94 protein-coding genes and 1 pseudogene (2 of these 95 cut by a window edge) are annotated in these 115343 nt (G+C 58.3%); 53 read left to right on the top strand and 42 right to left on the bottom strand.

Features of this window, described 5'->3' with window-relative positions; translation table 11 throughout:
• The 7 genes from AAE484_RS09845 to AAE484_RS09815 all read left to right on the top strand — a co-directional run.
• Positions 1-421, top strand: the 3' portion of a protein-coding gene (locus tag AAE484_RS09845; RefSeq protein ID WP_341938207.1) for a UDP-glucose--hexose-1-phosphate uridylyltransferase. It extends 632 nt beyond the left edge of the window; 421 of the gene's 1053 nt are visible here — the last part of the coding sequence; its start codon lies beyond the left edge, outside the window; it ends in the stop codon at positions 419-421.
• Entirely contained in the window at positions 414-1562 is a 1149-nt protein-coding gene (gene galK / locus AAE484_RS09840; protein WP_341938206.1) for a galactokinase, read from the top strand. Before AAE484_RS09845 ends, galK begins: the two co-directional genes overlap by 8 nt.
• A gap of 775 nt (positions 1563-2337) precedes the next feature.
• Entirely contained in the window at positions 2338-5223 is a 2886-nt protein-coding gene (locus AAE484_RS09835; RefSeq protein ID WP_341938205.1) for a TonB-dependent receptor, read from the top strand.
• A 363-nt stretch (positions 5224-5586) separates the two neighbouring features.
• Positions 5587-7101: a tryptophan halogenase family protein gene (locus tag AAE484_RS09830; protein ID WP_341938204.1), complete on the top strand. Its 1515-nt coding sequence runs from the start codon at positions 5587-5589 to the stop codon at positions 7099-7101.
• 78 nt (positions 7102-7179) lie between these two features.
• Positions 7180-7929, top strand: coding sequence for a SapC family protein (locus AAE484_RS09825; protein ID WP_341938203.1), 750 nt, complete (start codon positions 7180-7182; stop codon positions 7927-7929).
• Between the two features lie 29 nt (positions 7930-7958).
• Positions 7959-10073, top strand: a complete 2115-nt coding sequence (locus tag AAE484_RS09820) for an alpha-galactosidase (protein WP_341938202.1) — start codon at positions 7959-7961, stop codon at positions 10071-10073.
• Positions 10074-10156: 83 nt separating this feature from the next.
• On the top strand, positions 10157-11602 hold the full coding sequence (locus tag AAE484_RS09815; RefSeq protein ID WP_341938201.1) for an SLC5 family protein: 1446 nt from the start codon (positions 10157-10159) through the stop codon (positions 11600-11602).
• A gap of 161 nt (positions 11603-11763) precedes the next feature.
• Here AAE484_RS09815 and AAE484_RS09810 read toward each other — a convergent pair whose 3' ends face one another.
• From AAE484_RS09810 to AAE484_RS09790, 5 genes are all read right to left on the bottom strand, one after another.
• Positions 11764-13035: an alpha/beta hydrolase family protein gene (locus tag AAE484_RS09810; RefSeq protein ID WP_341938200.1), complete on the bottom strand. Its 1272-nt coding sequence runs from the start codon at positions 13033-13035 to the stop codon at positions 11764-11766.
• A 131-nt stretch (positions 13036-13166) separates the two neighbouring features.
• Positions 13167-16265 (bottom strand): beta-galactosidase, encoded by a 3099-nt coding sequence (locus AAE484_RS09805; protein WP_341938199.1) that lies wholly within the window; start codon positions 16263-16265, stop codon positions 13167-13169.
• 202 nt (positions 16266-16467) lie between these two features.
• Positions 16468-17220 (bottom strand): triose-phosphate isomerase, encoded by a 753-nt coding sequence (tpiA, locus tag AAE484_RS09800; protein ID WP_341938198.1) that lies wholly within the window; start codon positions 17218-17220, stop codon positions 16468-16470.
• A gap of 105 nt (positions 17221-17325) precedes the next feature.
• On the bottom strand, positions 17326-18819 hold the full coding sequence (glpD, locus tag AAE484_RS09795) for a glycerol-3-phosphate dehydrogenase (RefSeq protein ID WP_341938197.1): 1494 nt from the start codon (positions 18817-18819) through the stop codon (positions 17326-17328).
• A gap of 289 nt (positions 18820-19108) precedes the next feature.
• Complete coding sequence (locus AAE484_RS09790) at positions 19109-19867, bottom strand: DeoR/GlpR family transcriptional regulator (RefSeq protein WP_341938196.1); 759 nt, start codon at positions 19865-19867, stop codon at positions 19109-19111.
• A 214-nt stretch (positions 19868-20081) separates the two neighbouring features.
• Between AAE484_RS09790 and glpK the strand changes: the two genes are divergently transcribed.
• The 5 genes from glpK (at position 20082) to AAE484_RS09765 (ending at position 28361) form a co-directional block, all read left to right on the top strand.
• Positions 20082-21563 (top strand): glycerol kinase GlpK, encoded by a 1482-nt coding sequence (gene glpK / locus AAE484_RS09785; protein ID WP_341938195.1) that lies wholly within the window; start codon positions 20082-20084, stop codon positions 21561-21563.
• 512 nt (positions 21564-22075) lie between these two features.
• Positions 22076-24610, top strand: a complete 2535-nt coding sequence (locus tag AAE484_RS09780) for a TonB-dependent receptor (protein WP_341938194.1) — start codon at positions 22076-22078, stop codon at positions 24608-24610.
• Between the two features lie 170 nt (positions 24611-24780).
• A complete protein-coding gene (locus tag AAE484_RS09775; RefSeq protein WP_341938193.1) occupies positions 24781-26130 on the top strand; it encodes an MFS transporter in 1350 nt (449 codons plus the stop codon).
• Between the two features lie 48 nt (positions 26131-26178).
• The gene (locus AAE484_RS09770; protein ID WP_341938192.1) at positions 26179-27279 is read left to right on the top strand and encodes a hypothetical protein; all 1101 of its coding nucleotides are present in this window, start codon (positions 26179-26181) and stop codon (positions 27277-27279) included.
• Between the two features lie 62 nt (positions 27280-27341).
• Positions 27342-28361, top strand: a complete 1020-nt coding sequence (locus AAE484_RS09765) for a LacI family DNA-binding transcriptional regulator (RefSeq protein ID WP_341938191.1) — start codon at positions 27342-27344, stop codon at positions 28359-28361.
• Positions 28362-28390: 29 nt separating this feature from the next.
• Here AAE484_RS09765 and spoT read toward each other — a convergent pair whose 3' ends face one another.
• From spoT to gmk, 3 genes are all read right to left on the bottom strand, one after another.
• Positions 28391-30499 carry a bifunctional GTP diphosphokinase/guanosine-3',5'-bis pyrophosphate 3'-pyrophosphohydrolase gene (gene spoT / locus AAE484_RS09760; RefSeq protein WP_341938190.1) on the bottom strand — a complete coding sequence of 703 codons (2109 nt, stop codon included), beginning with the start codon at positions 30497-30499 and terminating at the stop codon, positions 28391-28393.
• A 56-nt stretch (positions 30500-30555) separates the two neighbouring features.
• A complete protein-coding gene (gene rpoZ, locus AAE484_RS09755) occupies positions 30556-30831 on the bottom strand; it encodes a DNA-directed RNA polymerase subunit omega (protein WP_341938189.1) in 276 nt (91 codons plus the stop codon).
• 194 nt (positions 30832-31025) lie between these two features.
• Positions 31026-31649, bottom strand: coding sequence for a guanylate kinase (gene gmk / locus AAE484_RS09750; RefSeq protein ID WP_341938188.1), 624 nt, complete (start codon positions 31647-31649; stop codon positions 31026-31028).
• A gap of 230 nt (positions 31650-31879) precedes the next feature.
• On the opposite strand from gmk, the gene AAE484_RS09745 reads away from it, so the two are divergent.
• Positions 31880-32092, top strand: a complete 213-nt coding sequence (locus AAE484_RS09745) for a hypothetical protein (RefSeq protein WP_341938187.1) — start codon at positions 31880-31882, stop codon at positions 32090-32092.
• 48 nt (positions 32093-32140) lie between these two features.
• Here AAE484_RS09745 and AAE484_RS09740 read toward each other — a convergent pair whose 3' ends face one another.
• From AAE484_RS09740 to AAE484_RS09720, 5 genes are all read right to left on the bottom strand, one after another.
• The gene (locus AAE484_RS09740) at positions 32141-33343 is read right to left on the bottom strand and encodes an alginate export family protein (protein WP_341938186.1); all 1203 of its coding nucleotides are present in this window, start codon (positions 33341-33343) and stop codon (positions 32141-32143) included.
• 60 nt (positions 33344-33403) lie between these two features.
• Positions 33404-34255: an ABC transporter ATP-binding protein gene (locus AAE484_RS09735; RefSeq protein ID WP_341938185.1), complete on the bottom strand. Its 852-nt coding sequence runs from the start codon at positions 34253-34255 to the stop codon at positions 33404-33406.
• A gap of 40 nt (positions 34256-34295) precedes the next feature.
• A complete protein-coding gene (locus AAE484_RS09730; RefSeq protein ID WP_341938184.1) occupies positions 34296-35282 on the bottom strand; it encodes an ABC transporter permease in 987 nt (328 codons plus the stop codon).
• Between the two features lie 77 nt (positions 35283-35359).
• Positions 35360-36781, bottom strand: a complete 1422-nt coding sequence (locus tag AAE484_RS09725; protein WP_341938183.1) for a CmpA/NrtA family ABC transporter substrate-binding protein — start codon at positions 36779-36781, stop codon at positions 35360-35362.
• A gap of 444 nt (positions 36782-37225) precedes the next feature.
• Positions 37226-38242, bottom strand: coding sequence for a sulfite exporter TauE/SafE family protein (locus tag AAE484_RS09720; protein WP_341938182.1), 1017 nt, complete (start codon positions 38240-38242; stop codon positions 37226-37228).
• A gap of 676 nt (positions 38243-38918) precedes the next feature.
• Here AAE484_RS09720 and AAE484_RS09715 point away from each other — a divergent pair.
• The 5 genes from AAE484_RS09715 (at position 38919) to AAE484_RS09695 (ending at position 47216) form a co-directional block, all read left to right on the top strand.
• Complete coding sequence (locus AAE484_RS09715) at positions 38919-42053, top strand: TonB-dependent receptor (RefSeq protein ID WP_341938181.1); 3135 nt, start codon at positions 38919-38921, stop codon at positions 42051-42053.
• Between the two features lie 148 nt (positions 42054-42201).
• Positions 42202-42930 (top strand): SapC family protein, encoded by a 729-nt coding sequence (locus tag AAE484_RS09710; RefSeq protein ID WP_341938180.1) that lies wholly within the window; start codon positions 42202-42204, stop codon positions 42928-42930.
• Positions 42931-42954: 24 nt separating this feature from the next.
• Positions 42955-43983 carry a cupin-like domain-containing protein gene (locus AAE484_RS09705; protein WP_341938179.1) on the top strand — a complete coding sequence of 343 codons (1029 nt, stop codon included), beginning with the start codon at positions 42955-42957 and terminating at the stop codon, positions 43981-43983.
• A gap of 22 nt (positions 43984-44005) precedes the next feature.
• Complete coding sequence (locus AAE484_RS09700; RefSeq protein ID WP_341938178.1) at positions 44006-45514, top strand: tryptophan halogenase family protein; 1509 nt, start codon at positions 44006-44008, stop codon at positions 45512-45514.
• 769 nt (positions 45515-46283) lie between these two features.
• Positions 46284-47216 carry a hypothetical protein gene (locus AAE484_RS09695; RefSeq protein WP_341938177.1) on the top strand — a complete coding sequence of 311 codons (933 nt, stop codon included), beginning with the start codon at positions 46284-46286 and terminating at the stop codon, positions 47214-47216.
• A 304-nt stretch (positions 47217-47520) separates the two neighbouring features.
• On the opposite strand, the gene AAE484_RS09690 is transcribed toward AAE484_RS09695, so the two are convergent.
• The 9 genes from AAE484_RS09690 to AAE484_RS09650 form a co-directional block, all read right to left on the bottom strand.
• Positions 47521-47709 (bottom strand): hypothetical protein, encoded by a 189-nt coding sequence (locus AAE484_RS09690; protein ID WP_341938176.1) that lies wholly within the window; start codon positions 47707-47709, stop codon positions 47521-47523.
• A complete protein-coding gene (locus AAE484_RS09685; RefSeq protein WP_341938175.1) occupies positions 47706-48470 on the bottom strand; it encodes a TIGR01458 family HAD-type hydrolase in 765 nt (254 codons plus the stop codon). Before AAE484_RS09685 ends, AAE484_RS09690 begins: the two co-directional genes overlap by 4 nt.
• A 120-nt stretch (positions 48471-48590) precedes the next feature.
• Entirely contained in the window at positions 48591-49658 is a 1068-nt protein-coding gene (gene purK, locus AAE484_RS09680; protein WP_341938174.1) for a 5-(carboxyamino)imidazole ribonucleotide synthase, read from the bottom strand.
• Between the two features lie 2 nt (positions 49659-49660).
• A complete protein-coding gene (purE, locus tag AAE484_RS09675; RefSeq protein ID WP_341938173.1) occupies positions 49661-50149 on the bottom strand; it encodes a 5-(carboxyamino)imidazole ribonucleotide mutase in 489 nt (162 codons plus the stop codon).
• A 147-nt stretch (positions 50150-50296) separates the two neighbouring features.
• The gene (locus AAE484_RS09670) at positions 50297-50956 is read right to left on the bottom strand and encodes a NapC/NirT family cytochrome c (protein ID WP_341938172.1); all 660 of its coding nucleotides are present in this window, start codon (positions 50954-50956) and stop codon (positions 50297-50299) included.
• Between the two features lie 13 nt (positions 50957-50969).
• Positions 50970-51437, bottom strand: coding sequence for a nitrate reductase cytochrome c-type subunit (locus AAE484_RS09665; RefSeq protein WP_341938171.1), 468 nt, complete (start codon positions 51435-51437; stop codon positions 50970-50972).
• Positions 51438-51454: 17 nt separating this feature from the next.
• Positions 51455-53959 (bottom strand): nitrate reductase catalytic subunit NapA, encoded by a 2505-nt coding sequence (gene napA / locus AAE484_RS09660; RefSeq protein ID WP_341938170.1) that lies wholly within the window; start codon positions 53957-53959, stop codon positions 51455-51457.
• Entirely contained in the window at positions 53956-54267 is a 312-nt protein-coding gene (locus AAE484_RS09655; protein ID WP_341938169.1) for a chaperone NapD, read from the bottom strand. Before AAE484_RS09655 ends, napA begins: the two co-directional genes overlap by 4 nt.
• Before the next feature lie 45 nt (positions 54268-54312).
• Entirely contained in the window at positions 54313-54507 is a 195-nt protein-coding gene (locus AAE484_RS09650) for a periplasmic nitrate reductase, NapE protein (protein WP_341938168.1), read from the bottom strand.
• Positions 54508-54678: 171 nt separating this feature from the next.
• Between AAE484_RS09650 and AAE484_RS09645 the strand changes: the two genes are divergently transcribed.
• Complete coding sequence (locus AAE484_RS09645; RefSeq protein WP_341938167.1) at positions 54679-54915, top strand: hypothetical protein; 237 nt, start codon at positions 54679-54681, stop codon at positions 54913-54915.
• Positions 54916-54917: 2 nt separating this feature from the next.
• Here AAE484_RS09645 and AAE484_RS09640 read toward each other — a convergent pair whose 3' ends face one another.
• Together AAE484_RS09640 and AAE484_RS09635 are read right to left on the bottom strand one after the other, a co-directional pair.
• A complete protein-coding gene (locus AAE484_RS09640) occupies positions 54918-56267 on the bottom strand; it encodes a hypothetical protein (RefSeq protein ID WP_341938166.1) in 1350 nt (449 codons plus the stop codon).
• A complete protein-coding gene (locus AAE484_RS09635) occupies positions 56267-56665 on the bottom strand; it encodes an SET domain-containing protein (RefSeq protein WP_341938165.1) in 399 nt (132 codons plus the stop codon). The genes AAE484_RS09640 and AAE484_RS09635 overlap by 1 nt, the downstream gene beginning before the upstream one ends.
• A 645-nt stretch (positions 56666-57310) precedes the next feature.
• On the opposite strand from AAE484_RS09635, the gene betB reads away from it, so the two are divergent.
• The 3 genes from betB to betA all read left to right on the top strand — a co-directional run bounded on the left by betB (position 57311) and on the right by betA (position 62630).
• Complete coding sequence (gene betB / locus AAE484_RS09630; protein ID WP_341938164.1) at positions 57311-58774, top strand: betaine-aldehyde dehydrogenase; 1464 nt, start codon at positions 57311-57313, stop codon at positions 58772-58774.
• Between the two features lie 67 nt (positions 58775-58841).
• Positions 58842-60884: a choline BCCT transporter BetT gene (betT, locus tag AAE484_RS09625; protein WP_341938163.1), complete on the top strand. Its 2043-nt coding sequence runs from the start codon at positions 58842-58844 to the stop codon at positions 60882-60884.
• Positions 60885-60932: 48 nt separating this feature from the next.
• The gene (betA, locus tag AAE484_RS09620; RefSeq protein ID WP_341938162.1) at positions 60933-62630 is read left to right on the top strand and encodes a choline dehydrogenase; all 1698 of its coding nucleotides are present in this window, start codon (positions 60933-60935) and stop codon (positions 62628-62630) included.
• On the opposite strand, the gene AAE484_RS09615 is transcribed toward betA, so the two are convergent.
• Together AAE484_RS09615 and AAE484_RS09610 are read right to left on the bottom strand one after the other, a co-directional pair.
• The gene (locus AAE484_RS09615) at positions 62627-62959 is read right to left on the bottom strand and encodes a DMT family transporter (RefSeq protein WP_341938239.1); all 333 of its coding nucleotides are present in this window, start codon (positions 62957-62959) and stop codon (positions 62627-62629) included. The two genes, betA and AAE484_RS09615, sit on opposite strands and share 4 nt — an antisense overlap.
• 258 nt (positions 62960-63217) lie before the next feature.
• On the bottom strand, positions 63218-63562 hold the full coding sequence (locus AAE484_RS09610; protein ID WP_341938161.1) for a hypothetical protein: 345 nt from the start codon (positions 63560-63562) through the stop codon (positions 63218-63220).
• Positions 63563-63573: 11 nt separating this feature from the next.
• Here AAE484_RS09610 and AAE484_RS09605 point away from each other — a divergent pair, with 11 nt between their 5' ends.
• Positions 63574-64584 (top strand): alpha/beta fold hydrolase, encoded by a 1011-nt coding sequence (locus tag AAE484_RS09605; RefSeq protein WP_341938160.1) that lies wholly within the window; start codon positions 63574-63576, stop codon positions 64582-64584.
• Between the two features lie 9 nt (positions 64585-64593).
• Here AAE484_RS09605 and AAE484_RS09600 read toward each other — a convergent pair.
• The 3 genes and pseudogenes from AAE484_RS09600 to AAE484_RS09590 form a co-directional block, all read right to left on the bottom strand.
• Positions 64594-64761, bottom strand: a pseudogene (locus AAE484_RS09600) (Arm DNA-binding domain-containing protein); the annotation flags it as partial.
• Between the two features lie 18 nt (positions 64762-64779).
• On the bottom strand, positions 64780-64902 hold the full coding sequence (locus AAE484_RS09595) for a hypothetical protein (protein WP_341938159.1): 123 nt from the start codon (positions 64900-64902) through the stop codon (positions 64780-64782).
• A 170-nt stretch (positions 64903-65072) separates the two neighbouring features.
• Positions 65073-65939, bottom strand: coding sequence for a YicC/YloC family endoribonuclease (locus AAE484_RS09590; RefSeq protein WP_341938158.1), 867 nt, complete (start codon positions 65937-65939; stop codon positions 65073-65075).
• A gap of 175 nt (positions 65940-66114) precedes the next feature.
• On the opposite strand from AAE484_RS09590, the gene rph reads away from it, so the two are divergent.
• On the top strand, positions 66115-66834 hold the full coding sequence (gene rph / locus AAE484_RS09585; protein ID WP_341938238.1) for a ribonuclease PH: 720 nt from the start codon (positions 66115-66117) through the stop codon (positions 66832-66834).
• A gap of 56 nt (positions 66835-66890) precedes the next feature.
• Here rph and AAE484_RS09580 read toward each other — a convergent pair whose 3' ends face one another.
• Positions 66891-67664, bottom strand: a complete 774-nt coding sequence (locus tag AAE484_RS09580; protein ID WP_341938157.1) for an exodeoxyribonuclease III — start codon at positions 67662-67664, stop codon at positions 66891-66893.
• Between the two features lie 267 nt (positions 67665-67931).
• Here AAE484_RS09580 and pyrE point away from each other — a divergent pair, with 267 nt between their 5' ends.
• Positions 67932-68591, top strand: coding sequence for an orotate phosphoribosyltransferase (pyrE, locus tag AAE484_RS09575; protein WP_341938156.1), 660 nt, complete (start codon positions 67932-67934; stop codon positions 68589-68591).
• 20 nt (positions 68592-68611) lie between these two features.
• Positions 68612-69223, top strand: coding sequence for a hypothetical protein (locus AAE484_RS09570; protein ID WP_341938155.1), 612 nt, complete (start codon positions 68612-68614; stop codon positions 69221-69223).
• A 28-nt stretch (positions 69224-69251) separates the two neighbouring features.
• Here AAE484_RS09570 and slmA read toward each other — a convergent pair whose 3' ends face one another.
• The 4 genes from slmA to coaBC all read right to left on the bottom strand — a co-directional run bounded on the left by slmA (position 69252) and on the right by coaBC (position 74650).
• Positions 69252-69863: a nucleoid occlusion factor SlmA gene (gene slmA, locus AAE484_RS09565; RefSeq protein WP_341938154.1), complete on the bottom strand. Its 612-nt coding sequence runs from the start codon at positions 69861-69863 to the stop codon at positions 69252-69254.
• A gap of 124 nt (positions 69864-69987) precedes the next feature.
• Positions 69988-70890, bottom strand: coding sequence for an acetylglutamate kinase (gene argB, locus AAE484_RS09560; RefSeq protein ID WP_341938153.1), 903 nt, complete (start codon positions 70888-70890; stop codon positions 69988-69990).
• Between the two features lie 15 nt (positions 70891-70905).
• On the bottom strand, positions 70906-73368 hold the full coding sequence (locus tag AAE484_RS09555; protein WP_341938152.1) for a phosphomannomutase/phosphoglucomutase: 2463 nt from the start codon (positions 73366-73368) through the stop codon (positions 70906-70908).
• A gap of 76 nt (positions 73369-73444) precedes the next feature.
• A complete protein-coding gene (gene coaBC, locus AAE484_RS09550; RefSeq protein ID WP_341938151.1) occupies positions 73445-74650 on the bottom strand; it encodes a bifunctional phosphopantothenoylcysteine decarboxylase/phosphopantothenate--cysteine ligase CoaBC in 1206 nt (401 codons plus the stop codon).
• 108 nt (positions 74651-74758) lie between these two features.
• Here coaBC and radC point away from each other — a divergent pair, with 108 nt between their 5' ends.
• Positions 74759-75433, top strand: coding sequence for a RadC family protein (gene radC, locus AAE484_RS09545; protein ID WP_341938150.1), 675 nt, complete (start codon positions 74759-74761; stop codon positions 75431-75433).
• 325 nt (positions 75434-75758) lie between these two features.
• Here the strand turns inward: radC and fabF are convergent, their stop codons facing one another.
• Positions 75759-77039, bottom strand: coding sequence for a beta-ketoacyl-ACP synthase II (gene fabF, locus AAE484_RS09540; RefSeq protein ID WP_341938149.1), 1281 nt, complete (start codon positions 77037-77039; stop codon positions 75759-75761).
• 105 nt (positions 77040-77144) lie between these two features.
• On the opposite strand from fabF, the gene AAE484_RS09535 reads away from it, so the two are divergent.
• From AAE484_RS09535 to AAE484_RS09520, 4 genes are all read left to right on the top strand, one after another.
• The gene (locus AAE484_RS09535; protein ID WP_341938148.1) at positions 77145-77771 is read left to right on the top strand and encodes a TetR/AcrR family transcriptional regulator; all 627 of its coding nucleotides are present in this window, start codon (positions 77145-77147) and stop codon (positions 77769-77771) included.
• Between the two features lie 378 nt (positions 77772-78149).
• A complete protein-coding gene (gene rpmB, locus AAE484_RS09530) occupies positions 78150-78386 on the top strand; it encodes a 50S ribosomal protein L28 (protein WP_341938147.1) in 237 nt (78 codons plus the stop codon).
• 13 nt (positions 78387-78399) lie between these two features.
• Positions 78400-78555, top strand: coding sequence for a 50S ribosomal protein L33 (gene rpmG, locus AAE484_RS09525; protein ID WP_024461630.1), 156 nt, complete (start codon positions 78400-78402; stop codon positions 78553-78555).
• Positions 78556-78717: 162 nt separating this feature from the next.
• Positions 78718-79299, top strand: a complete 582-nt coding sequence (locus AAE484_RS09520; protein WP_341938146.1) for a porin family protein — start codon at positions 78718-78720, stop codon at positions 79297-79299.
• A 21-nt stretch (positions 79300-79320) separates the two neighbouring features.
• Here the strand turns inward: AAE484_RS09520 and AAE484_RS09515 are convergent, their stop codons facing one another.
• Together AAE484_RS09515 and AAE484_RS09510 are read right to left on the bottom strand one after the other, a co-directional pair.
• Positions 79321-79929, bottom strand: coding sequence for an exopolysaccharide biosynthesis protein (locus tag AAE484_RS09515; RefSeq protein ID WP_341938145.1), 609 nt, complete (start codon positions 79927-79929; stop codon positions 79321-79323).
• A gap of 99 nt (positions 79930-80028) precedes the next feature.
• Positions 80029-81444: a hypothetical protein gene (locus AAE484_RS09510; protein ID WP_341938144.1), complete on the bottom strand. Its 1416-nt coding sequence runs from the start codon at positions 81442-81444 to the stop codon at positions 80029-80031.
• A gap of 816 nt (positions 81445-82260) precedes the next feature.
• On the opposite strand from AAE484_RS09510, the gene AAE484_RS09505 reads away from it, so the two are divergent.
• From AAE484_RS09505 to AAE484_RS09475, 7 genes are all read left to right on the top strand, one after another.
• The gene (locus AAE484_RS09505; RefSeq protein ID WP_341938143.1) at positions 82261-84369 is read left to right on the top strand and encodes a discoidin domain-containing protein; all 2109 of its coding nucleotides are present in this window, start codon (positions 82261-82263) and stop codon (positions 84367-84369) included.
• Positions 84370-84883: 514 nt separating this feature from the next.
• Positions 84884-86584 (top strand): cellulase family glycosylhydrolase, encoded by a 1701-nt coding sequence (locus tag AAE484_RS09500; RefSeq protein ID WP_341938142.1) that lies wholly within the window; start codon positions 84884-84886, stop codon positions 86582-86584.
• A gap of 171 nt (positions 86585-86755) precedes the next feature.
• Positions 86756-88750: a glycoside hydrolase family 6 protein gene (locus AAE484_RS09495; protein WP_341938141.1), complete on the top strand. Its 1995-nt coding sequence runs from the start codon at positions 86756-86758 to the stop codon at positions 88748-88750.
• Between the two features lie 214 nt (positions 88751-88964).
• Positions 88965-90059, top strand: a complete 1095-nt coding sequence (locus AAE484_RS09490; RefSeq protein ID WP_341938140.1) for a hypothetical protein — start codon at positions 88965-88967, stop codon at positions 90057-90059.
• A 5-nt stretch (positions 90060-90064) separates the two neighbouring features.
• The gene (locus tag AAE484_RS09485) at positions 90065-92608 is read left to right on the top strand and encodes a glycoside hydrolase family 9 protein (protein ID WP_341938139.1); all 2544 of its coding nucleotides are present in this window, start codon (positions 90065-90067) and stop codon (positions 92606-92608) included.
• A gap of 115 nt (positions 92609-92723) precedes the next feature.
• Entirely contained in the window at positions 92724-94544 is a 1821-nt protein-coding gene (recQ, locus tag AAE484_RS09480) for a DNA helicase RecQ (protein ID WP_341938138.1), read from the top strand.
• A gap of 200 nt (positions 94545-94744) precedes the next feature.
• Positions 94745-95998, top strand: coding sequence for a hypothetical protein (locus tag AAE484_RS09475; protein WP_341938137.1), 1254 nt, complete (start codon positions 94745-94747; stop codon positions 95996-95998).
• A gap of 174 nt (positions 95999-96172) precedes the next feature.
• Here AAE484_RS09475 and AAE484_RS09470 read toward each other — a convergent pair whose 3' ends face one another.
• The gene (locus AAE484_RS09470; protein ID WP_341938136.1) at positions 96173-97045 is read right to left on the bottom strand and encodes an SDR family oxidoreductase; all 873 of its coding nucleotides are present in this window, start codon (positions 97043-97045) and stop codon (positions 96173-96175) included.
• A gap of 96 nt (positions 97046-97141) precedes the next feature.
• On the opposite strand from AAE484_RS09470, the gene AAE484_RS09465 reads away from it, so the two are divergent.
• From AAE484_RS09465 to AAE484_RS09440, 6 genes are all read left to right on the top strand, one after another.
• Complete coding sequence (locus AAE484_RS09465; protein ID WP_341938135.1) at positions 97142-98062, top strand: hydrogen peroxide-inducible genes activator; 921 nt, start codon at positions 97142-97144, stop codon at positions 98060-98062.
• A gap of 12 nt (positions 98063-98074) precedes the next feature.
• The gene (recG, locus tag AAE484_RS09460; protein WP_341938134.1) at positions 98075-100159 is read left to right on the top strand and encodes an ATP-dependent DNA helicase RecG; all 2085 of its coding nucleotides are present in this window, start codon (positions 98075-98077) and stop codon (positions 100157-100159) included.
• A 213-nt stretch (positions 100160-100372) separates the two neighbouring features.
• A complete protein-coding gene (locus AAE484_RS09455) occupies positions 100373-101773 on the top strand; it encodes an HDOD domain-containing protein (protein WP_341938133.1) in 1401 nt (466 codons plus the stop codon).
• A 132-nt stretch (positions 101774-101905) separates the two neighbouring features.
• Positions 101906-102682, top strand: coding sequence for a fumarylacetoacetate hydrolase family protein (locus AAE484_RS09450; protein WP_341938132.1), 777 nt, complete (start codon positions 101906-101908; stop codon positions 102680-102682).
• On the top strand, positions 102679-103089 hold the full coding sequence (locus AAE484_RS09445) for an acyl-CoA thioesterase (RefSeq protein WP_341938131.1): 411 nt from the start codon (positions 102679-102681) through the stop codon (positions 103087-103089). Before AAE484_RS09450 ends, AAE484_RS09445 begins: the two co-directional genes overlap by 4 nt.
• A 42-nt stretch (positions 103090-103131) precedes the next feature.
• Positions 103132-103521, top strand: coding sequence for a hypothetical protein (locus AAE484_RS09440; protein WP_341938130.1), 390 nt, complete (start codon positions 103132-103134; stop codon positions 103519-103521).
• A 52-nt stretch (positions 103522-103573) separates the two neighbouring features.
• On the opposite strand, the gene AAE484_RS09435 is transcribed toward AAE484_RS09440, so the two are convergent.
• Positions 103574-104845, bottom strand: coding sequence for a dicarboxylate/amino acid:cation symporter (locus tag AAE484_RS09435; protein WP_341938129.1), 1272 nt, complete (start codon positions 104843-104845; stop codon positions 103574-103576).
• 181 nt (positions 104846-105026) lie between these two features.
• Between AAE484_RS09435 and AAE484_RS09430 the strand changes: the two genes are divergently transcribed.
• From AAE484_RS09430 to mutM, 5 genes are all read left to right on the top strand, one after another.
• Positions 105027-105629, top strand: a complete 603-nt coding sequence (locus AAE484_RS09430; RefSeq protein ID WP_341938128.1) for a chorismate--pyruvate lyase family protein — start codon at positions 105027-105029, stop codon at positions 105627-105629.
• The gene (ubiA, locus tag AAE484_RS09425) at positions 105626-106537 is read left to right on the top strand and encodes a 4-hydroxybenzoate octaprenyltransferase (RefSeq protein ID WP_341938127.1); all 912 of its coding nucleotides are present in this window, start codon (positions 105626-105628) and stop codon (positions 106535-106537) included. The genes AAE484_RS09430 and ubiA overlap by 4 nt, the downstream gene beginning before the upstream one ends.
• Positions 106538-106711: 174 nt before the next feature.
• A complete protein-coding gene (gene phoB, locus AAE484_RS09420) occupies positions 106712-107407 on the top strand; it encodes a phosphate regulon transcriptional regulator PhoB (RefSeq protein WP_341938126.1) in 696 nt (231 codons plus the stop codon).
• Between the two features lie 76 nt (positions 107408-107483).
• Positions 107484-108764, top strand: coding sequence for a phosphate regulon sensor histidine kinase PhoR (phoR, locus tag AAE484_RS09415; protein ID WP_341938125.1), 1281 nt, complete (start codon positions 107484-107486; stop codon positions 108762-108764).
• A gap of 41 nt (positions 108765-108805) precedes the next feature.
• Entirely contained in the window at positions 108806-109618 is an 813-nt protein-coding gene (mutM, locus tag AAE484_RS09410) for a bifunctional DNA-formamidopyrimidine glycosylase/DNA-(apurinic or apyrimidinic site) lyase (protein ID WP_341938124.1), read from the top strand.
• A gap of 25 nt (positions 109619-109643) precedes the next feature.
• On the opposite strand, the gene AAE484_RS09405 is transcribed toward mutM, so the two are convergent.
• The 3 genes from AAE484_RS09405 to rsmD form a co-directional block, all read right to left on the bottom strand.
• The gene (locus AAE484_RS09405) at positions 109644-110573 is read right to left on the bottom strand and encodes a DMT family transporter (RefSeq protein WP_341938123.1); all 930 of its coding nucleotides are present in this window, start codon (positions 110571-110573) and stop codon (positions 109644-109646) included.
• Between the two features lie 75 nt (positions 110574-110648).
• Positions 110649-111140, bottom strand: a complete 492-nt coding sequence (gene coaD, locus AAE484_RS09400; RefSeq protein WP_341938122.1) for a pantetheine-phosphate adenylyltransferase — start codon at positions 111138-111140, stop codon at positions 110649-110651.
• A gap of 90 nt (positions 111141-111230) precedes the next feature.
• Entirely contained in the window at positions 111231-111836 is a 606-nt protein-coding gene (rsmD, locus tag AAE484_RS09395; RefSeq protein WP_341938121.1) for a 16S rRNA (guanine(966)-N(2))-methyltransferase RsmD, read from the bottom strand.
• A gap of 80 nt (positions 111837-111916) precedes the next feature.
• On the opposite strand from rsmD, the gene ftsY reads away from it, so the two are divergent.
• The 4 genes from ftsY to rpoH all read left to right on the top strand — a co-directional run.
• Positions 111917-113047, top strand: coding sequence for a signal recognition particle-docking protein FtsY (gene ftsY, locus AAE484_RS09390; RefSeq protein WP_341938120.1), 1131 nt, complete (start codon positions 111917-111919; stop codon positions 113045-113047).
• A gap of 10 nt (positions 113048-113057) precedes the next feature.
• Positions 113058-113726 carry a cell division ATP-binding protein FtsE gene (ftsE, locus tag AAE484_RS09385; RefSeq protein ID WP_341938119.1) on the top strand — a complete coding sequence of 223 codons (669 nt, stop codon included), beginning with the start codon at positions 113058-113060 and terminating at the stop codon, positions 113724-113726.
• Positions 113723-114712: a permease-like cell division protein FtsX gene (gene ftsX / locus AAE484_RS09380; RefSeq protein ID WP_341938118.1), complete on the top strand. Its 990-nt coding sequence runs from the start codon at positions 113723-113725 to the stop codon at positions 114710-114712. Before ftsE ends, ftsX begins: the two co-directional genes overlap by 4 nt.
• 161 nt (positions 114713-114873) lie before the next feature.
• A protein-coding gene (gene rpoH, locus AAE484_RS09375) for an RNA polymerase sigma factor RpoH (protein WP_341938117.1) crosses the window boundary here: on the top strand, positions 114874-115343 show its 5' portion. The gene runs 388 nt beyond the window's last position; 470 of the gene's 858 nt are visible here — the first part of the coding sequence; the start codon lies at positions 114874-114876; its stop codon lies beyond the right edge, outside the window.

Here is a 115343-nt window from a genome sequence, read left to right as displayed (position 1 = left end):
TGTGGTATTTGAAAACCGGGAATGGTTGGTGGTGGTTCCTTACTGGGCGGCCTGGCCTTTTGAAACCCTGTTATTGCCGCGTTTCGAACTGGCGCGCCTGTCTGACCTGAGCCCCAACCAATACGATCTATTGGCTGAAGCGATTCAGCGAATCACGACGCTGTACGATAATCTTTTCAAGGTGTCTTTTCCTTACTCCATGGGCTGGCACGGCGCGCCATTTGATCAGGAAGCTCATCCGGAGTGGCGTGTACACGCCCATTTTTTCCCACCGTTGCTGCGCTCTGCTACGGTGCGGAAGTTCATGGTGGGGTACGAGATGCTGGCGGAAGCTCAGCGTGATTTGACACCCGAGCAGGCCGCGGACCGGCTTCGATCCCTTTCGGCGATTCATTACAAGAGCGAGCAGGAACATGACTGATACCCGCAAGTTGTCGCAGGCCTTTGAACACACGTTTCAGCGCGCGCCTGAAGTTGTGGTACATGCCCCCGGGCGCGTCAACCTGATTGGTGAACACACCGACTACAACGAAGGCTTTGTGTTTCCGGCGGCCATCAATTTCGGCACCGACATTGCCGCGGCCAGACGCAGTGATCACACTATTTCTCTGCTCGCCCTGGACTACTCCGGCAGTACCAGTCACTTTAACCTGGATGACATTCAGTTTGACCGGGCCCAACCCTGGAGCAATTACGTGCGAGGGGTGTTGAAAATACTCGCCGAAAAGCACGACTTTCAGGGTATGGATATGGCGATTACCGGAAATGTACCTCAGGGGGCGGGGTTGAGTTCATCCGCGTCCTTGGAGATGGCAGTGCTCAAAGCCGCCGCCAGCCTATACAACTTGCCGCTCAATGGTGTTGACGCCGCCCTGATTGGCCAGAGGGCCGAAAACGAATTTGTCGGCTGCTCCTGCGGCATTATGGATCAACTGATCTCGGCACTCGGAAAAGCGGGTAATGCGTTGCTGCTCGATTGCCAGTCACTGAACTATGAGTATCACCCCATCGATCCGGATTATCAGATTGTCATCGTCAATTCCAACGTCAAGCGGGGGCTCGTGGATAGCGAGTATAACTTGCGTCGCGAGCAGTGTGAGGAGGCGGCGAGCCTACTGGGAGTCGGGTCGCTGCGGGCCGCGACCATGGACCAACTCCTTGCCAATCGGGAGCGTTTATCAGACCCGGTGTTCCGTCGCGCACGCCACATCATTTCGGAGAATGAGCGAACGCTGGATATGGGGCGGGCGCTCGAAAATTCGGATTACCGCCAGGTCAGCCAGTTGATGGCGGACTCCCATCGTTCCATGCGTGAGGACTTCGAAATCACGGTCGAGCCGGTGGATTCCCTGGTAGCAATCATTGATGAGGTGCTTGGTGATCGTGGCGGTGTACGAATGACCGGTGGCGGATTTGGTGGTTGTGTGGTGGCCTTGGTGCCGAGGGATCTCGTCGGTGCCGTGGGTCACGCCGTATCGACTGAGTATCAAGCGCGCACCGGCCTTCGCGAAAGTCTTTATATCTGCACGGCCGAGCAAGGGGCATTCAGCGAAACCACTTGAAACCCCGCTTCTTTGCGTGATTCCCGTAATAATAAGAAGGTTTAATGCTGCAGCTGATTATTTTCTCGCGGGAAATAGCCCTCCGTGGCGGGCTATCGGTGCCTCCCTGGTGGCAGCCTACATTTCCGTCCAACAGTAATCATTTGTATGATTTTTTTAGCTCCTGTTTTGTGTCACCCACTCCCTCTATGTTGGCCTTAAGGTCGTCGCCATGAACGATAATACTCAGGTTGTGTTCTATACTTCCTGTTAGTGGGTGCGCTCCGTTTTGGGACAATAGTTATTAGCTGGCAGCTTTTAAATAGCAGCCTATTATAAGAATAACATCCAGCGAAGCGCGGAGCTCATTTTAAGTATAACGTTTACACGTATTAGTGTTTACAGGCGGAAAAACCGGGTGTATATTAGGGTATAACGTTTACATTTATTGGATAAATCATATTAATCCATGATGGTGTAACGGTAACGTTCCTTGAGATGTTTCATACAACTTATAAATCTAAAGACGACGCCGCAAAAACAGAGTCATACCTGCGGTTCAACACGAGTGAGGTGGAGGCAAGATGAACTTTAAAAAGAATATTGTCAGTACTTCGGTAGCAACAGCGTTATTGGGCGCGTCTTAATCGGCGGCTTATGCGCAAACCGGGCCTGTTAAATAGGGTCCTGATTCAGAGGAAATTTTGGTTCAGGGCGTCTATCGGGACAACCTGATGGACGCGTTGGATCAAAATCAAAAGCCATACCTAAACCAATAATTCGTAAGGGTATCCACATGAAGAGAAGCCAACTAAGCACCGCTATCAAAAACGCCATGCTGCTCCCAGCCTGTGCCGTTATGGCGCACAACGCCATGGCGCAGAATGCACCCCAACCCGCACAAGACGGCATTGAAGAAGTTGTGGTCACCGGCATCCAGGCCAGTTTACAGCGCGCCATGGATCTGAAACGTGACCGATCCATCGTCTCTGACGGTATTGCCGCAGAGGATCTGGGCAAGTTCCCGGATACCAACGTGGCCGAATCGCTGCAACGTATTACCGGTGTGTCCATCGACCGCAGCGGCGGTGAAGGCCAGAACGTTACCGTGCGTGGGTTTGGTCCGTCATTCAACACCGTTTTGGTTAACGGTCGTCAAATGGCAACTGACTCCGATGGTCGGCAGTTCAATTTTGACATCCTGTCGGCCGAGATGATTCGTGGCGCGGATGTTTTTAAAAGCAGTAGCGCTGATATGCAGACCGGTGGCATCGGTTCGACCATAAATGTGCGAACCGCACGTCCTTTCGATTTCGATGGACTGCAGCTCGTTGGCTCCGCCAAGGGCACCTATGAGAAAATCAGCGAAGAGACAAATCCTTCTATTTCCGGTCTGGTTAGCAATACCTTTGCTGACGAAACCTTTGGGGTTCTGGCGGCCTTTTCCTACACCGAGCGCAACAACCAGATCAACAGTTTGAGCACGTCCGGTTGGCGCCCGGGTTTGGACCTGTCTGATGACGCAGGCATTGCGAACGATCCGGGCACTGTGGTTGCCTCCAACGTCACTATTCCGAGAAACTATGGACAGCAGGTGACGCAGGAAGAGAGAGAGCGGCTCAATGCCAACCTGTCCGTTCAGTTTGCTCCCAACGAAGACATGATGTTGACCTTTGACGGCTTTCATTCCAGCTTCGAAATCGATGGCACCACAAACGAACTGGCAGCCTGGTTCGAACCCAATCGTGTCACCGATGTGGAGTTTAATCCGGATACCCGTACCGTGACCCGCATGAACAATATCGGGCGCACACCGGGTCGTTCGGGCCAGGACGCTGCCACCGACTTCGTAAACGATAGACGTACCGCACGGGATTCGGAATTCAACGCTTTGGCATTGAATTTTGACTGGCAGGTCAACGAAAGCCTGAATGCCAACTTCGACATCGCTTACTCGGATGCCGAGAACGATATGGCGGGCAAAGGTCGTTTCAACGTTATTGGCATGACCAACGACTACACTTTTAATGCCGATACGGCCACTTCGACCCATGCCGGATTCAATGGCAGCGATATCCCCCCTGCCAGCCGTGCGCGGATGCACGTGAATGAACGCCAGGGCGACACCGACAAAGATGAAATTCAGGAGCTGAAAGCGGACTTCGAGTACACACCAGACTCCCGGACGTTCACCAAAATGAACTTCGGTGGCTACTATCAAGAGCGGGAAAAAGAGTACTTCGCCAAGTCGTCCAACCTGTTTGGTGTTTTTGGCGGTTACTTTGGTCCCATACCCGAGGAGCTGGACTTCCGAGCTTTTACGGCAGACAACTTCTTCTCTGGCGTACAGGATACCTGGTATACCTATGACGCAGAGCAGCTGTTTAATCTAATGGAAACAGACGAGAGCCTGGCCGATGCGCACGACCAGGGCATCAATGATGTCTTCGGTCCTGGTACAAGGGAAGTTGGCACAACGTGGCAAGCCATACAGAATGCCCCTGCAGGCGGTGGATTCACGCCGACGTTGAATGGTGACGAATACACCATTGAAGAGGATATTGCCAGCGTGTACGTCGATTTCACTTTCGATGGCACAGTGGGAGACTTGCCCTGGACGGTCAACTTCGGTACCCGTTACGAGCAGACCACAACTTCTTCCACCGGGCTGATAGCTCCGTTGAATGATATTGTTGCTACGGGCGACCCCACCTTGTTTGAAAACGTATTGGGTGAGCCAACCTCAGTAACGGAGAGCGCGAGCTATGCTGACCTCTTGCCCAGCTTGAATGCCAAGTTGGAGCTACGAGAGGACATGGTGGTTCGTTATGCGGCCTATGAAACGATTACCCGGCCAACGCTGGATCAGCTGACGCCTTCTATTAACTTTGGCGAGCCGCGTCGTCAGACGCTGACAGCCGCTGCTGGCAACCCGGATCTTCAGCCTTTTACGGCCGAGAACTGGGATGTGTCTTTCGAGTGGTACTACAACGATGCCAGCTACCTTTCCGCAGCATTCTTTAATAAAGAAGTGGCCAATTTCATTGTAAACGCCTCGGCAATCGAGACCTTTGGGCTTGCTGACCGGCAAGACACGCCAGAGAATAGTTGTGCGTCGGACGATTGTCAGCAAATATACAATGGCCCAGATGAGCTTTCTCCCGAGCTGATAGGTCCCACCGAAGATATTCGCGTCTCACGGCCGCGCAACGCCGAGATCGCCGAAGTGGACGGTGTGGAACTTGCCTGGACTCATACCATCCAGGAGGGCATGTTCCAGGGCTTCGGTGTTACGTTGAACGCCACTGAGGTCGAAAGCAACGCAACCGTGGATACGGAAAACCGTAATCAGGATTTTGCTCTCATCGGTTTGGGTAATTCCCAGAACGCCGTGGTCTTTTACGAGCGCTACGGATTCCAGGTTCGAGCGGCTTTCAACAACCGCGAGGGCTTTCTGCAGACCTTGAGTAACCCGACCACTGGCGAGCCAGTACTTGTTGACTCCTATGGTCAGTGGGACCTGAGTGGCAGTTACGACGTCAATGATAACCTCACCGTCTTCTTCGAAGGTGTAAATGTCACAGAGGAAGAGTTGGTTAGTCGTGGCCGTCAGGCGGATCAGATCGTCGGTATCGTAGATAGTGGCGCTCGGTGGGCCCTGGGTGTACGCGCCCGCTTTTAAAGTAAGATCAGGTCCGGCCCCTATAGTGGGTGCCGGGCCAGGGATCTTTCAAAAGATTTGAAATCTGGTTTCGCTTGTTGCTTCCGCTTGACGCCCCTAAGCAGATTCGGAAGCTTTTTTATTTGTGTGCTTCGCAAGTTCTGCCGTATTCTGTGAATAATGAGTAGGGCACAGAAAGCGAACCGCACCCGCCAAAAAAGGTGTCTATACCACCTAGGTTTGTCAGGTGGCGGCCAGATCGTTACCTGACCTATCGGTGAATTCACTGTAGAATGTTTTAGAGGTCCGGGCGTTTGTCACCAGTCCGGGCACAAGAAGCCCGAGGTTGAATGGCTGCTTTGTAAAACCCTCAGGGGTAAGATTATGTCAGATCGAGTTCAGCGCATTGTTATTGTAGGAGGCGGGAGCGCCGGTTGGTTGACCGCCGCACTGTTGGCGGCTAAACACGGCGCCCCGTCTGCCAGCCCCATACAGATTTGCCTGGTCGAATCTTCCGATATTCCCACAGTGGGCGTGGGGGAAGGGACCTGGCCCACCATGAAAAATACCCTGCAACAGATAGGCATTGCCGAAAAAGAGTTTTTCACCCGCTGCCACGCGACATTTAAGCAGGGCGGAAAATTCGTGAACTGGAATCGAACCGAAAACGACTTTTACTACCACCCTTTCAATGTGCCTTTGGGGTACGGGCGTATCGATCTGGCCCCCTATCTGGACAATGTGCGTGATTACGCCGCCGAAAGCAACTTTCAACACCATGTGTGCGAGGCGGGGTTAGGCCCCAGAAGCCTGTCCGATGACGAGTTCCAGGGCCAGTGCAATTATGCCTACCATCTGGACGCCGGTGCTTTCGCTGATATGCTGCGCGAGCACTGCGTTCAAAAGTTGGGTGTTGACGCCATCATTGGCACCGTCCAGCGAGTGGATCAGGACGAGGCCGGTTATTTATCTGCTATCGCCCTGGAGGATGGGCGCGAAATTCCCGGGGACCTGTTTGTCGACTGTACCGGCTTTGCCTCGTTGCTGTTGGGGCAAACCCTGGGAGTCAAGTTCAAACCCCTGAAACATATTCTTTTCAACAACCGGGCTCTGGCCATGCAGGTGCCCTACACCGATCCCCAGCATCCCATTGCCACCCACACCATCGCCACCGGACAACCCTCCGGCTGGACATGGGATATTGGGCTGACCAACCGACGCGGAGTAGGCTATGTCTACTCCACTGATTTTGCTACTGAAGAAGAGGCGGAGCAAACCCTACACGATTACATTGGCCCCCAGGCCAAGGACCTGAATCTCAAGCGCATCAATTTCGAGTCCGGACACCGCGAGTGCTGGTGGAAGAAGAACTGTGTCGCCGTTGGGCTTTCGGCCGGCTTCGTCGAACCACTGGAGGCTACGGCCTTGATGTTGATTGAATTGTCCGGGCGCTTTTTGGCGGATAACCTGCCCCCCGACCGGGCTGTGATGCAGGTGATGGAAAAACGTTTTAATCAAAAAATGGCGTACCGTTGGCAACGCATTGTGGATTTTCTGAAACTCCACTATATGCTCACCGAGCGCCCCGAACCCTATTGGCAGGCCAACCGGGAAAACGCTTCGATTCCCGATTCGTTACGCGACGATCTCTTGGTATGGAGCACCCGCGGTCCCATCACGGAAGACTTTGACAGCGCTATTGAGCTCTTCCCCGCCGCCAGTTATCAGTACGTGCTCTACGGTATGGGGTTCAAACCGGACTTTACGACTCAGGCCTACCTCTACGACAAAGACAGACAGGCGTATCAGATCCTGGCCCGCAACCGTCAATTGGCTGATCAGATGCTGAAGACCTTGCCCGGCCACAGGGACTTGATTGAATCCTGGTTGGCGGCATGATCGGAGCCACCTTCATCCGCCCGGTGTGCAGCGTTTACCTGTAGTACACAAAGAATAACATTGGAGCAAGACACGTTTATGGTTAACTCAATCGCGCTCAACCCTGAGCAGCACCGTGCACTTAAACATGACCCGACAGGCGTGGTGGAATTCTTTGCTCAGCAACAGTGTCTCGAGTTGAGAATCACTGAACTGGTGCAGGCGGCCAGTAATTACCCGTTATTTTTATTGCGCGATGGGCAGAGTCGCGTTTGGCAGCCTACAGCGCTTCTGGGCTTGGCCGAAGGCAGCAATCTCTTTACTGAAAGTGGTCAGTGGACGGGTGTTTATCGCCCACAGCTGTTGGACCTCTACCCGTTTTATCTTTTCCCCAAAGAAGACAAAAGCGGCTATCAACTGGGTTTGGACGAGCAAAGCTCGGCCCTTTCGCACATTCAAGGGGAGGCCCTTTATGATGCTTCGGGCCAGCCCAGTGTTTATCTCAAGAATTTGCAGCGGCGCCTACAGGCCGATTTTAATGACGGCGCCCTGAGTTACGCCTTTACCGAAGCTCTGGAGCAATTGAGCCTGCTGCGTGCCGTAGATTTGTCCGTGGAGTTTCAGAACAGTCGCCAGCACCTTATTTCCGGTTTACATACCATCGACGAAGAAGCACTTAACAATCTGGATGCAGAGAGTCTGGTGCAATTGCAAGAAAAGGGCTATCTGGCGCCGCTTTATGCCCTGTTGGTTTCGATCTACCAAATCAACGCCATGATTCGCCGGCACAATCACCTGCACAGCGACACCCCTGTCAAGCGCATTAACCTTGAAACCAAAAAAGCTTGAACCCTTAACCACGAAAGGCTCAACTAGCTATGAACGACACCCTCAGGCTCGACAGTGAAAACCGCAGCCTCCTGCTAAGCACGCGGGAGGCTATTCCCGAAATTATCTACTGGGGTGCAAAATTGGCTCAGTCCCAGGCTGTTCACGACTCGGGACAGGAGCCGGTACCCCAGGCCAGCCTGGATCAAAGGGCGCCCCTTAGTCTGAGCGTCGATGCCGGTCGCGGATTATTCTGTCGCCCGGGCATTGCCGGGCAGCGCCAGGGCAAGGATTGGTCTCCGGTATTTTCTTTGACCAAAGTTGAAACCATCGCCCAAGGCTTGGTGCTTCACTGTGAAGACCCTGTAGCGCAGCTGGCAGTCAGCTATACCTTGATTCTGGAGGCTGACACGGATTTGCTCCGTATGTGGGTGGCCCTGACCAACCACTCGGAGCAGGATTATGAGTTGCAGCACTGTGATCTTAGCCTGCCTCTGCCCAGCGATTGCGCCGAGCTGGAGACTTTTGGGGGCCGGTGGTGCCAGGAGTTCAAACCCCACCGTCAGCGTTTGGATCACGGCAGTATCAACCTGACCAGTCGTTATGGGCGCACCTCCCAGCAAAAGCAGCCCTTTTACTTTATCGGTCGCCCCGGCTTCAGCGAAACGCAGGGCCGGGTCTACGGTTTTCAGCTGGCCTGGAGTGGGGACCACGCCATGAATTTCGAGCTGCTGGACAGTGGCCAGCGCCTGGTACAACTGGGTGAGCACCTGGCCTCTGGTGAACTGGTGTTGAAAAAACAACAGACGTATCAAAGCCCGGAAGTTTTGATGGGCTACAGTGACTCGGGCACCAATGGCATCAGTCAGAGTTACCATCAACATATTCGCCAAAAGATTCTACATTGGCCTGAAGCGCGTCCGCGCCCGGTGATACTCAACACCTGGGAGGGCATCTACTTCGACCATGATCCTGACTATATTCTACGAATGATCGACCGCTCGGCCGAGCTGGGTGTGGAGCGGTTCGTGTTGGACGATGGCTGGTTTAAGGGCCGCAATGACGAACATTCCTCTTTGGGTGATTGGTATCTGGATACCCAAAAGTACCCTCAAGGTCTGACGCCTTTGATTGACAGGGTAAACCAGCACGGCATGGAGTTTGGCATTTGGATGGAGCCGGAAATGGTCAACCCCGACTCGGATCTCTTTCGCGCCCACCCGGACTGGATACTGAGCCTCGAAGGCTATGAGCAGCCTATGGGGCGCTACCAGTATGTGTTGGATTTGCAGCAAACAGCCGTCAGCGATTACCTGTTCGAGCGCATTGACGAGTTGCTCACAGACAACGACATTCGCTATATCAAATGGGATATGAACAGAGAACTGGTGCAGCCGGGTCACAAAGGCTACGCGGCCAACCACGGTCAAACCATCTCGCTCTATCGCTTGTTAGAGCGTATTCGCGCCGCACACCCAAGAGTGGAAATCGAGTCCTGCTCTTCCGGCGGGGGCCGCATCGATCTGGGCATACTGCCGTACGTGCACCGCTATTGGACCTCCGATTGCAACGACGCGCTGGAGCGGGTAATGATCCAGAGCCACTTTATGCGCTTTTTGCCGCCCGAATTGATGGGCGCGCATATGGGCGCGCCCGTCTCGCACACCACTGGGCGACAACATCAGCTCAGCTTCCGGGCTCTGGTCGCACTGTTCGGCCATTTTGGTTTGGAGCTGGACCCGGTAAAGCTCAGCGAGTCGGAGATTAAGGACATACAGTACTTTGTGGCCCTGCACAAAGCCCACCGGGAATTGTTGCACAGCGGGCGCTTCAGCCTTTTGACCAACCCGGGAGATCCCAACCTGCTCGCCTGGCAAGTGGTTGGGGGCAATCGCGAACAAGCCCTGGCGGTGTTTATTCAAAAAACCATTACCCAGTATTCGGTACCGCCGTTGTTTCCGCTCACCGACCTGGACCCGCAGCGCGACTACCGGGTGACGGTGCTGCACGGTGCCGAGCCCAGGGAGTTGGGGCCCATGAAGCAGTTGCCCGGCTGGCTGTCGGAGGGAACCCGGCTTAACGGCGACTGGTTGATGAGAGCCGGTTTGCAACTGCCGGTGATGCAGCCGGAATCGGCGTTTTTGGTGAAATTGGAAGCACTATAGCCTCGAGCCGTGTTGTGTTTACTTGCTTCTTTTGGAGCCCATCGCTCCTGAGACCAATAACAACCTTTGTGGAGACCCTACCCGTGTCGGAAGATAATATTCAACTGGCCGTATTTTTCGGCATCGCAGCCCTGATTGCCCTGGCCACGTACCTCAAGTGCAGAGGGCACGGGCGAGGTGCCAGCAGCTCAAACAAAGAGTATTTTCTCGCCGGGGGTGGCCTGTCCTGGATCTTCGTCGCCGGTTCCATCACTCTGACCAATCTGAGCACCGACCAGTTGATCGGCATGAACGGCAACCAGATGGCTCTTCTGGCCTGGTGGGAGTTCGCGGCAGTCGTGGGACTGCTTATTCTCGCCAAGGTATTTTTGCCCGTGTACTATCAAAACAACTGCACCACCACCACCGAGCTGCTAGAGAAGCGTTACGGCAACAAGAACATCCGGGCAGTGATTTCGTCGCTGTTTTTACTGGGCAATATTTTTATATTCCTGCCCGCCGTGCTTTATGGCGGATCTCTTTTTATGAAGTCCAACTTTAACAGCGAATTGCCACTGATCGTGATTGCGCTGTGTTTCGCTGTGGTGGGTGCCGCCTATTCCATATTGGGAGGCTTGCGCGCCGTGGCCGTGTCCGATACCTACAGTGGTGTGCTCTTGCTGGGCATGGGGATGTTGGTGGTTTTTTTGTCGCTCCAGGCCATCAATTTCGATTTCTCCGGCATCCCCAAAGAGCGTTTGACTCTGATTGGCGATGACGATTCGCCCCTGCCTTGGCATGTTCTACTCACGGGCATGATTTTTATTCAAACGTACTATTGGAGCACCAATCAGACTATCACGCAGCGGGCCATGGCGGCACCTACCCTCAAAGAGGCTCAAAAGGGGGTGTTTTCCGCAGCGGCCATCCGTCTTCTTATCATTCCGCCCATGATCGTCATTCCGGGTATCGTTTCTTTTAAGCTGTTTGGCGATGTCGACGATGCCGCTTACGGGATGATTGTAGCGGAAGTTTTGCCAACCTGGCTTTCCGGAGTTTTTGCCGCTGCCATAGCCGCGGCGGTACTCACCAGCTTTAACAGTATTCTGAACTCCTCGGCTTCGCTCTATGTGTGCGACCTGCATGAGAACTACATCAACTCTAAACCCAACGTCCCCCGTTTAGGGATGATTTCCACTTTGGTCTATGTTGTCATTGCTCTCGCACTGGTTCCGGTCTACGCACAGGCCGAAAGCATTATCAACCTGGTGCAGGAGCTATTCGGCCTATTGAGCATGCCGATTCTGGGGACGTTTATTGTCGGGCTATTGTTTAAAAACGTGGATCCGCGGGCGGCAATTATCGCCGTGCTTTCCGGCTCTTCCTTATACGGCTTCTTTATTTTTGTTTGGGCACCCTTTCACTACATTCATATGATGCTGATCACTCTTATCTTTTGCGTCAGCCTGGCGTTGATCGTCAATCGGCTGGCATTTGGTAAAATCGCTCGACTGATTCGCCATCAGGCCAGAGAGGCCAAACCGGGTTAGTGTTCTGGTAAGACCGAAAGTCGACCAGACAAAGGCGTTTAGGTAGGCTGCGGGCCAGCTGGGTAAAGAGTTTGGCCCGCGACTTGAAGGTCATCTGGTTGACCGAGCATGTTTCTGCCCCAGTCACCAGACCGAAACGTTCTCAGTGGACTGAAAATCCCTTAACGGTCACCCCGATAGAAGCGCATGGCGGCGCCCCAGCGATCTTTAAAACCAGGCCAGGCCGGGGTGAAGCTGCCATCGGCCTGTTTGGTCTGTAGGGCCCGTTCGGTTGTGGGCAGGAAATCGCAGGCCGTAGTCTTTGATTTCAAGTAACAGTCCATAAATGCCAGTATAAAATGCTCGTTGATGTCGTTTAGTTGCTCCACGCTCCAAGCGGGTTCTATGTGCCCGCCCAAATCGAACTCGTTTTGATAAAAGACCTTCGTTGGCGGGTGAGGCGCAATGTTGTGGCGCGCGTTTTCATAGACCAACATGAAACGATCCTTTTGCGTCATGGCCTCATAAATGCTTTTAACGCCCGGATCAAAGCCCACTATGTCGTCTTGCTCACCAGCCAGTAGCAGGCTTGGCACTTCGATAGCCGCCAGGCTCTTCTCACTGTGAATGCCCTGCTCCTGGCCCCAGGGTCCCAGAGATACCATGGCGCCCCAGCGTGGGTCGGGATTTTCCCGGCCGGCGTTACAAAAATTGAAGATCGGCGCGAGCTGCTTCGCCTTCGCCTCCGGAAAACCTATCTGGCCCAAAATCTCTGGGGTGAAGTCATAACAACCACCCACCGTATTGAGTGCGCCGTAACCGCCCATGGAATAGCCGATCACGCCGGCATTGTCGGTGTTGGTAATGTCAGACAGGACGAAATCCTCTTCGGCGAAGCTGTCCAACACAAACTGCTGATCGCGCGAACGGTTCATCAGTGTGTCGACGAAACCACCACCGGGATTATTTTCAAAGTCCACATCTACATTGGTAGAACCGGTGTGGTCAATGGCCGCCACCACATAGCCGTGGCTGGCCAAATGCTCGCCCAGATAAAACATGATGTGGCGATAACCCGTGTATCCGTGGGAGATTACCACCAGTGGGAAGTCCCCTGACGGGGCCGGCTTGGCATCCCGGTAGGCGTTACCCTGAATGCTGAACGCCAGTCCGGTGCGGGTTTCGTTGTCGTAATGAGCAAGCTCGCCATCCGTATTTTTATGGGCGGGGTACCAGACCTCCAGGGTCAGCGGACGATCCACCCGACTGTTAAATGTGCTCGTGTCCAGTTGATCCGGATTGACGAGCTCCAGAGTTCTTACGCCCACAGACAGACTCCCGCGCTCGGCCAGTTCCGGCGCAATGGGGGAAGCTGGGCCGTACACCTGCTCGGCGGCCTGGGTCTGGGGAATGATAAATGCTACAAGAGCGACGAAACGCAGTAAAATTTTCATAGTTGACCTTATTGTGTGAGAAAAAGTTTACGTTGGACCCACCGGGGTGGGAGTATCGGTTTACGCTGCTGCCCATTAACCTCAAGCCGCAAACCGAAAGCCTGTTAAGCCAGAGCCGTAATGTCCACTTTTTACGCCCCCTTTGGCCTGAAAGTCAGATGGTAGTGATACTGTGGCGCCTCCAGCCGATACTCAGGGTAGACGCTGGGGCTCCAGGAGTCATCGCCCCCAACTCCCATGTGGAAGCCGTCCAGGTGAACGAAGAGTCCGCCCTCTGGAACCAGTTCGTGCTGATGTCGAGCCTGAGCCAGAGCGGCCTGGGAGTAGGGGCTTACCGAAAAGTGAAAGTGACCCTCTACCTGCAGCTGGCCCACCTCCAACGCCCGGCTGTCGCAACGCAAGCCATTGTCGCTGGGGAAAATATAGGGTGTGTGCAGATCTTTCACCGGCAAGGAATACCGCCCAAAGTCGGCTGACAGCAGTCGATCCGGATAGTTTTCATGCGGTCCGCGGCCAAACCACTCGATCCGCTCAGGGGCTTGTGTGATGGCCAGGCTCAACCCCACTCTGGGTAGAGACGGCAGCCCATTGGCCACATCCACCGCCACGGATAAGTCCACTCGGCCACTGGACCAGATTCGGTAGCACCAGTGGCTGCGCAGTGGAATATTACCGTCGCATTGGTGTCGGTGATGGCTGGACACCCATAGGTGGTCACTGGCCTGCCCCCAGTCCAGCTGCTCGCATACCGCCACGAGACGATCCAGACCGACTTGCTGCCAGCGCACCGCCCAAGCGTTCGGGTCAATATTGTCCGCTTCGCTCACCCCTATGTCGTTATCCAGGGGGGCGCGCCAAAAATTGTCCACCAGCGGCTGGTGCAACAGCTCTTGCCCTTGGCTTTGCCAGCCCCAGAGTCGACCGGTGGTGCGATCGACTTTCAGTTCGAAGTTTTTGCCCACAAAACGCAACTGTTCGGCTTCGACCCGTAATTCGGGCAGGGCTTCTTCCCCGCTCGGTTGGGCCGTCGACAGAGAACGCAACCCGGGCAGGGTGAACTGATTACGCGCCGACTCATGTCCGGCGGGCGACCAGGTCGTAGCCTCGGGTTGCTGAACCCACACATTCAAGTGATACCTGGCCCCTGGCACCGGTTCGGGCAATCGCTCGGCCAAGATCAGCACCTGGCGTTCGCCGGGCATCAACAGTAACGGTTGGTGTCCCTCTTCCAGACATTGGCCGTCCTGGGTAACTGACCAGTGCAGTTGCTCATTGTCGGTGGTGCGAAACAGCCACTCGCTGGTTACCGCCAGTTGCAGGGGGTGGCTCGACACCCACTCAAATTGATAGGGCTGCTGGGCGCGCTTGGCCTCGAAAAGTGCCGGGTGGGGACTGCGGTCGGGGAACAGCAGGCCATTGATACAGAACTGCCGGTCGTTGGGCGTATCGCCAAAATCGCCGCCATAGGCCCAGTAGCGCTCTCCATCCGCAGTAGTATGGCTCAAGCCCTGATCCACCCAGTCCCAGATAAAGCCCCCCTGTAGCCGGGGGTACTGGCGAAAGGCCCGCCAATAGTCGCCAAAATTGCCCAGGCTGTTGCCCATAGCGTGCGCGTATTCGCACAGAATCAACGGCCGGGTTTCTCCCGGCTCGCCCACCCACTTCTGAATGGCCAGCTTGGGCACCGACTCAGGCAGCGGCAGATCGGTGTGCACCCGGGCGTACATTGGGCAGATGATATCGGTGGCCGCCGTGTTCGCCCCGCCGCCCTCGTACTGCACGGGCCGGGTTGGATCCGTCTGCTTGGTCCATTGATAAAGGGCATGATGGTTGGCGCCAATACCCGCTTCGTTACCCAGTGACCAGATAATAATGGAGGGGTGGTTGCGGTCTCGGTGCACCATACGAGTCATTCGCTCCATATAGGCACAAAGCCAGGCCGGGTCGTCCGAGAGTTGACTGGAAGGCCGCATGCCGTGGGTTTCGATATTGGCCTCATCCACCACGTAGAGGCCGTAACGGTCACACAGCTGATAGAACAGGGGATGATTAGGGTAATGGGCGGTGCGCACGGCGTTAAAATTGTGCTGTTTCATCAACCGGATATCCTGCTCCATGCTCTCGGCGTTCACAGCATGGCCCAGCTCCGGATGATGTTCGTGACGGTTGACGCCGCGAATCAGTACCGGTCGGCCATTGACGCGCAACTGGCCTTTGTGGATATCCACCTGTCGGAATCCGACGTCACAAGCCTCGCAATCCAGCAATTGGCCCTGATGATCCTCCAGACTGATGACCAGGCGATAGAGGTGAGGCAGCTCCGCCGACCATTTAAGCGGCTCGCGTATCATCAGGCTATGGTCGACCCGGTCTGTGAAGGCGCCCCGCTCATCCACTTCCCGGTTACCCGGCTTGGCGGTGGCCGGCCCGGCCACCCGCTCATCGCCCCAGAACAATTCGAGCTTTACCTGGCAATCCGGCTCCGACACGCGAGTTTGCACGCAAAGCTCGGCGTCCCGAAAGCAGGCGTCCAGTTGGGTGCGCACGGATAAGTCCTCGATACAGACCCGGGGCTTGGACAAGAGTGTCACATCCCGGAAGATACCGCTCAGCCACCACATGTCCTGATCTTCCAGATAACTGCCATCGGACCAACGCAGCACCATCACCGCCAGGCGGTTGGAGCCGGGTCTTACATAGGAGCTTAGATCAAACTCGGAGGGCAGGCGGCTGTCCTGGCTGTAGCCCACCCAATGGCCGTTGCACCAGAGATGAAAAGCTGAATTGACGCCGTCGAACACTACCCGCGTCTGGTGCTCCAATTGCTCGGGCGTCATCTCGAATGTGGTGGCGTAACAGCCCGTGGGGTTATCGGCCGGCACGCGCGGCGGGTCCAGCGCAAAGGGGTACTGGACGTTGGTATAAATGGGCCGGTCAAACCCCTGGCATTGCCAGTTGGAGGGTACGGGAATAGCAGTCACTCCGGGAAACGATAGGGCGTCATCGGGGCTGCCTTCTAAAAAGGCCGGATCCACTGCCTCGGGTCGCGGATAGAGCACGAAATCCCAATCGCCGTTGAGGCTTAGTCGGCCGTCCTTCCCCTCGCCTTGTTGTGCGGCCCTCCGGTCCGAATAAGCCGCCAGGGGAGCGTGAGCTTTGAGTCGGTTGACATTGGTGACGGCGGGGTTTTCCCAGTCACGACGGGCAAGAATGTCATAAAAAGTGGGCATACCAAACTCCTGAGGGCGTTTTGGGCAAGTGGGATTTAGTCTAGCTCTATTTATATGAATTGTCAGATATTCTGAGCGTAACCATCTGGCCCTCGCCGATAATTGAGCGTTTTTCTGCCGAATTAGCCGCGCAGCGCACCAGGTGATCGGGTCGTTGACGTCGACGGTCTCTAGCTGATGAGTTGCTCATAGGCAAGAGTTTTTATGAAGCCGATCTGCAGATATCCAGGAAGTCATTGGGTTTCAGAGAAGCGCCTCCAACCAAGCCTCCGTCAATGTCTTTTTGTGAAAAGAGGGACCGGGCATTAGCGGCGTTGACGCTGCCACCGTAGAGTATGTGGACTTGACTGGCGATTGAGGCATCGTAACCGGTCAGAAGTTGACGGATATGAGCATGAACCTCTTGTGCCTGTTCCGGTGTGGCCGTTTGGCCAGTCCCGATTGCCCATACGGGTTCATAGGCGATCACAGCATTGGTGAAGCCCTGAATGCCTACATGGTCTATTACGCTTTGTATCTGCGTTGAAACCACCCGTCCGGTTTCTTCCCGTTGACGTTGCTCAAGTGTCTCACCGATACAGAGCACTGGCTGGAGACCGGCGCTCAGCGCTGCTTCAAACTTGGCTGCTACTTGATGGTCGCTTTCCTGAAACAGTTGTCGGCGTTCAGAGTGGCCGAGCAACACATATCGGCACCCCAGATCCTTCAACATTGCAGCGGAGGTTTCCCCGGTGTAGGCGCCCGATTGAAACGCGCTGACGTTCTGGGCGCCGAGGTTAATTCGGCTGTGTGAGACCTGCTCGCTCACTTGCTCAAGGTACGGGAATGGTGGGCAAATGCCGACCTCCAGATGCTCAAATGCGTCGGAACCTGAGAGAATCTGATGGAGAAGTGACGCATTCCCGATCAGGCTACCATTCATTTTCCAGTTGGCTATGACCATAGGTGCAGGCATTGTGTATCTCCTCTGTTGACTTATCGAAGATCAGAGTGAAGGTTGTCTCGAGCGTTGAGGATCAACAGAGGGAGTTGATGGGCGCTCAGGGGTATATTTGTAGTCCTATTTGATAGCAGCGTGAATATAAGTCTCCAGTGACTCGCGTTCCGATGGCGCTAAAAACAGCCCAAGTTTGGTACGACGCCATAGGATGTCGTCAATGTGCCGTGCCCACTCGTTACTGATTAAATACTCTACCTCCCGCTCGTAGAGACCGGCGCCAAAGTGCTGGCCCATATCTTCGATGGATTTGAGACCGGAAAGTATCTGAAAGCTGAGAGTGCCGTAAGACCTCACGAATCGTTTATTGACCTTCTCTGGAAGCCAGGGAAATCGCTGATTAAGCTCAGATTGCAAGCTTTTCTGAGTCGTGAAGTCTCCGCCCGGTAATGGAGCGTCGGCGGTCCAGTTGTCGCCCGCTCCCGGGAAGTGGTCAATAATTCTGTTGACTGCCGCTTCTGCGAGCTTGCGGTATGTTGTTATTTTACCGCCGAACACGGACAGCAGAGGGGCCTGTCCGCCAGGCGCCTCAACTTCAAGGGTGTAATCCCGGGTGACTGCGGTTGGCGAATCGGCTTCGTCGTCTAGCAGGGAGCGTACACCCGAGTAGGAGGAGACAATATCGTTAGCGCTGATTTTCTGTTTGAAGTGATCATTGACGATTGATATCAGGTAATCAATTTCTTCCTCGGATATAGAAGTTTCGGCTGGGTCGCCCTTATGTTCAACGTCCGTAGTACCTATGAGAGAGAAGTCCTCTTCGTAGGGAATAACGAACACAATACGATTGTCTTCGTTCTGCAATATGTACGCTTGAGGTTCGTCATGAATGCGCGGAACGATGATATGGCTGCCTTTGACGAGCCGGATCTTTTTGGGCGAGCGGGTCGTAAGCGCATCGTCAAAAAAGCTGGCTACCCAGGGGCCTGCCGCATTAACCAAAGCTCTGCTGGTGACCGTCTGGTGTTCGCCCGTCACCTGGTTTTCGAGGGTGACCTCCCACAATGAACCTTTGCGTTTGGCGCTGGTACATCGGGTTCTCGTGTGAATTTCGGCGCCCTTGTCTCGGGCCCCCATAGCATTGAGTACCACCAGGCGGGCATCGTCTACCCAACCGTCGGAGTACTCAAAGCCGCGGCTGATACTGTCAACGAGAGCGCTGTCTTCTCCAAACTTGATGCCGCGAGAGCTTTTCAGTGTGGTGCGCTTGGCCAGGTGGTCGTAGATGAACAGCCCCGCCCGAATCATCCACGCCGGGCGCAGGTGAGATCGGTGAGGTAAACGGAACCGAAGAGGCCAGATGATGTGAGGTGCCTTTCGCAGCAGAACTTCCCGTTCGGCCAACGCTTCGCGGACGAGTCGAAACTCGTAGTATTCAAGGTATCGCAAACCGCCATGAATGAGCTTGCTGCTGTTGGAGGAGGTGGCTGAGGCGAGGTCGTTCATTTCACAGAGCAGAACATCCAACCCTCTGCCGGCGGCGTCGAGCGCAATACCGGCCCCATTTATGCCTCCCCCGATAACCAGGAGGTCGTAATCGCAGCTTTCGGTGTTCATGTTTTCCCCTTCTTGTGTCTTCGTCTGTGGAAGGGCCGTAATACCGGCCTCTCGACCGCCTCAACGATACGCTCAAGGTGCAAAACGTTTTCGTTTTCGATACTTTATCACTACCAAACGAACAAAAACAACCATAAACGAACCTTTTGTCCCCTGAAGCCTGGAATTTTGCGTTTCTGGGGCTTTAAATGTGGGGAGGCGGGCACAAATCAGGGCGCCGCAGAGCGGCAGTTCGCGGGTGCGATCTGCTGGTGGAGAAGCCGGGTGCGGGCCGGCAGGGAGAGGTGGGTCAGACGATGTGGAGGTGCACCCGGTTCTGGGTCAGGATGGGTTCTATCTCCGCCGGTGGCGGGGCATCAGTGAAAAAGTGGTTCGCCTGGCTGATGTTGCCAAGTCGAACCATGGCATTGCGTCCGAATTTGGAGTGATCGGCTGCGAGCAGTACCTGGCGCGAGCTCTCAATGATTGCCTGTGCTACCCGGACTTCCCGATAGTCAAAGTCCAGCAGTGAGCCTTCAAGATCAATGCCGCTGATGCCGATAATGCCAAAATCCATACGGAACTGCCTGATGAACTCCTCGGTCGCTTCGCCGATGACTCCGCTATCCCTGTGCCGGACTTCTCCGCCCGCGATTACGACGGAAAAGTCCTCTTTGCGGCCGAGAATCATGGCCACGTGCAGATTGTTGGTCACAACCTGCAGGCCCTTGTGGCCCAGCAGCGCCCGTGCGATGGTTTCTGTGGTGGTGCCAATATTGATGAACAGCGAGGCGCCGTCAGGGATCATCCTCACCAGTTCCGAGGCGATCTTCTCCTTGGCTTCAAGGTTCATGATTTTCCGGGTCTGGTAGGCGGTATTGACCGTACTGGACTCCAGCCCCGCACCGCCGTGATGCCGGCGTATTTTCTGATCTTGGGCAAGGGAGTTAAGGTCCCGACGGATGGTCTGTGGTGTGACCTGGAAGTGGTCTACCAGCTCGTCAATGGTGGCAAAGCCTTTCCTGCGGATTTGCTCGAGGATGAGGTCCTGTCGGCGCTGTTGAGTCATTGGTTTTGCGCTGCTCTTGTTGGGTGTGTCCTGATAGATTTCTATGTTCATGCCTGGTTTTTTGGTTGGATGAGTATATCAAGGCGAGACAGGTTAGTGGGAGAGGTTGTTTCAGCCCTGATTTCGATGAAAAAAGAAAATAATCTTTGGAATATGTGCGATAATGTGGTAAAACGAAAAAATATGAATAAATCTCGTTGAGGCCAAATACACCATGACTGATTATATTTTGGCGATTGATCAGGGAACTACAAGCTCTCGCGCTATCCTCTTTGGGGCGGACGGACGGATACACTATTCGGCCCAGGAGGAGTTTGCGCAGCATTTCCCTCACGATGGCTGGGTTGAGCACGAGCCCGAAGATATTTGGCAGACGGTGTTGCGTACCTGCAAGGAGGTCCTCGGGCAGCTCGACTCAGGCAATGACCGTGTCAAGGCGATTGGTATCGCCAATCAACGTGAAACCACGCTGGTCTGGGATCGCCAGACGGGTGAACCGGTGTGCCGTGCGATCGTCTGGCAGGATCGGCGCACCGGTGAGTATTGCAAGCAGCTTAAGGCTGCGGGGCTGGAGGCCCGGGTAAACGAGAAAACCGGGCTGCTGATAGACCCTTATTTCTCGGCGACCAAGCTGCATTGGATTCTCAACAATATTCCTGGGGTACGAGATCGTGCCGAGCGTGGCGAGCTGGCTTTCGGGACAGTGGATAGTTATCTGATCTGGAACTTGACGGGGGGGAAGGTGCACCGAACAGATGCAACCAATGCCTCTCGGTCTATGCTGTTCAACATTCATTCCCAGACCTGGGATGATGATTTGCTGGAGCTGTTCGAGATTCCCGGCTCTCTGTTACCCGAAGTGATGGACTCTTCTGATGATTTTGGCGTCAGTGATGCACAGGTGCTAGGCATGGAAATCCCCATTCTTGGGGTGGCTGGTGATCAGCAGGCTGCACTTTTCGGGCAAACCTGTTTCCGTGAAGGGATGGCCAAAAGTACCTATGGTACGGGCTGTTTTATGGTTGTGAATACCGGTGGTAGAGCCCTGAAGTCAAAAAGCCGCTTACTGACCACGGTGGCGTACCGTCTTAATGGCCAGACGACCTATGCGCTGGAGGGCAGTATTTTTGTGGCGGGTGCGACGATTCAATGGCTCAGAGATGGTCTGCAGTTGATTGCTGAAGCGGGCGAAACAGAACCTCTGGCTCGGCAGACCTCCCTGGATCACGGCGTCTATATGGTGCCAGCGTTTACCGGACTGGGCGCACCTTATTGGGATCCCAGCGCCCGTGGTGCGATTTTTGGTTTGACTCGAGATACGGGAATAAAGGAAATTGTGACAGCGGGGCTGCAGTCGGTCTGTTACCAGACCAAGGACCTGCAGAAAGCCATGGAAAATGACGGAGAGAGACCCGTGGTCCTGCGGGTGGATGGTGGCATGGCGGCAAACAACTGGGTCATGCAGTTTCTGGCGGATATTCTGGGTGCCTCGGTGGATCGGCCCGAAATCACTGAAACCACGGCGCTGGGCGCCGCCTATCTGGCAGGGTTGAAAGCGGGAGTATTCGGGTCACTCTCTGAGCTGGAGTCAATGTGGCTCTGCGATCGGCGATTTAAGCCTGAAATGACCAAGGAGCGGCGCGATGGTTTCTACCTCGGCTGGCAGCAAGCCGTTCGCCGTGTTCAGTGTGATTAGTGCCCGTGTTTACACTTCAACGGCCCATCAAATCTGCGACAGTTCAACGACCCACTGGCCCATTTCCCGGTGGGCCGGCCCATTAGTCACCAAGACTCAAATGAACACGCATTTTCCACTCCCGGCGTTCAGACGGTAGCTCATCGGAGATGGGTGTGCTCGGTCGAGCTGCTCTGTTCCACAACCCCCCCCCTTTTTTCTAGAGCCAGTGTCAGATTTGGTCTGCACCAATCAGTGTTACTCGACCACCTGAGCTGGACCGGCCTTCTTCTTAGATCCTATTGCGTTAAAAGACTACGATTTATATGAAAAAACAGTCAGTTGAAGCCCGTCTTTGGCTTTGACTCAGCTCGGGCGTTGGTCTACTATTAATTTATTACTAATATTATTAGTGATAAATTAATCTGCCTTGCTGAAGCATTCATTCGTTAAGGGAAGAACCGATCAATCAAGTACGTAATACCAACACAGGCAGCTATCTGAACACAATAATCATGAGAGGAGGATTGCTGATGACTACCATCACAATGCAAAAAATACCGGGCAAGCCAAGCAAAGCATTACTTGGTAAGCTTACAGCCTGCGCCTTGAGTCTACCGGCTCTGAGTTTTGCCCAGGCTCAACCCGAGGATTCCGAACTTGCCCAGAATCAGCAAGCGCCTGCGATTGAGGAGATTGTAACTGTGGGTTCTGCGCGTGGCGCGACCATGCAAGAGTCCACCATCGCGGTGACTGCCATTGATGAAGAGGCTTTGACCAAAATAAATACCCCCGGAAACATTTCCGACGTTCTGAGAGCGGTACCGGGTATCACCATTGAAACCTCAGGCAACAGCGACTTTAACCTTTTGACCAGGGGCTTCCCGCAAAACTTCTCTCCGGCTGGCAATATATATGTGCAACTTCGCGAGGACGGCCTTCCCATACTGGAGCAGCCCCTGTTCGTGGATCCGCAATATTTCTCCGGCGGTCATGGCCTAAGAAGTGTTGAGGCAGTACGCGGCAGCACTGCAGGCATCTGGGGCACCAACTCACCAGGGGCGCTGGTGAACTTTGTCACTAAAGAGGGCGGCCCGGATACCGAGGGAGAGTTCAGTGTCACCACAGGACCTCAGGGCCTGTTCGATCTGAAAAGTCATATCAGCGGCCCTATCGAGCGTTTTGACGACACCTACTACAGCTTCTCGGCGAATTATGTCTATGACGAAGGGGTCAGAGATCGGGATTATTTCCCTCTGAATAAAGGCGGTGAGATATACGGCAACATCATCAAGGAGTTCGACCGTGGCCGGGTTAAATTCAGTGCCAAGTGGAAGGACAAAATTGCCCATCAAACTCGGCCGGGCCTTGTCAGCTTCAGTTCTGACAGTGGTTTTAGCGAAACGCCATACTACGATATTAAAGAAGACAATTTTGTGCTCAATGACTTTGACCGCTATTCAGTGCCAACCCAGGGCGGGGGAACACAGGAGCGCGAGCTGAGTAATGGTAACCACGTAGACTTTTACTATGTGGGCGGTGAGCTTGAGTACGACCTCACCGACACCTGGAAAAGCACCACCAAAGTCCGCTATACCTCGGGGAGTGTTTCAACCGATATCGATATTAACCTGTTCCTCACTCCGGTTTTGGATGTTGCTCAAAGCGCCATGGACCAGGTTGGTGCCGACAGCTTTCGGGTGGAAACCACCTACGGACCCAAAGAGGTTTGGACCGAAGAGCAAATCAGAGCCGGCGAACTTGGTCCGGACGGACTCTTTTCGGATGACATCCTGATCGCCTGGGACTGGGAGAATGACAACTTCTTCCTGCATCAACAGTTCGACCATGTCGCCGATAGAAACAGTTTCTCGGGCGCATTTTACTTCAGTCATTTTACTCGGGACCGGGTCGGCCAATTTCATCGACCATTTCGTGAAGCGGTGGGAAGCCCAAGAACGCTCGATCTTATCATGATCCGCGACGGCGAAGAGTTCGGGGCGACTAAAAACGGGTTTTTGCAGTTCAACACCAACAACCGGGATGAAAAATCCGAACAGACTGTCATGGCCGGTATTTTTGAGGACGAATTCCAGGTAACCGACAAGCTCGATATTACCGCATCTTTGAGAATTGAATTCAAAGACGTTTTTGAGAACGAAGCTCGCTTTGAAGCTGTCGATCTTGATGGAAATCCGGACACACTTTACGACAACAGCTTCCTGCAAAAATCCGGCGAGTTTGTCACACTTGAAGACGATTTCATGAATGAGTCATGGACCCTGGCGGCAAACTACCAGTTCACAGGTGATCTCGGTGTATTCGTGCGCTATTCCGACCTGTTTTTATCCAGAACTATTCAGGACTATACAGAGAAAAATAGTGTTGAACAGGTCGATGAAGCCGTCCCAGACCAAAACGTGGACATGGCAGAGGTCGGCTTTAAATACTACGCCGGCGACTTTGATGTGTTTGCTACGGTGTTCTACGCGGAGCTGGAAGGCATACCTTTCAACCGTTTTGAGCAAAACTCCGATGGTACAATTGTCGAAACGCAGACCTTTGGCGGATCCGAGTCTTACGGTCTGGAACTTACCTCTTCATACCGTTTCTCTGACCGGTTCAGTCTCGATGCAAGCCTCGCCTACCTCGAGGCCGAATACGTGGATACGTTTGTGTGCTGCGATGCCGACGGTCTATCCATTGACGTGTCCGGTAATCAGATTATTCGTCAACCCGAGATCAACTTCCGGCTAACGCCCACCTTCTCGATAACGGATAACCTGGAGTTTTATACCGCGATTCAATACTTCGATGAACGCCCCGGAAACGAAGCCAATACGGTGTTCTTTGATGCATACACCAATGTCGATCTTGGCTTGACGTGGCGCAGCAATAATGGCTTTTATGCAAAAGCGCAGGTTATCAATGCCCTTGACGCCGAAGGCCAGCAAGAGGGGTCTGTGCAAGAGGGAAACCAGATTGGTGTGAATGTTCAAGATCAGCTGACTCTGGGCCGGTTCATTCCGGGAGTACAAGGCCAGCTGACGCTGGGCTACTCCTTTTAATTAGAGTATTCACATTTCAACTTATGTGCTTAGTATGGGCTTGTGCCGACAGTGGATAAACTCCTGTCGGCACCTTTTTTCGATCCCCCTGAAATGCGAAGACGCTGACAATGTCCGCCTCCCAAAGGCTTTTACAATCCGCTTGCCAAGCACCAGAAAGAGCTAACACCATGACTGTAACCGAAAAGATAAGAAAAATGGAATTGTCCGCCTATTTTTCATACGGACTGGGTCAATGTCTCAGCTTTGGCCTGGTCGGAACCTTCATTATCATTTTCTACACTGATGTTCTGGGTATATCAGCCCTGGCCGCCAGCACAATATTCGTCATAGCCCGAACCTGGGATGCCGTCAACGATCCAATGATCGCTGGTTTTATGGACACACTGCATTTCAAAGCGGGGAAATTCCGTGGTTATCTAAGGGTAATGCCCATTTTTATTGTGGTTATAACCGCTCTTTGTTTTTTCAACCCCGGATTTGATGAAACCGGGAAAGTGATATGGGCGGGAGCCACCTATATCATCTGGGGTATGTGCTATACCCTGTCCGATGTGCCCTTTTGGTCTATGTCCGCCGTTATGACCCAGGATTCACAAGAGCGCGCAAAGCTTCTTTCGGCCGCCAACCTCGGCGTTTTTGGTGGCATTGGCGCCGCCTCAATGCTGCTTACCCCGGTTATGGAGGTCATAAGCCGCCACTTTCCTGAGCAGGAATACTTTATTGCGGTATCCATCATCATGTTGGTGGGCTATGGTCTGATGCATATCGGTTATAAAAACACACGTGAGCGCGTCCGGCCTCCACAGGATAAAATAAAATTGAAGGATGTAGTGGAGACCGTAAAATCCAACAAGAACATGTTCAAAATCCTTTTGATATTCTTCAACAACGTGTTCATGAACCTCGTCCAGGGCGCGATTGTATTCTTTTTTACTTACAATATCGGTAAGGCCGGATTGATGTCAATTTTTGGAATCATATCCATCGGTAGCGCAATCGCCTTCTTTTTTATTCCCATGTTGACTCGGCGTTATCGAAAAAAAGACCTTTTGATGACCATCCTTTTGGTGGACATATTCATTCGAATAGTCTTTTTCAGCACTGGCTACGACAACCTCATTCTGGTTTTTGTGTTCCTGACCATCGGTCAAGTACTCTATTCTTCAACGGCGCCCATCATTTCAACCATGCTGGCTGAAACCATCGAATCAGCGGAACTTAAGACCGGCCGTCGGTGTGAGGCGATCGTATTTTCAGGTCAAACGTTTGTTGGAAAGCTGTCTGTGGCGGTTGCGGGTGGCATGACGGGAGTTTTGCTCACGGTTATCGGTTATGTCCCCAATGAATCTCAGACGCAGGACACTTTAACCGCACTGTTTTTTGTGATTTCGCTGTTACCCGCTCTGGGTGCACTCATTAGAGTTCTGATTTTACTGACCTACACCTACACCGAAGAAGATCATCGGGAGATATTGGTCGAGCTTGATGCAAAACGGGCTTCGGCGGCTTCAACCTGATTTTTATACAATTGCCGAATACTAATTTTATAGTCAGCTGGAGTTACAATGAACACCAAGATGTCGTCAAGAAAAGCCTGGAACTGGCACCGCCAACACAATTGGCTGTGCGGTTTCAATTATTTGCCGAGAACAGCGGTAAACTGGAATGAAATGTGGCAAAAGGAGAGCTTTGACGAGGAAACCATTCGTCAAGAGCTGAGCTGGGCTGCGGACGTTGGCTATAACAGCCTTAGAACCAACTTGCCTTTCATTGTCTGGGAACAAAGCCCACGGGAATTAAAGGATCGGGTAGCCCGTTTTCTCTCGATCTGTGAAGGCTTTGGCATAAGCGTCATGCTGACGTTGCTTGATGACTGCGAATTCTCGGGCGAGCCGCCGCGCCTTGGACGTCAACCTTCACCTGAGGCCGGAGTGCATAACAGTCGGGCGGTAGGAAGTCCCGGGCGCGCCATGGTAATGACCCCCGAAGAATGGCACAAAATTGAACTTTACGTTAAAGATGTCATTGGGGAGTTTGTATCGGATTCGCGCGTGGCCATTTGGGATCTCTACAATGAGCCCAGCAACCGAATGATATTTAATGCCGGCGTTGAGCAGGAGTTCGATGTTGAGCTGGAGGAGCACAGCCTCAGGCTCATGGAATTATGTTTTATGTGGGCGAGGGAGGTCGGGCCCACCCAACCGCTCACCGTTGCCGCTTGGCACACCCCTAGCGTTTTTGAGCCTGATAGGCCGCTGTTTGGCCATCCAACCGATCAGCGCGCTTTGGAACTCTCAGATATCATCAGCTTTCACGCCTATATGCCACTTGAGCAAATGCAACAGGCTATTGAGTTTCTAAAAAGTTATGAGCGGCCCCTGATTTGTTCGGAGTGGATGGGACGGCATGTGGGTTCTCTGCTGACAGAGCAGCTTCCGCTTTTTTGTCGGGAGGCTATAGGGTGTTACCAGTGGGGATTGGTCGAGGGAAAGACCCAGACTTATTTGCCCTGGCCAATGTTGAGCCGAATCAATGCCGCCTCCTCCGGTGACTGGTTTCACGACGTTTTGCACAGTGACGGTTCCGCTTACGATAAGGAGGAAACAGATCTGGTCCGTAATCTGACAGCAGCGAATCGGAATGAGCAACGAGGTCTCGACCGCTGAATTGTCTTATACCGTAAGACTGGGTAGAATCCCGGGACTTACGTCCCTCGGAACTAGACTCTATGCCTAACACTTCCTCCGGCAGCAAGTCCAAGGTCACCATGAAAGACGTCGCCAAACACGCCGGCGTCTCTCAGTCCACTGTATCCTTTGTGCTAAACAATGTGGCCGATGTGTCTATCGGGGAGGAAACCCGGAAAAAGGTGCTGGCAGCCGTTGAGGAGCTGAACTACAAGCGTCGCCCCCAGGGCCTATATGTACCCTCCCCGGTTGTGCCCACACTGGGCTTTATCGTGGATGAGGTTGCTACCAGCCCTTTTTCCGCGATTACCATTGAGGGAGCCCAGGAGGCGGCCTGGCAACATGGTCACCTATTGGAGGTGGGCATGACCGGGGAGGACCGGGAGTACGAAACCGCCTTGCTCAACAAATGGATTGCCCAAGGGGTGGTGGGCGTCATTTACTGCTCTATTCTGACTCGCTCCATAACACCTCCCGAAGCCCTTGGACGCGTTCGGAGTGTGTTGGTGAACTGTCACTCTGATCAGGTGCACTACCCAGCCATAGTGCCTTCTGAAGTTTTAGGGGGCTTCGCTGCTACCGAGGCGTTGATCGAAAGGGGATATCAGCGCATCGCCTTTATCGACGGTGAAATGTGGATGGAGGCGGCGAAAGACCGCTTGGCTGGCTATCGGAACGCGCTTACCACCCACAATATCCCGATTCGGGAAGCGCTGATCAAAGAGGGAAACTTTCTGCCCAGCGGCGGCTACCAGCAAACCCTGGCGTTACTAGATCAGACCCCTGTGCCAGATGCTATATTTTGCGGTAACGACTTGACGGCTGTTGGCTGTTACGAGGCGCTTAAAGAAAGAGGACTGCGAATACCTGGTGACGTTGCCGTCATGGGCTACGACGACCAGGAAATCGCCCAGCACATGAATCCGGGGCTCACAACCGTGCTGCTCCCTCACCGGGAAATGGGACAGTGGGCTGTTGAATTTTTGTTATCTCCTGGCGACACCAACACCAAACGTACCGTTAAACTGGAGTGCCCGCTGGTCATACGCGACTCGATATAACGACGACGCAGGAAGTACTCGAGGCCAGTTCAGTTCTTCGCCCGATTGATCCGCAGCACAAAACTCAGATTGCGCACCCGGCGCATGATGTTGGCCAGGTGGATCCGGTTATGCACGCCGATGCACAGGTTGATCACGCTGTTGTGGGCATCGCGCTCGTTGACCTTGATGTGTTCGATGCTGCCGCCCTGCTCGGTGATGCGGGTCGCCAGAGTGGCGATGATGCCCCGCTCGGACTCCACTTCGACTCGCACATCGACCAGGAACTCACCGCTCACGCTGGGCGCCCAGTTGACGTAGTTGATCTTCTCGGGCTTGTGGCGCAGCTCGGTAATATTGCGACAGGTGTCCTGGTGCACGACCAGGCCTTTGCCTGAACTGATGTGCCCGATGATGGGGTCGCCGGGGATCGGCCGGCAGCAGCGGGCAAAAGTGATCATCATCCCCTCGGAGGAGTCGATCGCCAGGGGCGAATAGATGCTGCCGCTGGGCGGGTTCACATCCGCGTCCGGTTGCAGCAACTTGGCCACGGCCTGGGCGACCCGGTTGCCCAGGCCGATATCTTCCAGAAGCGCCTCGATGGACGGCATCTGGGTGACTTTGAGCAAGCGCTCCTGCTGTTCTTCGGTGAGCTGATCCAGTGTCAGGCCCACCTCGCCCAGGGCGCGACCGAGCAGGCGTTTGCCCAGGGCCACCGACTGGTGGTGGCGCTGGTGCTTGAGGAAGTGACGGATGGCGCTGCGCGCTTTGCCTGAGACCGTGAAATTGAGCCAGTTGGGGTTGGGCTGGGCGCCCTGGGCGGTGATGATGCTGATCTTCTGGCCGCTGTGCAGTGGCTGTGACAGCGGCGCCAGCCGGCCGTTGATGCGGCAGGCCACGCAGTTGTGGCCGATGTCGGTATGCACCGCATAGGCAAAATCGACCGGGGTGGCCCCGTGGGGCAATTCGACGATGCGACCCTTGGGCGTGAAGACGTACACCTCGTCCGGGAAGAGGTCGATCTTGACGTTTTCGATGAACTCCAGCGAATCGCCCGCCCGGCGCTGCATCTCCAGCAGCCCCTGCACCCACTGGCGTGCGCGGCTGTGGCTGATGCTCTCATCGCCATCGTTCTTGTAGAGAAAGTGGGCGGCAATGCCATTGTTGGCCATTTCGTCCATTTCCTTGGTCCGGATCTGCACCTCAATGGGCACGCCGTGCATACCCAGCAGCACGGTGTGCAACGACTGGTAACCGTTGGCCTTGGGGATGGCGATGTAGTCTTTGAATTCCCCCGCCACGGGCTTGTAGAGGTTGTGAATCACACCCAGTACCCGGTAGCAGGTGTCCACGCTGTCCACGATGATGCGGAAGGCGTAGACGTCCATGATCTCCTTGAAGTACTTCTTCTTCTGCCGCATTTTTTCATAAATGCTGAACAGGTGTTTTTCCCGGCCCAGTACCAGGGCGGTCAGGTTTTCCCGCGCCAGGCGCTTTTCGATGGCGGTCTGGATCTGCTCGACCAGCTCCTTGCGGTTGCCCCGGGCGGTTTTCAGGGCGGCCTGCAGGCGGGTGGCGCGCAGCGGGTGCATGGCGTAGAAGCCGCGGTCTTCAAACTCCAGACGCATGTCGTTCATGCCCAGCCGGTGGGCGATGGGGGCGTAAATTTCCAGGGTTTCCTTGGCAATGCGGCGCTTTTTGTGCGGCGGCATGGCGCCCAGAGTGCGCATGTTGTGCAGCCGGTCGGCCAGCTTGACCAGGATTACCCGCAGGTCGTTGGCCATGGCCAGGGCCATTTTCTGGAAGTTTTCCGCCTGCTTCTCGGCGTGGGACTCGAATTCGATCTGGGTCAGTTTGCTCACCCCGTCCACCAGCTCGGCCACGGTGGGGCCGAACTGTTGGGTGATGGCTTTTTTACTGATGCCTGTGTCTTCGATCACATCGTGCAGCATGGCGGCCATCAGGCTCTGGTGGTCCATGTGCATGCTGGCGAGGATGTCGGCGACGGCCAGGGGGTGGGTGATGTAGGCTTCGCCACTGCGGCGTCGCTGCCCGTCGTGGGCCTGTTCGGCGTAAAAGTAGGCCCGCTTCACCAAATTGATTTGGCTGTACTCGAGGTAACTTGAAAGCCTGTGACTCAAGGCTTCAATGGTCTGCAAGGCCGTCCTCCAAACGCCACCGGGCGGAGCCCGGGGCTGGTGTATACAGGCGGGGTTTACTCGTTGCCGGTCTGCGCTTCGTGGTCGTAATGGCGCTCTTCACGGCTGGGCTCGGGGCGGATCGGCTCATCGGCTTCCAGCAGGATGCTGGCGTCGATAAAGCCCTGCTCGATTTCCCGCAGAGCGATGACCGTGGGCTTGTCATTCTCTTCGGGGACGTGCGGGTCTTTGCCGCCCACCGCCAGCTGGCGCGCGCGCTTGGCGCTGACCATGACCAGCTCAAACCGGTTGTCGACATGGTCCAGACAATCTTCAACAGTAATACGTGCCATAGTGTTTCGTGCTCACAGTTGTAATATGACGGCGGGCGAAGCGACTTTCAAGCGCCCCACTCGCCCAAATTCATCTTGGGGGAACCGGGTATTGTACACAAAGTAGCCGAGTAAAGTCAGCCTATTGTGCCGGCGGGCTGCTTTTTCCGGTCGGCTCGCGGCTGCCACTGGTTACTGTCCGCCTACTGTCTCCCTTACTGGGAGGACAGCAGCTCGTGCAGCATGGCGGCGTGAACCTGCTCCTGTCGGTCCCGACGCAGATGCTGGCTGGTGATCAGCGCCTGGAACTGGGCCAGCGCGGTGGTGAAATCGTCGTTGATGATCAGGTAGTCGGCATCCCGGTAATGGGAGATTTCGTTGATCGCCTCGTTCATACGCCCCTCGATCACGCTCTCGTCGTCCTGGCCCCGGCCGGTGAGACGCTGGCGCAGCGCGGCCAGCGAGGGGGGAAGAATAAACAGGGTGACGGTGTCGGGCAGTTGCTGGCGCACTTGCCGGGCGCCCTGCCAGTCGATTTCCAGAATCACGTCCATGCCCTCGTTCAGCGTGTTCTCCACCCAGTGGCGCGAGGTGCCGTAGAGGTTTTTGAACACCTGGGCGTGCTCCAGGAAGGCGCCATCCGAGAGCATGGTCTCGAAGATCGGGTGGTCGACAAAGTGGTAGTTGACGCCATCCTGCTCGCCTGGCCGCATCGGGCGGGTCGTGTGGGAGATGGAGACACAGACTTCCGGGTTGGAGGTGACCAGTGCATTGACCAGACTGGTTTTGCCCGCGCCCGAGGGGGCGGATACCGTATAGAGAATGCCTTTGCTGCTCATCGGTGCGCTCTTGTTGGTAAGTTCGTGTACGCCAAAAGCGCATTATGGCATAGCCCGACCGCTAGTTCATCGCGGGTGAGCCTGTTAATCTGGAAGGCAACAGTTAACCGCTACCTGCGACTAACGGGTCACGCTCGACCCGGTGGGCGCAGCCCACCCTACCAAGCGTACTCGCATCGGGATCCCGTAGGGTGGGCTCCGCCCACCACTGATAAGACAGAGAGAACGCCATGACAGAGCTAATTTCCATCGAGACAGCGGCTGAACGATTGCGCGTGCGACCGGATTTTGTCCAGCGGATGATCGACAAGGGCCGGCTGGCCCCAGATGACGGGGGACAGCTGGATGCCGCCGACGTAGAAGCGTTTGGGGCCCTGCTCGAGCGCCTGCGCGGCGGGGGTGTGGCCACGGTCATTGGCGCGATTGGGGACGAACTGGAGTGAGGTTCGATCCGGGGCGCCGGGAGCGCTCCGGATCGGACAGCGGCGGACCTAGAAGGTGGCCGCCACCATCAGCCAGATTTTGCGGGTATCGGTGGCCCAGCCCTCTGAGTCGTCATCGGCGCTGTAGTCGGCATATTTGAACGTCAACCCCACCGGGCCTACCTTGGTCCCGGCCACCAGACCCAGCTCCGAGCCGTAGTCAGAATCCCCCTCATTGGCGCTCAGGGTGTGGTGCACCAGGGCCAGGTTCACCGGCCCCACCGCCCGGCCGGCGCTGACATAGAAGTCCTCAACACCGGTGGCGGGCGTGGCCAGGAACTTGTCGGTCCAGCCCTGGAAAGCGTGCAGGGTCGCCAGTGGCGTGGTGAAGGCGGCATTGCCGTCGTCGGAGCCGAGCACCTCGTAGCCCACCTTGAGCTTGAACCCCTGGACGCTCGCCAGGCCCTCGGCCATCAGATAGCTGGCGGAGTACTCTGTGGGGTTGTCCCCGGCCTCACTCTGGGTGGCGTATTCGAGGTTGTAGCTCAGGGCGTCGCTGAGCTTGCCTTCCCAGCGCAGCCCCAGGGTGTCACTGGAGAGTCCCGGGGCGCTCTCGTTGTCCAGCAGATAGGCGTAGCCCACCAGCTTGCCGGCGTTCAGGCCGGTAAAGGCACCGTTGAGCAGGTGGGACTGGTGCTTGTGATCGCCCCCGGCCACGCTCTCGCCGAAGATGCGGTTGACGTTGTGCACGTAGGCGTAGAACAGCTCGAGATCCTCCAGCGCGGTGCTCTTGGCCGAGAAACCGTCGTAGGTCTGCTCGTTCTGGCGCCAGCCCACGCCTCCGACAAAGCGCTGATTGTCGAGCAGGATGCGCTGGCGGCCGTATTTGAGCGCGGTGTCGCCTGCCTGGTAGGCCAGATACGCCTGATTGATCTCGGTGCCCTCCGGGTCGGCAATCACGGCGGTTCCGGTGTTGATACCGGTGCCGTCGTTGTAGTCCACATCGGTCAGGGCGGTGGTGTCGTCCATCTCCAGCAGCAGGCTGAAGCCCTCGTAACTTCCGGAGCTGTAGGTCAGTCGGGTTTTCTGGGTCAGGGCGCTGGAGCCCTCCACGCCGTCCTGATCGACATCTTCAAAGCGGGTCCGCAGGTGCAATCTGGTCTCGCTGTCTTTGAGTGCCTCGGTCAGGCTGCTGCTGTCGGCCAGGGCCAGAGGGGCGGCGAACAGGCTGGCGGCGAGGGCGGCGCCCAGGGGGCGAATGGTGGCATTCATCGTATGAGAATCTCCGTGTCAGTTTTTAAATAGAAAGTGTGAGTGGCAATGATCGGGTGGTTATCCGGTGATGCGTAACTTTTCACCCCAGGACTTGCGCGGCTTGCGCTTGCTGTCGATGGGTTCGACCTTTTTCTGCTTCTCGTAGAGAAAGCGCAAGACGGCGCTGCGACAGTCGTTGTAGGCGCGGCTGTCGACCAGCTCGAGCCGATCACGTGGACGTTCGAGCGGTACGGGCAGAATCTCACCGATGGTGGCGGCCGGGCCGTTGGTCATCATCACGATCCGGTCAGAGAGCAGTACCGCTTCATCCACATCGTGGGTGATCATGATCACGGTGTTGCCCAGCTCGTTCTGGATATCCATCAGCGAATCCTGCAGGTGCGCCCGGGTGAGTGCATCCAGGGCGCCAAAGGGCTCATCCATCAGCAGCACCTGGGGTTCCATGGCCAGGGCCCGGGCGATCCCCACCCGTTGCTTCATGCCGCCGGAAATTTCCTGCGGTTTTTTGTGCATGGCATGGGTCATCTGCACCAGCGCCAGATTGTGCTCGATCCACTCACGCATCTGTGTCCTGGAGCGCTTGCCCTTGAACACCTGTTTGACCGCCAGCTCAACGTTTTCGTAGGCGGTCAGCCAGGGCAGCAGCGAGTGATTCTGGAACACCACCGCCCGTTCCGGGCCCGGCGCATTCACTTCCTTGCCGTTCAAAACCACGCCTCCGGTGGTGGCCTGATACAGTCCGGCGACGATGTTCATCACGGTCGACTTGCCGCAACCGGAGTGACCGATGAGCGAAACAAACTCGCCCTTGCTGATTTTCAAGTCTACATCCTTGAGTGCGGTGAAAGGACCTTTGGGAGTGGGGAAATCGATGCCCACCCGGGTTAATTCGAGGTGTACTTGACTCATGTCAAACTCCTTCGTGTATGGGGAGTGGGAGATCCGGTGATCAGCGGGTAATGGCGTTCTTGTCCCAGTTGACCCGGCTTTGAAGTAACAGCAGGCAACGGTCCAGCAAAAAGCCGATAAAGCCGATCATCAACACGGCGACACAGATTCGCCCGAGCGAGTTGGACGAGCCGTTCTGGAACTCATCCCAGACAAACTTTCCCAGCCCCGGATTCTGCGCCAGCATCTCGGCCGCGATCAGCACCATCCAGGCGATACCGAGTGACAGTCGCAGACCGGTGAACATCATCGGGATGGCCGAGGGCAGGACAATGGTTTTGACGTGAGTGAACCAGTTCAGGCTCAACACCCGGCTGACATTGAGCAGGTCAGTATTCACGCTGGCGGTCCCCACGGCGGTGTTGATCATGGTGGGCCAGATGCTGCACAGGGCCACGGTCACCACCGAGGTGATAAACGACTTTTCAAACATGGGGTCGTCGGTCACGTACACGGCACTGACCACCATCGTGACCAATGGCAACCACGCCAGCGGCGACACCGGTTTAAAAATCTGAATGATCGGGTTGATGGCCCGATAGGTGGCATTGCTCAGCCCGATGACAATGCCCAGGGGAATGGCGATGAGTGTGGCCAGGGAGAAGCCGGTCATCACGGTGATCAGGCTGGTCCAGATCTGATCAAAAAAAGTGGGCCGCCGGTTCGGTTCACGAAATGTCAGCTCGGCATTGGGGTCGCGCTCCAGTTGGGCCTCATGGCGTTTTTCCTGGCGTTCGTAGAAAGCGGCGGCGCGCTGGTTCTCAGCCTCGTGTTCATCCAGAAGATTGTTCCATTGCGCGTAGACTTCGGTCGGTCCAGGGAAAGTGCCCAGTGAGGTATCGACCTGTTTGGCGCCCAGATGCCACACGCCGATAAACAGCGCGAGCCCCAACAGCGGCAGCGTGATGGCGCTGATAATATTGGTCAGCCGGGCCCGGTCAAAATCCCAGGACAGCCACTTGCTTTTAACCAGTGTGGCGGGGTTCATTGTTCAATCCTCCGGTTTGGATGGGGTAGCGGTGTGGCTACCCCAGCGTCTTCTCTTACTTGGCTCTATGTTCTGGCCTACAGAACGTCGCCGGACTTCAGGCCGATATCGAGCTTTTCCAGATATTCGGTTGGCTTGCTGCCGTCATAGGTGACCTCATCCAGAAACTCGGTTTGCGGCGGCTTGAAGCCGGTCTCGGTTTCAAAATCCGGAAATTCATCCGCCGAGGCGTAGTCTTCCTCGATCAGGGCTTTGGCGGCCCGGGCGTAGATGTCGGGTCGGTAGACCTGTTTGGCGACGTCGAAATACCAGTCGTCGGTTTTGGCTTCGCTGATCTGGCCCCAGCGGCGCATTTGCGTCAGGTACCAGATGGCATCGGAATAGTAGGGGTAGGTGGCGTTGTGACGGAAAAAGACGTTGAAATCCGGTACCGGCCGGGTATCGCCTTTTTCGTATTCGAAGGTACCGGTCATGGAGTTGGCGATCACTTCATAATCTGCACCCACATAGTAAGATTGAGACAGAATTTTCGATGCCTCTTCCCGGTTGGCGTTGTCGTTGGCATCGAGCCACTTGGCCGCGCGAATCAGTGCTTTGGTCAACCGGATGGTCGTGTTGGGATACTTTTCTGAAAACTCTTTGGTGATGCCGAACACTTTCTCCGGGTTGTTTTTCCAGATTTCATAATCGGTAATGACGGGCACACCGATGCCTTTGAACACCGCCTGTTGATTCCAGGGTTCTCCTACGCAGTAGCCGTGAATGGTGCCCGCCTCCAGTGTTGAGGGCATCTGCGGTGGGGGTGTGACACTCAGCTGCGCTTCGGCTTGCAGTCGGCCCGAGGTGTCTCCCTTGTGGGGCGCGTAATAGCCCGGGTGAATGCCCCCAGCGGCGAGCCAGTAGCGCAGCTCATAATTGTGTGTGGAAACCGGAAACACCATCCCCATTTTGAAGGATTCCCCTTCGTCGGCCATTTGTTGGATCACCGGTTTGAGGGCGTCGGCGTGTATCGGATGTTGGGGTCTGCCTTCGCTGTTTTTCGGGATGTTCGGCTTCATGGCCTCCCAGACGTCGTTGGAGACCGTAATGCCGTTGCCGTTGAGATCCATGGAAAAAGGCGTGATGATATCGGCCTTGGTACCGTAGCCGATAGTAGCCGCGAGCGGTTGGCCCGCGAGCATATGAGCACCGTCCAGGTTGCCGTCAATGACACCGTCGAGCAGGACTTTCCAGTTGGCCTGGGCCTCGAGTTCGACAAACAACCCCTCTTCTTCGAAGTAACCTTTTTCCAGAGCGATGGCCAGTGGCGCCATGTCGGTCAACTTGATGAACCCGAAACGCAAGTCCGGCTTTTCCGCCAGACCCACCGCTAATGTGGAGTGGCTGGCGGTAACCAGTACCGCGAGAGCGGCGATCCGGGAAACGGCACCGGGAGCCGATTGAATACTTCGTTTTACAACACGGTAGCGCGACCGCAGTTTCTGAATGAACGTGGGCATGGGAGTGCTCCTGATTGACGATTGGGTTTCAATATCCAAAAGCCTTGGTCCCAGTCTGGACCGGGGACTTTCAGTGCTTAACGGATTGCGATCGCGAAAACATTCAAGCCGTTCGATGCTGTGTACACACCGGTGTGTCTATACAAGCACTGTGCCAAATCGGGTTGGATCACTCTTAAATGAAAAAAATTTGTGGTTTTTTGTTATTTTTTACTGAAATGCCCATTTGTGAAACAGAAATAACGGCGATGCGTTATTTTGGGACAGGCGGCTTGAGTCCCATCTGCTTCAAATAAGACCACTGGCTGTCCGAAATTGCGCCAAGATGAACCATGAACCCTGGCTCATGGCTGCATCATCCAGGGGCGTCGGCCGTCAAATCACAACAGAAAGGATAGGGAGTACTGCCACGTTATAAAGGAGGCATGAAGAGCGAAGGCGGGATTATTCGCGCTTGCGTTTTTCATTTTCGCCGACCAGAACCGCGCCCCAGGCACGCAGGCGCTCAAACCCGAGGAGGCACAAACACAGAGCGCCGACGGCGAGTCCGACGCCGGCCAGTCCGAGGTTGTCCCACTCGGCAAAACAGGTCCAGACAAACTGGCCGACGCACAGAAAGGCAACCACCAGCAACGTGGGTTTGCGGCCAACCAGCTCGACAATGAACACCCCGAGGGGCGCTCCAAGGGCTACAACCGGAGCCGCCGCCAACCAGTTTTCATAGACACCCGGCTGCCAGGTGTGGGTCACGCTTTTGACCAACACACCGCACACGGAGGCAAAGGCCATAATGACCACTGAGGTGGGGATCGCGATTTTCAGGTCTGCTCGGCATAAAAGAACCAGTGCGGCGTAGATCACCATGTCGATGCCTACCCCTGTGACGGAGACCGCGATCATACTGGCGCCGATGCCCAGTAGTAAGCCGACCCGGTGGTCCCACCGCTCGTCGAAATCGGTCATGCCGGTGTGGCCGGCTATCTCGCCTAACCGGTATAAATGCAACAAGCCAAAGCTGCCCCAGAGAACGGCGAAGGTCACTTTTATCCATAGGTCGGGTATCAGTGGAGCGAAAAACACAATACCGATCGGAGTGCCGATCAAGGTGCCAAGCGCCGCGCCTTTCAGGATGGGCCAGGCCAGCGGTTGCCGTCGCGCGAAAATGAAGATACTTGCGCTGACCATACCAATGGACTGGACTGCGAAGCTGAAGTCACGCCCGAGACTGGCGGGGAGGTCGAAGAATAGCACCAACACGGGAAACCCCACCGTGCCACCGCCCATCGGAGTGGAGCCGGCGGCGTAGCTGCCAATGGCCATTGCCAAAGCGATGGGCCAGTGTGCCTGGGCGGCCTCCCAGGCGCCTTCAGCCTGCAGGAGAAGAAGCCATACGGTATAGAAACCGGCGAGCCAGAGAAACCAGATCCACAGGTGTTTCTTGGGGGCGGCTTTTAATGACATGGGCGCACTGCCTCTTGACGGTGTGACGGGTTCATCGGATGGGCCGGGAGTTTACGCGAAATTGCGCTGATCGGGGAGAGGTGAGGGCAGCGAATAGATAATAATATATTACATAATTGGGCGGCGGTAAGCCGGATGTGGCAAAAGAAGCGGCGAGCGGCAAGACCCAGTCTGGGCCCGGATCTTTGCTTTCGCATTCGCCAGAAACTACCTTCAATTGAAGTTATAGAGACCTTCCGATTTCGATTATTTGGGCATTGACAAGCGGGTACCCCAAGTGTAATAGTCTAAAAGACTAATAATTGATGGTCATTTTGACATTTATGTTGATTTAGATGGCACGAAAAGTCTGATGGACAGGAAACGGGTCGATATATTCAGTATCTGAATATAAAAAGAAGCCGTTATTTCCAATTATCCAGGTTCGTGTCGGGTGTATCTTTACCATCGGCAGAAGTGTTGGTGTTCGGTTGTCCTGACGTGTGGGAGCGTCGGGGTAACTCGTAACTGGGAAGTCATAATAATAGTGGAAGCATCCGAGCTCAGCGGATGGTAGGGATTGTGCAATCAATCAAAAAAGTACAACGGCTTGTAAAAAAGGCTGAACAACTATTTCAGCGGCTTCAACATGTAAGGCGCCGAAAATAATAACCTGACCTCAGTAAAGGAGAGTTTCATGAACCCCAATAAAAGAGTGTTTCAAAAGCGACTGATCGCTTCCATGGTAGCGTCAACGGCGCTTGCCGGCTTCAGCGGCATGGCTCACGCCCAAAGCGATGAGCCGATGCTGGAAGAAGTGGTCGTTACCGGCATCCGCGGCTCGCTCGAGCGCGCCATGGATATCAAACGTGACTCGTCGGGCGTGGTCGATGCCATTTCCGCCGAAGATATCGGTAAGTTCCCCGACACCAACCTGGCTGAATCCCTGCAGCGGATCACTGGTGTGTCGATTGACCGTGTCAACGGTGAAGGTTCCACCGTTACCGTGCGCGGCTTCGGCGGTGACAACAACCTGGTGACCCTCAACGGTCGCCAGATGCCGGCGTCCAACTCCAGCATCATTGGTGCTGACCAGAGCGGCGACTTTGCTCAGCCCCTGAGTCGTTCCTTCGATTTCTCCACCCTGGCTTCTGAAGGCGTGAATCGTCTGGAAGTTTACAAAACCGGCCGGGCGAGCATTCCCTCCGGCGGTCTGGGTGCGACCATCGATATCGGCACACACAAGCCACTGGATAACCCGGGCACCCAGTTCAGCCTGGGCGGTAAGCTGGTCAACGACAGCAGCGTTGTCGACGGTGATGAGATTACGCCGGAAGTCTCGGGTCTGTTCAGCTGGACCAACGACGACGACAACATCGGCTTTTCTATTTTTGCCAGCCATCAGGTCCGTCACGCGGCGAGCGTGAGTGCGACCTCTAACGGTTGGAATATAATGCCCTACTCGCAGTTTTCCGATCCCGGTACCGGTATCGTGACTGAAGATACGGTCATTGCTAACGCCCCCGCCAACCCGGATCAGCTGGTATCTGTGCCCAACGATACCCGCCTGCACCTGGCCGAAGCCGAGCGGGAAAGAACCAACGTGCACGGCACCTTCCAGTTCAAGCCCATGGAAGAGCTGACTCTGACATTCGATGCCTTCCTGGCCCAGAACGAGCAGGAAGAGCAGCGCGCGGACAAGACCATGTGGTTCGCTCGCCCCCTCAGCCATGTCCGCTTCGATGGTGACCCGACAGTTTCCACCACTACATATATGCGGGAGGAGATCAACGGGGTAAAAGACGTCGGTTTCGAGCAGCAGTATCGCGCCATGGAAGACACCGTTGAGTCCTACGGCTTCAACGCCGAGTGGGACATGAGCGATGATATTACCCTGACCCTGGATGCACACAGCTCCGAGAACACCACCTCGCCCAATAACCCCAATGGTGCCAGCAGTACCCTGTTTGGCATGGGTGCCGTAATCATTGGTGAGCACTCTCTCAACCTGGACCGCAACCCGACCCACTTCCCGATTCAGAAGATCATTGAAATCGACGATAGTGTTCAGGCCGATCAGGGCGACTTCGGTGGCACCAACAACAATGGTGTTCTGGACGTTGGTGATTTGGGCTCTCAGGTGTTGCGCTCCAATACAGCTGAACAGACAACGACCATGGATCAGGTCCAGCTCAGCGCCAACTGGGAACTGAACGACAATCTCGCACTGGATTTCGGTGTTGATCACCGTGTGATGGAGATGAACCAGACTCGCGTCCAGACCCAGCACATCCTGGGCGGCTGGGGCATTGAGCAGCCGGGCGATATCAATACCGACCTGGTTACTACCTATTGCCTGACCTGTCTGTTTGAAGATTTTCAGACCTACGCCGGTGAGAACGAGCAGACCGCATTCAAAGGGGATGCCACTGCACTGGCCAACAGCATTCCGGAGCAGTACGGCACCGCCGATGTGACTGGCCGGGAAAACAACTTCGTAGAAGAAGAGATTTCAGCGGTTTATGCTGAAGCCGATATGGAGTTCCAGGTGGCCGGATTTGACACCAGCGTCTTGGCCGGTCTGCGTTATGAAGAGACAACCGTGACTTCGACTTCATTTGTCACGCTGCCTGACGAAATCATGTGGGTCTCTGACAACGATTTTCAGGCCGTTGTGAGAGGCGGTGGCGAACCGCTCCCGGACACCATCATCGGTGAGTACGACAACGTCCTGCCCAGTCTGGATGTCTCGGTCAATCTGACTGAAGACTTCGTTGCCCGCGCCTCCGTCAGCCAGACCATCGGCCGTCCCGGTTACGGTAACCTGATTGCCGCTCGTAACGTACAGAACCCGGGTCGTCCAACGGCTCTCGGCGGCGACAGACCCAGTGCCGGCCAAGGTAACCCAGGCCTGGATCCGCTCGAATCTCGTAACCTCGATCTGTCGCTGGAATATTACTACGGTAACTCCAGCTATGTGTCGGCGGGTTACTATGAGAAGAAGATTGAGAACTTCATAGGTACTGCAGTCACGGACGTGGTGGCCGATGGCCCGGATTCTGAGCTGGGTATCGCCCTTCGCGATCCGAGTGCCGGGGCACCCGGTAGCCGGTCCGGCGATGCGCTGGATGTGCTTGATGACCTCGGGGTAACCCGGAGTGAGGGTAACTTCTTCACCATGACAGCCCTGATTGAGCAGAATGGTGGTGATGTGGCTGCGGCACGAACTGAATTTGAAGCCAATCTGGATGAGAATAATGAGCTTCCGCTGGCTTACGTTGAGGAAGTTTATGCCGAAACCAACCTCTCGGCGGATGAAAACGATCCGTATATGGAGTTTGCGCTGTCGCAGCCGGTCAATACCCGTGAGGGTCGCATTCACGGTATGGAACTGGCGGCTCAGCACTTCTTCGGTGACTCAGGGTTTGGTCTACAGGTCAACTACACCACTGTAAATGGTAATGTGGGTATTGACCCCGGTGCCACGCCTGACGAAGATCAGTTTGCGCTGGTGGGCCTGAGTGACTCGGCCAACGCCTCACTGATCTATGAAAACTACGGTGTATCGGCTCGCCTGGCCTGGAACTGGCGCGATACCTACTTGAGCGGCACCGGTCGTGGCGGCGCTAACCGCAACCCGACCTTCGTTGATGCTTACCATCAGTATGACCTGAACGTCGGTTACGACGTGACGGACAACCTGTCGGTGACATTTGAAGCGATCAACCTGACCGGCGAAAACATCGTTCATTACGGTCGTACTCCAGCGAACATCTGGTTCCTGCAGGAGTTGTCACCCCGCTACATGTTGGGTGCTCGCTACTCCTTCTAAGCCAGAAGGTTGGCACAGGGAAACTGCCGAAAAGGCCGCTGACTTTCAGCGGCCTTTTTTCTTGCCGGAAGGGGTCAAATGTTTCATGATAGGCGCTAGAGTGAGTCTGTATTTTAATAATTCGTGAATTACAAAGAGCTTTTTTACCATGTCTAATATCGAGCTGCTCGATAACGTCAAGCATAAGGATCTGAGAGTTGATCCGGGCTACACCGCCGCCTACGGAGACAGTGTCAATCAGGTGCTGGTCTTTCCCTCGGAGTTTGTTGAGCTTCAAAAGGAGTACCCAATCCTGCTGAAAAAGGACGGGGATTCGGGGAGTTTCCAGGCCGTAGTCATCCTGGGGCTGGAGCGTGATGAGAACCTCTTTCTGGATGAAAGCGGTTGGCACGCTCACTATGTCCCGGCGGTCCAGGCTCGAGGTCCCTTTTCCATTGGCCTTCGCAAAGAGGGCGAAGGGAATGAGGAGCGAGTGGAACCACTCATACAGGTGGACATGGAAAGCCCGAGGGTCCGTCCCGAGGGGACTCCGGTCTTTTTACAGCACGGCGGTAGCAGCGAGTATCTCAAGCGGGTCTCCAAAGTGTTGAAGGTGATTCAGGAAGGTTGGGCGGTGGCCAGGACGTTCTACCCTACCCTGGATAAAATGGGTCTGATCGAGCCGGTCAACATCAATATCAATCTCAGTGAAACCGAGCGTTACAGCATCGAGAATTATTACACCGTCAGCGAAGACAAGTTATTGGAGCTGGACGGCGATCAGTTGAAAAAACTCAATGAGTTGGGTTATCTGCAGGCGGCGTATCATCTCCTCGCTTCGCAGACGAACATTTCACGGCTTTTGGCCCGCAAAAATCGCAAGCGCGATGCGGCCTGAGTGCATTAGGCTCTACGAGTGGTTATGTCAAAGATTGAACGTCGCACACGAACCCTTGAGTGGTCACCCGGAGAACCCATCGCCTTCCAGGAACTGGTGGAGGCTGGAGAGCCCGTTATTCTAAAGGGCTACGCTCGCGAGTGGCCATTGGTGCAGGCGGGTCTGCGCTCGGCCGATGAGGCCATGACCTACCTGGCTTCATACGCGATCGACAATCCTCTGACGTGCTTTGTTGGAGACACGGCAATGGCCGGTCTCTTTGCCTACAACCAGGATGTGACGGCTTTCAATTTTCACAGCGAACAGATTCCTGTCAAGACGTTCTTCGATCGTGTAAAAGAGCAGGCTGGGAGTGGGGGCGATCATTTGTATATCGGCTCCACTACGCTGGAACGCTACTTCCCCAGCATGCGGGAGGAGAACGACCTGGATCTGACCGATCCCACCTTGCAGGAAAACCCGCCGTTGGTGAGTATATGGATGGGCAATCATACGATTGCCTCGGCGCATTACGACCTGGCTAACAACATCGCCTGTTGTGCCGTGGGACGTCGTCGTTTTACGCTGTTCCCTCCCGGTCAGGTGGCCAATCTCTATCCGGGGCCGCTCGAGCCCACGCCGGGTGGGCAGGTCATCAGTATGGTGGATTTTAATCGGCCGGATTTTGAGCGTTATCCTGATTTCGCCAAGGCGCTGGAGTCCGCGCAGGTTGCGGAGCTGGAAGCGGGAGACGTACTGGTCTACCCCAGTATGTGGTGGCACCATGTGGAAGGGCTCGACGATTTCAATGTCCTGATCAATTACTGGTGGAATCCGACGCCCGACCATATGGATACCCCCCAGAACACCCTCCTGCACGCCCTCTTGGCCCTCCGGGAGCGGCCGGATTATGAAAAGCAGGCCTGGCGAGAATTGTTTGATTATTACGTGTTCGGTGACCCGGAGCGTCCCAGAGCGCACCTGCCCGAACACGCCCAGGGGCCCCTGGGCCCCATGGATGAGACAACCGCCCGCCGGCTGCGGGCCCGCTTGATGTCCAAACTCAACCGTTGATCTGATTTTAAGGAGACGCTCCGTGCAGCAGTCAAAGCCCGTTCAGAAAGTGGTAATCGCCGGCGGCGGCACGGCCGGATGGGCCGTTGCCGCAGGGCTGTCGCAGCAGTTGGGTCAATTGATCGACATCGAGCTGGTCGAGTCGGAGAATATTGGCACCGTGGGCGTGGGCGAAGCCACCATCCCACCGATGCGCTCCTACCACCGGATTGCCGGTATCGATGAGAAGGAGTTCATGCGCGAGACCAGCGCCACCTTCAAGTTGGGCATCCTGTTTCGCGGCTGGCGTGATCTCGACACCGAGTACATGCACTCCTTTGGAGAGGTGGGCAAGTCCACCACTTGGCTGACCCATTTTCACCACCTGTGGCTCGAAGCCCGTGAACGGGGTCTGGCCGGCCCTCTGGATAACTACTGCCTGGAAGCGGCCGCGTCCTGGAAGGAGAAGTTTGCCTTCTCCGAGCGGGGCGGCCCCAACTTCGCCTATCATCTGGACGCCGGTCGTTACGCCCAGTTTTTGCGGCGCAAGTGCGAGGCGCGTGGTGTCGTGCGTCGGGAGGGAATGATCGAGCAGGTGGAGCTGGACCCGGACGATGGGTTTATCCGCCGCCTGCACCTCAAAGACGGTGCTGTGGTCGAGGGCGACTTTTACATTGATTGCACGGGTTTTCAGGGCCTGCTGATTGAAGGCGCACTGAAAACCGGCTACGACGACTGGACCCACTGGCTGCCCACCAACCGCGCGCTCGCCGTCCAGACCGAGGCCGTACGCGACCCGGTTCCCTATACCGTTTCCACCACCCGCACCGCCGGCTGGCAGTGGCGCATTCCTCTGCAGCACCGGATGGGCAATGGGCTGGTCTACTGTAGCGACTACATGAGCGACGACCAGGCCCGCGAAGAGCTGTTGGCCAACATCGAGGGCGAGATGTTGACCGAGCCTCGCCCGATCCGCTACACCACCGGGGCGCGGCGCAAGCAATGGAACAAGAACTGTCTGGCCCTGGGTCTCGCCAGTGGCTTTCTCGAGCCACTGGAGTCCACCAGTATCTATCTGGTGATGATCGGGATCAGTCGTTTCATGCAGACCTTCCCGTTCGATGGTGTTACCGAGTCCGCCATGAACCAGTTCAATGCCACCTGTCGGCTGGAGCTTGAGCGCATCCGGGACTTCATCATCCTGCACTACAAGGTGACCGGGCGCTCCGACACGCCTTTCTGGCGCGACCGTCAGCAGCAGGCGATTCCCGAGTCGCTGGCTCACCGGCTGCAACTGTTCGAAGAGACGGGTCAGATTCAGCAGGCAGAGGCCGACCTGTTCCAGGTGTCATCCTGGCTGCAGGTCATGTTGGGTCAGGGGATTGAGCCCAAAAGCCATCACCATCTGGCCCGATCGATGCCCGACGATAAACTGCGGGGCATGTTTGAGGACCTGGAGACCAACATCGCCCGGATGGTTGATAGCATGCCCAGCCACAAAGCGTTCGTTGATCGCTTCTGTCCGATACGAGTGCCCGAAACCGAAGCTTGAACAGAGGTGCGAGCCTTCCTAACGACACAGGGTTTTTCCTTTGTGTTTTTCCTTGCTTGAATGGAAGGGCTTTGTTGATCATAACAGCGACCCTATTTCGACGATGGACCCCAGATTTTAAGCAGCCGGACTGATGCGGGCTTCATCCCCATCTTTATCCTGACGCGCTACCCGGAACGGCCAGTTGAAGTTGGTGTATCTGGGATCGTCCTGAGCATCCCCTAAATAGTGAACAATTGAGTTCTCCTCGCATCAGAGCCTCGACCTGGGGCTTTTGGTGCCAAAAGTAAGCGGCACTCCGATTCAATCTCGGCACGGGTCGCGGCCAACTCATCGCAGAAACTGAAAAGTTTCGCCGTACCGCTGGCTGTGGTTCTCCCAATTCAGATGGGGCCAATAGATTTTCGATTATTTCTGGTGGCGTTTTAATCCTTTAATTTTGAAGGGTGGCGTTGTTGTTTTTTTGTTTTTCTGGTTGTTGGCGTATGAAGAAAATTAGTGCGCCATCCTAAAAACTGGGTTATATGTTGAAAATAAAAAGTAAGACCTGATACCATCAAAATGTCCCCTATAAAAAATATCGTAACTTTAATGGGGCTTGGCAACCTAGCATTTAGGAAAAGTAGTAGTGGCAAAGGAGTTGCAGGTGGTTATATCTCCTTCCGCTTTTTCCGCTGACACTCTATTTTCATAGAGGAGCGAGCATTTACCTTTTTAACAAAGTTAAGTGCTACAAATTCTTATGACGTTCTCTTATATGAGGTGACCAATGAAGTTGAGATATGCTACGTATGCATTTGCGTTAATGACGCTTTTGTCAGCAGGTACCTACGCAAAAGAAGTTAGCTTTTGGAACGGGTGCGATTATACCTACAAATTTAACACGTCAAAGTCTGGTGACGAAGAAATTCTAAATATGCGGATACATGACCACGGTTTCATATCCGAAGTGCAAAATGATTTCAATATGCAAGGTTGGTCTAGCCATGGTTCTCCTTACACAAATGACAATATATACTCCCTAATCCTAAATGCGTTATATGTGCTCTACAAGGCTGGGGACGGTTCCGATAGAGGGATGCTTATAAAGGCGTCATACAAACAGTCGGCCGATTGGATTAAAAAGCTATCCCCGGTATGCTCTTTTTCAAAGTTTGAAAATATAGTTTCAGTCTGCCACGACGAAAATGCTGGCATGTGCTCTAGAGGCAGTTACTCTGACTTTTTTGGCGCCAACGCAAACTCCGTCGAGGTGAAAGCCAGCGCTGTGACTTCATATAATGTAGTAGACCGTGCTGCTACGCTTTACCACGAAGCCATGCACGCTATGCTTGCGAAAGACTCCCATGGCGGTTTCGGCGATGGAGATGTTGCTGGACGGCACCTAATGTGGCTTATATGGTTTGCCGGGGACGCCAATCCAGAGTTTTCCGACCACCTTCGCATGTTGGCGTCTAACACTGCAAACTGGAGGTTCGATCACTATGGTATATCAGATTTTGAAATGTCACCGAATGTTGCGCCGCGGAAAGAGGTGTATAGCTCTGGTTCCTGGTGGGAGTTTCCTCAATATAAACCTGACGATCCGCAGGGTACGACAACTTATATGTTGGATAATTATTCGTGTTATATGAGTTACGGAAATAAAGTAGAAAGTTGGAATCCAACTCCGAGTCCCGGTGTGTGTTACGTGAGAAATTGATCGGCGTGATTCGCGTGTATGAAAATGACCGCTTCCATTAGATACCCAAGATATTGGGAGGCGGTCATCTATTTCGGTGTATTTTTAATTTCTCTCCGTGGTGGGGTCCAAGTCCTCGATGATTTCGTTCTGCATCTCTTTTTCCGGACTGAATATCACATGTTAATATAGTCCCTCATTCATTGGGAAGGCGTGGCCATGATTCAAGCCAACACTCGTCGTCGAAGGGCGGGAAAATAGTGTCGCTGGAACCTATTTAGTTTGATACCCCTAATGCTCGTAAGAACAAACTCGCCAGGATTTCTTAGAGGGACCGGGTTTTCTCCATGTCGCAACGTGCGCAACGATACTGGGTAACCAGTTTGCCCTGCTTGACGTCAAACTTGCGTTCGGTCACCACCTGCCATTTGTGAAAGCCGCTGCGGCACAGGGTTTTTCCTTTGTGTTTGTCCTTGGCACTGGGCCGCTTGAAGGGAAGAATGTTGTCGTTCATAAGAGCGATTCCAGCTCGGCAATGGAGTTCAGCGTCTGAGCGGCCGGCTTGATCCGGGTTTCATCGCCGTCCTTGTATTTGCCGGTTTTCACCAGCCGCGCCTGCAGTCCCGAGTCCAGCGCTCCCTTGACGTCACCCAGGACGTCGTCGCCGATCATCAGGCACTCGCCGGCCGGGAATTCCGTTGAGGCCACCACCTGATCGTAAAAGGCCCGGCTGGGTTTGCCCATGATGATCGGTTCGATATCGGCGGCCCAGGCGATGGCATGCACAAAGGGGCCGGCGTCCAGGCTGAGTTCTCCGTCTTCACTGAAATACTTGTTCTCGCCAATGGCGATGAGCGGGCAGTCCTGCTGCACAAGACGAAAGGCCCGGTTGAGGTTGGCATAGCTCAGATCGTCCCGGGCATCCCCCAGCACCACACAATCGGGCTCTTCCCGGGTCAGGGCCTCGAACTGGGGCTTGATGCTGGGGTGCACCAGGGAGAAGGGGCTGAGCCCCCCGGCCTGGATGTAGGCCCGGGCGGCATCGGGCGCGGTGAACAGTTCCTCCGAATCGATGGAAAAGCCCAGCTCCGTCAGCTTGTCCAGTACCTGGATGCGGGATTTGGTGGCGGTATTGGTGACAAAACGCAGGGTCAGGCCGCGCTGGCGGGCGAGCTCGACGGCCTCCAGTGCACCGTCAATCCGGTGGCCGCCGTCGTACAGTACGCCGGACAGGTCCAGAAACAGTGCTTTGAAGGCCATTTTTTCCGGGTTCATGGCGGGCCCCCTACTTCAGTCGCAGTCACTGAGAGATAAGCCCCGCGCCGAGCGGCGTCGGGACTGATTCGGTCTTGAGTCAGTTTACTGCAAAAAGCCGTCCAATGGCGGTCACCGGGGCTACCGGTTCTGTAGCTGCTGAAGGCTCCAGTCGAATATTGCCCGGTCTTCAGGCTCCACGCGGCTCTTCAGGTCCTCCAGACTGTCGATCAGTTCGGCGGTGCTGGGCCGGTGAACATTCACGTGCCCCACTTTGCGGCCCGGGCGCACCGTCTTGCCATACCAGTGAACATGGGCGCCGGTCACACTCAGCCAGTCGGTCTGCCAGTCGCGCCCGAGCAGGTTGTACATCATGGTGCAGCCGGTGACTTCCGGCTGAATCAGCGGCAGATCGGCGACCGCCCGCAGGTGCAGCTCAAACTGGCTGATGGCGGCGCCCGCCTGGGTCCAGTGGCCGGAGTTGTGCACGCGCGGCGCCAGCTCGTTGACCAGCAGTTGGCCGTTGACCACAAAGCACTCCATTGCCATCACACCGACGTACTGCTGGTCGTCCATGATTCGGCTGAGCCAGGCTTCGACGTCGGCCTGTTGCTCAGGGGGTTCGGGCAGGTTACCCAGGCTGGCACATAGAATGCCATTCTGGTGCCAGTTGCGGGTCAGGGGGTAAAACACCTTGTCACCAGCCGCGTTGCGGGCACCCACCAGTGAGACCTCGTGACTGAAGGGAATCATGGCTTCGGCGATGCACTCGCCGGCCCACTCCTCCAGAGGGGCGTCGCCACTGCGCCAGCGCCACTGGCCGCGACCGTCGTAGCCACCCGAGCGGCGCTTGACCATGACCTGCTCGCTCAGTCCTTCCAACTGGTCGCTCAAGAAGCCCGATTCAAGCGAGACCCACGGGGCGGTAGGCACCTGCAGCCGGTCCAGAAGGCTTTTCTGCCGCTGGCGGTCGATTACCGAGTGCAGGGCGGTCGCGTTGAGAAAGTGGGGATGTTGCTTGAGCTGAAGCCCGCGCGCGGTATCCGGCCAGTGCTCCAACTCGACGGTGATGACATCATCGTCCCGCAATTCCAGCTCGCTGTCGGCCTTGGGGTCGAGCGGCCGCACTTCGAGCTGCATGGGGGCGCCGGCCTGTTGCAACATCTGCCCCAACTGGCCCTGACCGACGACGACAATACGTGGCAGCATAATCAACCTCTGGGATCGGCGTTGTCCAGAACCTTCTGGGTCTGGGCGCGGCGCCAATCGGCCAGCCGCTGAGCCAGGTCGGCATCTTCGGTGGCCAGCATCTGGGCCGCCAGCAAGCCGGCGTTGAACGCGCCGGCCCCGCCAATCGCCAAGGTGCCCACGGGCACGCCCCGGGGCATCTGGACGATGGACAGCAGGCTGTCCTGACCGTTGAGCGCCTTGCTCTGAACGGGAACGCCCAGTACCGGCAGAAGGGTTTTGGCGGCGATCATGCCCGGCAGATGGGCGGCACCGCCGGCGCCGGCAATAATGACCTTGAAACCCTGGTCGGCGGCCTGTTCGGCGAACTGGAACATCTTGTCCGGGGTGCGGTGAGCGGATACCACCTCGGCGTGGTAGGCGACGCCCAGGGTATCCAGCAACTCGGCCGCTTCCGACATGGTCGGCCAGTCCGAGCGCGAGCCCATTACGATAGCCACTTTGGTAGTCATGTAACTCCCCTTAATACCAACAGAAATACCCGGCTGACCCGGGTATCGCTGGATTCGGGCTCCCCGGCGGGGCCGGGAAGCGGAAAAGGGCGCGATTATAGCAAGCGTTGAACAAAAATTCCCCCATTGGGAGGGAGAAACCGCGCTTCAGTCGGTGGTGCCGCGAGCGATGGCGTCGAGCATGCCGTCAAATTGCAGGTTCTGGGTCAGATCTCCATGAAAACCCGACTCCACGCCCCGCATATCCGGCAGCTTGTGGGCGATGCCCTTGTGGCAGTCGATGCAGGTCTTATCGCCGCTGGCGAGCTGGGTGGAGTGCATGGCCCGGGCGCGGGGGGATTGCTGGGTGAAGTCCATGGAGTCCAGCTCGTGGCAGTTGCGGCACTCCAGGGAGTCATTGGCTTTCAGCCGGCGCCATTCGCGCTCGGCCAGCTCCCGGCGCTTGGCTTCGAACTTCTCACGGGTGTTGATTGAGCCAAAGATCCAGCCCCAGACCTCCTTGGACGCTTCCATTTTGCGCGCGATTTTGAAAGTCCAGTCGTGCGGGACATGGCAGTCCGCGCAGGTGGCTCTGACGCCGGAGCGATTGGTGTAGTGAATGGTGGTTTTCAGTTCCTCAAAAGGGTTGGCCTTCATCTCGTGGCAGCTGACACAGAACTGCTCGGTGTTGGTTACCTCCAATGCCGTGTTAAAGCCGCCCCAGAAGATGATTCCCGCGATGAAGCCGCCCATGGCGAGCACACCCAGGCTGATATGGGTGGCGGGTCGGTTGAAGGTCTGCCAGTAGTTTTTCAGCGTTTTCCACATGACTGTGTCTCGTCTATTCGCCGCGTTCAATCAGGTCTCTGAGCACCTGGTCAATACTTTTGAAAGTGTTTGCCCTGACCGGGTCGACATCGTGCTGAGGCACGTGGCACTGCACGCAGAAGTAGCGCCGGGGAGACACCGCTGCCAGCGTCTGACCCTCCCGGTCGACAAAGTGGGTGATGCTCACCATGGGGGCGCCACTGACTTCGGTAGCGCTGCGGCTGTGGCAGGTAAGGCACTGGTTGAAGTTCTTGTCGACCTGGTAGCCCTGGATCTCATGGGGAATGGTCGGGGGCTGATCCGGGTAATTGCGTGTGGGCCGGTTCTTGGCGGTGCGCTGATCGGGAATGGGGGGTGCCTCGGCACTCTCGGTCAGAGTCCCGCCCGGACGCACGCCGTCCGGTGCGGATACATCCTCTACCTCACTGTCGGCCCAGGCCGCCAGCGGCAGACACAATAGCAGCAAAACAATCGATTTCATGGGGCGTCTCCTCCCGGTCATGCCAGGCTGATCAGTTCCAGCCGAACCGCACATTTCTTGAAGTCCGTCTGCAGGGAAATGGGGTCGGTGGCGTCCAGTGTCAGTTTGTTCACCAGCCGGTTGGCGTCGAAAAAGGGCACATAAATCAGTCCCTCGGGCGGCTTGATCCGGCCTTTGGTTTCCACCCGGGCGCGAATGGAGCCGCGCCGGCTGATCACCCGTACCTCGCTGCCCCGGCGGAAGCCCTGTTTGCGTGCATCGTCAAAATTCATGTAAATCTTGGCGTGGGGTACGGCCAGGTTCAGTTCTTCCACCCGCTGGGTCATGCTGCCGGTGTGCCAGTGCTCGAGCACGCGCCCGGTGCTGAGCCAGAAAGGGTACTCCTCATCCGGCGACTCGGCGGGCGGCTCGTAGGGGAGCGCAAAGATCAGAGCGCGATTGTCCGGCTTGCCGTAGAACTGCACGCCGCTGCCGGCTTCCACGTAGGGGTCATAGCCCTCGCGGAAGCGCCACAGGGTTTCCTCGCCATTCACCACCGGCCAGCGCAACCCGCGCACGTTGTGATAGGTTTCAAATGAGGCCAGATCGTGTGCCTTGCCCCGACCAAAGCGGGCGTACTCCTCGAACAGCCCCTTCTGTATGTAAAAGCCGAAAGCATCGGCCTCATCGTTGTCATAGCCTTCCGCCCGCTCATCATTGCCGTAGGCGTCCACCTGACCGTTGGCAAACAGGATCTCGTACAGGCTCTTGCCTTTGAAGTCCGGGGCCTTCTCGAGCAGGTCGGCCGGCCAGACGTCGTCGGTATTGATGCGTTTGGAAAACTCCACCAGTTGCCACAGATCCGAGCGTGCCTCCCCGGGGGGCGGCACCAGCTGCTGCCAGAACTGGGTGCGGCGCTCGGCATTGCCAAAGGCGCCCTCTTTCTCCACCCACATGGCGCTGGGCAGAATCATATCGGCGGCCTGAGCCGATACGGTCGGGTAGACGTCGGAGACCACCACAAAGGCTTTGGGGTTACGCCAGCCCGGCAGGGTTTCCTGGGCCGTGTTGGGGCCGGCCTGGATGTTGTTGGTCACCTGGGTCCAGTACACCCGCAGGACGCCGTCCTTCAACTTGCGGCTCTGCTCCACGGCGGAGAAGCCCACCTTGCTGGGTACAGTACCCTCGGGCAGCTTCCAGACTTTTTCGGCGAAGGCGCGGTGCTTGGGGTTGGCCACCACCATATCGGCCGGCAACCGGTGGGCAAAGGTGCCCACTTCGCGCGCCGAGCCGCAGGCGGACGGCTGACCAGTTAGGGAGAAGGGGCTGTTGCCCGGCTCAGAGATTTTGCCGGTCAGCAGGTGGATGTTGTAGACCATGTTGTTGGCCCAGACCCCGCGGGTGTGCTGGTTAAACCCCATGGTCCAGAGTGACATCACCTTGGTATCCGGGTCGGCGTACAGTTTTGCCAGCGCTTCGAGCCGCGCGGCGGACACGCCGGTTTCCCGCGCGGTTCGCTCCAGGGTATAGGGCTTCAAAAACTCGGCAAACTCCTCGAAGTCGATGTCGGTCCAGGTGTTCGCCTTGTCTGCCCCCTTGGCGCTCTGCTGGCGCGGATCTTCCGGACGCAGGCCGTAGCCGATATCGGTCTGCCCTTTGACGAAGCGGGTGTGCTTGTCGACAAACTCCCGATTGACCTTGTCGTTCTGGATAATGTAATTGGCAATATAATTGAGGATGTACAAGTCGCTGTGCGGCTTGAAGATCATGGGAATATCGGCCAGATCGAAGCTGCGGTTTTCATAGGGCGAGAGCACCGCAACCTTGACGTGCTCGAACGACAGTTTACGGTCGGTGAGACGGCTCCAGAGAATGGGGTGCATCTCCGCCATATTGGAGCCCCAGAGAACAAAGGCATCGGCATGTTCGATATCGTCGTAGCAGCCCATGGGCTCGTCGATGCCGAAAGTGCGCATAAAGCCGCCCACCGCCGAGGCCATACAGTGGCGGGCGTTGGGGTCCAGGTTGTTGCTGCGCAGCCCGCCCTTGAACAGCTTGCTGGCGGCGTAGGCCTCCCAGACGGTCCACTGGCCGGAGCCGAACATGGCCACACTTTCGGGGCCATGCTCGCGGATGGACTCCTTGAACTTGTCCGCCAGAAGGTCCATGGCCTGATCCCAGCTGATCTCCTGGAAGTCTCCGTTCTTGTCGTACTGGCCGTTTTTCATGCGCAGCAGCGGTTTGTGCAACCGGTCCGAGCCGTACAGAATCTTGGACAGGAAGTAACCCTTCACGCAGTTCAGGCCGCGGTTGACGTCGGCCTTTACATCGCCGTGGGTGGCAACCACCTTGTTGTCGCGCGTGGCGACCATCACGCCACAGCCCACCCCGCAGAAGCGACACGGGGCCTTGCTCCATTTGAGGTTGGTCAGATCACGGTTGGTAATCAGGTTAGTGGCGCCGGCGGGCATGTGCATGCCCACGGCAGCCGATGCCACTGCCGCGGCATTGGCTTTGGCGAACTGACGACGAGTGAGTTTCATGGAGTGTCTTCCTCCGGTGGGACAAGTTCGTGATAGACCAGCGCAGCGTTCAGCACACCCGGCTGCAGCTGCACGTTATCGATGACATTCAGGACGGCCTGGGAATTGTAGCTTTCGATGACCACCACGAGCTTGCCCTGGTCGTCGCGCCCGTAGACTTCGGTCCCCGACTGTTGTTGCAGCCAAGCGCTGACCGAATCTAGCATTGCGGGTTGTGCGTGAACGACGATGCTGGCGACATGCAGGTTGTCATCGAGCGACTGCACCGGAATCATGGCGGCCGCTTCCAGAACATGACTTCCGGGCATAGCTGTGCTCCCTTATAGAGTGCTTTTCATGAAAGTGTATGGGTATCAGCCTGCGGGCGGCCCGGCCAGGAGCTGGTACATCCAGATGGAAAAGCCGTAGGCGCCCACCAGAGCGACGGTGAGCAAAGGGAACAAAAATACGACAATAAAGGCAAACATGCGCCACTCGCGTCGCTTGGTATCCGAGGGCTCCGGTGCGGTCGACGGATTGTCTCGACGGGTGGTGGAAGCGGACGACATGGTTGACTCCGTGGTTGCGGCGTTATTTTGTGGCTACCTCCTGTAGGGTAGCCCAGAAATTAAAGTCTGCATTGATTCAGGTCAAAGAATGGCACGCCACTCCGGTACTTGACCCCGTCACTGGTAGGCCTAAACTGAAAAGAGGTGATTTGAGGATAAGGAGTAAGGTTTATGTCAAGTGACCACATCAAGGCGTTGGAGTTGGCCCGGGATGGATACTGGGATGAATCCCATCAATTGGTACAGGCGTCCTCGGACGAGCTGTCCTGCCTGATTCACGCCTACCTGCATCGGGAGGAGGGCGACATGGACAATGCGACCTTCTGGTATAAGCGCGCGGACACGACCATGCCCCACAACACTCTGGATGAGGAGTGGGATCGGCTATACCGGCTGGTGAGCGGTTAGCCCTACCCGCCCATCAGCGGGGGCAGGTAGCCGAGCACAGCGGCTGCAGCGGATCCGACACCGAAAAGGAGGGTGACGATGACGGTGGTCTTGATATAGCCGGAGAGCAGCAGAAAGGCATAGAGCGTGATCAGCCAGACTGCCGAACCGATGATAAACCAGGGGTGGCTTTGTTCAAATAGCGCCAGGCCATCGGTGAAGGCGCCGTAGAGCGCGATTACCTGCAGGGCCGCAATAAAGGCCAGGGCCTTGTTCTGGCGCTCGTTCTGGCGCTCGACCTTTGCGTTGTGCAGGCGGTTTTTCGCCTGAAAGTTCAGCTCGATGTATTCCTTGATATTGGCAATGTCGTCGTCGCAGTGCCAACGCTCGAGGAGCCGCACCGCCTCGTCGTGGTATTTGGGAAACAGCTTGTTCTTGAAGGCGTTGAAGTTGGACAGCAGGTCGTAGAAGGCGAGCCGTACCCGCTCGGCGCTGTCCACTTCCTGTTCGCTCACCCGGTCTCGACCTCTGAGTGTCTGGCTGAACTCTTGCGCAAAGTAGCGTTTGATCTGGGTCAGGCTGAAAAAGAAGGTCTGACAGCGCACCATGACCTGCACAATATTGACGAAGGTTTCAAACGGGAAGCCGCAGGCGAGAGTGTAATTCCAGCCCGGGTGAAAAAAGGCGCCGGGGTATTCGTTCCCCAGAGACTGCGGATGCGGAATCGCGGACAGCCGCTCCTCATTCTGAAAATCCCCGGGTGGCTTCGCCAGGCCTGTGTCGCACAGCAGAAGTGGCAGGGTGTTTTCCTGCGAAAACTGCAGGTGCTCTGCGGTGATGGGTGTGTCAGGGTCTTTGCGTTGTAACGTCCTGGCCGCCTGTGCGGCCGCCGCCGAAAAGCTCTCTTCCAGATAGTCGCGCAGCCCCAGGTTGCCGGCGATATCGCGTCCCGCAAAAATACCGGCAATGGCCGTGGGCAGTTCCGCTGTGCTCGCGAGCGTCAGCTCCACCTCGGTCACCAGCAAAAAGCAGCCGTGGGTATCGTAGAGCAGCTCGCTGGATGCCGTGTGCAGTGTGAGGTCGCCCAGCGGTTGCTCAAAAGTCCGGGACCGGCTGAACCCGGTGATTTGCTTCATTGATAGGCCGCGGGCGCGGTCAATGGCACTGAGGGTGTCCACCTCGAACAGATCGGGGCAGCCCTCCGATTCACGATAAAACACCTTATTGCCGTTGAGTGGCCGCTCGTCCGGCGCGGCGGCGCTGTCGGCGTCGAGCAGAGAAAACAGGGCTGAAATATAGCGGCTGAAGCCGGCTTCGTCGTCCCTGTAATCGATGTTGGATAACAGCACCAGTTTGAGTCGGGAATCACTCATTACAGAAAGCTCGCTCCGTGCCCGGCGAGGTAATCCTCGGGCAGAGGCTCCTCGCGGTAGTCCAGAGTCAACTCCTGATCTTTGGGAATACTCCGTGTGGTCCGCAGCGCGAGCGAGATCGACGACAGCCGCTCAATGGCAATGTTGGGCTCGCGAGAATGATTGATGAATGCGTACTTGGTCCGATAGGGGCGCACGAGAATGAACCCCGGTGCAATCGCATTCCACTCATCCACAAAACCGATCTCCCGGTGCAGCGACCAGGGGATGACCTGCCCATCCAGAATGGCCAGGCGCGTGCCGGCCTGAATAAAGGCCTCACTGAACAGCCCCTGGCCGTGTATCGGGCTGGGGGCGATGTAGGTGTGCTTGATGTTGTCGAGCGTATGGTCGGTCATTCGATATTCTGCACCTGTTCGTTGAGGGCTTAAAAATTATCAATAAAAACAATAGGGTACTGGCGTGGCGAGCAAGATTTTGCCGTCTGCTCACCATTTCATTGGCCAGTCACCGGTTTTATCAAAATTTTGGCCTCGGCGCGCCAGCTCGCTCCAGCTTTAAATCGGCGCTTAGCCTTCGCCGGTGGAGAATGATACCCGGGTTCCGCATCTATGTGGAGAACGGCCCTGGCATTTTCCGCTTAAATGGTCGCTACATGGTGAACTGGGGTCGGGTTCCCCGCATAGAATGTGGGGAGTAGTTGGTAGTTTGGTTCCCGGAGAGTCGTTTCGATTGAGCCGCACGACAATGGTGAACAATGTTCCATTTATACATTTCAAAAGCCGAATTCATGTGAAAACCGTTGGCTTATATTCAACGGGTCAAAGCATCCGGCCAGACGGTTGTGATCACGAACTCTGGTGAGCCAACCATTGAGATTAGCCGCTATCGGGCTCGCCAACGTCCAAGCAAAAAGATCCTTGACAGGGTACATTGACTGAGGTTGCATATACTGTGGGCTGAGGCTGCTTTAAGGCAGATACGCGCCCGTTGCGAGTGGGTAAAATTCACGGGAACTACGGATCCACACAGGTGAGGTGCCGATGAACTCTGCAACAAATCGTGGACTATGGATTGGCGGGCGAAGCATTGAAGCAATGCACGGAGAACATTTCACGACCTTCAATCCGGCTACGGGGCAACCCATTTGCGATGTAGCCAAAGCGGGGGCCGCCGATGTGGATCAGGCGGTGAATGCAGCCGCGGGTGCATTGAGCAACTGGTCTGATCTGGGGGGCGCCGAAAGGGGGCGTATTTTGCGGCGTACCGCGGAGCTGATGCGTACCCATCGCGATGAGCTGGCCGAGCTGGAAAGCCTGGACGGCGGCAAACCCATTGCCGAAACCCCGGAAGCCGATGTTGACTCGGGCGCGGACTGCCTGGAGTACTTTGCGGGCCAGGCCGCCTCGCTACAGGGCGAATACCAGCAGCTCAATGGCGGTTTCTTCTATACCCGACCCGAACCCCTGGGCGTGTGCGCCGGCATTGGCGCCTGGAACTACCCGCTGCAGATTGCCTGCTGGAAAAGCGCGCCGGCCCTGGCGGCGGGCAATACCATGATCTTCAAACCGGCCGAATTGACGCCTTTATCGGCGTTGCGCCTGGCGGAACTCTTCCGGGAAGCTGGCCTCCCGGATGGTGTATTCAATGTAGTCAATGGGGATGCCGCCACAGGCCAGGCGCTGACCCGCCACCCCGGCATCGCCAAGGTATCCCTGACCGGCTCGGCCGAAACCGGCAAGAAGATCATGAAGGACGCCGCCGATACCCTCAAGACGGTCACGCTTGAACTGGGCGGCAAATCACCGATCATAATCTTCGACGATGCCGAGCTGGACAACGCCGTCTCCGGTGCCCTGCTCGGCAATTTCTACACCCAGGGTGAGATCTGTACCAACGGCACCCGGGTCTTTGTACACGAAAGCATTCACGACGCCTTTATCGATCGTCTGGTGGAACGCACAAAACGCATGAAAATCGGCAATCCCCTGGATCCGGACACGGACGTGGGCGCGCTGATCAGCGAGGGCCATCGCGACCTGGTTCTCGACTATATTGAAAAGGGCAAGGCCGAAGGCGCCCGGCTGGTTCTGGGGGGTAAAGCGGCTCAGGTTCCGGGCTGTGAAGGCGGTGCTTTCGTTGAGCCCACCATCTTTGCCGACTGCACTGATGATATGACCATTGTCCGCGAGGAAATCTTCGGTCCTGTGATGTCGGTGCTGCGCTTTAGCGACGAGGACGAGGTGGTTGCCCGGGCCAACGACACCGAATACGGGTTGGCCGCCGGCGTTTTCACTTCAAACCTCACGCGCGGGCACCGCATGGTCGATCAGCTGGAGGCCGGCATCTGCTGGATCAACCACTACAACATCACACCCATCGAAATGCCCTTCGGGGGCGTGAAGCAATCCGGTCTGGGCAAGGAGAACAGCCGGCGGGCGCTGGAATACTACACCCGCCTGAAAAGCGTTTATGTGGGCACAACGGACGTAGAGGCACCCTACTGACGCACCATGGCGCGCATGGGCTGGCCTTGGCCAGTTACCGCAAAATACTGACTCGGGGAGCTATATCATGGAACAACAGGCACCGGATCAAGTAGGACGCGATCGGCTCAATCCGGTCGTTTTTTTCGGTTCATCCATTCTGATCGTGTTCTTCGCGCTGTGGACTATGTTCTTTACCGGAGCAGCGGAAGGCGTGATCAACACCGCGCTGAGCTGGGTATCGAACACCTTCGGCTGGTATTACTTTCTCACCGTGGTCATCTATCTGGCCTTCGTAATCATTATCGCCGCCTCACGCTTCGGCGATATCCGCCTGGGGCCCGACCATTCCAAACCGGAATTCAACATCGTCTCCTGGGCCTCCATGCTTTTTGCCGCCGGCATCGGCATTGACCTGCTTTTCTTCTGCATCGCCGAGCCGGTCACCCAGTTCCTGGCGCCACCGGAGGGCGAAGGCGGCACCGTGGAAGCGGCCCGCCACGCCATGGAGCTGACCTTTCTGCACTGGGGTATATCCGGCTGGGGCATCTATACCCTGGTAGGGATGTCCCTGGCCTATTTCAGTTACCGACACCAGTTGCCGCTGACCATCCGATCGGCGCTCTACCCCATCTTCGGTCGCGGCATATACGGGCCCATCGGCCATGTGGTGGACATTGCTGCGGTGCTGGGTACCGTCTTCGGTATTGCCACCAGCCTGGGCATCGGGGTGATTCAGCTGAACTATGGTCTCTCGACCCTATTCGATCTGCCCGAGAACACCTGGATCCAGGCCCTGCTGGTGCTGCTGATTGTGGTCTTCGCCACCCTGTCCGCGGTGAGCGGCGTGGAGAAAGGCATTCGGCGGCTGTCCGAATTCAACATGCTGCTCGCCGCCGGCCTGGTGATCTTCGTGCTGATCGCCGGCCCCACCCTCTTCCTGCTCAACGCCCTGGTGATGAACATCGGCGATTACATCACCGGCTTCATCGGCATGTCGTTCAATACCTACGCCTTTGACCAGCCCACCGACTGGCTCAACGGCTGGACCATCTTCTTCTGGGCTTGGTGGATCGCCTGGGGGCCCTTCGTGGGGCTCTTCCTGGCGCGCATTTCGCGCGGTCGTACCATCCGCCAGTTCACTGTAGGCACACTCATTCTGCCCCTGGGCTTCATGATGGCGTGGATGTCCATTATGGGGAACAGCGCCATCGACATGGTCATGAACGGCGCCCAGGCCTTCGGTGAACAGGCCATGAACGACCCGGCCTCGTCCATCTACACCTTCATGGAGACCCTGCCCCTGGCGGGTATTACCGCGGTCGTGATATCGATCCTGGCCATCGTGTTCTTTGTCACCTCGGGTGACTCGGGCGCGCTGGTGCTGTCCAACTTTACTTCCATCCTTACGGACGTGGATCACGACGCCCCTATCTGGATGCGCATCCTCTGGGCTTCCATTATTGGCCTGCTGACCCTGGCGCTGCTCATGGCCGGTGGACTCCATGCGTTGCAGAGCACCGTGGTGATCATGGGACTGCCGTTCTCGGTAGTGCTTTTCTTCATCATGGTGGGGCTCTACAGGGCCCTGAAGACGGAGTCGCTCAAGCATCACCATCCGCATCCAGCCCCGGCTGGCGCCTTTGCCGGCAAGGATGTCAACGCACCCACCTGGCGTCAGCGCCTCTCGCGGGCCATGAGCTTCCCGGACCACAACCAGGCCATACGCTTTCTCGAGAAGACCGTGAAACCGGCCATGATCGAAATCGAGCGCGAACTGAGCGACCGCGGCCTGGCAGCCGGGATTACCGGCTGGGACCATGAACGCCGGCATCTGGAACTCAACGTGGATCTGGGCGAGGACGGCCGCTTCACCTACCAGGTCTGGCCCCGTCCCGCGACCGTGCCCGCCTTCGCCATCCGGGCCCATGCCGGGCACAACACCTATTACCAGCTCGAAGTGCATCTTGAGGAAGGCGGCCAGGGCTATGACCTCATGGATTACACCCAGGCCCAGATCATCGAGGATATCCTGAATCAGTACGAGCGTCATATGGTCTATCTGCAGCGGTGCCGGGAAGCGCCCGGCGATATCTCCATGCCGGGTCAGCACAGCCGCGACGGTGAATAGAACCAGCCGCCGGAGGCAAAGGCCTCCGGCGGGCAACAGGAGAGGTTTATGAGCGAAGAAGGCTTTGACCGGGAATTCGACTACGTCATTGTCGGCGCCGGCTCCGCCGGCTCGGTGCTGGCCGACCGGCTGAGCGCGGGCGGCGCCCATCAGGTGCTGGTGCTGGAATTCGGTGGCAAGGACAACTCCATCTTCATCCAGATGCCTACAGCCTTTTCCATCCCCCTGAACAAACCGCGCTTCGACTGGGGGCTGCACACCGAGCCGGAGCCCGGGCTGCACAACCGCTCCCTTCACCAGGCCCGGGGCAAGGTAATCGGTGGTTCCTCGTCCATCAACGGCATGGCCTATGTACGCGGTTGTGCCAGCGATTTCGCCGAATGGGCGGAACTGGGCGCACGGGGCTGGGACTACGCCGACGTGCTGCCCTATTTCCGGCGCGCCGAGGACTGCATCTATGGCGAAGACGAGTACCGGGGCACCGGCGGCCCGGTGGGCGTGTGCAACGGCAACAACATGCGCAATCCGCTCTACCGCGCCTTCATTGAGGCGGGAGAGCAGGCGGGTTATGGTAAGACCGGCGACTACAACGGCTACCGCCAGGAGGGTTTCTGTCGCATGGACATGACGGTGCGCAACGGCGTGCGCGCGTCCACGGCCAACGCCTACCTCAAGCCCGCGCTCAAGCGCGACAACCTCCAACTGGAAATGCACGCGCTCACGCAACGCGTCATCATGGACGGCCAGAAGGCCGTGGGCGTGGAATACCAGCAGCGCGGCCGGATCATGCGAGTGCGCGCACGCAAGGAAGTCATTATCTCCGCCAGTGCCTTCAACTCACCCAAGCTGCTCATGCTCTCGGGCATCGGCCCGGCGGAACAGCTGCGCGAGCACGGCATCGAAGTGGTCAAGGACCTGCCCGGCGTGGGCGCTAATCTGCAGGATCACCTTGAGGTCTGGGTCCAGCAGCGCTGCACGCAGAAAATCACCCTGAACGGCTGGCTCAACCCCATTGCCCAAGGCTGGATCGGTGCACGCTGGCTGCTGACGAAAACCGGACTGGGCGCGAGCAACCACTTCGAATCCAATGGCTATATCCGCAGCCGGCCCGGGCTGAAATGGCCGGACCTGCAATACCATTTCCTCGCCGGCGCCATCGCCTACGACGGCTCCAGCGCGGTCAAGGGCCACGGCTTTCAGGTGCATCTTGGCGCCAACAAACCCCACAGCCGCGGCCGTGTCTGGCTCAATTCAGCCGACCCGGCCGACCCGCCCCGGATGCAGTTCAACTACCTGAGTGAGGAAGCGGACAAACAGGCCTACCGCGACGGCCTGCGCCTGACCCGCGAAATCTTCTCTCAGGCGGCCTTCGACCCCTACCGGGGCGAGGAAGTCTCGCCTGGCAGAGACGTCCAGAGCGACGATGAAATTGACGACTGGGTGGCCCAAAGCGCGGAAACCGCCTACCACCCCTGTGGCACCTGCCGCATGGGCGAGGACGAACAGGCCGTAGTAGACCCGGAATGCCGCGTGCGCGGTGTGGAGAACCTGCGCGTAGTGGACTCGTCCATCATGCCCACCGTCACCAACGGCAATATCAATGCCCCGACGATCATGATCGGGGAAAAGGCCGCCGATCATATCCTGGGCAAGGAACTATTACCGCCGTCCGAGGCGGAGGTCTATTTCTCTCAGGGCTGGCAGGAACAGCAGCGGGAAGGCTCCCCCACCAGACAATTGGATTAATGCGACGCCGTTTTGGAAAGCAAATTGAGTACAGCCACCCCGGACACGATCAGCCCGATGCCGAGAAAGGCCCATGAATCAAGCCTTTCGCCATGAAGGAGCCAACCAATGATGGCGACCAGTACGATGCCGAGGCCTGCCCAGACCGCGTAGGCAATACTTACCGGGATAGACCTGAGTGCGAGGGATAGTAAATAGAAGGCCACCCCATAGCCGACTATAACGACGAGGGATGGCCAGATCCTTGTAAACCCCTCGCTGGACTTGAGTGCGGAGGTTGCTACAACCTCGCCAACAATTGCGATCGCCAGGAATATCCAGTTCTTCATCATTGTCCTCCGGTTGTTCCAAATCAAAATATAGCACAACCACTGATTTTAACGGACCGCTTTCCGAATGATCTATTGAGACGATCGGAGCTAGACATAAATGGGTCTTCCCCTATTCGGGTGGATTCATATATGTACAGGTACAGTGTATGTCTTTCGTCGGTTCGGATCGGTCGTTAGGAACAAAAGATAAATTAGGTAGACAGCTCAATAAGGTTGTAACCGTAATCTAACGGTTCGCTCTTTGCCATCCAGGATTCATAGGCCTGAATCTGATGACTGAACTTGCACCACAGAGGAACGCACAACGGAAAACTTGCCACTTCTCTCAAACACGACGGCTCCCACCTTCTCAACTTCTGTACAGCCATTTTCGCGCATGACTGCATAGACACACCCTCCACTCGTATTGCTTTGTGTGCCGCCGAACAGACTACATTGTGTCGCCTCTTTAGAGTTTACGATTGTGAGTTGTGCTTGCAGTAATCCACCTAAAGTCTCAGGAATACTTGGGGCAAGTATACGCAACAAACTGTTTTTCTCGAGTTTGGCGAAACCAACGCCGCATTTTGAGACCCCATTCTGGAAATTGGCTTCGGCCACGGAGAAAAGTCATGAAAAAACGCCATTCCCTCAGTCAACCGCTCTACGTCGCCTTGCTCTGTTCGGCGCTCATCGCGTTTCTGCCGGCTCAAGCTGCCGCGCAGCAGGCAGCCAACCAAAATCCGGAAGCTCAGCAAAAGCTTCCGAAGGACTTCGCCAACGAGAACGTCGTGACGGAGGCGCTTTCGGCCCCGGACGTCGCCGCCCTCCAGGCGCCCTCCAAACGCATCGGTGAGCATGTCGAGGTTGATGGGGCCCGGATCTTCTACGAAGCGGCGGGCGAAGGTCCTCCGATGCTGCTCCTGCATGGTTACCCGCTCTCTGGCGCACTCTTTGCGCGAGTTCGCGAAGCCCTCCAGGGCGAATACACCGTCATTACCCTTGATCACCGCGGGTATGGGCTGAGCGAGGCGCCGGGCAAGCCGCACTCTATAGAGCTCTATGCGAGCGACGCCCTTGCGGTACTCGACCACCTCGAGATCAAGGAGGCGATCATCGGTGGCATGTCGATGGGGGGCCCGATTACGCTGTCGATGTACCAGATGGCACCCGATCGTTTTACCGGCATGATTCTGATCGACACATCCGCTGCGGCCGCAGCGCCCCCCGAAGCCGGCCTGTGGCGCGGTGTTGAAGAGGTGATAGCAGGCCATGGTCTCGATCCGGTCATCAAGGCCCTGCTGCCGGATATGCTCACAGGCGAGACGCGGCTCAGGGACCCGGCCGTTTCGGAGTATCTTCGTGAGGTCATGCAAGGTGCGAGCGTCGAAGCCGGCCGGGGTGGCGCGCTCGCTCTTGCTGAGCGGCCGGACTTTACGAGTCTGCTTGCCAAAATCGGAGTGCCGACCTTGATCATCGTGGGAACCGAGGATTCACTGTACCCCATCCAGGTCGCGCGCAGCATGCATGAGCAGATCGCCAACTCATCCTTGGCCATCGTTCCCGGTGGATCGCATGCGACTATCTTCGAAGCGCCCGGCCGGGCCGCAGCTGCAATTCTGGAGTGGGCAAGCACCCTATAAATTAGGAGTTTAATTTGAATCAAGGACGATTAAAATGACCTCTTTGATGTCCAACGGGCTGACGTCATTGACCACAAGGGGGTCTTTTCCTTCCCGAACCAGCTTCTTTTGCTGTTCGGCCTCCAGGCGTGCGTCGGCAAGCGGAAGGACCCAATAGTTGCCCAAAGTCATGTGACGGCGCTTATCGTTGACGGTTCAGCGCAGTGCCCAAAACCGCTCCCCGGATTCTGGAACGACGTAATAGAGGCCTTTGCCATCAGATTTCCGGATAGGGTCGCCGGTGGCCAGTTTGGCCACTTGGCTGGCGTTGAGGGACATATCAAACTCCGATTTACTCACCAATTGAGATGAGTCTATCGCAAGTTCAGTCACCGTTTGTTTGAAACAGCCTGAAATCCTTTGAAACACGATAAACTATAAATATTAATAAAATCAGTTATTTACGGAAATAAAAGAAGAAAAGTCGACCAAGTGAAAGCTAAGAATGGTCATTCGATATTCTGCACCTGCTCCCTCATCTGCTCGATCAGCACCTTCAGGTCCACCGCCGCTTTGGTGGTGTCGGCGACGATGGCTTTTGAAGAGAGGGTGTTGGCCTCGCGGTTCAGCTCCTGCATCAGAAAATCCAGTCGCCGGCCGAGCGAGTTTTTCTGCTGCAGTGTGCGCTTCACTTCAATCACGTGGGTATCGAGCCGGTCCAGCTCTTCATCGACATCGGCTTTCTGGGCGAGCAGGGCGATCTCCTGCTCCAGTCGCTCCGGGTCGAGATCGATCTGCAGGGCGGTGATTTTGGTATACAGCTTTTCCCGTTGGGCAGCCAGGATATCCGGCAGCTGCTTACGTACCTGCACCACCAGCTCGCTGATGGCGTCCAGCCGCTGTTGAATGAACTGGGCCAGTTCCGCGCCCTCGCGGCTGCGGTGTTCGATCAACTGGGTGAGCGCCTGCTCGAACAGCTCGATCGCGGCGCTCTGCAGCGTCTCCCGGTCCAGCTCGGATTGTTGCAGTACGCCGGGCCAGCGCAGTACTTCAAACGGATTGATGGGGGCCGGGTCGTGCAGTTCCCCGCTGATGGTCTGGGCGGCCTGGGCCAGTTGCCGGACCCGCTCGAGGTCCATCCCCAGTTCGTTGTCCTGGACCTGCTCCTTCTGCAGGTTCAGGCTGACTTCCAGCTTCCCGCGTTGCAGGTGGCTGCGGATCAGCTCGCGCAATTTGGGCTCGATCTCGCGCAGGTCCTCGGGCAGGCGAAACGCTGGCTCCAGGTAGCGGTGGTTGACGCTGCGCAGCTCCCAGATGACGGTGCCCCAGGGGTGTTTTTGTTCGCGCCGGGCAAAGCCGGTCATACTGCGTGGCATGGGTGGTCCTCTAAATTAACGTCGGTGGTTACCGTTAACGTCGGCGGTTACCTTCGTGGGCGAGAGCTGGTAGGCTTCGCCTTTTCCAGATTCGGCTCGTCGCGATAAAACCGCGATAGTATCACAAGCGCTTTTCTTTCATTCAGACACAGCACGGGATAACCCCATGACCAGTATGCAACGACCCAGCGGGCGTCAGCCCGACCAGCTTCGCGATGTCCGCCTGACCCGCCACTATACCAAGCATGCCGAAGGCTCGGTGCTGGTGGAATTTGGCGATACCAAAGTCATCTGCACCGCCAGTGTGATCGAGGGCGTCCCCGGTTTTCTGCGTGGCCAGGGCCGCGGTTGGCTCACCGCCGAGTACGGTATGCTACCGCGCTCCACCGGCTCGCGCATGAACCGCGAGGCGGCGCGCGGCAAGCAGGGCGGGCGCACGGTGGAAATTCAGCGCCTGATCGGTCGTGCTCTGCGCGCCTCCATTGATCTGGAAGCGTTGGGCGAGTACACCATTCAGCTCGATTGCGATGTGATTCAGGCCGATGGCGGCACGCGCACCGCTTCGATCACCGGTGCCTGGGTAGCCCTGGCGGATGCGGTGGCCTACCTGCAGGCCGAGGGCAAACTGACCCAGAGCCCGTTCAAGCGCGCCATCGCCTCGGTGTCGGTCGGTATTTACCAGGGCGAGCCGGTGCTGGATCTGGATTATCCCGAAGACTCCGGTGCGGATACCGACATGAACGTGGTAATGGGCAATGACGGCGGCATTATCGAGATTCAGGGCACCGCCGAAGCCGAGCCGTTCACCGAGGCCGAGTTTGGCGCAATGATGGCGCTGGCCAAGAAGGGAATTGCGCAGCTGAATGAGTTGCAGCAGGCGGCGCTGGCGCAGTAATGGCGCCGGGCCCGGGGGGCCGGTAGCGCCTTGGGCCCGCCTGTCTGTCTGGCGGGCTACAGCTCGATGTCGTAGTCGACGATGACCGGCAGGTGGCTGGAGAACTGCTGGTTTTTGTAAATGGCGGCGTGCTCCACCTTGTGCCCGATGGGGGCCGAGACCACCTGAAAATCAGTACGCCAGCCTTCGCCCTCTCCGAGGGTGCCACTGGGCCACCAGCTGTATTCGTCCGGGTCCTTGTTGGCCTTGCGGAAGGCGTCGACATAGCCGATCTGATTGTACAACTGGCTCAGCCACTGCCGCTCGTGGGGCAGGAAGCCGGACTCGTGCTCGTTCTCTTCGCTGTTGGTCACATCCCGCGGAGTGTGAGCCATGGCCCAGTTGCCGCAGAAAATGAACTCACGGCGCTTGCGGGTGATTTTGTCCAGGTGGGCCTGAAGGTCGTCGAAGAACTTGATCTTCACTTCCTGGGATTCCATTTCCGAGGTGGCGCTGGGCGCCAGCAGCGAGCCCACGCTCAGCTGTTCGTAGTCGATCTGCAGGTAGCGGCCTTCCATATCCACGCCCGAGGAAAAACCCAGACCAAAAATCAGGGCTTTGGGCTGTTTGCGGGTGTAGATGGCCACGCCGTTGTAGTGCGGCGTGCCGGAATCGAAGAAGTAGCTGAAGTAGCCATCGAGCTGGAACACGGGCTTGTCTTCCAGCTCACTCTCCAGTGCCCGCAGATCCTGCAGGCAGATCACATCCACATCTTGTTCATCCAGCCAGTCGAACAGGCCGCGCTGCGCCGCCTGGAAAATGCCATCGACGCTAAGACTGATAACTCTCATATTAGCCCCTTGTTTACGGACTGTGTATGATACCCGAGCTTGTTATCTTTGTGTTAATGAGCGACGCAAAAACCGGCAACTAACCGCTTTTCCGGTGCTTTGTGTCGTCGATCGGGACCTTTTGCGGACGGTTGCGCCCTGCTGACAGGCACTCGGCGTTATAATAAGAGGCCGGTCGGGCAAGATTCTGCCACCGGGGTTGAGTGTGAGCGCCTGCCGGCGCAACCGGAGTCCTTTTTAAATCTAGCGTATTTGTGAGACTTTTGCATGGAAAACTACCAGCGCGAGTTCATTCAGCTGGCGATTGAACACCAGGCCCTGGGCTTTGGCGAATTTACCCTGAAGTCGGGTCGGGTCAGCCCCTACTTTTTCAACGCCGGTCGTTTTCAGACTGGCCGCGCTCTGGCGCAACTGGGCCGCTGCTATGCGGCCGCCCTGGAAGCCTCCGGCGTCTCAGTGGACCTGCTCTTTGGCCCAGCCTACAAGGGCATCCCGTTGGCGACCACCACCGCCATTGCCCTGTCGGACCACTGGGACAGGAATCTGCCCTACGCGTTCAACCGCAAGGAGGCCAAGGATCACGGCGAGGGAGGATCCATTGTGGGCGCACCTCTGGCCGGGCGGGTGTTGATCGTGGATGATGTGATTACCGCCGGCACGGCGGTGGGCGAGTCCATGGAATTGATCCGGGCGGCCGGCGCCCGGCCCGCCGCGGTGCTCATCGGGCTGAACCGTCAGGAGCGGGGCCGGGGCGAGCTTTCGGCGATCCAGGAGGTCGAGCGCCTTTACGATGTGCCCGTAATCAGTATCATCAATGTCGACGACATCATCGAGTTTCTGCAGGGCGAAGGGAATCAGTTGGGTGAGGGTGATGTCGAAGAAACCATACGCAAGATCCATGATTACCGCGCCAATTATGGCGTTTGAGAAGCCTGGTCGAGGGGCCTATGTCTAGATTCAGTGTCTGCTTCAGTGTGTTTGTCATCGGGCTCCTGTCCACCTCCGTGGCCTGGGCGCAAGCCGATGAAAAGGTGTACTACCGCTACACCAACGAGGAGGGGGTCAAAGTGCTGGAAGATCGCATCCCTCCCAAGTATGTCCCCAGAGGCTATGAAGTGGTCTCGCTCACCGGTGAGGTGATCAAGACGGTGCCTCCGGCGCCCTCGGATGAGGAAGCGGAGGAGCTGAAAAAAGAACGGCAGGCGCGAGCCGAGCGCGAGCGCTACAACGATGAACTCAAGCGGCGCTACAGCACGGTGAAGGACATACGGGATGCCAAGCGTCGCAATCTGGCCGAGCTACAGGGCAACATCAGCATCCTGAAAGGCAACCTGAGCAATGTGCGCAGCCAGATTCGCGACCTGGAGTCACGGGCCGCCCGACTCGAGCGTAGTGGGCAGGAGGTGCCCGAGAGTGTGCTCCAGAATATGGCCACACTGAAAACCGAAACCATGGAAATCAAGGCGCAGATCGATGTGCGCAAGCGCCAGTATGACGAAGTGTCCGATCAGTTCGATCGGGATATTGAGCGCTTTGCCGAGATCAAGGGCGAGCGGTAGCTGACAGACCGGGTGCTCCGGTCAGGCGTCACACCGTCTGCAGTTGCTCACGCATCAGACCATCGATCAGCACGGGCCACTGCTCGGCCCAGTGCTCCGTGGGCAGGCGCCGAAACTGGCTACGCACGAACTGGGTGATGCGGCCCTCGGCACTGGCCATCAGAAGATTGGCAGCGGCCGACAGGGGCAGGTTGGGGCGCAGTCCTTCGCGCAACTCGGCCTCGCGCAGAATCTGCTTGATCTGGGTTTCCACCCGCTCGAACAACTGGGCCACCCGTTGGCGCAGCCGTTCGGTTTCCCCGGTGAGGGCATCGCCGGTGAGCAGCCGGGTAATGCCGGGGTTGCGTTCGGTGAAGGTGAGCAATAACAGCAGGATCTTCTCGCAACGGCGCAGCGCCGCCGGCTCTTCAGTCATGATCATCGACACCCGCGTGAAGATGGTCTCTTCAATAAATTCGATCAGCCCTTCAAACATCTTCGACTTGCTGGGAAAGTGCCGATAGAGTGCCGCTTCCGACACGCCCACTTCGCGTGCGAGCGCCGCTGTGGTGATTCGCGCGCCCGGGCTGGCTTCGAGCATATGAGCCAGCGATTCGAGAATCTGCTGGCGGCGGGAGGCTTTATTGCTGGGCTTGCTCATGGCGTTCCGTTGACTATCCGAAGGTTTGGGTCGAGTGCCGAGCGTCAATGCTAGCCCGATCCTGGCCAGGCTTCAATCGTTGACATTGTCGCGCAAAGGGCGTTAGGGGCCGGTCTGGCGCCGGTCAAATGGGCTTGTTGGTAATCAACGTGCCCACGCCCGCATCGGTGAAAATTTCCAACAGCACCGCATGGGCCACACGGCCGTCAATGATATGGGCACTGTGAACGCCGCCCTTGACCGCATCCAATGCGCAGCCAATCTTGGGCAGCATGCCACCGTAAATCGTGCCGTCGGCAATCAGCTCGTCTACCTGTTTTGTGGTCAGGCCGGTCAGCACTTCGCCGTTTTTGTCCTGAAGGCCCGAGACATTGGTCAACAGCATCAGCTTCTCGGCCTGCAGCACCTCGGCAATTTTTCCGGCCACCAGGTCGGCGTTGATATTGTACGAGGTGCCGTCATCGCCCACCCCGATGGGGGCGATCACCGGAATGAAATCGCTGTTGATCAGCATGTCGATCACGGAGGTGTTGATCCCGGCCACTTCCCCGACGTGGCCAATGTCGATGATTTCCGGTGCCTGCATATCGGGCGTCTGGCGCTTGGCCGAGAGCTTGCGGGCGCGGATCAGCTGGCCGTCCTTGCCGGTGATACCGATGGCGTGGCCGCCATTGTGGTTGATCAGGCTCACGATCTGTTTGTTGACGGTGCCACCCAATACCATCTCGACCACGTCCATGGTTTTGCTGTCAGTTACCCGCATACCATCGACAAATCTGGATTCGATGTTGAGCTTCTTGAGCAGGTCGCCAATCTGCGGGCCGCCGCCGTGCACGACAATGGGATTCATGCCCACCAGTTTCATCAGCACAATGTCGCGGGCGAAGCTGTTCTGCAGCTCTTCGTCCACCATGGCGTTGCCACCGAATTTTATGACGATGGTGCGGCTGGTAAAGCGCTGGATGTAGGGCAGAGCTTCGGTCAGTACCTGGGCAACGTTCATGGCCTGGGCGCGGTTGAGTGACATAGCGGTTTCCGTTGGTTAAAAATCGATCTTGAGTTCGCGGTTGATCTTGAGCAGCTCGCGTTTGAACAGTTGCTGTATTTTCTGCAGCGCCTCCTCGCTTTCCCCTTCAAAGCGCAGGGTCAGTGCCGCCGAGGTGTTGGAAGCGCGCACCAGCCCCCAGCCTTTGGCAAAATCCACGCGCAGACCGTCAATGGTCGTGGACTTGCCATTTTGAAAATCACCCTCGGCAATCAGACGCTCCACGAGGGTGAACTTCTCCTCCTCGGCTACCGGAATCTTGATCTCCGGCGTGTTGGGCATGATCGGGAAGGCGGCGAAGATATCGTCAATGGGCTGATCGCGCAAGGTGATGATCTCCAATAGCCGCGCGAGGGTGTAGAGCCCGTCGTCAAAACCGTACCAGCGATCCTTGATAAAGATGTGGCCCGAGTACTCTCCACCAATCAGTGCCCCGGTCTCGATCATCTTGGATTTCATGTGGGAGTGGCCGGTTTTCCACATGATCGGGCGACCGCCATAGCTGGTGACCAGCTGGTTCAGCTGGCGTGAGCATTTGACATCGAACAGGACATCGGCGCCCGGACTGCGGGCGAGAATGTCCCGGGCAAAGAGCATCAACAGATGGTCGGGCCAGATGATCTGGCCCTTGGGGGTGACCACCACCAGGCGATCACCATCGCCGTCCAGGGCTGCGCCCAGGTCCGCGCCCACTTCCTGCACCTTGGCAATCAGATCCTCAAGGTTGGACGCCAGGGTGGGGTCGGGGTCGTGATGGGGGAAGGTGCCGTCGAGCTCACAGTAAAGCGGGGTGACGTCGCAGCCGAGCTCCTCAAACAGCCGGGGTGCCACCAGGCCCGGAACCGCATTGCCCGCATCGATCACGATGGACACGGCACCCACCAGTGCGACATCCGAGAAGATGCGCTCGATATAGTCGGTAATGATGTCCCGGCTCTGGGTTTCGCCCTGACCGGCGTGGTACTGCTGGCGCTCGATGCGCGAGCGGATGTCGAGCACGGCATCGTCGGCCAGGGTGTTGCCGTTGATGACCATTTTGAAGCCGTTGTAATCACCCGGATTGTGGCTCGCCGTCACCATCACCCCGCTGCTGGTCTCTTCCAGGTGATGCGTCGCAAAATACATAAGCGGCGTGGGAACGGTCCCCAGGTCAATGACATGGCAGCCGGTACTGACAATGCCCTGGCGTAGGGCCTCGCTGAGCTCGGGGCTGTGGGTACGGCCGTCGCGCGCCAGCAGCATATGACTTTCGCCCTGATCCAGCGCCTCGCTGCCCAGCGCGCGGCCGATGTGCTCGGCCAGCTCCGGGGTGATCTCCGTGTGGGCCAGGCCGCGAATGTCGTAGGAGCGAAAGATGTTGGCGGGGATGGAGGGCGCGCTGGAAGCGGTGTCGGTCGCCTCTTTTTCAGAGCTGGTGGTTTTGGGCTGGGCCTGATCCAGCGCCAGAATGTCTTCATCTTCATCGCTGACATCCAGGTCGAGAATGTCCTGATTCTGACTGAGAGAGTTGGCGATCGCGGCCTCTTCTTCCCGGTCGGCCTCGCTCTTCTGCCCGTTCCGGGCCGGTTTGACGGGCGCCAGGGGTCGGTGCGCGTCGGCCCGCCGGGCCATGAAGTGGCCCGCCGCCCAGGCGAGCAGTAGCCCGCCGATACTGGTGGCAGAGACGACCAGAAGCCAGAGCGTGGGCAGTTCGCGGCTCTGCTCGACCAACTGGCTTGAGGGGCTGAAGGTCAGCTGCCAGTAGCTGTTGGCGATGTCGAGGCTGTGCTCCTCGGCGGCACCGCCCTGGCCATTCTGGAAAAGGGTCAAAGTGCCGCTGCCGGGGATTCGCTGGCGGATCCGGGTCTGGCCCAGTTGCGCTGTGGCCTCGCTCAGCGCTTCGCGCAGCGGCTGGTCGTCGATGGTCACCAGCACCGATCCCAGTACGGGTTGGTCGCTTTCGAGGGGCACGGGGGAAATCAGGTGCAATTGCCAGCGCTGCTCGACGCGCGCTGTCTCGGGAAGGTGGCGCTCGCGCTGTTCGGCGCGCCGGATCAGATCCAGCTCCGCAAAGCCAATCGGCGCGACATGGTCGCGGTCGATCTCGGCGCTGCCGGTGGGAATAAGGCGCACGGCCAGGCTGTGCTCAAACTGCTCGGCGATAGTGTCGGCCTGCTGTTCTCGAGCCGCTTCGGAGCCGTCCTTCAGAGCCTCGATGGTGGCCTCGTCGCCCGCCCACTGCGTTATTTTTTGCTGTCGCTCGCTCAGATATTGGCGGGCAATCCGGGCCTGGGCCTGGGCTTGCTGCTCTGTCTGCTGGGCCAATCGCTCGTTCTGAACCTGCACGACCATCTCGCCATAGAGCCAGTAGCCCAGCGCGGCATTGACCAACAGGATGGCGGCGACCCAGGTGCCGATCAGCTTCTGGCGTGCCCGCCGTGCGCGTTGTTGTTGCTGTTCCTTCTTACTTTTATAGGCCACGTTTCAGGTTCCAGTTGCAGTGTGTGCTTGTCATTGTCCAGAGGCGCTTGCGGGCGGCGGCTTTCAGGTCGCCCTGTCAAGCGGGCTCATGCAGGGAGCGTGCGAGCCGGGCAATCAGTTCCCGCGCCAGCTGCTGTTTGCTCTGCGGTCCCAGAGGTATTGCGCTCCGGGCGTCGATCAGGATCACGGCATTATCATCGCTGTTGAAGCCCAGTCCTTCCCGGCTGATGTCATTGGCAATAATGGCATTCAGGTTCTTCTGAATCAATTTCCGGCGGGCGTAGTCTTCAAGCTGTTCACTTTCGGCGGCAAAACCGACGGTGAAAGGTCGGGCGTCCAGTCCGGCAACGGCCGCGATAATATCGGGGTTTTTCACCAGTTCCAGAGTGAGCTGTTCATCGCTCCCCTTTTTGATCTTCTGGCTTTGATACGCCCGGGGCCGATAATCGGCCACAGCCGCGGCACCGATAAACAGGTCGCACCTGGGGGCGTGCTCCAGGCACTCCCGGTACATCTCTTCAGCGCTGGTGACCCGGATCAAGTTCACCCGCTCAGGTGCCGGCAGAGCGGTGGGACCGCTGATCAGCGTCACGCTTGCGCCGGCTTCCATCGCGGCCCGGGCCAGAGCGTAACCCATTTTGCCGGAGCTGTGGTTGCTCAGATAGCGCACCGGGTCGATCGCCTCGCGTGTGGGACCGGCGGTGATCACCACCCGCCGGCCGGCGAGCGCCCCGGTCTCGAACTGCGCGGCGGCGGCCTCGGCCAGCGCGGCGGGTTCCAGCATCCGTCCGGGGCCGGTTTCGCCGCAGGCCTGACTGCCCTCGCCCGGCCCCAGCAGAAGGATCTGCCGTTGGCGCAGCCGGTCCAGGTTCTCCCGGGTCGCGGCGTTGTCCCACATGCCCTGATTCATGGCCGGTGCCAGTGCCAGCGGTGCCCGGGTGGCCAGACAGAGGGTACTGAGCAGATCATCCCCCCGACCCTCGGCCAGCCGCGCAATGAAATTGGCGCTGGCCGGCGCTATCAGGACCAGGTCGGCCCAGCGCGCCAGTTCGATATGCCCCATGGCCGCCTCGGCGGCGGGGTCGAGCAGGTCGGTGTGGACCGGGTGCCCGGACAGTGCCTGAAAGGTCAGCGGCGTCATGAACTCCCGGGCCGCTGCGGTCATGACCACGCGCACACTGGCGCCGCGCTCGCGCAACCGGCGTACCAGCTCGGCACTTTTATAGGCGGCGATACCGCCGGTGACCCCGAGCAGGATCTGTTTGTTGGTCAGTGAGCTCATAGTCGCGTGAACCGCTCCGGGCTTGACAGGTAAAGGGGGTAAGATACCATTCCTTGATACTGGATCACTAGGATGTATCAAATCAGCACAGACAGGGAGGATCATCTTGTGTCAATTGCCCACTGGCCCGAGGCCGAACGCCCACGGGAGAAACTGCTCACCCGCGGCCCCGCCACTCTCTCCGACGCCGAACTGCTGGCGATTTTCCTGCGCACCGGCTGTGCCGGCAAGTCCGCCGTGGACCTGGCCCGGGATCTGTTGAATGACTTCGGCGGCCTGCGCCCCCTGCTCGAAGCCGGGCAGGAGGATTTCTGCCGCGGCCAGGGCCTGGGCAGCGCCAAGTACGCCCAGCTGCAGGCGGTGCTGGAGATGGGACGACGCCATCTGTCCGCCAGCCTGGAAACTGGCGACCCGCTCACCAGCCCGGATCTGGTTCGAAACTACCTCAGCGCGCAGCTGCGCCACCGCCCCCACGAGGTGTTCGCGGTGCTGTTCCTGGACAACCAGCACCGGCTGCGCTCCTTCGACGAGCTCTTTCAGGGCACCATCGATGGGGCCAGTGTCTACCCCAGGGAGGTGGTGAAGCGAGCGCTCACTCACAATGCGGCCGCGGTCATCCTTGCGCACAATCACCCCTCGGGCGTGGCCGAGCCCAGCCAGGCGGACCGGCGCATCACCGAGCGCTTACAGCAGGCGCTGGATCTGGTGGGGGTGCGGGTGCTGGATCACATGGTCGTGGGCGACGGCGAGGTAATCTCGTTCGCCGAGCGCGGGTGGTTGTAGAAGTTCTATAAACTACGGAAGCGGCATCAAGGCCGGCGGCTACGGGGTCGTATCTTTCGGAAACGCGATAAATACATCCCTGTAGCTCCCACCCGGAGCGCCGGACCGCTTCCTCCCTGAAGAGCGGGTTCCGAAAGATACGACCCCGCATCCGCCTCTGTGCCAGTCAGAACCTTGGGCCGAACGAAGATGTAGGGCGGATAAGCGTCAAGCGCATCCGCCGTTACCCAGCGTCCTGTTATTGCGCGTCACGTCCGGTCAATCTCAAAATCGGCCCTTCAATCCTTGTAGACCCTATCTCTCCAAAGATATTGTTGGAAGTTGATTATTCTCTGGAGCAGGCGCTGACAATCAACGACGCGTTCACTCCGCCGAAACCAAAACCGTTGCACAACACGTGCTTCGACGCCTGCTGTCTGGCCGTATTGGGCACCAGGTCCAAATCCTCCACGGCCTCGTCCGCTTGGCTGAGGTTCAGCGTCGGCGGCAGGGTGCCACTGCGCTGGGCCATGACAGAGAAAATGGCTTCAATGCCCCCGGCCGCCCCCAACAGATGCCCGGTAGCGGACTTGGTGGCAGAGATGGGGATATTCCGCAGATGCTCGCCAAAAACCCTTCGCAATGACGCCACTTCGGCCCGGTCCCCCACCGGAGTGGAGGTGGCGTGAGCGTTGATGTGGTCAATCTCTTCGGGCTTCAAACTCGCCATCGCCAGCGCACGCTCTATGGCCCGCGCCGCGCCCGAGCCGTCTTCCGGGCCGGAGGTGATGTGGTGCGCGTCGGTGCTCGTGCCATAGCCGCTGATCACCGCCAGCGGCATGGCACCTCGGGCTTGGGCGTGCTCCAGGGTTTCAATAACTAAGAGCCCGGCACCTTCGCCCATCACAAAGCCGTCCCGGTCCCGGTCGAAAGGTCGGGAGGCTTCTGCGGGGGCTTCATTGCGTGTGGAAAGCGCCTTCATGGCATGGAAACTGGCAAGGGACAGCGGGTCTACACAGGCCTCCGCACCGCCAACCAGGGCCACTTCTGCTTCGCCGCTGCGAATCAGACGCATGCCGTCGCCAATGGCTTGCAGGCCGGCGGCGCAGGCGGTGACCGGACAGCCCATGGGGCCCTTGAGGCCATGACGAATGGAGACATTGCCGGCGGCCAAATTGGCCAGAAACGCCGGAACGGTAAAGGGCGAGAGTCGCTTGTACCCCCGCTGGCTCATGGTGGTCTGCGCTTGGGTGATAGTGGGGAAACCACCGATGCCACTACCGATTAACGTGGCCGAATTCGCCTGATCGCGCTCGGACTCGGGCGCCCAACCGGCTTGGGTCAAGGCCTCCTGAGCGGCCGCAAGGGCGTAGACGGTAAAGCGGTCCATCTTCTTGCGCTCTTTGGGGCTGATTACCGAGGCTTCATCCAGCCCCGCGTCCTGGTCCTGTTCATGGCTGGGCACCATGCCGGCAATGCGAACCGGGAAGTCCCCCGTGTTGAAATGCTCGATGAGACGTACGCCGGATTCGGCGGCTGTCAGGCGGCGCCAAACCGACTCGACCCCACAGCCCAGCGGGCTCACGAGGCCCATTCCGGTAATAACAATCGGTGAGTTCACATTCACTTTTGCCTCCCTTTACAATCAAGTACCAACGAGTAATGGGAGGCAGGCTACGCCGAGTTAATATATGATCAAGATAATATAATTCGCCCGGTAGAGAGTCCTGACATGCCCTATTCCAAAGCGCACAAGTCCCGCTCGAAAGACCGCATTTTGAAATCCGCCAGCGAGCTGTTTGCTCGCTACGGTTTCGACAAGGTGTCGATCGGGCAGATCATGAAACTGGCGCGGATGACACACGGCGCTTTTTACGGGCACTTCGAGTCGAAACAGGCGCTGTTCAAGGCCTACCTGGCCGATGCGTTTCAGCGAAACCGCCGCGAGCGGCTCGCCAAGGAGCCGTTTTCCATCAAGCACCTGACGGCACTGGTGACTGATTACCTTAACCTCGGGGCGCTGAAAGACCGCGCTGAACCGGGCCCGGAATCCGTGCTGTTTAACGAAATCGGCAGTGACAAGCCGGAAATTCGTCAGCTTTATGATCAAGCGTACGAGCGAATGAAAACCATGCTGGAGCGGCGCATTACCGCGCTCAGCCGGTTGAAAAAGCTGCCTTTCAAACCAGAGCCGTCCACTGTCACGGACAAGTCCCGGTCCATTCTTGCCTCCATGGTGGGGGCGGTGGCGATTGCCAAAAGCATCTCCGGTGAAGAAGAGCAGCAGCGCATTCTCGACGCTGCCCAAAAGCAGATTCTGACGATTTTGGGACTGAAGGGCGATCCGGCTCGATTGTAAGGGTAGCGGAAAGTCATTTTGTCAGGTGCGCTGTCGCTTACCAGACCTACGTGACCGCAAGGTGGTTTCTACAGCGTGCGGAAGACCTTACCCCTGAGCGGGCCGGACTTTATGCCACCACAATCGGTGAAACCCGCACCGCTGACCAAAAAACCACCAGAATGATCAGAAATCATTGCTATTGGGCCCGGGTTTTGGTATAAAACGCGCCTTTCTGCGGTTGGGTAGCCGGCTCTTGCGCCCCGAGCCCCCTCGAAATACCCCGCCCAGACCGCAAAGTGAACGAAATAGGCTGCAAAAAACACCCCGTGCCGGGCTGTGGGCCTGTTGTAAAACCGAACCCGCAGCGCAGCGCGCTGAACACGACGAGGCAAGATCATGTCCCAAGTATGTCAGGTAACCGGCAAGCGCCCTGTTACTGGAAACAACGTATCCCACGCAAAAAACCACACCAAGCGTCGTTTTTTGCCCAACCTGCACTCTCACCGCTTCTGGGTGGAATCTGAAAAGCGTTTCGTCAAGCTGAAGGTATCCTCCAAAGGCATGCGTGTTATCGACAAGCGCGGCATCGACGCCGTACTGACCGATCTGCGCGCTCGCGGCGAAAAGTTCTAATAGGAGAAACATCATGCGCGACAAGATTCGTTTGAACTCCACAGCGGGCACCGGTCACTTCTACACGACTGACAAGAACAAGCGGAACATGCCCGAGAAAATGGAAATCAAAAAGTTTGACCCCGTGGCTCGTAAGCACGTGGTCTACAAAGAAGGCAAGATCAAGTAGTTGATCGCCCTCTGCGTGACTCAAAACCCGGCTTCAGGCCGGGTTTTGTCGTTTAAGGGGGTGGAAACGTGATACTGGCCGGCAAATTTGCGCGCCGACAGTTGATCCGGTGGATCGCTGTGCGATACTTCCGCCCTGACTCATTCCAAGAGGGAGCAGTGTATGAAAACATTCTTGAGTGCCGGTGCCGTTCTGGCGCTGTTGGCCTCCCCGGTACTGGCCGATAACCAGCGGGGACCCTACGTGGGGGTCGGTGCCGTCATGGTGTCGGGCGACTCGCGAACGCCTTACGACAAGGCCGAAATGCCGGCGCTGGAACTGTCCGCCGGCTACAAATACAACGGCCTGCTGGGTGTTGAGGGGCGCATTGGCCTGGGGGTCAATGACGATCGCGATGACAGCTCGGACTACTTTGTCACCGAACAGGAAGATAATGCGTCGTTGAGTGAAATCGGACGCGAAGTGGATCAATACGCCGCCGTCTACTATCGCCCGGAGCTGATCAATCAGAAAGCGCGCCTGTACGGGCTGCTTGGCTATGCGCAGCTGGATACGGTGGTCACCCGCTGGGAGGGCAACAGCTCCGAAACAACGGATGATTCATTGTCAGGAAGCTCCTACGGGCTGGGTGTGGGCTGGTATGTTACCGACCACCTCAATTTCAACGCCGAGTACCGGCAGTTGGCCAACACGGATGACAACCGGTTTGAAACCCTGAGCCTGCAGTTCGATTATCGTTTCTAGGGTGCCCTTACGCGAGGCGCATCAGGCCGCGCCGTAGAGGACCAGGCCGAAGGCTACGGCGGTGAGCACGAACGCCAGCAGCGCCAGGGCACCATCGTAGGCGACCAGCGACAGGCCGAACATGGTCAGTACCACACCCGCCAGGGTCGCCAGAAAAGGCACGATCTCCAGCAGCGGGACTCCCAGTGCGATGACGATGCAGATCGCGGCGATGGTGTACTGGCCTGTGCCCCTCACGAAAAGAGTCAGGCGCGGCTTGACGGCACGATCAATCAGTTGCGCCGGGCGCTGCAGCCAGTGAATGCCCTGCAGCAGCCTCGCTCTTGGCACCGAACGACGCAACAACCATTGTGGCAGCCAGAAATGGTCCCGGCCCACCAGCAATTGCACCGCCACCAGCAAAACAAAGATCGCCATGGTGGTGGGAAAGCCCGGAATTCCGCTGAGTGGCGAGGTGAGAGCTGCCCCAATCACCAGCAGAAGGGGGGCGAAGGAGCGCTGGCCGACCGAGTTGACCACGGTCCCTATGGACACCCGCTCCTGGTCGGCGGATACCCGGGCAATGTGATTGAGCAGCTGTTCCAGATTCCTGGGATCTGGTTGCGCCGTGGGGAGCGGTGTCTGGTCCATGCGTTTCTATTCCGAGTGTTGGGCGAGCGTCAGTCTCTATTTTCCCGAATTGTGGGTCCTTTAAGCAAATTCGCGATTAACGCGCTCGCGCCTCCCCCTTCACTGGTCTTCAATCTGCTCCAATACGGGGCGCCAGCCAAACCCCCAGCCGGTAAAGCCGGAGCTGGTGGCGTGATGGCGCGAAGGCACCAGATAGCCCCGGTTCACGCCATGGTGTTTGCCGTATAGCGAGATACCTTCCTGACACCAGCTTGCCGAGCCTTTTTTACTCCCGATGTGCAGCCGGCCGTGATGAAGCGGCTCCTCGATCCAGCCATACACCGAAGGGTATCGGGCAAAATCCCCATCCGGTTGAGCCACGCCCCCGATCAGCCGGTTCCACTCGGACTCATGGTCCAGAGTGGACTCGCCGCACTCGAGCAGGCGCACCCGATAACCTCGGCCCTCCTGATCCGATACCCGGATATCAGCGCCATTCACCAGCCCCGCCTCGTCGAGTCGATCCCAGGACAGTGAATGTGCCAGAGGTTTGGCGGCCACCAGTTTGCGTTTTCCCTCGTCATCAAAGTTCAGCCAATCCGGCTCACCCTCTCCAATGCGCTCACCGTCGGTGAACCCAAGCCGATCGGCGAGGCTCTGGTCGGCGCCAAAAATTTCAGTGTTGGACTTGAGCCCGAGGTAGTCCAGGCGCCCGTCCGGCGAGCGCTGCGCGCCCTCGACCAGGGGCCGCTCTGCCACTGTCGGCTCGATGCGCTCGAGTACCGGTCGCCAGTACAGCCGGTCAGAGCTGATATGGGCGGGCGCGGCGTGAAAGCGGGAGACAAAATAATACCCCCGGGTCACCCGGTGGCCCTTCTCCTCCCAGCGGTCCCCGCACCAACTCAGGGAGCCTTCCAGTCCGACCTTGAGATCCGCATTGGTATAGGGGCGCTCGATCCAGCCATAGCGGGGTCCCCGGAAGTCCTTGTCGCCCTCGTGCACGCCGCCGATCAGCAGATTCCACTCCGACAGGTGCGCCATGGTGGCGCCGCCACAATCGAGCAGGCGCAATCGGTATTCATTGCCGTTGCGGTCCTCGATCCGGACGCTCTGCCGGTAGCGACGCCCCTGAATGCTCAGCTCGGAGTCGTCGCCGAGTGCCGCGCCGGCCCGGGCAATGCCCCACCAGGAAACCTGGTTCATCACCGGCTGTTTGGCCACCAGCACCCGCCGGCTCTCATTGTTTATACGGTATTCGAATTCTAGCCAGTCGGGCCGCTTTTCGTGAAATTCCCCCTCCGGTTCGCCAGTACGGGTCAGGGGTCGCACCTGATCGGTCAGGGCGGCCTCCGGGCCGAACAGGGAGCTCGAGCTGCGTTCACCATAGAAGGTGACTGCCACCCGTTTGCCCTCGTGAAGCGTTTTCAGGCTCTGGGGCCCGGATGGCTTCTCGCTGCAGGCGCCCAGAAGCAGGCATGCCGCCAGGAGCCCCCAAAGCGGCTTTAGGTGATGATTGCGGTGGTCTTGTAGAGTCATTATGATTTTTTGTTCACTCTCGGGTGTCAATTAAATTGTCTCTAGGATAGGGGCCCGATTGCCAAAAAGCCAGACTTCGCGGGGACTGGTATGAACTCCAGGAATCGAGAACGGCTATCTCGGTGCTTGACAGCGAAATCCACAAAACGGCCAGGCAGTTTGTGCTTTTACGTGACAATTTTTCTCTGATCACCAATTATTTTAATCTAGACACCCGCTGACATTTTAATAAAAAGAATAAAAAGCACCCGTTCTTATAGCGTTTTAATAGATGAGAAAGGAATGTCAAGACCTCATCTTTATGCCAGTTCACAATTCAGAAATTCCATTGAAATTCTCCTGCCCGGGAAAATTGTGATCCCGTTCCCCCGCGATTTTTGGGTGCTCCGACTATCGGTTATAACCGGGGGCCAAAACCCGACGATCAACACGGTATTATTGGAAAGTTGATTGCTGGCGCACAGTTTTCCTGTTAATTCCTTCCCGCTCCGTGAACAGACACTAGCACTTAAAAGCATAAAGTCTGTTGCCATTCTGACCATATTTTTTTCTGAATTGAGCTTTATTTTTGCCTTTGACATACCTGCCGCAATCTCTATTCTTGCCTCCAGCGCGAATTGCCACTGGGCTTTCGCGTGACTGATTCAAGCTATTTAACGGTCGGACGGAATCCATTTTATGAATAGCGTACTGAGTTTTATTTGTAACCAAATCGTTGCTTCCTGCTCGTATTCGGGCGACGGAGGGGCTGTGCCCAGCGTCGCCTAAAAAAGCCTCGGAAGTGGACGATGTCTCTCAACACTTTCGAGGTTTCGAATGAAAAAATCAGCTCTATCTGTGTTTTTTCTTGCTTGCGTACTAACCACGGGCCTGTGGTCCGGCCTGGCAAGCGCCGCTACCAACATCGCCCAAGGTAAAACGACCTTTGCCTCCTCGGTGAAAAATAACTCTCAGGCGCCCGAGAGGGCGGTCGATGGCGATCACGGCACCCGCTGGTCCAGCGACCACGGTGATAATGAGTGGATCACTGTGGATCTCGGGGAGCGCTATGACCTTACGGAGGCCCGGCTCTACTGGCATAACGCTTATGCCGAAGACTACGAGGTTCAAGTATCCGACGATGGCAACAGCTGGGCTGTGGTGAAATCCGTCATCGACAGTGACGGCGGTCTGGATGAACTCAGTTTTTCCGGCCAAGGCCGCTATGTGCGCATTGAGGGTTATCGCCCCGGCACCAATAGGGGGTACTCGCTCCTGGAGCTGGAAGTCTACGGCGAGCCGGTGGTGGACGACACTGACACCACGACGGGCGGCACCGACACCACGACGGACGAGACCAACACTACCACGGACGACACCACCACGAACGACACCGGTACCACCACGGACGACACCACTACCACGGACGACACCACCACCACGGACAACACCGACACCACCACGGACAACACCGACACCAGCACGGATAACCTCGCACTCCATAAGACGGCCGTTGCGTCCTCCGTTGAACATGACTACCTGGGACCCGAGCAAGCGATTGACGGCGATCCCGACACTCGTTGGTCCAGCGATTTCAGTGATCACAACTGGATCACCGTGGACCTTGAAGATCGTTACGACCTGTCAAGTATCAAGCTCTACTGGCAGAATTCCTATTCCAAGGACTACGACATCAAAGTGTCCGACGATGGCAACAACTGGACCACCATAAAATCGGTAGTCGACAGTGATGGCGGTCTGGATGAGTTGAATGTTTCCGGTCAGGGCCGTTATGTGCGCATTGAGGGTTATCGTCGCGCCACGCAATGGGGGCATTCGCTCTGGGAGCTGGAAGTCTACGGCGAGCCGGCGACCGATCCCACGGTGACCAACGTCGCGCTCAGCAAGGTGGCATTTGCGTCCTCCGTTGAAAATGACTACCTGGGCCCAGAGCATGCGATTGACGGTAATCCCGACACCCGCTGGTCCAGTGATTTCAGTGATCACAACTGGATCACCGTAGACCTGGGAAGCGAGCATGAACTTGTGGAAGCCAAACTCTACTGGCAAAACTCCTATTCCAAAGACTACGACATCAAAGTCTCCAATGACGGCAATAACTGGACCACGGTGAAGTCGGTCATCGACAGCGATGGTGGTCTGGATGAGTTGAGTTTTTCTGGCCGGGGCCGCTATGTCCGTATTGAAGGCTATCGTCGCGCCACCGAGTGGGGGCATTCGCTCTGGGAGCTGGAAGTGTACGGCTATGCGAGTGATACCGACAGCACCGGAACCGTGGAGGATTCAACGACGGTTTCCGATACCGACTCCACCGACTCGACGTCTGAGGATACGGGCAGCGTGACGGAGGATACCCAGGCGCCCACAGTTCCCGCCGGCTTGTCCGCCGTCGATGTGGGCGATACCTGGACTGCCCTGAGCTGGGACGCCGCCAGCGACGATACCGAAGTCTTCAGCTACGAGCTGTATCGCGACGGTGCACTGGTGGCCGAGTTGCTCGCGCCCACTACCAGCTATACCGACCAGGGCCTGATATCGGGGGCGAGTTACCACTATGCGGTTCGCGCCGGGGACAGCGCCGGTAACTGGTCTGGCCTGAGCGGGAGTCTGCAGGTGTCCACGACCGAAAGCACGGAGACTGTTAGCACGGTTGACGAGAGCACGACGGTCGCGGGCGCGGTCACGCTCGAATGGGTGACGCCCGATCAGCGCGCAAACGGCGACTACCTGGAATTGTACGAGATTGGTGGCTATGAAATCCGCTATCGGAATCTGGATAATTCCGTGACCGGGAGTATTGTCATTGAAGACAACGTCGCGACCTCCTACAGCTTCGAGTCTCTTGAGGGCGATTATCAATTTTTCATCGCGGTTTACGATACCAACGGCCTCTACAGTGAGTTTGTTGCTCTGGCGCCTATCTAAAATTAATCTTCTCTGAGATTCCATTGAGCCCCTCGATTCGCTTCGTGGGGCTTTTTTTATAAGAACTTCAATTACAGCATCCGGAGTAAGCATTAGACGATTTTATATTTCGATTGCAAATATAAAATCAATCTATCTATTAAGAAATAGAAAACAGTAACCGCGAATTACAATTCGGACTTATAGAAATTTCTCCCCGTTTTATCGTTTCTTTTCCATTGACTTTTCATTTTCGTGAAGTAGTGCGCGTCATTCGACGCCAGCCTCCGCCTTTGTTCGTTGCTATTCAGCCCCTCCTTGCCTTACGTTGTTACCGGTTTCAGTGACGGGGAAATTTGCCGGCTGTAACCGAAATAACAAAACATAATATTAAATTTCTGCCTTACAAGGATTGCATAGCAGCTCAATGGGTACTTTGGGTAACCGAGGGTAGCGACCCCTTCGTTTCGATTGGCGTATTTCAATAATAGCCAACCCTTTCACTGACCCGATGTAACAAAAAGAGGCAAATGCAATGAGCGTTACGACCAAAAAACGGCTCGGAGCCGCGCTGTGCGTGACAGCGCTGTCAGCCGCCATCAGTGCGCAGGCCGGGTTCCAGGTTTCCGGAACCCAGCTACTGGATGACAACGGCAACCCCTTCATCATGCGCGGGGTCAACCACCCGCACACCTGGTTTACCAATCGCACCGAGCAGGCGTTTTCCGATATCGCCAGCGTCGGTGCCAACACGGTGCGTGTGGTGCTTTCCGATGGCCAGCAGTGGTCGCGCAATAGCGCGTCCGATGTGGCGCAGGTGATCGCGTGGGCCAAAGAAAACGAACTGGTGGCGGTGCTTGAAGTGCACGATGCGACCGGCTTCGGCGAAGAGGCGCAGGCCGGAACCATTGAAAACGTGGTCGATTACTGGATCGACATTGCCCATGTGCTCGAAGGCGAGGAAGACTACGTGATCATCAATATTGCCAACGAACCCTTTGGCAATAACGTCCCGGCCAGCACCTGGGTGGACGAGCACGTCAGTGCCATTCAGCGCCTGCGTGAGGCGGGCCTCACCCACACCCTGCTGGTGGATGCCGCCAACTGGGGGCAGGATTGGGAAGGCATCATGCGTGATAACGCCTCGACCGTGGCCGCCGCCGACAGTCTGAACAACACCCTGTTCAGCGTGCATATGTATGAGGTCTACCAGGACCGGAACACGGTTGAAAGCTATGTGTCCACGTTTCTCGATACTCATGGCCTGCCGTTGATTGTGGGAGAGTTTGGCGCCGAACACTATGGCAATGAGGTCGACGCGGAATCCGTCCTCGCGGTCGCCGAGCAATACGACATCGGCTACCTGGGTTGGAGCTGGTCTGGCAACAACAGCGAAGTGGACGCACTGGATATTACCCGGAATTGGGATGTGAACAACCTCTCCTCCTGGGGCGACTTTCTGATCAACAGCAGCAACGGGCTCAGAGAAACGGCGGAGACCGCTACGGTTTACTCCGGCGAAAACGATTCGTCCAGCAGCGCTTCCAGCGCGCCCGTGAGCTCCAGTTCTTCCAGTATATCCTCCGCGAGTTCCTCCAGCGCTCCGGTGAGCTCCAGCTCGTCCAGTAGCGTTTCCAGTGCCCCCGTTCAGGGGGAGCAGTGCAACTGGTATGGAACGCCCTATCCGCTGTGTAAAGACACACAAAGCGGCTGGGGCTGGGAGAACAGTGAGAGCTGTATCGGCGTCAGTACCTGTGAGAGTCAGCCCGAGCCCTACGGTGTTGTGGGTGATTCGCCTTCCTCTTCGAGCGACAGTTCTTCCAGCGAAAGTTCTTCAGAGGGGAATACGTCGAGCAGCGCTGTCTCTTCCACCCCTTCCTCCTCTCCTGCCAGCAGCTCCTCCTCCAGCAGCACCGGGGGTGAGGGCTCCGAAAGCCAGTGTGAGTTTGTGATCAGCAACGAATGGAGTTCGGGCTACACCGGCGCCATCCGCATTCACAACGAGAGCAGTCAGGCCATCGATGGCTGGTCGGTTGATTGGGAGCTCAGCGACGGTGCCTCGATTACCAACAGCTGGAACGCCCGGGTCTCCGGAGATAACCCCTACAGCGCGACCGATATGGGGTGGAACGCCGCGGTTCAGCCGGGAGAGTCGGTCGAGATTGGCTTTCAGGTCAGCAAAGGCGAAGGGCCGGTCCAGGTGCCCGATCTGAACGGCGCCACCTGCAATCAGTAACCCGGCGTCATCCCCCGGCGCCCTGTGTGCGCGCGGTGCCGGGAACGAGCCCGTCAGGGGCAGACAGCCGCCAGTGAGCTGACTCACTGAGTGGATTAACAGGGACGTGTTGGCACAACAAAAAAGCAGTATTCATTCTCTCAAAAGCAAGCTTCAAGGAGATCAAACACAATGATAACGATATTGAAAAAAGGCAGTGGTCTGTCGGCCGTGCTCGGCCTGGCGATGGCAGCCGCCAGCCAGGGTGCAGCCGCCGAGTGTACCTACTCGGTCAGTAACGAGTGGAGCAACGGTTTTACCGCCGAAGTGTCGGTCACCAACGATGGTGCCAGTGCCATTGACGGCTGGGACGTCAGCTGGGAGTACAGCAACAACCGGATCACCAACGGTTGGAACGCTGATATTTCCGGAGACAATCCCTATACCGCCAGTGACCTGGGCTGGAATGGCGCTCTGCAGCCGGGCCAGACCGTCTCCTTCGGTTTCCAGGGCGAGACCAACGGCGGCTCCGTCGAGCAGCCGGAACTCGAAGGCACCGTCTGCGGTGACAGCGGTGGCACCAGTTCCTCCAGTACGGCCAGCTCTGAGCCGGATCAGTCCAGTTCCTCGGCCAGCAGTGAGCCCGAGGAAACGGGCCAGCAGTGTAATTGGTATGGCACCACTTACTCGCTGTGTGAGACCACCCAGAGTGGCTGGGGTTGGGAAGACGGCGAGAGCTGTATTGCGCGCAGCACCTGTGAATCGCAGCCCGAGCCCTACGGCGTGGTGGGCGAGGATTCATCCAGCAGCGAATCCAGCGTAGCGTCTTCCAGTAGCTCCGCAGGGGAGTCTTCAAGCAGCTCCAGCGTCAGCAGCTCTGTGAGCTCCTCCAGCCAGAGCAGCGCGGTGAGCAGCTCAAGCAGCTCTTCCAGTAGTGCACCTGATGGGGACTACGAGCGGGTCGATAACCCCTTCGCCGGTACTGAATGGTACGTCGATCCGGTCTGGGCCGAAAAAGCCATGGGCGAGCCCGGTGGTGAGGCGATTGCCGGCTACAATACCGCTGTGTGGATGGATCGTATTGGTGCGATTACCGACGGCATCGGCCTGAAAGGTCACCTGGATGAAGCCGTCAACCAGGGCGTCGACACCTTCATGTTTGTGGTGTACAACCTGCCCAACCGCGATTGCAACGCACTGGCTTCCAACGGCGAGTTGCTGATTGACGAGAACGGTTTCGAGATCTATCAGCAGGACTACATTGCTCCGATCAAGGAGATCCTGTCTCAGCCCAAGTACAGTGACCTGCACATCGTGGCCATCATCGAGGTGGACTCTCTGCCCAACCTGGTGACCAACACCGACGTGCCTTCCTGTCAGGAAGCGGCCGGTCCCGGCGGTTATGTTGACGGCATTCAGCACGCCCTGAACGAGCTGAGCGACCTTCCCAACGTATACTCTTACGTGGATATTGCCCACAGTGGCTGGCTCGGCTGGAGTGACAACTTTTCCGAAGCGGTTCAGCTGATCGGTGACACCGTCAAGGGCACTGAGAAAGGCGTTGATAGCATTGCCGGTTACGTGACCAACTCGGCCAACTATACGCCTCTGGAAGAGCCCTATCTGCCCGATCCCAGCCTGCAGGTAGGCGGTCAGCCGGTGCGCTCAGCGTCTTTCTACGAATGGAACCCCTACTTCGGTGAGCTGGAGTTCGCTCAGGACTGGCGCGATGCCATGATCCAGAGCGGCTTCCCGAGTGACATCGGTATGCTGATCGATACCGGTCGCAACGGCTGGGGTGGACCGAATCGTCCCGAGGGTGTATCCGACAGCAGCGACCTGGACACCTATGTAGACGAGTCGCGCATCGACCGTCGCTACCATCGCGGCAACTGGTGTAACCAGCCCGGCGGTGTGGGCGAGCGTCCGCAGGCCAACCCGGAGCCGGGTATCGATGCCTATGTCTGGGTGAAGCCCCAGGGCGAATCCGACGGCGTGTCCACTCCGGACTTCGAGGAAGACCCGAACGACCCGAACAAGCAGCACGATGGTATGTGCAACCCTGAAGAAAATAACGAGGACGCTAGTGTTCCGACAGGTGCACTGCCCAACGCTCCGCATGCGGGTCGCTGGTTCCCCGAAGCCTTCCAGTTGTACCTGGAAAATGCCCATCCGCCGCTCGATTAATTGAGCCCGGATAAGGCAATTGGAGGCGCGCGTTTAATCCCCTTTGGTCGCGCCTCCGGCACCGTCGCCCAACCGGGCGGCGGCTGCTTTTACCGTTCAACAACGTATCGTTCAACCACACTCTCAGAACAATAAACAGGGTCAACGTAAAATGACGACTCACGCTCCCGGAAACACCGGGTTTACATTTTTCCGAATTCTATGTCTTGCAGGCGTGGCACTCTGGTTGTCCGCGTGCAATACCAACGTCACGTCACCACAGAACCGTGACGGGCAGATTTATTTTGTCGCCCGCACCATCGGGCCATCCACACAGATTCAGATCGCCGGGGAATCGGGAGAAACCCGCCCCTATCTTGAAAGTCGGCACTGGCGGGACCTGCATCCGGATCGGGCGCCCGACGGCCGCGTCGTGTTCATGTCCAATCGCAAAACCGAAACAGAAATTGACCTGAGTCGCCACAGGGAGCGCTTCCAGGTATTCATGGCCGACCGCGAGGGTGAGAATCTGCGCTCGCTTACCGACACCGAGCACAGCGCCATCACTCCGACGTTCAGCCCCGATGGGCAGCGCATCGCCTATCTGCACGCCCGGCCGGATAGCGCGGAACTCTACTGGACCACCCCGGACGGGGACGAATCCAAACGCCTCATGACGGCCCGCGATATTCTCGATTACGACTGGTCGCCCGACGGCCGACAGCTGGCAGTGGTGGTGTTCGACCCGGGCCAGTCGCGCGTCGAGTTTCTGTCGGTGGGCGACGCGGACCGGGGTGCGCAGCCGGAAGCCACCCATGCCCCGGAGGGTGCCGTGGTCACCGCGGTCAGCTGGTCTCCGGATGGAAAGCAGCTGGCCTATATCGTGAATCATCCGGAGGGTTTTCGGCAGCTGTTTGTGCGCAATCTTGCCGACGGCCATACGCGCGCGCTCACCGATCGAGGTCAGCATGTGCAACAGCCGGTCAGCTGGTCCCGCGATGGACAGGCGCTGCTCTATGCCAGTCTGGTGGACTTTGAATTTTCCTACGACGAGCAGGCGCGGGAAAAAGTGTACCGGGGCAGCATGCAGCTCTTCCGGGCTGGTCTGAACGGGGAAACCCGGCAACTGACCGACGGGGACGGCCGTCATGGCGCACCGGTGTTCTCCCCCGACGAGCAGCGCATCGCCTATCTGTATGCCGACCAACTGGACGCGCGTCGGCTCTCACTGCGCACCATGAACCTCGAGGGCAGGGAAATAAAAACACTGCATGACAAGGTCGCCCCCGAGTCTTACCTGCAATGGACGCTAAACCCCAACAGGAGATAACAACAATGAGTGTGTCCCAACATAATCGGCAAACAATTTTATCCAGATGCATCAAGCAGGCATTGCCTGCCGCTCTGGCCTGCTCTCTGGCGTCGGTCGCGCTGGCCGAGGTCGGCAATCCCCGGGTCAACCAGGTGGGCTATCTGCCCAATGGTACCAAGGTGGCCACCTACGCCAGCGATAGTGAGGTGGCGGTGGCCTGGCGGCTGTACCGCGAGGGCGAGCTGGTAGCCCAGGGCGATACCGTCCCCACCGGGTTGGACCCCGCCTCTGGTGAACGCCTGCACCAACTGGAGTTGCCCGACACGGTGGCCGCGGGCGAAGACTATGTGCTTTTGATTGACGGCGACGAAAGCTACCCGTTTACGATTGCATCGGATGCGTTCACCGCGCCTCTGTACGACTCGCTGAAATACTTCTATCACAACCGCAGCGGCATTGAAATCCAGACCCAGTACACCGGCGGAGGCAATACCAGCTTTGCCTCCGATGCGCAGTGGGCGCGACCCGCCGGGCACCTGAACGAGGGCGTCAACCAGGGCGATTACGATGTCCCCTGCTGGCAGGGCACCTGTGATTACTCTCTGGATGTGATCAAGGGTTGGTACGATGCCGGCGACCACGGCAAGTATGTTGTCAACGGTGGTATCTCTGCCTGGAAGCTGCTCAACATGTACGAGCGTGCCCTGTACCTGGGGGACAACGCCGATCGTTTCGCCGACGGGGCTTTGAACATTCCCGAAAGTGGCAACGGCGTGCCGGATATTCTGGACGAAGTGCGCTGGCAGATGGAGTTCCTGCTGGCCATGCAGGTACCCGAAGGTGAAACCAAAGCGGGCATGGCACACCATAAAATGCATGATGTGGGCTGGACCGGTCTGCCCCTGGCTCCCCACGAAGACAGCAGTGAGCGTGCGCTGGTGCCACCCAGTGTGACGGCGACCCTGAACCTGGCGGCCACTGGTGCTCAGTGTGCCCGGCTCTGGGCCGACATCGATGAGGCCTTTGCCAATGAGTGTCTGAGCGCGGCCGAGCGTGCCTGGGACGCGGCGCAGGCAAACCCCGATGATATCTACAGTGGCGATTACAACAATGGTGGCGGCGGTTATGGCGATGATGAGCCGGCCGATGAGTTTTACTGGGCGGCGGCCGAGCTTTACATCACCACGGGCGACAGCCGTTACCTGCCCACCATTGAGAGCTATACGCTCGAGCGCACCGACTGGGCCTGGCCCGATACCGAATTGCCGGGGGTCATGTCTCTGGCCACGGTGCCCACCAGCCACACCCAATCGTTGCGGGCTCAGGCACAGCAACATATCGTAGCGCTGGCCGATGGTCATCTCGATACCATCGCCTCCACCGGCTATCGCATACCCAATACCGAGGAAGAATATTATTGGGGCTCCAACAATGTGATCGCCAACAAGCTGTTCCTGCTGGGGCTTGCCCACGATTTTACCGGCGATGACCAGTACGCCGATGGTGTGGCCCTCGGGGTGGATTACCTGTTTGGTCGCAACACCCTTTCCTTCTCGTTTGTCTCCGGGCATGGGGAAGATGCCCTGACCCAGCCGCATCATCGCTTCTGGGCAGAGGCGCTGGATGGCAGCTACCCCTGGTTGCCGCCCGGCTCTCTGTCCGGTGGTCCGAACGATGGCCTGGAAGATGACCTGTCCCGCTCCAATCTCGACGGTTGTCAGACGGCCCCAGCTACCTGCTATATGGATCACATTGAGGCCTGGTCGACCAACGAGATCACCATCAACTGGAACAGTGCTCTGGCCTGGGTCCTGGCCTTTCACGACGATTACGCGCAGGGTGATGACGGTGATTCATCCTCTTCCTCACCGGCGTCTTCTTCGTCCAGCTCGGTCAGCGTCTCCAGCGCCAGCCAGTCGAGTGTGAGCAGCACGGCCTCGTCCAGCTCCTCATCCACACCCGCCTCTTCGTCGAGCTCGTCGTCCTCCGGGACCGGCGAGTCCTCAAGCAGCGCCAACGACGACGCCACCGGTCAGCAGTGCAACTGGTACGGCACTCTCTACCCCCTGTGTGAGGATACCCAGAGCGGCTGGGGCTGGGAGAACAGCGAGAGCTGTATCGCGCCCAGCACCTGCTCGTCGCAACCCGCTCCCTATGGTATCGAGGGCGACTCGGCCTCCTCGGAGCAGGGCGGTACCAGCAGCTCCTCCGAAGCGGCAAGCTCCTCCAGCGCTTCCAGCTCGGAAGACACCGACGACGGCCTGGCCAGTTGCGAGTATCTGATCAGCAACGAGTGGAACAACGGTTATACCGGCGGCATTCGCATCAGCAATACCGGCGGTCAACCAATCGATGGCTGGTCGGTCAACTGGGAGCTGGGTCAGGGGGCGTCCGTCACCAACAGCTGGAACGTCCAGCTGTCTGGCAGCAACCCCTATACCGCCAGCGATATGGGCTGGAACGGGTCGATTCAGCCCGGCCAGTCCGTGGAGTTCGGCTTTCAGGTCAGCAAGGCCGGCAGTGGCAGCGCCCGGGTGCCGGAGGTCACAGGGGAGGTCTGTGACTGATTGATCCTTTCAGCCTTTAAACACTTGCACGCAAATCGACCCGGCGCAGGGAGGCGCCGGTTTTGATCCTCTCTCCATCTGGTGTTGCACTGCCTCAGCCCGTATACTCTGCGCCATGCAGAACCCCCGGGACATCCTTCAGCACGTATTCGGTTACCACAGCTTTCGCGGTCAGCAGGAGGCGATCGTTCAGGCCCTGGTCAACGGGGAAGACGCGCTGGTTCTGATGCCCACCGGCGGTGGCAAATCCCTCTGTTACCAGATTCCCGCTCTGGCCCGTCCGGGCACCGGGATTGTGATCTCCCCCCTGATTGCCCTGATGCAGGACCAGGTGAGCGCTCTGCGCGAGCTGGGCGTGCGCGCCGGCTTCCTCAATTCCACCCTCTCCTTTCCGGAAGTCCAGGCCACCGAGCGGGCGCTTCTGGCGGGTGAGCTGGATCTGCTCTATGTGGCACCGGAGCGGCTGATTCAGCCTCGCACCCTGGATCTGTTGCAGCGCGCGCCCCTGGCGCTGTTTGCCATCGACGAGGCGCACTGCGTGGCGCAGTGGGGCCACGACTTCCGCGCGGATTACCTGCGCCTGGATATGCTGCACCGGGAGTTTCCCGAAGTTCCGAGAATCGCCCTGACCGCGACCGCCGATATGCGCACCCGCGAGGAAATTGTCGAGCGCCTGGAACTGGGGGCGGCCGAGCAGTTCATCGTCGGTTTTGACCGGCCCAACATCCAGTATCGGATTCAGCAGAAAGACAACCCGCGCCGCCAGCTGCTCAGTTTTCTCAAAGAGGAGCATCCCCAGCAGGCGGGCATTGTCTACTGCCTGTCGCGCAAGAAAGTGGAGCAGACCGCCGACTGGCTCTGCCGCGAGGGGTTCAATGCGCTGCCCTACCACGCCGGTTTGCCCGGCAAATTGCGCGAGACCCACCAGAGCCGTTTTCTGCGCGAAGACGGCGTGATCATGGTCGCCACCATCGCCTTCGGGATGGGCATCGATAAGCCCGACGTGCGTTTTGTCGCGCACCTGGACCTGCCCAAGAGCGTCGAAGCCTACTACCAGGAGACCGGCCGCGCCGGGCGCGACGGCCAGCCGGCCACCGCGCTGCTGCTCTACGGCCTGGAGGATGTGGTCAAGTTGCGCCAGATGATGGGCGCCTCCGAGGGCAATGAGCAGTTCAAGCGCCAGGAACAGCAGCGCCTGAGCGCCATGCTCGGCCTTTGTGAAATTACCAGTTGCCGCCGCCAGACGCTGTTGCGCTATTTCGGCGATGTGATGGAAGAGCCCTGCGGCAACTGCGATACCTGCCTGATCCCGCCCGAAACCTGGGATGCCACCGAGGCGGTGCGCAAGGCGCTCTCCTGTGTGTATCGTACCGGTCAGCGCTTCGGGGCCACCCATATTGTCGATGTCCTGCGCGGCAGCACTAACGAAAAAGTCATTACCCAGGGCCACGATAAAGTCACCACCTATGGCATCGGTCAGGATCTGACTGCCGATGAGTGGCGCACCGTGCTACGACAATTGGTGGCGGCCGGTTATCTGGACGTGGACCCGGCCGGTTTTGGCGGCCTGCAGCTGACCGAACTGTGCCGCCCGGTGTTGCGCGGCGAGCAGAGCGTGCATCTGCGCCGGGACCTGCGCACCCGCAAACCCACCACCCGCACCGCCCGCCGGCCGGATGCCGACATTGCCGAGGCGGATCGCCCGCTCTGGGAGGCCCTGCGCGCCTGTCGCCGACGCCTGGCCGAGGAGCACGGGGTGCCGCCCTATGTGATTTTCCACGACGTCACCCTGCGCGACATGCTCGAGCAGCGCCCGCTGCACGAGCAGGATCTGCTCTCGGTCAACGGGGTAGGCGACAGCAAGCTCAAGCGTTTCGGTATTGAATTTCTCGATGTGATCCGCGAATTTGATTACTCCGGGAGTCAGGCACTGTAAATCGGGACCGGGCAGGGTCATACGCTTTTCCGCCACGAGCCCTGCGTCGCAAGCCCGGACTTTCACCGGCGGCACGAAAAACTTTGACGCAGTTCCGACAAAGCCGGATGATTGTTTGTAGAGTGTGAACCGCTGTTTAACCCGGTCTCCCCGGCTTTTCGGCCTCTGGCAATCAATAAAAAATGCAAGGCAGTGCTCTTATGGAAGAGTCCCACGACTGTACCCCAAGCCCGACCCGTAGTTTTGAAAAAAATGCCTACGCCACTCTGTTGATTCTGGCGGGGGCCGCTTTCGGTTATGCCCTCTCCTGTGTGCTGGGTGGTCCCTCCTCGGACGAGGGGTTTCACGCACCCCAGATATGGCATTACTACGTGGGTGGCACGGAGCATTTTGACAACATCACCATGCCCTCGACCTTTCACTATGTGATCGGGTTTGTGATGCGCCAGATCGGCTACTATCACGACTATCTGTTACGCCTGACCAACCTGCTGGTGGCGCTCTGTATCCTGCCGGTTTTCTACCGTGCCGCCGTTCGCTACTGGCCGGAGCTGGCGACTCTGCGCACGCTGCAGCTGTTTTTCACCCCGCTGATGTTTCCCTACTTCTTTCTGATTTACACGGATCTGTGGGCGCTGCTTTTCATCGCGCTGTGTTTTCACACGGCGCTCGGGCGCCGCTATGTCTGGGCGGGCGTGGCCGGTTTCTGTGCGGTCATGATCCGGCAGGACTCGATCATCTGGGTAGCGCTGGCCTACGTGTTGATCGCAATGGAAGACATTGAGTGGCGGCGTCCGCTGCCGGTCAAGGCGGCGTTTCGCAATGCCTTTGTGCACGGAGCACCGCTGGTGCTGGTCGGGCTGCTGTTCATTGCCTTTGTGATCTACAACGGCGGGGTCGCCATTGGCGATACCGAGGCCCACCAGATGCTGAACTTCAATATCAGTAATCTGTACGTCTTTCTGATCTGCGCCTGGGCACTGTTTCTGGCGCTCTGTATTCAGCAGCTACCCAATATCATTGCGTTGAAGAAAAAGCTCTGGGTCTGGGCACTGGTGGTGGCCGGGTTTTTCTTTTACATGGGGACGTTCGATAATCCGCACGGTTACAACAACACCCTCTATCATTTTTTCATGCACAACGGCCTGCTTTACCTGATGACCGAGTACGTGGCGTTGCGGGCACTGCTGTATATTCCCATCGCCTGGATGGCGCTGAGCCTGTGCGTCATGCCCTACCCGGACCGGCGCTGTTATTGGCTGCTGTTGTTTATCCCCCTCGCGGTGATCAGTCATCCGTTGGTGGAGCCACGCTATTATTTCGCGGCCTACCTGCTGATCAATCTCTGGCGACCGGCGCTCAATCCGGCGGCCGAAACCGCCACTCTGGCGGCCTATATCCCGCTCTCCGCCTTCATCATGTACGGCACGGTCACCGGTTGGTTCTTTTTATAATCTGGTTTCGGATTTCATTTCTGGTCGGCGGGCGGGCTAACGGCTTTCCGGAACACGCTGTAAATACGTCCCTGTAAGCTCGACGTCGGCATCCATGCCTTCGACGGTTCCGGAAAGCCGTTAGCCCCCCCGCCTGGTGCCACACGATTGGCTTTGAACTCCGAAACCTGATTGTTAGGTTGTTTTGTGATCGGCCATCAATGCCTTGTACCCCGCCCGATAGTCCGGGTAGCGGAACTCGTAGCCCGTCGCGCGCAGCCGGCGGTTGTCGCAGCGCTTGCCCAGTTGGCCCTCGTCCGGGGCGAAGCGGGCTTCGTCCACTTGCAATTGCATTGCCAGCCAGTTGACCACCTCGGCCATGGGCGCGGGCTCGTTGTCGCTTGCCAGGTAGAGGCTGTCAATGGGGTCGCCCATCCGCTGGTGCTCGATCAGATGGGCCAGCACGCCGGCCGCGTCGTCGGCGTGAATCCGGTTGGTATAGCGTGCGCTCAGGGTTGCCCGGCCCTGGCGCACCCGCTCCAGTAAATAGTTGCGCCCCGGCCCGTAGATGCCGCTGAAGCGCACGATACAGTGGTCAAACCCGCTCTGGGCGATCACCTGCTCGGCTTCCAGCAGGCGCCAGCCGCTGTCGCGGTTGGGTTCGGTGGGGGACTGTTCATCCACCCACTCGCCGTCGCTCTGGCCGTAGACGCCGCTGCTGGAGACGTACAGCAGCAGGCGGGGCGTCTGCCCGGTTGTTTTCAGGGCGGCGGTCAGGTTTTCGCAGGTCTGCACATAGGCTTTGCGGTAGCCCTCATCGCCGCGCTCCGAGGGGGTCATGGTCACCAGAATCACATCGAAGCCTTCCGCCACAATCGACTCCAGTGCCCGACGATCGGCGGTGTCGGCCGCCACATACTGCAGGTTGTCGGACGATTCAGGGGGATGTCGTCTCAGGCCGGTGATTGCATAGCCGAGCGGCGCCAGCTGGCCAGCCAGGCGGCGGCCCAGGTCGCCACAGCCAAGGATCAATAGTTTTTCGCTATTTGTCTTTGCGTATCCGATCATAAAAGGGCAAACTTGGGGTCAAATTCAGGTGCACCAACCCGTGCGTCATGGGTTCCCCAACGAAAGGGACTCGCGCGCGGGAAAGAGATGGAAGAGATGACTTTAACAGAACTGCGCTACATCGTAACACTCGCCCAGGAACAACACTTTGGCCGCGCGGCCGAGCGTTGCTTCGTCAGCCAGCCCACCTTGAGCATTGCGGTCAAAAAGCTGGAGGAAGAGTTGGGTGTGGCGCTGTTTGAGCGCTCCAAATCCCGGGTGCAGGCGACGCCGCTGGGCGAGAAAATTGTCGCCCAGGCGAACCTGGTGCTGGAGCAGACCTCGGCCATCAAGGACATTGCCAACGAGGGGAAAGATCAGCTGAGCAGCCCCCTGCATGTGGGCGCCATCTTTACCATCGGACCCTACCTGCTGCCCCACTTTATCCCCGAGCTGCAGAAAATTGCCAACAAAATGCCACTCTATGTGGAAGAGGGCTACACCGCCACCCTGCGCCAGAAGCTGCGCAAGGGCGAGCTGGATGTCATCATCGTCGCCCTGCCCTTCACCGAGGCGGATGTGGTCACCCAGCCCCTGTTTGACGAGCCCTTTGTGGTGTTGATGCCCCAGGATCACCCGCTGGCGGCGCAGGAGTCGATCAACCCCGACGACCTGGATGCCCAGAACGTCCTGCTCCTGGGCGAGGGGCACTGTTTCCGCGATCAGGTGCTCGCCACCTGTCCGAACCTGCAGACCTCGATGGACGACCACAATGGCCGCATCCGCACCGCCGCCGAGGGCAGCTCCCTGGAGACCCTGCGCCACATGGTGGCTTCGGGCCTGGGAATCACCATTCTGCCCATGTCCGCCGCTGTGGCCACCAATTACACGCCCAACATGCTGGTCACCCGGCCCTTCACCAAACCCGCGCCCAGCCGGACCGTGGCACTCGCCTGGCGTGCCAGCTTCCCCCGCTACAAGGCGGTGGATGCGCTGCGCAAGGCCATCAATATGTGCCGCCTGACCGACGATCGATAGGCGGTCGCCGCTGTGAATCAGGAAGCCGTCAGTCTGGACCGACTTCCGGTCACTGCGTTGAAAGGCGTAGGGGACCGGCTGGCGGAAAAGCTGGCGAAACTGGGGCTGCACAGTGTCCAGGATGTGCTGTTTCATCTGCCGTTGCGTTATCTGGACCGCACCCGGGTCACACCCATCGGCGCACTGCAGCCAAACGTCAATGCCGTGATCGAGGGGGAAATCCGCGCCGCGGACATTGTCTACGGCCGCCGGCGCAGCCTGGTGTGCCGGTTGCAGGACGGCAGCGGTACCATCACGTTGCGCTTTTTCCACTTTTCCGCCGCGCAGAAGCAGCGACTGACCCCGGGCACCCGGCTGCGCTGCTTTGGCGAAAGTCGGCGCGGCGCCTCCGGCCTGGAGTTCTATCACCCCGAGTACGAGTCGCTGGATGAAGCCCCCGCGCTGGAGCAGCGGCTGACTCCGGTCTATCCGGCCACTGAGGGGCTGACGCAGCTGCGCATGCGTTCGCTCGCCACCCAGGCGCTGGTCTGGCTGGAGCGGCAGGCTCCGGCGGAATTGCTGCCGGAGGAGCTGCGGCGCGAGTTGCACCAGGTGCCCCTGGCCGAAGCGCTGCGTTATCTGCACGCGCCGCCGCGCGATGCCGATGTCCACCAATTGTTAGAGGGCGAGCACCCCTATCAACAGCGCCTGGCCTTTGAGGAGTTGCTCGCCCATCACCTGAGCCTGCTGATGCTGCGCCAGCAGACCCAGGCCGAGGGGGCCCCGCCGATCGTTCCCGATACCAGGTTGGAGCGGCGGTTTCTCGAATCGCTGCCCTTCGAGCTGACCGGCGCCCAGCAGCGGGTTCACCGGGAGATTCTTGCCGATCTGGCCAAGGCCTCTCCCATGCTGCGCATGGTGCAGGGGGATGTCGGCTCGGGCAAAACCCTGGTCGCCGCCATGGCCGCGTTGGCGGCCGTGGCCAGTGGTTATCAGGTGGCCATCATGGCACCCACGGAAATTCTCGCCGAGCAGCATCGGAACAATTTTGGCGCCTGGCTCGCCCCGCTGGACATCGAGCTGGGGTGGCTGACCGGTCGCCTGACACCCGCCAAACGCCGCGCCCAGCTCGAGCGACTGGCCAGTGGCGAGGCGCAGGTGGTGGTGGGCACTCACGCCCTGTTTCAGCAGGACGTGACCTTTGCCAACCTGGGCCTGGTGGTGATTGATGAGCAGCACCGGTTCGGGGTGCATCAGCGGCTGGAGCTGCGCCAGAAGGGCAGCCACGGCGGTCGCCGGCCGCACCAGCTGATCATGACCGCCACCCCGATTCCCCGCACGCTGGCCATGAGTGCCTACGCTGATCTGGACACCTCCACCATCGACGAGCTGCCGCCCGGGCGCACGCCGGTCACCACCGTGGTGATCAGCGAACAGCGCCGGCCCGAAGTTATCGAGCGGGTCAGCCGGGCCTGTGAGCAGGGGCGACAGGCCTACTGGGTCTGCACCCTGATTGAGGAGTCCGAAACCCTGGCGGCCCAGGCCGCCGAAGTGAGCGCCGAAAACCTGCGCGAGGCACTGCCACAGCTTCGGGTCGGGCTGGTTCACGGCCGGCTGAAAGCGAAAGAGAAGGAGCAGATGATGGCCGCCTTCAAGGCCGGCGAGGTAGATCTGCTGGTGGCGACTACCGTCATCGAGGTGGGCGTGGATGTGCCCAATGCCAGCCTGATGATCATTGAAAACCCCGAGCGTCTCGGCCTGGCGCAGTTGCATCAGTTGCGCGGCCGGGTCGGCCGGGGCGCGGAAGCCAGCCACTGCGTACTGCTCTACGGTTCACCGCTATCGCGTCAGGGGCGCGAACGGTTGGGCGTGATGCGCGATACCAGCGACGGCTTTGTCATCGCCGAGCGCGATCTGCAGTTGCGCGGGCCGGGGGAGGTACTGGGAACTCGCCAGACCGGCGATATGCAGTTCAAGATTGCCGACCTGGAGCGCGATGCGCCGCTATTGCCCCGGGTGCAGAAAGGGGCGCAACAGTTGCTGCAGACTCACCCCGGTCTCTGTCAGTCGATCATCGAGCGCTGGCTGGGAGAGAATCGCCGTTACCTGCGGGTATGAGTGGCGTCCCTGGGTGATGTTTCATGCGACATTGTGAAGGGCGTCTCGAAAGTGGCAGCGGTCCTCGCGGTCAGTTGGTCTAGAATGAGGTTAGATGCCACCGATGAAGCGGGTAGAAAGCGCTTGAACAAGCGCCCCGGTTCTTACACACTGCTGTTATATAGGATTCGGTTTGATGAAACTGGGCGACCACCAATTAAAGGAGTCTGACGCGTGCCTTTACCCACCAGCGTAGAATCGCTGCTGAACAGCCAGAACATTCATTACGATCTGGCCGCAGCACCCCTCGATGCCAATAATCAACCGCTTTGGCACGACCAGCACCTGCGCAATGTCGGAGCGGCCAAGGCCGTATTGCTGGAAGACGACCGGGGGCGAATCCTGGTGGTCATTTCGGCCGATACGCTGCTCGACCTGAACGCCGTCAACCGACAGATGGGGCGCGAATTGCGGGCGACCGGGCAGGATGCGGTGCGCCAGTTCTGCGACTCTCACGCCCTCCAGACGGTACCGGCCCTGCCCAAGCTGGCGGGTCTGCCCACGCTGGTGGACAAGCAGTTGCTGAGCCGCGAAAGTCTGTTGCTGGATTCCGGCAACGACGAGCAACTGCTGCACATCAACCGCGATGACTTCCAGCAGGTGCTGGAGGACGCCATCATCTGCGACATCGCCATGCCACTGGAGCCGCTGGAGCAGGATATCAGTGCCGCCCAGGACCAGGAGCAGATTCTGGGCGCGCTGCGCAGCTTTACCCAGCTGCGGATCAAACAGCGGCTGGAGGAAACCCTGGAGCTGCCCCCGCTGTCCGAAACCGCCCAGCGGATCATCAACCTGCGAGTGGACCCGAACGCGGACATCAGTGATCTGGCGCAGGTGGTGGAAACCGATCCCAGCCTGGCGGCACAGGTGGTCAGCTGGGCGGCGTCACCCTACTATTCAGCGCCGGGCAAGATCCGCTCCATTCACGATGCCATCGTGCGGGTGCTGGGTTTTGACATGGTGCTCAACCTGGCGCTGGGCCTGGCGTTGGGGCGCAGCCTGAATATGCCCAAAGAGGGCCCGGAGGGCTACCTGGGCTACTGGCAGCAGTCGGTGTATACCGCCGCGACCATCGAGGGGCTGGTGACCGCCATTCCGCGCGAGCATCGCCCCACCTTTGGTATGGCCTACCTGTCGGGGCTGCTGCACAATTTCGGCTATCTCATTCTGGCGGAAATTTTTCCGCCCTATTTCAGCCAGTTTTGTCGCATGGCCGAGGCCAACCCCCACAGTTACCATCAGCCCATCGAGCGTCACCTGCTGGGGATTACCCGGGAGCAACTGTCGAGTTGCCTGATGTCGCTCTGGTCCATGCCCGAGGAGGTGGTGGTGGCCCTGCGTCACCAGAACAACCCGGGCTATCAGGGGGAGCACCACGAGTATGCGAAACTGATCTTCGTGGCCCAACGACTGCTCATGCAGCGTGGCCTGGGACTGGGGCCGAAGCTGGACATTCCCGACAGCGTGTTTGCCGACCTGCACCTGGATCCGGCCAAGGCACAGGCCACGGTGGAAAATGTCATGGAGTCGCTGGACGACCTGGACCATATTGCTTTACAGCTCAGCCCCCGCTAACCGCCATCGACGTCGCCACCGAGGTTAGCGCGGGGCCGGACACAAGACCGGTGGTCCGGGTCACAGTCTTTCAGCGCGCAACGAGGTGCGCAGGCTCCACAAACGATTGGAACGAGCGGAGAGTAGCCTTCTATGTTAGATCCGTCAGCGGTCGCCCAGGCGGCCAGTATTCTGGCCGAACGTCGTCGCAGCGGGGCCCAGGAGGGCCGCCTGCCCGAGAACTGCCGTCCGCAGGATCTGGAGTCGGCGCTGGCCATCCAGGCCCAGGTGACGCGCGATCTGGGCGCCGACATCGGTGGCTGGAAGTGTCTGCAGCCGCCCCCCGACCGTCTGGTCGTGGCCCCTATCCACGCTCGCGATATTCACCGCGAGCCCCCAGTCTCGGTCTGGGCCCCCGGGGGGCGCGCCCGGATCGAACCCGAGCTGGCCTTTGTTCTGGGGCGGGATCTGCCCCCCCGGGAGCACCCCTATGAAAACAGCGAGATCGACGCGGCCGTTGCCCACACCCACCTGGTGCTGGAGCTGATTCACAGCCGTTACGAGGACCCCGCCTCGGCCGAGTTTCCGGAAATGCTGGCCGACGGCCTGCTCAATCAGGGTCTGTTTGTCGGACCGGAAGTGGATCCGGAGCTGGCACTGGAAGCCAGCGAACTGGATATTACCCTGCACAGCCAGAGCTCGGCGCCCGAACATCACCAGGGGCGACACCCCAATACCCATCCCCGGGCGCCCCTCTACTGGCTGGTCGAGTTTCTGCGCAGCCGCGCTCAGGGCCTCAAAGCCGGCGAGTTCATCATTACCGGCTCCTATGCCGGGGTGCTGGAGGCGCCTCTGGAAGAACCGGTGCGGCTGCAATTTGGAGAGCTGGGCGATCTGAACGTCTCTTTCAAGGCCAGGGTGACCGGATGACAGAGACTCCTCTGCCGGACGCTCCCAACTTCTCCTGCAAGATCCCGCTGCGCTGGGGGGATATGGATGCCTTTGGCCACGTGAACAACACCCTCTATCTGCGCTACTGTGAAGAGGCCCGGTTTCAGTGGCTGAGTGCCGCGGGCATAACCCTGCGCAAGGACAGTTATCCGGTGGTGGTCACCGTGGGCTGCACGTTTCTGCGCCCGGTGTTCTACCCCGAAACCCTGCGTGTGGACTGCTACGCCGTTGATCCCGGCCGCTCCAGCTTTGTCGCGCACTTTCGGCTCTACACCCAGGCCGAGCCCGACCAGCCAGCGGCCGAAGCCCACTCCAAGATTGTCTGGCTTGGCAGCGACGGTAAATCCCGTCCCTTGCCGGAGGCGGTCCGGGCCTGGTTTGAGTGACTCCGGCTTGCCGTTGGATTGCTGACGGTCAGGACGGTCAGAATGTTCAATGAAGTTTCAACCGACTTTGGGGGAACCATGAAGCAGACACTGTTACTCGGCTTAGTCCTGTCGCTGCTGGCTCTGTCGGCCCGAGCCAGTGAGGGCGAACGCTATCACTGCGCCTTTGGCCAACAGGGGCGCACCATCAGTGTGGTCTATGAGGTGGAGGGCCAGGCGGCCCCCTGTGAAGTCCGGTACGAGAAAGAAAACGGGGTGGAAACGCCCTGGTCGGCCGACAATGAAGAGGGCTATTGCGAGGAGAAGGCGCGCGAATTTGTCGAGCAGCACCGTGAATGGGGCTGGCGCTGCGACCCGGTTGATCCTCAGAACACGGCGGATCGGCAGGCCCCGGCGGAGCCGTCACAGGAACCACCGCCAGAGCAGGATTAGCGTCCGGCTGACTCGGGCGCGCTTCGCTCAGCGCCACGCGCCGGATCGCCTCTCACTCGTCTTCCCCATAGGAGCCGAGCGGCCGCCCGAACTGTTTCCGATCGAGCAGGTTTTCGCTATTGGCGACCACGGTGGAAACCATGGCATCGCCCGTGACGTTCACCGCAGTGCGAACCATATCCAGTAGACGGTCCACCCCGATGATCAATGCCACCCCCTCAACAGGCAGCCCTGCCTGCTGCAGCACCATGGCCAGAGTGATCATGCCCACCCCCGGCACACCGGCGGTGCCGATGGAGGCCAGGGTGGCGGTCAGTACCACCATCAAGTAACCGGTCAGGCTGATGTCGATACCGTAAACCTGCGCAATGAAGGCGGTGGCCACGCCCTGCATGATGGCCGTGCCGTCCATATTGATGGTTGCGCCCAGAGGAACGGTAAAGGAGGCGACCTTGTTGTCCACGCCCAGGTCCTGTTCGACGGTGCGCAGGGTCACGGGCAGGGTGGCGTTGCTTGAGGCGGTACTGAAACCGAACACCATCACCGACCACATCTTGCGTAGAAACAGCACCGGGCTCAGCCGGGTGAAGGCTTTGAGAAACAGGCTGTAGACCCCCAACCCGTGCAGCAGCAATACAAACAGCAGCGTGAAGAAATACAGGGCCAGATCGGCGATCGCGCCCCAGCCCAGCTCGGCAAACAGCTTGGCCAGAAGGCAGAAGACCCCGTAGGGCGCCAGGTGCATCAGAATCATCACCAGCTTCAGGATCACCGTGTTGAGGTGATTGAAAAACGTCTGCATGTAGCCCGAGGCTTTGTGGTCGACGCGCGAGATGGCGATGCCCAGCAGCAGGGCAAAGACGATCACCTGCAGCATGTTGCCCTCGGCCATGGCCTCCACCGGGTTGCTGGGGAAGATGTTGACCAGGGTTTCTTTGAGCGAGGGTTTATCCACGCCGGTGAACTCTTCCACCTCGCCGGGCATTTCGATGCCCTCGCCGGGCTTGACCAGAGTGCCGATGGTCAGCGCCAGGGTTATCGCCAGGGCGGTGGTGGCCAGGTAGAGCCCGATGGTCTTGCCCGCCATGGCACCCATTCGGCTGTGTCCGCCTAGCGAGGCGCTGCCGCACACCAGAGAGACAAACACCAGCGGCACCACCAGCAGCGTGAGGGAGGCGATGAATATCTGACCCACGCCGTCGAAAAACCCCTGTGCCAGCCAGGCCTGCAGAAAGTGCTCATCACTGGGGGCCAGCAGGTTGATCAGAACCCCGGTGCCGACGCCGAGGGCCATGGCCAGGAGAATGCGTTGGGTTAAGCTCATAGGTGGGCTCGTCGTTATTGTCTGTGAACATTTATTGTGAATAGGCTCAGTGAGCGCCATTAAAGCAATCCCAGCGCCTCGGGTAAAGGCGGAGGGGCTCCCGCCGGGGCGGAAGCTGTTAGAATGGCGCCCCATTGGCTCACAAGATTGACAGCGCCAGCGCAATGCTAAGGGAGGTTGTTTGACACAGATTGACGCCGCTCGGGATGCGCCCAGGCAGCCCGGGGACAGGTCTGGCTGGCCGGCGGAACCCCGCTGGACGCCGGGCCGCGCCGGGCCCCGCCACCTGCAACCCTGGCTATTGGATCAGGGCTCGCTCACCGCCAAGCTGGTGCGCGAAAGCCGAGGGGATTTTCGGGTGAGCGTTCGGCGCCAGGGGCTGGCCCGTCCCCGGTTGTCCGAGCGCCGGGCGTTGGGGCTGGGAGCCGGTCGCTGGGCCCTGGTGCGCGAAGTGGTGCTCTGGGGCGAGGGGCAGCCCTGGGTGTTTGCCCGCAGCGTCATACCGCTCACCAGTCTGACAGGTCGGCTGCGTCAGCTGCGGCGCCTGCAGACCCGGCCGCTCGGTGGCTTTCTGTTTGCCCAGCCCGATCTGGAGCGCGGGCCGATTGAGCTCAGTCGGATGACGCCCCGAAACAGTTCGGTGCCGGCATCGCTTCAGGGGGAGGAGGCGCTGTGGGGCCGACGCTCCATCTTCCGTCTGGAGGCCAGGCCGCTGTTGGTCAGCGAAGTGTTTTTGCCGGCATTCACTCAACGACTACTATCGATGCGAGAGCGATCCTCATGAACCGACACCGAACTCAGCCCAGGCGCGCGAAACCGGTCGCCGGCATTGATTGGCGCGAGCGCCTGCCGGTCTACCTGCGCCTCACGCGCCTGAACAAACCCATCGGCACCTTCCTGTTGCTCTGGCCCACGCTCTGGGCACTGTGGCTGGCGGCGGGGGGCTTTCCGGACTGGGACCTGTTGATCATTTTTGTGCTGGGCGTGTTCGTGATGCGCTCGGCCGGTTGTGTGATCAACGACTACGCCGACCGGGGTTTCGATGGCCATGTGAAGCGCACCCGCGAGCGGCCGCTGGCCACCGGTGAGGCGAGCGAGCGCGAGGCGATCACCCTCTTTGTCGGGCTCTGTCTGGTCGCTTTTGGGCTGGTATTGCTCACCGACAGTTTCACCATCAAGCTCTCCTTCGGGGCGGTGGCGCTGGCGTTCTGCTACCCCTTCATGAAGCGCTATACCCACCTGCCCCAGATTGTGCTCGGGGCGGCCTTTGCCTGGGCCATTCCCATGGCCTTTGCCGCCCAGCGCGGCAGTCTGGGCACCGATGTCTGGCTGCTGTACACAACCGCCCTGCTCTGGACCGTGGTGTATGACACCCTCTACGCCATGGTGGACCGGGACGACGACCTGAAGGTGGGCATCAAGTCCACGGCGGTGCTGTTCGGCGAGCTGGACCGGGTGATGATCGGCCTGCTTCAGGGGCTCACGCTCTATGCGCTGGTGATGGTCGGTGGCCGTTTTGATCTGGGGTGGATGTACTACCTGGGCCTGGCGGCGGCCGCCGGCCTGTTTGTCTATCATCAGTACCTGATCCGCTTTCGCGAGCGAGCGGCCTGCTTCAGGGCTTTTCTGAGCAACAACTGGGTGGGCTTCGTCATTTTTGTGGGGCTGGTGCTGGACCTGTGGATGGCCTGAGACGCGCCTGCCACCCCGCCCGGGGGCAATTGGTAATACTTCGACATCAAATCAATTTTCGCCATGTCATAATTGTGTAACACTAAGTTTATTAAATACGCTTGCGCGATGGTCTTTCAGGGAGCGGCTTTCACTACCCGGAAGGTCAAACCTTTTCGATAACAGGCAAGCATTATGGCAGGTCGCAGGATTCTCATAGTTGACGACGAAGCGGCCATCCGCGACATGTTGCGGGTGGCCCTGGAAATGGCCGACTACGAATGTATTGAAGCGAGCACCGCCCAGGAGGCGCTCGAACTGACGGTCGACGAGCGGCCGGATCTGGTACTGCTCGACTGGATGATGCCCGGCACCAGCGGCATCGAGCTGGCCCGCCGGCTGAAGCGCGAAGAAACCACCTCGGAAGTGCCCATCATCATGCTCACCGCGAAGGGTGAGGAAGACAACAAAATCCAGGGTCTCGAAGTCGGCGCGGACGATTACATCACCAAACCCTTCTCGCCGCGTGAACTGGTGGCCCGGCTCAAGGCCGTGTTGCGGCGCGCGGACCCCCAGGTCAACGGCAATCCGATCCGGGTCAAAGGTCTCTGCCTGGACCCGGGAAGCCACCGGGTGACCATCAACGACCACCCCGTGGATATGGGACCCACCGAATATCGCCTGCTCGAGTTCTTTCTGACCCACCAGGAAAGGGCTTATACTCGCAGCCAGTTGCTGGATCACGTCTGGGGCGGCAACGTCTATGTGGAGGAGCGCACCGTGGATGTGCACATCCGCCGGCTGCGCAAGGCGCTGGCCGTCGATAAGCACGAGGATCTGGTGCAGACGGTGCGCGGTACCGGATATCGCTTCTCCACCCAGGCCAGCTGAACCCGGACCCGATGAGCGTCCAAATCGACATTAGCGGTTTCCCAGGAGCGGGAACCCCACAGGAGAGGCCTTTATTTTGCTTCGGGGTTTTAGTGCCGAGCTTCGGCGGCTGTTTATTCTGGCGGTGGTATGCGTACTGGTGGGGCTCTGGTTTGACCGGCTGAGCTGGACGCTCTTGGCCGGTGGTGCGCTCTATATCGCCTGGATGGTGTGGCAGATTCGCCGTCTCAACAAGTGGCTGTTGCGCCAGAACGATGAGCCACCTCCCGAGTCCAGCGGCATCTGGGGCGAGTTGTTCGACAATATCTACCACCTCCAGCGCCGCCAGGTGCAGGAAAAAAACAGTCTGCGGGCGGTCATCAGCCGGGTGCAGGAAACCAGCTCGGCCCTGCGCGACGGGGTCATCGTGCTCGACTGGCGAGGCTGCCTGGACTGGTGGAATCCCTCGGCGCAGCGCCTGCTCGGCTTCCACAGCAGTGACCAGGGCAAGTCGGTGATCAACTTCATCCGCCACCCCCGGTTTGTCAGTTACTTTGAAGAGGGTAACTACAGCGAGCCCCTGGAGCTTCCCTCCCCCCGTTTCAGCTCCAAGCAACTGCAGTTTCAGATCACCCGCTTTGGCCGCAACGAGCGGTTGATCGTGGTGCGCGATACCACCCAGCTGCACAAGCTTGAACAGATGCGCCAGGATTTTGTGGCCAATGTCAGCCACGAGCTGCGCACTCCGCTTACCGTCATCACCGGTTATCTGGAAACCCTGTCCGACAGTGGCGCGGAGTTGAGCCCCTCCTGGCAGAAAGCCCTGCGTCAGATGCAGCAACAGTCCCGGCGCATGTCGCTGCTGATCAACGACCTGATCACCCTGTCCAAGCTGGAGACCACGGAGTCGGGCCACAACCACAAGCCGGTCGCGCTGAAGCCGCTGCTCGAATCGATCAGATCCGAAGCCCAGGCGCTGAGTGGAGAGAAAAACCATCAGATCTTTCTGGAGTGCGAAACGCCGGATCTGGAGCTGGCGGGCAACGAGAAAGAGCTGCACAGCGCCTTCTCCAATCTGGTCACCAACGCGGTCAAATACACACCCGCCGAGGGGCGAATCGTCATGCGCTTGTGGGAGGCGCATCAGCAGATTTTCTTTTCAGTGAATGACAATGGGCCCGGTTTTGACAGCAAGCACATTCCCCACCTGACCCAGCGTTTCTATCGGGTGGAACAGAGCCGAAACAGCGGCACCGGCGGTACCGGCCTGGGGCTGGCCATCGTCAAACACGTGCTGATGCGCCACGATGGCGAGCTGCAGATCAGCAGCGAGCTGGGCAGGGGCAGCACCTTCACCTGCATCTTCAGTCGGTCATGATGGTATAGTTTCGCCCCCGTACCACAGAGCCCGAACCTTTCATGCCTGAGTTACCTGAAGTCGAAACCACCCGGCGGGGCATTGCCCCGCACATCGAGGGTCGCCAACTCACCGAGGTCATCATCCGCCAGCCCAAACTGCGCTGGCCGGTGCCCGGGCCGCTCGCCGCTGCCATTGAGGGCCGAACCCTCCTTGAGGTCAGTCGCCGGGGCAAGTATCTGCTGCTGCGTTTTGACAATGGCACCGCCTTGATCCACCTGGGCATGTCCGGCAGCCTGCGCATCGTTGAAAGAAAGGAGCCGCCGCGCTTTCACGATCACTTCGATCTGGTGTTCGGTTCGCGCGTGCTGCGCTACTGTGACCCGCGCCGTTTCGGCTGTCTGCTCTGGGTGGAAGGCGACGCCGAGGACCATGCGCTGCTCGCCCATCTGGGGCCGGAGCCTCTGAGCGACGCCTTTCATGCCGAGTATCTGTTCCGGCGCAGTCGCAAACGCACCGCCCCCATCAAGCAGTTTCTCATGGACAGCAAAACCGTGGTGGGGGTGGGCAACATCTACGCCAACGAGGCGCTCTATCTGGCGGGCATCAAACCCATCCGCAAGGCCGGGACTCTGACCCGCAAGCAGGCGCAAGCGCTGGTGGAGCAGATCCGGTTTGTGCTTCAGCGCTCCATTGACCAGGGCGGCACCACCCTGCGCGACTTCGTCGGCGGAGACGGCCAGCCGGGCTATTTCAAGCAGCAGCTGCTGGTCTACGGTCGTGGTTATCAACCCTGTCGCCAGTGCGGCAAAGCGCTGAAAGAAATCCGGATGAACAATCGCACCAGCGTGTACTGTGTGGCTTGTCAGAAATAGAGAAGGGTATTGATGCAACCGTTGGTCAGGTTTGTTGACCCGAGGGTCGGGTCACCAGCCAGATGCCCCAGCACACCAGCGCCAGCGCCATCAGGTTTTTCCATTCCAGGATGGTTTCCTGCAGAAAGTAGGCTGACAGGAGCGCGCCGAACACCGGAATCAGGAACTGGAGGGGAATGACCTGCCCCACCGGGTTGTGCTTGAGCAGAAAACTCCAGAGGGCGAAGACCGTCGCCGACAGCGCCGTCAGATAGCCCAGCAACAACCCCGAATGCCAGCCGATCCCCGTGACCTCGCCGCCACTGAAGCTCCCGATGGCAATCAGTACCAGTCCCCCGAGGGTGAGCTGCTGCCCGGTCATGACCACCGGGTCGATGGTCTGGGACAGACGTTTGCCGTAAAGCAGCGCAATGGCCATGACCAGCGCGGCGATGGCAATAAAGCCCTCACCCATCAGGGTAAAATCGAAGTTCAGCGGGCCCCGTCCCAGGTTCACCAGCACAACGCCGGCGAAGCCGAGAATGCAGCCGATGCTGCGCGCCGCGCTCATCCGGTCATTGCGATAGATGAAATGCGCGAGCAGCACGCTGAAGAAGGTGCCGGTGGAGTTCACAATGGCCGCCTTCACCCCGCTGGCGTAGGCCAGACCGATATAGAAAAACACATACTGCAGGGTGGTCTGCATCAGCCCCAGCAGGGCGAGCTGGCCCCACTGGCGGGGGCTGAACGACCAGAGGGATTTGCCCGTGACCGTCGCCAGGGCCAGAAGCAGCAGGCCGGAGCCGAAAAAGCGGTAGCCCGCAAACAGCACCTGGGAGGCGGTGTCATCGGCGGGAATGCTCAGCAGGGCGTAGCCGGTTTTGATCGCCGGGTAGGCGCTGCCCCAGAGCAGGCAGCAGAAAATGGCGGTGAGGACCACCAGCCAGCGCCGGGTGAAGTGCGAGCGATCGGGCATTGAGTGTACTCCGCCACTTACATTGTGACATTCAGCGGACCGGAAAGGGGTTAGCCGCAAGGCATGCCGGCGCCCTCAGTGATGGGGTTTGTGGCCGAACTTGTGCGCCAGTGCCTGCTCGACCGAGGGTCGCACGAATTTGCTCACATCGCCATTGAGGCTGGCGATCTCCCGCACAATGGACGACGAAATAAAAGATAAGTGCTCGGCCGGAGTCAGAAACAGGCTCTCCATGCTGGGCTCCAGCGCCCGGTTCATGTTGGCCAGCTGAAATTCGTATTCAAAGTCGGACACCGCACGCAGCCCGCGCAGCACCGCCTGGGCTTTCTTCTCCCGCACAAAATCCACCAGCAGTTTGTCAAAGCCGCAGACCTCGACATTGTCCAGGTGCTGCAGGTTGTCGCGCACCAGAGAGACGCGCTCATTGAGGCTGAACAGCGGGTTTTTCCGGGGGCTGTCGGCCACGCCGATCACCACCTGGTCGAACAGTCGACAGGCGCGCTCCACCAGATCGATGTGGCCATTGGTAATCGGATCGAAGGTGCCGGGGTAGACCACTGTGCGCATGGGTAAGTCTCTTGGTTGGCGGCGTTTTGTCGCGGTAAACAGGCGCCCGATGGTAATGAATTTCCCCGGCCTTGGCCAGTCGAGGGGCGATCAGCTCCCCAAAAAGTAGAGGCGGTAGCGGACCTGGCCGGTGGTTTTGTCCCGATGGAGGTGCCAGTTCGCGGGCAGTTCCGGCTCCAGCGCCGGACCGGATTCGACATAGACGGCGGCGTCACTGGCCAGCCAGCCGGGCCGGGCCAGCCGCTCGATGCTCTCTTGCCACAGATCGAGATCAAACGGAGGGTCGATGAACACCACATCAAAGGGTTGCGCCGGCGGCTCACCATTGAGCCATTTCAGGCTGTCCTCATTAAGGGCCCGGCCCCGGTCAGTGCCCAGCTGTTGCAGGTTGGCACGCAGCTGGGTGGCGGCCACCGGGTCCTTTTCCACCAGGGTCGCCGACCTGGCGCCTCTGGACAGGGCCTCCAGACCCAGGGCGCCCGAGCCGGCATACAGGTCCAGACAGTGGGCATCAGGCAAGAGGGGCCCGAGCCAGTTGAACAGCGTTTCCCGCACCCGGTCGCCGGTGGGGCGCAGGCCCTCGACCGCCGGGAAGCTGAGCTTGCGCCCGCGCCACTGACCGCCGATGATCCGAAGCGGTTGGGTACTCTGTGCGCTTTCGGCCTTTTTCTTTGCGGGTCGCTTCGCGGCTTTCAACGGGGGCCTCTCTCTCGCTGGGATAGAAGTGTTAGGATAGCGTCTTTCCGCCCGTAGCATAAAGGTAGATCAACTCACCCATGTTGTTTTTCAAACGCAAGAAGCAGAAACCGGCCGAAACGGAGGTCGACTCCGAGCGCCCGGTCGATGCCCCCGAATCGACTTCGGAAGCCGAGTCGGCCCCCGAAGCGCCCGCCAGCCCTGACGCCGACGCGGCCGAGCCGCCCCGGGAAACCAGCGAGGCCACTTCGAAAGCCGGGTCCCAGTTGCAGGAAAAACCCAAAACCAGCGTCTTTGCCCGCATCAAACGGGGTTTGAGCCGCACCAGCAACCAGTTTACCGAGGGGCTGGGCAATCTGATTCTGGGCAGCAAAGCCATTGACGACGAGCTGCTGGAAGAAATCGAATCCCAGCTGCTGGTGGCCGACGTGGGCTACCAGGCCACCACCGACATCATCGACAACCTCACGGATCGGGTGGCGCGCAAACAACTGAACGACGCCGACTCGCTTTTTCAGGCGCTGCGCGAACAGCTGGCCGAGTTGCTGGTGCCGGTGGAGTCGCCCCTGGTCATTGATACCGAAAAGCAGCCCTACGTGATTCTGGTGGTGGGGGTGAATGGTGTGGGCAAGACCACCACCATCGGCAAGCTGGCCAAACACCTTCAGGGGCAGGATAAAAATGTGATGCTCGCCGCGGGCGACACCTTTCGCGCGGCTGCCGTGGAGCAGCTGCAGGTCTGGGGCGAGCGCAACAAAGTGCCGGTGATCGCCCAGCACACCGGCGCCGACAGTGCCTCGGTGGTGTTCGATGCGCTCCAGGCCGCCAAGGCCCGCGGGACCGACGTGCTGATCGCCGATACCGCCGGGCGCCTGCACAACAAGTCGCACCTGATGGAAGAGTTGTCCAAGGTCAAACGGGTCATGGGCAAGATCGACCCCTCGGCTCCCCACGAAATCCTGCTGGTGCTGGACGCCGGCACCGGTCAGAACGCGGTGAGTCAGGCGCGCGAGTTCATCCAGTCCTCGGGCGTGACCGGACTGGTACTGACCAAGCTCGATGGCACGGCCAAGGGCGGGGTCATCTTTGCCCTGAGCAAGGAATTCGGTCTGCCGGTGCGCTTTATCGGTGTGGGCGAAGGGGTGGACGACCTGCAACCGTTCCGGGCGCAGCCCTTTGTCGACGCGCTCTTTGGCGAGTCGCGCGAGTGAGGAGCGGGGCGTGATTCGTTTTGACGCGGTCAGTAAACGCTACGGCAGCGGCCAGGATGCACTATCCCGGGTGAGTTTCGAGGTCCCCAAAGGGGAGATGGTGTTTCTCACCGGTCACTCGGGCGCCGGCAAAAGTACCCTGATGAAGTTGATCATGCTGATGGAGCGCCCGACCCAGGGACAGGTCTTCATCGATGAGCGCAACCTCAATCGCCTCTCCCGCCGGCATATCCCCTATTTCCGGCGCAAGGTGGGCGTGGTGTTCCAGAATCACCAACTGTTGTTCGACCGCAGCGTGTTTGAAAACGTCGCCCTGCCGCTGCAGATCGCGGGCTACCAGACCGGCGAGGTCGGGCGCCGGGTGCGGGCGGCCCTGGACAAGGTGGGCCTGCTCAACAAGGAGCGCCACAACCCCATCATGCTCTCCGGCGGCGAACAGCAGCGGGTGGGCATCGCCCGCGCGGTGGTCAACAAGCCGCCGCTGCTGCTGGCGGATGAGCCCACCGGCAACCTGGATCCGGAGCTGTCGGCCGATATCATGAATCTTTTCCGCCAGTTCAACGACGTGGGTGTCACGATCATGATTGCCAGTCACGACCTGGCGCTGCTCCAGCGGATGAACAAGCGGGTGCTGGGCCTCTCGGGCGGCGAAATCGTTCACGACGGGGTGCTGGCATGAAGCCGCGCCGTCCCGCAGCGCCGGTCAAACCCCGCCCCAAGGGCGCCAGCCAGAGCAGGACCCGGCTGGCGGACCGGCTCGATTCCTGGCAGGCGCACCACAGCACCACCGCCGTGGAGAGCCTGCAGCGGCTGCTGCGCACCCCGCTGCAGAGTCTGCTGACCTGGCTGGTGGTGGCGGTCGCGGTCGCCCTGCCCGCCGCCCTGTATCTGGTGTTGAGCAATATCCAGAACCTGGGATACAGCTGGCAGGACTCCGGGCAACTGTCGGTGTTTCTGGAGCGCGATACCCGTTCTGAAGCGGTACAGGCGCTGCGGGACACGCTACTCGAATACCCTGAGGTGGACTCGGTGGAGCACATCCCTCCCGAGGCCGCCATGGAGGAGTTCAAGGATTACTCGGGGCTCGGGCGGGTGCTGGAGGATCTGGAACAGAACCCTCTGCCCGATGTCCTGTTGGTGCGCCCGGCGGTCACTGATCCCGACGCCCTGATGACGCTGCGCGAAGCGCTGGCGGAGGAGGCGGTGGTCGCCGAGGTGCGTCTGGACATGGCCTGGGTTAAACGCCTGCAGGAGATGATGGAGCTGGGCCAGCGCGTGGTGCTGGCGCTGGCGGTGCTCTTGGCCCTGGGCGTTCTCCTGGCGGTGGGCAATACCATCCGCCTCGCCATCGAAAACCGCCGGGATGAAATCCTGGTGGTCAAGCTGGTGGGCGGCACTGATGCCTTTGTCCGCCGACCCTTTCTCTATACCGGTTTCTGGTACGGTCTGGGCGGCGGGATTCTCGCCCTGGTGCTCCTCGGGCTCGGGCTCTGGTGGCTGTCCGGGCCGGTGGCCCGGCTGGCGGATCTCTATCAGAGCGACTTCCGCTTGCAGGGGCTGGACTGGGCCGCCAGCATGCAGCTGGTCCTGCTTTCCGGCCTGTTGGGGCTGGCCGGGGCCTGGCTGGCCGTGGCCCGCCACCTGATCCAGATCGAACCCCAGTAACGTATGCTCCAAGGTGTTTCATTTTTCACCCAATTGGCTGAATTTGGCGCCTAAGATTCTGATTTCAAAGGTGTTTGGCCCGCTTGGGGGAACTTTTCCGGGCTTGGCAGTCCAAGGGTGTAATGCTACACTCGAGGTCCGAATTTCTAAGGAGGTAAGTAATGAGCACTGGCCTGATGCCAGCCGGGGTATTATCCCCAGGCGGTAACCTGAATGCCTATGTTCAGACAGTGAGCCGTTTTCCGGTGCTATCACCGGAGGAAGAGCAACATCTGGCTGATGACCTCTATTACAACGGCAATCTCGAAGCGGCGCGGCAGCTGGTCATGTCGCACCTGCGCTTCGTGGTTCACATTGCGCGTTCCTACAACGGCTACGGCCTGCCGCTGGGCGACCTGATCCAGGAGGGCAACGTCGGCCTGATGAAGGCGGTCAAGCGTTTCAATCCGGAGCGCGGGGTACGCCTGGTCTCTTTTGCGGTGCACTGGATCAAGGCTGAGATTCACGAATTCATTCTGCGCAACTGGCGCATTGTCAAAGTGGCGACCACCAAGGCCCAGCGCAAGCTGTTCTTCAATCTGCGCGGCGCCAAAAAGCGGCTCGCCTGGCTGAACAACGACGAGGCGGAAGC

It is taken from the genome of Marinimicrobium sp. C2-29, from assembly GCF_038419845.1.
Lineage (GTDB): Bacteria > Pseudomonadota > Gammaproteobacteria > Pseudomonadales > Cellvibrionaceae > Marinimicrobium.
This window is presented reverse-complemented; position numbering and strand designations above follow the sequence as displayed.

Coding starts and splice junctions, on each gene's coding strand:
- galK (WP_341938206.1), top strand. CDS start 414: ATGACTGATACCCGCAAGTTGTCGCAGGCCTTTGAACACACGTTTCAG.
- AAE484_RS09835 (WP_341938205.1), top strand. CDS start 2,338: ATGAAGAGAAGCCAACTAAGCACCGCTATCAAAAACGCCATGCTGCTC.
- AAE484_RS09830 (WP_341938204.1), top strand. CDS start 5,587: ATGTCAGATCGAGTTCAGCGCATTGTTATTGTAGGAGGCGGGAGCGCC.
- AAE484_RS09825 (WP_341938203.1), top strand. CDS start 7,180: ATGGTTAACTCAATCGCGCTCAACCCTGAGCAGCACCGTGCACTTAAA.
- AAE484_RS09820 (WP_341938202.1), top strand. CDS start 7,959: ATGAACGACACCCTCAGGCTCGACAGTGAAAACCGCAGCCTCCTGCTA.
- AAE484_RS09810 (WP_341938200.1), bottom strand. CDS start 13,035: ATGAAAATTTTACTGCGTTTCGTCGCTCTTGTAGCATTTATCATTCCC.
- AAE484_RS09805 (WP_341938199.1), bottom strand. CDS start 16,265: ATGCCCACTTTTTATGACATTCTTGCCCGTCGTGACTGGGAAAACCCC.
- tpiA (WP_341938198.1), bottom strand. CDS start 17,220: ATGCCTGCACCTATGGTCATAGCCAACTGGAAAATGAATGGTAGCCTG.
- glpD (WP_341938197.1), bottom strand. CDS start 18,819: ATGAACACCGAAAGCTGCGATTACGACCTCCTGGTTATCGGGGGAGGC.
- AAE484_RS09790 (WP_341938196.1), bottom strand. CDS start 19,867: ATGACTCAACAGCGCCGACAGGACCTCATCCTCGAGCAAATCCGCAGG.
- glpK (WP_341938195.1), top strand. CDS start 20,082: ATGACTGATTATATTTTGGCGATTGATCAGGGAACTACAAGCTCTCGC.
- AAE484_RS09780 (WP_341938194.1), top strand. CDS start 22,076: ATGACTACCATCACAATGCAAAAAATACCGGGCAAGCCAAGCAAAGCA.
- AAE484_RS09775 (WP_341938193.1), top strand. CDS start 24,781: ATGACTGTAACCGAAAAGATAAGAAAAATGGAATTGTCCGCCTATTTT.
- AAE484_RS09770 (WP_341938192.1), top strand. CDS start 26,179: ATGAACACCAAGATGTCGTCAAGAAAAGCCTGGAACTGGCACCGCCAA.
- AAE484_RS09765 (WP_341938191.1), top strand. CDS start 27,342: ATGCCTAACACTTCCTCCGGCAGCAAGTCCAAGGTCACCATGAAAGAC.
- rpoZ (WP_341938189.1), bottom strand. CDS start 30,831: ATGGCACGTATTACTGTTGAAGATTGTCTGGACCATGTCGACAACCGG.
- gmk (WP_341938188.1), bottom strand. CDS start 31,649: ATGAGCAGCAAAGGCATTCTCTATACGGTATCCGCCCCCTCGGGCGCG.
- AAE484_RS09745 (WP_341938187.1), top strand. CDS start 31,880: ATGACAGAGCTAATTTCCATCGAGACAGCGGCTGAACGATTGCGCGTG.
- AAE484_RS09740 (WP_341938186.1), bottom strand. CDS start 33,343: ATGAATGCCACCATTCGCCCCCTGGGCGCCGCCCTCGCCGCCAGCCTG.
- AAE484_RS09735 (WP_341938185.1), bottom strand. CDS start 34,255: ATGAGTCAAGTACACCTCGAATTAACCCGGGTGGGCATCGATTTCCCC.
- AAE484_RS09730 (WP_341938184.1), bottom strand. CDS start 35,282: ATGAACCCCGCCACACTGGTTAAAAGCAAGTGGCTGTCCTGGGATTTT.
- AAE484_RS09725 (WP_341938183.1), bottom strand. CDS start 36,781: ATGCCCACGTTCATTCAGAAACTGCGGTCGCGCTACCGTGTTGTAAAA.
- AAE484_RS09720 (WP_341938182.1), bottom strand. CDS start 38,242: ATGTCATTAAAAGCCGCCCCCAAGAAACACCTGTGGATCTGGTTTCTC.
- AAE484_RS09715 (WP_341938181.1), top strand. CDS start 38,919: ATGAACCCCAATAAAAGAGTGTTTCAAAAGCGACTGATCGCTTCCATG.
- AAE484_RS09710 (WP_341938180.1), top strand. CDS start 42,202: ATGTCTAATATCGAGCTGCTCGATAACGTCAAGCATAAGGATCTGAGA.
- AAE484_RS09705 (WP_341938179.1), top strand. CDS start 42,955: ATGTCAAAGATTGAACGTCGCACACGAACCCTTGAGTGGTCACCCGGA.
- AAE484_RS09695 (WP_341938177.1), top strand. CDS start 46,284: ATGAAGTTGAGATATGCTACGTATGCATTTGCGTTAATGACGCTTTTG.
- AAE484_RS09690 (WP_341938176.1), bottom strand. CDS start 47,709: ATGAACGACAACATTCTTCCCTTCAAGCGGCCCAGTGCCAAGGACAAA.
- AAE484_RS09685 (WP_341938175.1), bottom strand. CDS start 48,470: ATGAACCCGGAAAAAATGGCCTTCAAAGCACTGTTTCTGGACCTGTCC.
- purK (WP_341938174.1), bottom strand. CDS start 49,658: ATGCTGCCACGTATTGTCGTCGTCGGTCAGGGCCAGTTGGGGCAGATG.
- purE (WP_341938173.1), bottom strand. CDS start 50,149: ATGACTACCAAAGTGGCTATCGTAATGGGCTCGCGCTCGGACTGGCCG.
- AAE484_RS09670 (WP_341938172.1), bottom strand. CDS start 50,956: ATGTGGAAAACGCTGAAAAACTACTGGCAGACCTTCAACCGACCCGCC.
- AAE484_RS09665 (WP_341938171.1), bottom strand. CDS start 51,437: ATGAAATCGATTGTTTTGCTGCTATTGTGTCTGCCGCTGGCGGCCTGG.
- napA (WP_341938170.1), bottom strand. CDS start 53,959: ATGAAACTCACTCGTCGTCAGTTCGCCAAAGCCAATGCCGCGGCAGTG.
- AAE484_RS09655 (WP_341938169.1), bottom strand. CDS start 54,267: ATGCCCGGAAGTCATGTTCTGGAAGCGGCCGCCATGATTCCGGTGCAG.
- AAE484_RS09650 (WP_341938168.1), bottom strand. CDS start 54,507: ATGTCGTCCGCTTCCACCACCCGTCGAGACAATCCGTCGACCGCACCG.
- AAE484_RS09645 (WP_341938167.1), top strand. CDS start 54,679: ATGTCAAGTGACCACATCAAGGCGTTGGAGTTGGCCCGGGATGGATAC.
- AAE484_RS09640 (WP_341938166.1), bottom strand. CDS start 56,267: ATGAGTGATTCCCGACTCAAACTGGTGCTGTTATCCAACATCGATTAC.
- AAE484_RS09635 (WP_341938165.1), bottom strand. CDS start 56,665: ATGACCGACCATACGCTCGACAACATCAAGCACACCTACATCGCCCCC.
- betB (WP_341938164.1), top strand. CDS start 57,311: ATGAACTCTGCAACAAATCGTGGACTATGGATTGGCGGGCGAAGCATT.
- betT (WP_341938163.1), top strand. CDS start 58,842: ATGGAACAACAGGCACCGGATCAAGTAGGACGCGATCGGCTCAATCCG.
- betA (WP_341938162.1), top strand. CDS start 60,933: ATGAGCGAAGAAGGCTTTGACCGGGAATTCGACTACGTCATTGTCGGC.
- AAE484_RS09615 (WP_341938239.1), bottom strand. CDS start 62,959: ATGAAGAACTGGATATTCCTGGCGATCGCAATTGTTGGCGAGGTTGTA.
- AAE484_RS09605 (WP_341938160.1), top strand. CDS start 63,574: ATGAAAAAACGCCATTCCCTCAGTCAACCGCTCTACGTCGCCTTGCTC.
- AAE484_RS09595 (WP_341938159.1), bottom strand. CDS start 64,902: ATGTCCCTCAACGCCAGCCAAGTGGCCAAACTGGCCACCGGCGACCCT.
- AAE484_RS09590 (WP_341938158.1), bottom strand. CDS start 65,939: ATGCCACGCAGTATGACCGGCTTTGCCCGGCGCGAACAAAAACACCCC.
- rph (WP_341938238.1), top strand. CDS start 66,115: ATGCAACGACCCAGCGGGCGTCAGCCCGACCAGCTTCGCGATGTCCGC.
- AAE484_RS09580 (WP_341938157.1), bottom strand. CDS start 67,664: ATGAGAGTTATCAGTCTTAGCGTCGATGGCATTTTCCAGGCGGCGCAG.
- pyrE (WP_341938156.1), top strand. CDS start 67,932: ATGGAAAACTACCAGCGCGAGTTCATTCAGCTGGCGATTGAACACCAG.
- AAE484_RS09570 (WP_341938155.1), top strand. CDS start 68,612: ATGTCTAGATTCAGTGTCTGCTTCAGTGTGTTTGTCATCGGGCTCCTG.
- slmA (WP_341938154.1), bottom strand. CDS start 69,863: ATGAGCAAGCCCAGCAATAAAGCCTCCCGCCGCCAGCAGATTCTCGAA.
- argB (WP_341938153.1), bottom strand. CDS start 70,890: ATGTCACTCAACCGCGCCCAGGCCATGAACGTTGCCCAGGTACTGACC.
- coaBC (WP_341938151.1), bottom strand. CDS start 74,650: ATGAGCTCACTGACCAACAAACAGATCCTGCTCGGGGTCACCGGCGGT.
- AAE484_RS09535 (WP_341938148.1), top strand. CDS start 77,145: ATGCCCTATTCCAAAGCGCACAAGTCCCGCTCGAAAGACCGCATTTTG.
- rpmB (WP_341938147.1), top strand. CDS start 78,150: ATGTCCCAAGTATGTCAGGTAACCGGCAAGCGCCCTGTTACTGGAAAC.
- rpmG (WP_024461630.1), top strand. CDS start 78,400: ATGCGCGACAAGATTCGTTTGAACTCCACAGCGGGCACCGGTCACTTC.
- AAE484_RS09520 (WP_341938146.1), top strand. CDS start 78,718: ATGAAAACATTCTTGAGTGCCGGTGCCGTTCTGGCGCTGTTGGCCTCC.
- AAE484_RS09515 (WP_341938145.1), bottom strand. CDS start 79,929: ATGGACCAGACACCGCTCCCCACGGCGCAACCAGATCCCAGGAATCTG.
- AAE484_RS09510 (WP_341938144.1), bottom strand. CDS start 81,444: ATGACTCTACAAGACCACCGCAATCATCACCTAAAGCCGCTTTGGGGG.
- AAE484_RS09505 (WP_341938143.1), top strand. CDS start 82,261: ATGAAAAAATCAGCTCTATCTGTGTTTTTTCTTGCTTGCGTACTAACC.
- AAE484_RS09500 (WP_341938142.1), top strand. CDS start 84,884: ATGAGCGTTACGACCAAAAAACGGCTCGGAGCCGCGCTGTGCGTGACA.
- AAE484_RS09495 (WP_341938141.1), top strand. CDS start 86,756: ATGATAACGATATTGAAAAAAGGCAGTGGTCTGTCGGCCGTGCTCGGC.
- AAE484_RS09485 (WP_341938139.1), top strand. CDS start 90,065: ATGAGTGTGTCCCAACATAATCGGCAAACAATTTTATCCAGATGCATC.
- recQ (WP_341938138.1), top strand. CDS start 92,724: ATGCAGAACCCCCGGGACATCCTTCAGCACGTATTCGGTTACCACAGC.
- AAE484_RS09475 (WP_341938137.1), top strand. CDS start 94,745: ATGGAAGAGTCCCACGACTGTACCCCAAGCCCGACCCGTAGTTTTGAA.
- AAE484_RS09470 (WP_341938136.1), bottom strand. CDS start 97,045: ATGATCGGATACGCAAAGACAAATAGCGAAAAACTATTGATCCTTGGC.
- AAE484_RS09465 (WP_341938135.1), top strand. CDS start 97,142: ATGACTTTAACAGAACTGCGCTACATCGTAACACTCGCCCAGGAACAA.
- AAE484_RS09450 (WP_341938132.1), top strand. CDS start 101,906: ATGTTAGATCCGTCAGCGGTCGCCCAGGCGGCCAGTATTCTGGCCGAA.
- AAE484_RS09445 (WP_341938131.1), top strand. CDS start 102,679: ATGACAGAGACTCCTCTGCCGGACGCTCCCAACTTCTCCTGCAAGATC.
- AAE484_RS09440 (WP_341938130.1), top strand. CDS start 103,132: ATGTTCAATGAAGTTTCAACCGACTTTGGGGGAACCATGAAGCAGACA.
- AAE484_RS09435 (WP_341938129.1), bottom strand. CDS start 104,845: ATGAGCTTAACCCAACGCATTCTCCTGGCCATGGCCCTCGGCGTCGGC.
- ubiA (WP_341938127.1), top strand. CDS start 105,626: ATGAACCGACACCGAACTCAGCCCAGGCGCGCGAAACCGGTCGCCGGC.
- phoB (WP_341938126.1), top strand. CDS start 106,712: ATGGCAGGTCGCAGGATTCTCATAGTTGACGACGAAGCGGCCATCCGC.
- mutM (WP_341938124.1), top strand. CDS start 108,806: ATGCCTGAGTTACCTGAAGTCGAAACCACCCGGCGGGGCATTGCCCCG.
- AAE484_RS09405 (WP_341938123.1), bottom strand. CDS start 110,573: ATGCCCGATCGCTCGCACTTCACCCGGCGCTGGCTGGTGGTCCTCACC.
- coaD (WP_341938122.1), bottom strand. CDS start 111,140: ATGCGCACAGTGGTCTACCCCGGCACCTTCGATCCGATTACCAATGGC.
- ftsY (WP_341938120.1), top strand. CDS start 111,917: ATGTTGTTTTTCAAACGCAAGAAGCAGAAACCGGCCGAAACGGAGGTC.
- ftsX (WP_341938118.1), top strand. CDS start 113,723: ATGAAGCCGCGCCGTCCCGCAGCGCCGGTCAAACCCCGCCCCAAGGGC.